At 65.0% G+C, this 106,534-nt stretch carries 95 protein-coding genes, 1 tRNA gene and 1 pseudogene; 52 read left to right on the top strand and 45 right to left on the bottom strand.

Going from position 1 to position 106,534, the window contains the following annotated elements:
• Positions 1-101 precede the first annotated feature (101 nt).
• A complete protein-coding gene (locus QCM77_RS21640; RefSeq protein WP_279684763.1) occupies positions 102-1,229 on the bottom strand; it encodes a threonine synthase in 1,128 nt (375 codons plus the stop codon).
• Positions 1,230-1,629: 400 nt separating this feature from the next.
• On the opposite strand from QCM77_RS21640, the gene QCM77_RS21635 reads away from it, so the two are divergent.
• The 3 genes from QCM77_RS21635 to upp all read left to right on the top strand — a co-directional run bounded on the left by QCM77_RS21635 (position 1,630) and on the right by upp (position 4,909).
• A complete protein-coding gene (locus QCM77_RS21635) occupies positions 1,630-2,886 on the top strand; it encodes a GTP cyclohydrolase II (RefSeq protein ID WP_279661251.1) in 1,257 nt (418 codons plus the stop codon).
• Positions 2,887-2,893: 7 nt separating this feature from the next.
• A complete protein-coding gene (locus QCM77_RS21630; RefSeq protein ID WP_279661252.1) occupies positions 2,894-4,132 on the top strand; it encodes a URC4/urg3 family protein in 1,239 nt (412 codons plus the stop codon).
• A 147-nt stretch (positions 4,133-4,279) separates the two neighbouring features.
• Positions 4,280-4,909, top strand: a complete 630-nt coding sequence (gene upp, locus QCM77_RS21625) for a uracil phosphoribosyltransferase (RefSeq protein ID WP_279661253.1) — start codon at positions 4,280-4,282, stop codon at positions 4,907-4,909.
• 9 nt (positions 4,910-4,918) lie between these two features.
• On the opposite strand, the gene QCM77_RS21620 is transcribed toward upp, so the two are convergent.
• Positions 4,919-6,028, bottom strand: a complete 1,110-nt coding sequence (locus QCM77_RS21620; protein WP_279661254.1) for a M48 family metallopeptidase — start codon at positions 6,026-6,028, stop codon at positions 4,919-4,921.
• A 3-nt stretch (positions 6,029-6,031) separates the two neighbouring features.
• On the bottom strand, positions 6,032-7,177 hold the full coding sequence (locus tag QCM77_RS21615; RefSeq protein ID WP_462676060.1) for a YjgN family protein: 1,146 nt from the start codon (positions 7,175-7,177) through the stop codon (positions 6,032-6,034).
• Between the two features lie 312 nt (positions 7,178-7,489).
• Between QCM77_RS21615 and QCM77_RS21610 the strand changes: the two genes are divergently transcribed.
• Positions 7,490-8,755, top strand: a complete 1,266-nt coding sequence (locus tag QCM77_RS21610) for a cytochrome P450 (protein WP_279661256.1) — start codon at positions 7,490-7,492, stop codon at positions 8,753-8,755.
• Positions 8,756-8,846: 91 nt separating this feature from the next.
• Positions 8,847-10,121 carry a cytochrome P450 gene (locus tag QCM77_RS21605; protein WP_279661257.1) on the top strand — a complete coding sequence of 425 codons (1,275 nt, stop codon included), beginning with the start codon at positions 8,847-8,849 and terminating at the stop codon, positions 10,119-10,121.
• Between the two features lie 230 nt (positions 10,122-10,351).
• Here QCM77_RS21605 and QCM77_RS21600 read toward each other — a convergent pair whose 3' ends face one another.
• Positions 10,352-11,272, bottom strand: coding sequence for a LysR substrate-binding domain-containing protein (locus QCM77_RS21600; RefSeq protein ID WP_279661258.1), 921 nt, complete (start codon positions 11,270-11,272; stop codon positions 10,352-10,354).
• Positions 11,273-11,396: 124 nt separating this feature from the next.
• Here QCM77_RS21600 and QCM77_RS21595 point away from each other — a divergent pair, with 124 nt between their 5' ends.
• From QCM77_RS21595 to mdlC, 4 genes are all read left to right on the top strand, one after another.
• Positions 11,397-12,566, top strand: a complete 1,170-nt coding sequence (locus QCM77_RS21595; RefSeq protein ID WP_279661259.1) for an acyl-CoA dehydrogenase family protein — start codon at positions 11,397-11,399, stop codon at positions 12,564-12,566.
• A gap of 9 nt (positions 12,567-12,575) precedes the next feature.
• Complete coding sequence (locus QCM77_RS21590) at positions 12,576-13,679, top strand: CaiB/BaiF CoA transferase family protein (protein ID WP_279661260.1); 1,104 nt, start codon at positions 12,576-12,578, stop codon at positions 13,677-13,679.
• A 15-nt stretch (positions 13,680-13,694) separates the two neighbouring features.
• Positions 13,695-14,546 carry an HTD2 family dehydratase gene (locus QCM77_RS21585; RefSeq protein ID WP_279684761.1) on the top strand — a complete coding sequence of 284 codons (852 nt, stop codon included), beginning with the start codon at positions 13,695-13,697 and terminating at the stop codon, positions 14,544-14,546.
• Between the two features lie 172 nt (positions 14,547-14,718).
• A complete protein-coding gene (gene mdlC / locus QCM77_RS21580; protein WP_279661262.1) occupies positions 14,719-16,341 on the top strand; it encodes a benzoylformate decarboxylase in 1,623 nt (540 codons plus the stop codon).
• 182 nt (positions 16,342-16,523) lie between these two features.
• Here mdlC and QCM77_RS21575 read toward each other — a convergent pair whose 3' ends face one another.
• Entirely contained in the window at positions 16,524-17,300 is a 777-nt protein-coding gene (locus QCM77_RS21575) for an SDR family NAD(P)-dependent oxidoreductase (protein ID WP_279684759.1), read from the bottom strand.
• 75 nt (positions 17,301-17,375) lie between these two features.
• Between QCM77_RS21575 and QCM77_RS21570 the strand changes: the two genes are divergently transcribed.
• Complete coding sequence (locus tag QCM77_RS21570; RefSeq protein WP_279661263.1) at positions 17,376-17,837, top strand: MarR family winged helix-turn-helix transcriptional regulator; 462 nt, start codon at positions 17,376-17,378, stop codon at positions 17,835-17,837.
• Between the two features lie 140 nt (positions 17,838-17,977).
• Here QCM77_RS21570 and QCM77_RS21565 read toward each other — a convergent pair whose 3' ends face one another.
• Entirely contained in the window at positions 17,978-18,772 is a 795-nt protein-coding gene (locus QCM77_RS21565; protein ID WP_279661264.1) for an SDR family oxidoreductase, read from the bottom strand.
• 88 nt (positions 18,773-18,860) lie between these two features.
• Positions 18,861-19,556: a PAQR family membrane homeostasis protein TrhA gene (trhA, locus tag QCM77_RS21560; RefSeq protein WP_279661265.1), complete on the bottom strand. Its 696-nt coding sequence runs from the start codon at positions 19,554-19,556 to the stop codon at positions 18,861-18,863.
• A 178-nt stretch (positions 19,557-19,734) separates the two neighbouring features.
• Here trhA and QCM77_RS21555 point away from each other — a divergent pair, with 178 nt between their 5' ends.
• Together QCM77_RS21555 and QCM77_RS21550 are read left to right on the top strand one after the other, a co-directional pair.
• Entirely contained in the window at positions 19,735-21,204 is a 1,470-nt protein-coding gene (locus tag QCM77_RS21555; protein ID WP_279661266.1) for a YcjX family GTP-binding protein, read from the top strand.
• Positions 21,201-22,226, top strand: coding sequence for a YcjF family protein (locus QCM77_RS21550; protein WP_279661267.1), 1,026 nt, complete (start codon positions 21,201-21,203; stop codon positions 22,224-22,226). The genes QCM77_RS21555 and QCM77_RS21550 overlap by 4 nt, the downstream gene beginning before the upstream one ends.
• Here QCM77_RS21550 and QCM77_RS21545 read toward each other — a convergent pair.
• Positions 22,179-23,804: a glycosyltransferase family 39 protein gene (locus QCM77_RS21545; protein WP_279661438.1), complete on the bottom strand. Its 1,626-nt coding sequence runs from the start codon at positions 23,802-23,804 to the stop codon at positions 22,179-22,181. The genes QCM77_RS21550 and QCM77_RS21545 overlap by 48 nt on opposite strands.
• 225 nt (positions 23,805-24,029) lie before the next feature.
• Between QCM77_RS21545 and QCM77_RS21540 the strand changes: the two genes are divergently transcribed.
• The 4 genes from QCM77_RS21540 to QCM77_RS21525 all read left to right on the top strand — a co-directional run bounded on the left by QCM77_RS21540 (position 24,030) and on the right by QCM77_RS21525 (position 27,920).
• Positions 24,030-25,763: an adenylate/guanylate cyclase domain-containing protein gene (locus tag QCM77_RS21540; RefSeq protein WP_279661268.1), complete on the top strand. Its 1,734-nt coding sequence runs from the start codon at positions 24,030-24,032 to the stop codon at positions 25,761-25,763.
• Between the two features lie 237 nt (positions 25,764-26,000).
• Positions 26,001-27,200: a SorA family sulfite dehydrogenase catalytic subunit gene (gene sorA / locus QCM77_RS21535; protein ID WP_279661269.1), complete on the top strand. Its 1,200-nt coding sequence runs from the start codon at positions 26,001-26,003 to the stop codon at positions 27,198-27,200.
• A 13-nt stretch (positions 27,201-27,213) separates the two neighbouring features.
• Positions 27,214-27,522: a SorB family sulfite dehydrogenase c-type cytochrome subunit gene (gene sorB / locus QCM77_RS21530; protein ID WP_279684758.1), complete on the top strand. Its 309-nt coding sequence runs from the start codon at positions 27,214-27,216 to the stop codon at positions 27,520-27,522.
• Positions 27,523-27,719: 197 nt separating this feature from the next.
• A complete protein-coding gene (locus QCM77_RS21525) occupies positions 27,720-27,920 on the top strand; it encodes a cold-shock protein (protein ID WP_007596519.1) in 201 nt (66 codons plus the stop codon).
• 170 nt (positions 27,921-28,090) lie between these two features.
• Here the strand turns inward: QCM77_RS21525 and QCM77_RS21520 are convergent, their stop codons facing one another.
• Positions 28,091-28,552, bottom strand: a complete 462-nt coding sequence (locus QCM77_RS21520) for an Lrp/AsnC ligand binding domain-containing protein (protein WP_279661271.1) — start codon at positions 28,550-28,552, stop codon at positions 28,091-28,093.
• Between the two features lie 114 nt (positions 28,553-28,666).
• Here QCM77_RS21520 and putA point away from each other — a divergent pair, with 114 nt between their 5' ends.
• From putA to QCM77_RS21505, 3 genes are all read left to right on the top strand, one after another.
• Positions 28,667-31,666 carry a bifunctional proline dehydrogenase/L-glutamate gamma-semialdehyde dehydrogenase PutA gene (gene putA / locus QCM77_RS21515; RefSeq protein ID WP_279661272.1) on the top strand — a complete coding sequence of 1,000 codons (3,000 nt, stop codon included), beginning with the start codon at positions 28,667-28,669 and terminating at the stop codon, positions 31,664-31,666.
• Positions 31,667-31,777: 111 nt separating this feature from the next.
• The gene (locus QCM77_RS21510; protein ID WP_279661273.1) at positions 31,778-32,983 is read left to right on the top strand and encodes a CaiB/BaiF CoA transferase family protein; all 1,206 of its coding nucleotides are present in this window, start codon (positions 31,778-31,780) and stop codon (positions 32,981-32,983) included.
• Positions 32,984-33,199: 216 nt separating this feature from the next.
• Entirely contained in the window at positions 33,200-33,847 is a 648-nt protein-coding gene (locus QCM77_RS21505) for a glutathione S-transferase family protein (RefSeq protein ID WP_279661274.1), read from the top strand.
• An 8-nt stretch (positions 33,848-33,855) separates the two neighbouring features.
• On the opposite strand, the gene QCM77_RS21500 is transcribed toward QCM77_RS21505, so the two are convergent.
• The 3 genes from QCM77_RS21500 to QCM77_RS21490 form a co-directional block, all read right to left on the bottom strand.
• Positions 33,856-34,020, bottom strand: a complete 165-nt coding sequence (locus QCM77_RS21500) for a hypothetical protein (protein WP_177243364.1) — start codon at positions 34,018-34,020, stop codon at positions 33,856-33,858.
• 25 nt (positions 34,021-34,045) lie between these two features.
• Entirely contained in the window at positions 34,046-35,596 is a 1,551-nt protein-coding gene (locus QCM77_RS21495) for a hypothetical protein (RefSeq protein WP_279661276.1), read from the bottom strand.
• A 93-nt stretch (positions 35,597-35,689) separates the two neighbouring features.
• The gene (locus QCM77_RS21490) at positions 35,690-36,694 is read right to left on the bottom strand and encodes a hypothetical protein (protein ID WP_279684765.1); all 1,005 of its coding nucleotides are present in this window, start codon (positions 36,692-36,694) and stop codon (positions 35,690-35,692) included.
• 288 nt (positions 36,695-36,982) lie between these two features.
• On the opposite strand from QCM77_RS21490, the gene QCM77_RS21485 reads away from it, so the two are divergent.
• Positions 36,983-37,354 carry a Crp/Fnr family transcriptional regulator gene (locus QCM77_RS21485; RefSeq protein WP_279661277.1) on the top strand — a complete coding sequence of 124 codons (372 nt, stop codon included), beginning with the start codon at positions 36,983-36,985 and terminating at the stop codon, positions 37,352-37,354.
• Positions 37,351-38,163 (top strand): MBL fold metallo-hydrolase, encoded by an 813-nt coding sequence (locus QCM77_RS21480; protein WP_279661278.1) that lies wholly within the window; start codon positions 37,351-37,353, stop codon positions 38,161-38,163. Before QCM77_RS21485 ends, QCM77_RS21480 begins: the two co-directional genes overlap by 4 nt.
• A gap of 207 nt (positions 38,164-38,370) precedes the next feature.
• Here QCM77_RS21480 and QCM77_RS21475 read toward each other — a convergent pair whose 3' ends face one another.
• The 3 genes from QCM77_RS21475 to QCM77_RS21465 form a co-directional block, all read right to left on the bottom strand.
• The gene (locus QCM77_RS21475) at positions 38,371-38,868 is read right to left on the bottom strand and encodes a TPM domain-containing protein (protein ID WP_279661279.1); all 498 of its coding nucleotides are present in this window, start codon (positions 38,866-38,868) and stop codon (positions 38,371-38,373) included.
• Between the two features lie 3 nt (positions 38,869-38,871).
• Entirely contained in the window at positions 38,872-39,762 is an 891-nt protein-coding gene (locus tag QCM77_RS21470) for a TPM domain-containing protein (RefSeq protein WP_279684755.1), read from the bottom strand.
• Positions 39,763-39,960: 198 nt separating this feature from the next.
• Entirely contained in the window at positions 39,961-40,569 is a 609-nt protein-coding gene (locus tag QCM77_RS21465) for a LemA family protein (protein ID WP_279661281.1), read from the bottom strand.
• Positions 40,570-40,742: 173 nt separating this feature from the next.
• Between QCM77_RS21465 and QCM77_RS21460 the strand changes: the two genes are divergently transcribed.
• The 3 genes from QCM77_RS21460 to QCM77_RS21450 are packed head-to-tail and all read left to right on the top strand — an operon-like array spanning position 40,743 to position 43,962.
• Entirely contained in the window at positions 40,743-41,594 is an 852-nt protein-coding gene (locus tag QCM77_RS21460) for an enoyl-CoA hydratase (protein ID WP_279661282.1), read from the top strand.
• Between the two features lie 5 nt (positions 41,595-41,599).
• Positions 41,600-42,748, top strand: coding sequence for an acyl-CoA dehydrogenase family protein (locus QCM77_RS21455; protein WP_279661283.1), 1,149 nt, complete (start codon positions 41,600-41,602; stop codon positions 42,746-42,748).
• A 17-nt stretch (positions 42,749-42,765) separates the two neighbouring features.
• Entirely contained in the window at positions 42,766-43,962 is a 1,197-nt protein-coding gene (locus QCM77_RS21450) for an acyl-CoA dehydrogenase family protein (protein WP_279661284.1), read from the top strand.
• Between the two features lie 179 nt (positions 43,963-44,141).
• On the opposite strand, the gene QCM77_RS21445 is transcribed toward QCM77_RS21450, so the two are convergent.
• Entirely contained in the window at positions 44,142-46,463 is a 2,322-nt protein-coding gene (locus QCM77_RS21445) for a xanthine dehydrogenase family protein molybdopterin-binding subunit (protein WP_279661285.1), read from the bottom strand.
• Positions 46,464-46,580: 117 nt separating this feature from the next.
• Positions 46,581-47,456, bottom strand: coding sequence for a dihydrodipicolinate synthase family protein (locus QCM77_RS21440; protein WP_279661286.1), 876 nt, complete (start codon positions 47,454-47,456; stop codon positions 46,581-46,583).
• Between the two features lie 341 nt (positions 47,457-47,797).
• On the opposite strand from QCM77_RS21440, the gene QCM77_RS21435 reads away from it, so the two are divergent.
• Positions 47,798-48,073, top strand: coding sequence for a hypothetical protein (locus tag QCM77_RS21435; protein WP_279661287.1), 276 nt, complete (start codon positions 47,798-47,800; stop codon positions 48,071-48,073).
• A gap of 51 nt (positions 48,074-48,124) precedes the next feature.
• Here QCM77_RS21435 and QCM77_RS21430 read toward each other — a convergent pair whose 3' ends face one another.
• A complete protein-coding gene (locus tag QCM77_RS21430) occupies positions 48,125-49,090 on the bottom strand; it encodes a VOC family protein (protein ID WP_279684754.1) in 966 nt (321 codons plus the stop codon).
• 203 nt (positions 49,091-49,293) lie between these two features.
• Here QCM77_RS21430 and QCM77_RS21425 point away from each other — a divergent pair, with 203 nt between their 5' ends.
• Together QCM77_RS21425 and QCM77_RS21420 are read left to right on the top strand one after the other, a co-directional pair.
• Positions 49,294-50,160 (top strand): S1C family serine protease, encoded by an 867-nt coding sequence (locus QCM77_RS21425; RefSeq protein ID WP_279661289.1) that lies wholly within the window; start codon positions 49,294-49,296, stop codon positions 50,158-50,160.
• Complete coding sequence (locus QCM77_RS21420) at positions 50,157-50,528, top strand: response regulator transcription factor (RefSeq protein ID WP_279661290.1); 372 nt, start codon at positions 50,157-50,159, stop codon at positions 50,526-50,528. The genes QCM77_RS21425 and QCM77_RS21420 overlap by 4 nt, the downstream gene beginning before the upstream one ends.
• 97 nt (positions 50,529-50,625) lie before the next feature.
• On the opposite strand, the gene QCM77_RS21415 is transcribed toward QCM77_RS21420, so the two are convergent.
• The 4 genes from QCM77_RS21415 to QCM77_RS21400 all read right to left on the bottom strand — a co-directional run bounded on the left by QCM77_RS21415 (position 50,626) and on the right by QCM77_RS21400 (position 55,634).
• A complete protein-coding gene (locus QCM77_RS21415; RefSeq protein WP_279661291.1) occupies positions 50,626-51,699 on the bottom strand; it encodes a sensor histidine kinase in 1,074 nt (357 codons plus the stop codon).
• Complete coding sequence (locus QCM77_RS21410) at positions 51,686-52,378, bottom strand: response regulator transcription factor (RefSeq protein ID WP_279661292.1); 693 nt, start codon at positions 52,376-52,378, stop codon at positions 51,686-51,688. Before QCM77_RS21410 ends, QCM77_RS21415 begins: the two co-directional genes overlap by 14 nt.
• Before the next feature lie 97 nt (positions 52,379-52,475).
• Positions 52,476-52,997 (bottom strand): hypothetical protein, encoded by a 522-nt coding sequence (locus tag QCM77_RS21405; RefSeq protein ID WP_279661293.1) that lies wholly within the window; start codon positions 52,995-52,997, stop codon positions 52,476-52,478.
• 300 nt (positions 52,998-53,297) lie between these two features.
• Entirely contained in the window at positions 53,298-55,634 is a 2,337-nt protein-coding gene (locus tag QCM77_RS21400; protein WP_279661294.1) for a Tex family protein, read from the bottom strand.
• 287 nt (positions 55,635-55,921) lie between these two features.
• On the opposite strand from QCM77_RS21400, the gene atzD reads away from it, so the two are divergent.
• Together atzD and QCM77_RS21390 are read left to right on the top strand one after the other, a co-directional pair.
• Positions 55,922-57,031 (top strand): cyanuric acid amidohydrolase, encoded by a 1,110-nt coding sequence (gene atzD / locus QCM77_RS21395; RefSeq protein ID WP_279661295.1) that lies wholly within the window; start codon positions 55,922-55,924, stop codon positions 57,029-57,031.
• A gap of 211 nt (positions 57,032-57,242) precedes the next feature.
• Positions 57,243-58,712: an amidase gene (locus QCM77_RS21390; protein ID WP_279684753.1), complete on the top strand. Its 1,470-nt coding sequence runs from the start codon at positions 57,243-57,245 to the stop codon at positions 58,710-58,712.
• A 186-nt stretch (positions 58,713-58,898) separates the two neighbouring features.
• Here QCM77_RS21390 and QCM77_RS21385 read toward each other — a convergent pair whose 3' ends face one another.
• Positions 58,899-59,216, bottom strand: coding sequence for a hypothetical protein (locus tag QCM77_RS21385; protein WP_279661297.1), 318 nt, complete (start codon positions 59,214-59,216; stop codon positions 58,899-58,901).
• 144 nt (positions 59,217-59,360) lie between these two features.
• Here QCM77_RS21385 and QCM77_RS21380 point away from each other — a divergent pair, with 144 nt between their 5' ends.
• Both QCM77_RS21380 and QCM77_RS21375 read left to right on the top strand, forming a co-directional pair.
• Complete coding sequence (locus QCM77_RS21380) at positions 59,361-60,269, top strand: PaaI family thioesterase (RefSeq protein ID WP_279684752.1); 909 nt, start codon at positions 59,361-59,363, stop codon at positions 60,267-60,269.
• A gap of 66 nt (positions 60,270-60,335) precedes the next feature.
• Positions 60,336-60,701, top strand: coding sequence for a hypothetical protein (locus QCM77_RS21375; RefSeq protein ID WP_279661299.1), 366 nt, complete (start codon positions 60,336-60,338; stop codon positions 60,699-60,701).
• Here the strand turns inward: QCM77_RS21375 and poxB are convergent.
• The 3 genes from poxB to QCM77_RS21360 form a co-directional block, all read right to left on the bottom strand.
• Positions 60,698-62,434, bottom strand: a complete 1,737-nt coding sequence (poxB, locus tag QCM77_RS21370; protein WP_279661300.1) for a ubiquinone-dependent pyruvate dehydrogenase — start codon at positions 62,432-62,434, stop codon at positions 60,698-60,700. The two genes, QCM77_RS21375 and poxB, sit on opposite strands and share 4 nt — an antisense overlap.
• 80 nt (positions 62,435-62,514) lie before the next feature.
• The gene (locus QCM77_RS21365; protein ID WP_279661301.1) at positions 62,515-63,147 is read right to left on the bottom strand and encodes a 2-dehydro-3-deoxy-6-phosphogalactonate aldolase; all 633 of its coding nucleotides are present in this window, start codon (positions 63,145-63,147) and stop codon (positions 62,515-62,517) included.
• 13 nt (positions 63,148-63,160) lie between these two features.
• Complete coding sequence (locus QCM77_RS21360; protein ID WP_279661302.1) at positions 63,161-64,075, bottom strand: 2-dehydro-3-deoxygalactonokinase; 915 nt, start codon at positions 64,073-64,075, stop codon at positions 63,161-63,163.
• 240 nt (positions 64,076-64,315) lie between these two features.
• On the opposite strand from QCM77_RS21360, the gene QCM77_RS21355 reads away from it, so the two are divergent.
• Both QCM77_RS21355 and QCM77_RS21350 read left to right on the top strand, forming a co-directional pair.
• On the top strand, positions 64,316-65,413 hold the full coding sequence (locus QCM77_RS21355; RefSeq protein WP_279661303.1) for an LLM class flavin-dependent oxidoreductase: 1,098 nt from the start codon (positions 64,316-64,318) through the stop codon (positions 65,411-65,413).
• Positions 65,414-65,470: 57 nt separating this feature from the next.
• The gene (locus tag QCM77_RS21350) at positions 65,471-66,025 is read left to right on the top strand and encodes a flavin reductase family protein (protein WP_279661304.1); all 555 of its coding nucleotides are present in this window, start codon (positions 65,471-65,473) and stop codon (positions 66,023-66,025) included.
• A gap of 188 nt (positions 66,026-66,213) precedes the next feature.
• On the opposite strand, the gene QCM77_RS21345 is transcribed toward QCM77_RS21350, so the two are convergent.
• The 4 genes from QCM77_RS21345 to QCM77_RS21330 all read right to left on the bottom strand — a co-directional run bounded on the left by QCM77_RS21345 (position 66,214) and on the right by QCM77_RS21330 (position 74,002).
• Complete coding sequence (locus tag QCM77_RS21345) at positions 66,214-68,082, bottom strand: sigma-54-dependent Fis family transcriptional regulator (protein ID WP_279661305.1); 1,869 nt, start codon at positions 68,080-68,082, stop codon at positions 66,214-66,216.
• Positions 68,083-68,190: 108 nt separating this feature from the next.
• A complete protein-coding gene (locus QCM77_RS21340) occupies positions 68,191-71,496 on the bottom strand; it encodes an acetyl-CoA carboxylase family protein (RefSeq protein ID WP_279684750.1) in 3,306 nt (1,101 codons plus the stop codon).
• Between the two features lie 127 nt (positions 71,497-71,623).
• On the bottom strand, positions 71,624-72,307 hold the full coding sequence (locus tag QCM77_RS21335; protein ID WP_279661306.1) for an aspartate/glutamate racemase family protein: 684 nt from the start codon (positions 72,305-72,307) through the stop codon (positions 71,624-71,626).
• 12 nt (positions 72,308-72,319) lie between these two features.
• Positions 72,320-74,002 carry a methyl-accepting chemotaxis protein gene (locus tag QCM77_RS21330; protein WP_279661307.1) on the bottom strand — a complete coding sequence of 561 codons (1,683 nt, stop codon included), beginning with the start codon at positions 74,000-74,002 and terminating at the stop codon, positions 72,320-72,322.
• A 292-nt stretch (positions 74,003-74,294) separates the two neighbouring features.
• Here QCM77_RS21330 and QCM77_RS21325 point away from each other — a divergent pair, with 292 nt between their 5' ends.
• Together QCM77_RS21325 and QCM77_RS21320 are read left to right on the top strand one after the other, a co-directional pair.
• On the top strand, positions 74,295-74,666 hold the full coding sequence (locus tag QCM77_RS21325) for a hypothetical protein (RefSeq protein WP_279661308.1): 372 nt from the start codon (positions 74,295-74,297) through the stop codon (positions 74,664-74,666).
• A gap of 1 nt (position 74,667) precedes the next feature.
• Positions 74,668-75,063, top strand: a complete 396-nt coding sequence (locus QCM77_RS21320; protein ID WP_279661309.1) for a GFA family protein — start codon at positions 74,668-74,670, stop codon at positions 75,061-75,063.
• A gap of 3 nt (positions 75,064-75,066) precedes the next feature.
• On the opposite strand, the gene QCM77_RS21315 is transcribed toward QCM77_RS21320, so the two are convergent.
• From QCM77_RS21315 to QCM77_RS21305, 3 genes are read right to left on the bottom strand one after another with little or no spacing between them, the layout of a single operon-like run.
• The gene (locus QCM77_RS21315; RefSeq protein ID WP_279661310.1) at positions 75,067-75,930 is read right to left on the bottom strand and encodes an urea carboxylase-associated family protein; all 864 of its coding nucleotides are present in this window, start codon (positions 75,928-75,930) and stop codon (positions 75,067-75,069) included.
• 44 nt (positions 75,931-75,974) lie between these two features.
• On the bottom strand, positions 75,975-76,925 hold the full coding sequence (locus QCM77_RS21310) for a CobW family GTP-binding protein (RefSeq protein ID WP_279684748.1): 951 nt from the start codon (positions 76,923-76,925) through the stop codon (positions 75,975-75,977).
• 3 nt (positions 76,926-76,928) lie between these two features.
• Complete coding sequence (locus tag QCM77_RS21305) at positions 76,929-78,419, bottom strand: amidohydrolase family protein (RefSeq protein ID WP_279661440.1); 1,491 nt, start codon at positions 78,417-78,419, stop codon at positions 76,929-76,931.
• An 850-nt stretch (positions 78,420-79,269) separates the two neighbouring features.
• On the opposite strand from QCM77_RS21305, the gene QCM77_RS21300 reads away from it, so the two are divergent.
• From QCM77_RS21300 to QCM77_RS21285, 4 genes are all read left to right on the top strand, one after another.
• The gene (locus QCM77_RS21300) at positions 79,270-79,521 is read left to right on the top strand and encodes a type II toxin-antitoxin system prevent-host-death family antitoxin (protein ID WP_279661441.1); all 252 of its coding nucleotides are present in this window, start codon (positions 79,270-79,272) and stop codon (positions 79,519-79,521) included.
• 140 nt (positions 79,522-79,661) lie between these two features.
• Complete coding sequence (locus QCM77_RS21295; RefSeq protein WP_279661312.1) at positions 79,662-79,877, top strand: hypothetical protein; 216 nt, start codon at positions 79,662-79,664, stop codon at positions 79,875-79,877.
• A 98-nt stretch (positions 79,878-79,975) separates the two neighbouring features.
• Positions 79,976-80,272 (top strand): HigA family addiction module antitoxin, encoded by a 297-nt coding sequence (locus tag QCM77_RS21290; protein WP_279661313.1) that lies wholly within the window; start codon positions 79,976-79,978, stop codon positions 80,270-80,272.
• Between the two features lie 150 nt (positions 80,273-80,422).
• On the top strand, positions 80,423-81,448 hold the full coding sequence (locus QCM77_RS21285) for an alpha/beta hydrolase (RefSeq protein WP_279661314.1): 1,026 nt from the start codon (positions 80,423-80,425) through the stop codon (positions 81,446-81,448).
• A gap of 378 nt (positions 81,449-81,826) precedes the next feature.
• Here QCM77_RS21285 and QCM77_RS21280 read toward each other — a convergent pair whose 3' ends face one another.
• Positions 81,827-82,192 (bottom strand): hypothetical protein, encoded by a 366-nt coding sequence (locus QCM77_RS21280; RefSeq protein ID WP_279661315.1) that lies wholly within the window; start codon positions 82,190-82,192, stop codon positions 81,827-81,829.
• 215 nt (positions 82,193-82,407) lie between these two features.
• Here QCM77_RS21280 and QCM77_RS21275 point away from each other — a divergent pair, with 215 nt between their 5' ends.
• Both QCM77_RS21275 and QCM77_RS21270 read left to right on the top strand, forming a co-directional pair.
• Positions 82,408-85,401: a penicillin-binding protein 1A gene (locus QCM77_RS21275; protein ID WP_279684747.1), complete on the top strand. Its 2,994-nt coding sequence runs from the start codon at positions 82,408-82,410 to the stop codon at positions 85,399-85,401.
• Positions 85,402-85,413: 12 nt separating this feature from the next.
• Positions 85,414-86,421, top strand: a complete 1,008-nt coding sequence (locus tag QCM77_RS21270) for a hypothetical protein (protein ID WP_279661317.1) — start codon at positions 85,414-85,416, stop codon at positions 86,419-86,421.
• Positions 86,422-86,580: 159 nt separating this feature from the next.
• On the opposite strand, the gene QCM77_RS21265 is transcribed toward QCM77_RS21270, so the two are convergent.
• Complete coding sequence (locus QCM77_RS21265; protein WP_279661318.1) at positions 86,581-87,000, bottom strand: DUF4844 domain-containing protein; 420 nt, start codon at positions 86,998-87,000, stop codon at positions 86,581-86,583.
• A gap of 508 nt (positions 87,001-87,508) precedes the next feature.
• Here QCM77_RS21265 and QCM77_RS21260 point away from each other — a divergent pair.
• Together QCM77_RS21260 and QCM77_RS21255 are read left to right on the top strand one after the other, a co-directional pair.
• Positions 87,509-87,979, top strand: a complete 471-nt coding sequence (locus QCM77_RS21260) for an aminoacyl-tRNA deacylase (protein ID WP_279661319.1) — start codon at positions 87,509-87,511, stop codon at positions 87,977-87,979.
• Between the two features lie 187 nt (positions 87,980-88,166).
• The gene (locus QCM77_RS21255) at positions 88,167-88,586 is read left to right on the top strand and encodes a CBS domain-containing protein (RefSeq protein WP_279661320.1); all 420 of its coding nucleotides are present in this window, start codon (positions 88,167-88,169) and stop codon (positions 88,584-88,586) included.
• Positions 88,587-88,779: 193 nt separating this feature from the next.
• Here QCM77_RS21255 and QCM77_RS21250 read toward each other — a convergent pair.
• Both QCM77_RS21250 and QCM77_RS21245 read right to left on the bottom strand, forming a co-directional pair.
• Positions 88,780-88,854, bottom strand: a tRNA-Glu gene (locus tag QCM77_RS21250).
• 222 nt (positions 88,855-89,076) lie between these two features.
• Entirely contained in the window at positions 89,077-89,421 is a 345-nt protein-coding gene (locus QCM77_RS21245) for a hypothetical protein (protein WP_279661321.1), read from the bottom strand.
• Here QCM77_RS21245 and QCM77_RS21240 point away from each other — a divergent pair.
• From QCM77_RS21240 to QCM77_RS21230, 3 genes are all read left to right on the top strand, one after another.
• Positions 89,420-90,427, top strand: a complete 1,008-nt coding sequence (locus tag QCM77_RS21240; protein WP_279661322.1) for an RluA family pseudouridine synthase — start codon at positions 89,420-89,422, stop codon at positions 90,425-90,427. The two genes, QCM77_RS21245 and QCM77_RS21240, sit on opposite strands and share 2 nt — an antisense overlap.
• Positions 90,428-90,647: 220 nt before the next feature.
• A complete protein-coding gene (rpoH, locus tag QCM77_RS21235; RefSeq protein ID WP_211396557.1) occupies positions 90,648-91,547 on the top strand; it encodes an RNA polymerase sigma factor RpoH in 900 nt (299 codons plus the stop codon).
• 380 nt (positions 91,548-91,927) lie between these two features.
• Positions 91,928-92,269 carry a hypothetical protein gene (locus QCM77_RS21230; RefSeq protein ID WP_279661323.1) on the top strand — a complete coding sequence of 114 codons (342 nt, stop codon included), beginning with the start codon at positions 91,928-91,930 and terminating at the stop codon, positions 92,267-92,269.
• Positions 92,270-92,273: 4 nt separating this feature from the next.
• Here the strand turns inward: QCM77_RS21230 and QCM77_RS21225 are convergent, their stop codons facing one another.
• The 4 genes from QCM77_RS21225 to QCM77_RS21210 form a co-directional block, all read right to left on the bottom strand.
• Entirely contained in the window at positions 92,274-92,930 is a 657-nt protein-coding gene (locus QCM77_RS21225; protein WP_279661324.1) for a peptidoglycan recognition protein family protein, read from the bottom strand.
• 89 nt (positions 92,931-93,019) lie between these two features.
• Entirely contained in the window at positions 93,020-94,231 is a 1,212-nt protein-coding gene (locus QCM77_RS21220; protein ID WP_279661325.1) for a GGDEF domain-containing protein, read from the bottom strand.
• Positions 94,232-94,821: 590 nt separating this feature from the next.
• Positions 94,822-95,433 (bottom strand): LysE family translocator, encoded by a 612-nt coding sequence (locus QCM77_RS21215; RefSeq protein ID WP_007596605.1) that lies wholly within the window; start codon positions 95,431-95,433, stop codon positions 94,822-94,824.
• A gap of 56 nt (positions 95,434-95,489) precedes the next feature.
• Positions 95,490-95,864, bottom strand: a complete 375-nt coding sequence (locus QCM77_RS21210; protein WP_279661326.1) for a response regulator — start codon at positions 95,862-95,864, stop codon at positions 95,490-95,492.
• A 122-nt stretch (positions 95,865-95,986) separates the two neighbouring features.
• Between QCM77_RS21210 and QCM77_RS21205 the strand changes: the two are divergent.
• Positions 95,987-96,828, top strand: a pseudogene (locus QCM77_RS21205) (SDR family NAD(P)-dependent oxidoreductase).
• 193 nt (positions 96,829-97,021) lie between these two features.
• On the opposite strand, the gene QCM77_RS21200 reads toward QCM77_RS21205, so the two are convergent.
• Positions 97,022-97,828: a lytic murein transglycosylase gene (locus QCM77_RS21200; RefSeq protein ID WP_279661327.1), complete on the bottom strand. Its 807-nt coding sequence runs from the start codon at positions 97,826-97,828 to the stop codon at positions 97,022-97,024.
• Positions 97,829-97,992: 164 nt separating this feature from the next.
• Here QCM77_RS21200 and QCM77_RS21195 point away from each other — a divergent pair, with 164 nt between their 5' ends.
• The gene (locus tag QCM77_RS21195; protein ID WP_279661328.1) at positions 97,993-98,931 is read left to right on the top strand and encodes an OmpA family protein; all 939 of its coding nucleotides are present in this window, start codon (positions 97,993-97,995) and stop codon (positions 98,929-98,931) included.
• Between the two features lie 545 nt (positions 98,932-99,476).
• The gene (locus tag QCM77_RS21190; RefSeq protein ID WP_007596614.1) at positions 99,477-99,713 is read left to right on the top strand and encodes a hypothetical protein; all 237 of its coding nucleotides are present in this window, start codon (positions 99,477-99,479) and stop codon (positions 99,711-99,713) included.
• Positions 99,714-99,731: 18 nt separating this feature from the next.
• Here QCM77_RS21190 and QCM77_RS21185 read toward each other — a convergent pair whose 3' ends face one another.
• The 3 genes from QCM77_RS21185 to dnaG all read right to left on the bottom strand — a co-directional run bounded on the left by QCM77_RS21185 (position 99,732) and on the right by dnaG (position 104,882).
• The gene (locus tag QCM77_RS21185; protein WP_462676318.1) at positions 99,732-100,112 is read right to left on the bottom strand and encodes a thiol-disulfide oxidoreductase DCC family protein; all 381 of its coding nucleotides are present in this window, start codon (positions 100,110-100,112) and stop codon (positions 99,732-99,734) included.
• A 216-nt stretch (positions 100,113-100,328) separates the two neighbouring features.
• Positions 100,329-102,479 carry an RNA polymerase sigma factor RpoD gene (gene rpoD / locus QCM77_RS21180; RefSeq protein ID WP_279661329.1) on the bottom strand — a complete coding sequence of 717 codons (2,151 nt, stop codon included), beginning with the start codon at positions 102,477-102,479 and terminating at the stop codon, positions 100,329-100,331.
• A 375-nt stretch (positions 102,480-102,854) separates the two neighbouring features.
• Positions 102,855-104,882, bottom strand: a complete 2,028-nt coding sequence (gene dnaG / locus QCM77_RS21175; RefSeq protein WP_279661330.1) for a DNA primase — start codon at positions 104,880-104,882, stop codon at positions 102,855-102,857.
• A 330-nt stretch (positions 104,883-105,212) separates the two neighbouring features.
• On the opposite strand from dnaG, the gene QCM77_RS21170 reads away from it, so the two are divergent.
• The 3 genes from QCM77_RS21170 (at position 105,213) to QCM77_RS21160 (ending at position 106,428) form a co-directional block, all read left to right on the top strand.
• Entirely contained in the window at positions 105,213-105,398 is a 186-nt protein-coding gene (locus QCM77_RS21170; RefSeq protein ID WP_279661331.1) for a BrnT family toxin, read from the top strand.
• 160 nt (positions 105,399-105,558) lie between these two features.
• Positions 105,559-105,795 (top strand): BrnA antitoxin family protein, encoded by a 237-nt coding sequence (locus QCM77_RS21165; RefSeq protein WP_279661332.1) that lies wholly within the window; start codon positions 105,559-105,561, stop codon positions 105,793-105,795.
• Between the two features lie 69 nt (positions 105,796-105,864).
• Positions 105,865-106,428 carry a chlorite dismutase family protein gene (locus QCM77_RS21160; protein WP_279661333.1) on the top strand — a complete coding sequence of 188 codons (564 nt, stop codon included), beginning with the start codon at positions 105,865-105,867 and terminating at the stop codon, positions 106,426-106,428.
• The last annotated feature ends 106 nt before the right edge of the window (positions 106,429-106,534 follow it).

Genomic DNA, 106,534 nt, shown 5'->3' with positions numbered 1-106,534 from the left:
CCAGCCCTCCCCCGCAAGCGGGAGAGGGAGCCCACTGCCGATGCCGCCGCATCGTGCACACCATATGCGATAGCCCCGCCCTGGAGGGGGAGGGTAAGAGCCTACTGCACGAGATCGGCAACCGTGGTCGCGGCCTTGAGGCCGGTGCCGGTGAGGACCGCGACCGTGGTCTCGTTCGCCTTGATGGCACCAGTGGCGGATAGTTTTTCCAGCGCCGCGGCCGCGCTGGCGCTGGTCGGCTCGGCGAACAGGCCCTGCCGCGCCAGGCGCCGCAGCGCGGCGACGATCTCATCCTCGGTGAGCGCGACCGTGCCGCCGCCGCTCTCGCGCAAGGCGCCGATGATCTCGCGCAGCCGTAGCGGATTCTTGATCGCGGTGCCTTCGGCGATGGTCTTGTTCACCTCGCGAGCTACAGGCGTGTCGACGCCCGCCTGAAAGCTCGCATCGATCGGCGAGCAGTTTTGGGGCTGCGCCGCGAACAGCCGCGGCAGCTTTGCGATCTGGCCTGCCTTGCGCAACTCGCGGAAGCCGAAGGCGCAACCGAGCAGAGAGCTGCCGGCCCCGACGGGAACGATGACGTTGTCGGGGGCGCGAAAGCCGAGGTCTTCCCAGATCTCATAGGCGAGCGACTTGGTGCCTTCGAGGAAGAACGGCTGCCAGTTGTGGCTGGCGTAAAAGGTCTGTTGCGACTGGCGGATGGCCTCGGCCTCCGATTCCTCGCGCGGGCCCTCGACCAGTTGCACGGCGGCGCCGTAGGCGCGGACTTGCGCGATCTTGGCCGGTGACGTCGATGCCGGCGCCAAAATCTTCACGCGCATGCCGCCGGCGGCACCTACCCCCGCCATCGACGAGCCGCCATTTCCGGAGCTGTCTTCCAGGATGGCGTCGACGCCAATCTGGCGCAGGAAGGACAGCATCACCGCCGAGCCGCGGTCCTTGAAGCTGCCGGTCGGGTTGAACCATTCGAGCTTGAAGAACGGACGCAGCTCGTCCCAATCCTGCTGCACCAGCGGCGTGCAGCCTTCGCCGAGCGTGATCGGCTTTGCGATCTCGACCGGCAACGCCGCCCGGTAGCGCCAGAGCGATCGCGTGCGCGGCTCGATGTCCTCGCGCGATATGCCCGCCCCCGGCGTCACCAGCAGCGGCGTGCGCTCGTCCGAGCACCAGCGCGGCAGGTCCAGCGGATAGAGCTTTCCATTGCGGGGGTCGATATAGCTGGCGGCAGGCATGGCGGTCTCCAAGGAAGGCGATAAGGCAAAGGCGATACGGCAAGGGCGATCTGTGCGATTGGTCTGATGACACGTTTTGTCCGGAAACTCGACGCCCGCCGCACAATCCGCGCACGGCCCCTTGAAAACGTGAAAACCATAATTACTTCATTGCCTTACAGCGATGGCGGCGAGGTCGGCCAGTGCGGTGGCGTGGCACCCACGCAAGTCCTGCCGGCCCGCTGATGACGGGAATTTGGCCACCAACCGCCCTGGCCTGCGCAGCACGATTAACTTGTCTGTCGCGACTGCCCGCTACAATATGTTGGATTGAGCTCGCGCCGCCGGTGTTCCGCATCGGCAGCGCGGCCGAGCCAGGCCCGTCCGAGCGGCGGGCCGTTGGCTTTTTTGGAGTTTGGTCATGAGCCGCGCGAACCGTACCGACCACATCCGCCTGACCTCCCATCCGGAGCCGGGCCGGAAGGCCGCATTCCCGATCCACTGGGGCGCCGCCGACGCACGCGCGCGCGGGCCGATCATCGGCACGGTGTCGCGCGCTGGGGATCGCAACGTGATCGGCAGCCATGGCGGCTCCTATGCGATGTACCGGGCGCTCGCGGTGTCCGCCGGCGCGCTCGATCCGATCCGGCGTCCCGATCTCACCAACACCTTTCCGGCCGCGACCATCGGGCCATTCGAGCAATGGCGCGATCCCGCCAAGATCGTCGCGCTCGATCCCTGGGGGCATCTCGTCGCGGAGAATTTCGGCAAGGAGATCGCCGAGGGTTCCGACATCAGGCCGAGCATCGCGGTGACGCGCGCGCGGCTGGACCTGCCGGAGATCCGCGAGGCGCTCGCCGCCAAGCGCCTGCGCGCCGACGGCGACGTCGTGCACGCCAATGGCAGCGTGTCGGTGGTGAAGATCGCGATCGATCCGGTCTGGCATCTGCCCGGCCTTGCGACGCGCTTCGCGACCAACGAGACCGAGCTGCGGCGCACGCTGTTCGAGCAGACCGCCGGCATGTTCCCCGAGCTCGTCACCCGGCCGGACATGAAGGTGTTTCTGCCGCCGATCGGCGGCACCACGGTCTACATGTTCGGCGATGTCACCAAGCTGCCGGACCATCGCACCAAGATCACCTGCCGCGTGCATGACGAGTGCAACGGCTCCGACGTGTTCGGCTCCGACATCTGCACCTGCCGTCCCTACCTCATTCACGGCATCGAGGAATCCGCGCGCGGCGCGCAGGAGGGCGGGCTCGGGCTCGTGATCTACAACCGCAAGGAAGGCCGCGCACTCGGCGAGGTCACGAAATTCCTGGTCTACAACGCGCGCAAGCGCCAGGAGGACGGCGACGCGGCCGCCGCCTATTTCGAGCGCACCGAATGCGTCGCCGGCGTCCAGGACGCGCGCTTCCAGCAATTGATGCCCGACACCATCCACTGGCTGGGCCTGAAGCGCATCGACCGCTTCCTGTCGATGAGCGACATGAAGCACGACGCGCTGACCTCGCAGGGTATCGACATCGTCGAGCGCGTGCCGATCCCGCCCGAGCTCATTCCCGCCGACGCTTATGTCGAGATCGCCGCGAAGAAGGCCGCCGGCTATTACTCGGACGACATCGCGCCCGAGAAGGACGTCAACGGCGTGGTCGGGCGTTCGCTGGAAAAGTATTGATCGATTGATGTCGGATTCTTTGGAACGAGAGGCCCGCTCGCTGCTCAGCGCAGGAGCGGTTCGCGCGCGTGCTGGCGAGATGTTCGAGATCGGCCTCGCCGGCGGCTTGAGCCACTTCACGATCGATCTCGCTCGCATGGACGGCGTTGCGGACGCCGTGCTCGCGGTGACGCGCAAGGCCTATCCGACGCTGGAGATTCCCTTCCATGCGCGGTGGCGACACTTTGTGCTTGGCGGCGTCGACCGCTGGGCGCGGCTTGCGGACGCGGCCTCATGGCCCGATCGCGCGGCGCGGGCGCGCGCGGAGTTCGACCTTGCCATCGTCAGCGTGCTGCTCGATGCCGGCGCGGGCGCTGTCTGGCGATACCGCGACGCCGTGACGGGACAAGGCATCGGCCGGTCCGAGGGGCTTGCGATCGCAAGCCTCGACATGTTCGCAAGCGGCCTTTTTTCCGGCGATTCCTGCGCACCGTTCAGGGTCGATGCCGACGTGCTCGCAAAGCTGCCGCTCGCTGCGCTCACATCGGCGTTTCAGGTGAACGATGCCAATCCGCTGCTCGGGCTCGAGGGGCGGACCGATCTGCTGCGACGCCTGGGCAAGCTGGTGGCGGAGCGAGCGGACGTGTTCGGCTCGCACGACACGCCGCGGCCGGGCGGGCTGTTCGATCACATCGCGGCGCAGGCGAATGGCGGCGCGCTTCCCGCGCCCGCGATCCTGTCGGCGGTGCTGAACCAGCTCGGACCGATCTGGCCGTCGCGGCTCGAGCTTGCCGGGATTCCGCTCGGCGATTGCTGGCGTCATCCCGCGATCAAGGCGGACGATGCGACCGCGGGTCTGGTGCCCCTGCACAAGCTGTCGCAATGGCTGAGCTACTCGCTGATCGAGCCGCTCCAGCGCGCCGGATTTAATGTCACCGATATCGACGGCCTGACCGGGCTTGCCGAATATCGCAATGGCGGCCTGTTCGTCGATCACGAGGTGCTGCGCCTGCGCGATGCCGCTGATGCCGAGCGCGCGCATGCGGTGGATTCGCTGCTCGTCGTGGAGTGGCGCGCACTGACCGTGGCGCTGCTGGACCGGCTTGCCGCACTGGTTCGCGCAAAGCTCGGCCGCACCCCCGATACATTGCCGCTCGCCAGCATTCTGGAAGGCGGCACCTGGGCCGCGGGCCGCGCCATCGCGTTCGCGCGCCGTCCCGACGGCGCACCGCCGCTCAAGGTGATCAGCGACGGCACGGTGTTCTAATCTCTCGTTTGAGTCCGCGGAAACGACCCCTCATCCGGCGCCGTAGCCGATGCAAGGCATCGGCGTTCTTAAGAAACGGCGGCCTAAAGGCCGCCTATGCCACCTTCTCCCACAAGGGGAGAAGGGAAAAAGCAGGAGCATCCCATCATGGAAGGCGTCACGATCGTCGATCATCCGCTGGTGCAGCACAAGCTGACGCTGGTGCGGGACAAATCGATCTCGACCAAATCGTTTCGGGAGCTGATCAAGGAGATCGGCATGCTCCTGTGCTACGAGGTGACGCGCGACCTGCCGCTCACTGACGTCGTGGTCGACACACCGCTGGCACGGATGCACTCGGCCAAGATCGCGGGCAAGAAGCTGGTGTTCGTGCCGATGCTGCGCGCAGGCACCACCTTCGTCGACGGCATGATGGACCTGGTGCCGACCGCGCGCGTCGCGCATATCGGCATCTACCGCGAGCCGCACAGCTTTGCCGCGATCGAGTACTTCTTCAAATCGCCGTCCGACCTCGGCGAGCGGCTTGCGATCGTGGTGACGCCTGTGGTTGCGACCGCCAACACGGCCGTCGCCGCAATCGACCGGCTGAAGGAGCGCGGCGCCAAGGATATCCGCCTCGCCTGCCTGATCGCCGCGCCGGAGGGACTCGAACGGTTGCGCGGACTGCATCCGGACGTCCCGATCTGGACGGCCGCGGTCGACGAAGGTCTCGACGAGAACGGTTTTATCCTGCCGGGCCTTGGCGACGCCGGCGACCGCGCTTACGGGACGAGATAAGCGCGAAGCTCAGAGCTTCCCGCTGCCGCAAATTTCCTTCAGCGCCCGCCACTCCGTATCCGTGAGCAGCGGCGGGCCGCTGGCAGGGCGATCCTCTTTCGTCATGCGCGCGAGGCGGTCCTCGGTCAGCGGATGGCTCGCCAGGATCGACGTGAGGCCGCCGCCTTCCTTGCCGGTGATGCGGAACATCAGTTCAGCCGCGGGCTTCGGCGAGCGGCCGAGCGCGTGCATGATCTCGATGGCAAACGTATCCGCAGCGGTTTCGGCCTCGCGCGAGTAGGAGGCCTCGACCACGCTGCGCGAGGCGAAGATCACGGCGCTCGAGCCGGTGACGTCGCCGAACAACAGGCCGATCAGGAACGAGGTGCCGCCGTTGTAGATCAGCCCACGCATGTTGTCGTGATGCTTGAGATGGCCGAGCTCGTGGGCGAGGATGCCCGCGATCTCGTCCGGGTTTTCGGCCTTGTCGAGCAGGCCCTTCAGCACGAACACCTTGCCGCCCGGCAGCGCGAACGCATTCGGCACCGGGGTCGGCAGCACGCCCGCCGTCATGGAATCGTCGTCGAGGCCGGCGGCATCGCGCAGCCGATTGACGAGTTTGATGAAGGCCGCTTTCCCTGCCGCATCCTCGCACATATTGCGGCCGAAGATGGTCTTCACCTGGACCTCCGACGCATCGCCAATGCGCCGCTCGATCGGTTTCGGAACCAGCGGCGCAAGGCGATCGGCAGCGAGCGGCACGCCGAACAGCACGACGCAGACGATGGAGACGGCCGCAGCCATCGACCAGCCGACAATTTTTGCGACGCCGCGGCGCGAAGTCTGGTGCTCGTCGAGCCGTACGCAGCGGGCGGTCACGTCCGAGGCGAGCAGAGCGTCGCGAATTTCCAGCCGCGCCAGCGGCGGCGCGGAAGCGCAAGCGAGCCGCAAAATGCCGACCGGGCTGTCGGCGCGGCGGATGTCGGCATAGGGCCAGACTACGGGCGTCCCACCCTCTTCGAGGATCTCGAGCGCGTCACCGAGCGTCAGCGCCACCTGCCGCCGGCGGCTCGACACGCCGTCGAAGAAGATCGTCGGCTTTGCGGATTGCGCCGGGGCCTCAGCGAACACGTCACTCACAGCTCAAAATCCCGCGACATCGAGTCCATCGGCAAAGCCTTCGCCCAGTGCGCTGGCGAGCTCGCCGCTGCCGCGCACGTCCGCCGCGGCCCCGATGTCGTGCACCTCGACGGTTTCGAGCACCTTGGCCCAGAGATCGCGCTGGAGATAGACCCGCATCACGATGTTGAGGGCAAGGGCGACTGCGAAGTAGCCGATCACCATCATCAGCAGCATCGGAATGCTCTTGGAGGCATTGCCTGGCCCTAACGCCTGCTCGACCGAAAGGCCGCTCAGCGTGACGACGAGCATGGTCGCTCCGCCGATATAGGCGCCGAAGATCGCCGAGAGCAGCGTCCACCAGCCGATCACCTTCCAGTACAGGCCGTAGAACGCGTTGGTCGGCAAATTCGAGGACAGGCTGACGCCGCCAATGCGGATGCCGTCGAGCCACCAGCGCCACTCACGCGCCTTGAACTGGGCATAGAAGAACGGCGCGAGCGGGAAGATCACCAGCGCGATCGGGCTGAGCAGCCACAGCCACCAGCCGCGCTTGAAGAATGTCCAGCCGTCGCCTGCGAATTCGCCGCGCAAATCGCCGTAATGGGTGTGCCGCATCTTGTAGCGTTCGAGCGAAGCCTCGCGCCACGGCAATGCGAGACCAAGCGTCAGGAACACCAGCAAGCCCCACAGCATGGCGCGGAACGAATAGGCCCAGCCCGATCCGTCCATCCAGAACCGCACGCCGCGCCAGACCGTGCGCGTCAGGCGATAGCGCCGCGCGCGAAAGATCGCGAACTGGCCGAAGGCATAGAAGCTGATGAACAGCGGTGTCGAGGCAAAGCCCTGCCAGCGCTCGAACTCGATGCCGACGAGGAAATAGGCGAGGTAGATCGGCACCAGGATCGCAAGCGCGAACAGGAAGCCGACCAGGAGCTCCTTGGCCCGCCCGGTATATTCGGCGGCATCGCCGTCGACCGCGGTGTTCGCCCACAGATGACGGCGGATGTCGGTGACGAGCCAGAACCGGTAGAAGCCGAAGGTGACGAGCTCCAGCAGGGCACCCCTGGTGACCAATTTGCGAAACTCGGTGCGGTTGCCGGTGAAATCGACCCGCGTGGGCGGCAGCGGCGGGGGTAAGGGTTCGGAGCCCATGGGGACCCATTGCATGTCGTTCACGGCGGCAACCTCGGGGTGCGGACCTGGTTCGATCAAACTATAGATCAGAGATTAGTCGATCCCCAAGATGGGCGGGTTCGATTTAGCTCGATTCCGGTCGATTTCTTGCACGATTCCCCGCCAAACGGGGTGCGCAAGATCACGTTCACACGGCGGCGTGACGGCCGTCCGACGCTCTCCTGAAGGTTGGCTGTGGCAAAACTCTCCCTTGCTCCGACGCAGACAACCGGCTGTAATTGCAAATCAAATACCGCAGCGCAGAATTCAACGAGAACGCGCGGTTCACGCCAGGGAGAACGAGTCATGCATGGGACCATCGAGAGCGCGGCGAAGCTCGACGCGTTACGCGCACGCGCCACATCACTGCCGCTGGAGCAGTTCGATCCGGGCGATCCCGAGCTGTTCAGGACCGATACGTTCTGGCCCTATTTCGATCGCCTGCGCCGGGAGGATCCCGTGCACTATTGCAAGGACTCGATGTTCGGGCCGTATTGGTCGGTGACGCGCTACAACGACATCATGGAGATCGAGACCAATCATTCGGTATTCTCCTCGGCCTCCTCGCTCGGCGGTATCACCATCCGCGACATCGATCCGGATCTGCGCCGCGAGAGCTTCATCTCGATGGACCCGCCGCGCCACGCGGCGCAGCGCAAGACCGTGGCGCCGATGTTCACGCCGACGCATCTGGACAATCTCGCCCTCAACATCCGCAAGCGCTCGGCCGAGTGCCTCGACAATCTGCCCGTGGGCCAGGTGTTCGACTGGGTCGACCGCGTCTCGATCGAGCTCACCACACAGATGCTCGCGGTGCTGTTCGATTTTCCCTGGGAGGACCGCCGCAAGCTGACGCGTTGGTCGGATATCGCGACCACCATTCCCGGACCCGACGGCCTCGTCGCCACCGAAGACGAGCGGCAGGCCGAGCTGACGGAATGCGCGGGCTATTTCGCGCGGCTGTGGAAGCAGCGCATCGAGCAGCCGCCGAAGAGCGACCTGCTGTCGATGATGGCGCATGGTGCCGCCACGCGCGACATGGACGCGAAAAACTTCCTCGGCAATCTCATCCTTTTGATCGTCGGCGGCAACGACACCACCCGCAACACCATGTCCGGCTCGCTCGACGCGCTGAGCCAGCATCCGGAGCAATATCGCAAGCTGCGCGAAAACCCGGCGCTGCTCGACAGCTTCGTGCCGGAAGTAATCCGCTGGCAGACGCCGCTGGCACATATGCGGCGCACCGCGCTTGCGGACTTCGAGTTCCGCGGCAAGCAGATCAAGAAAGGTGACAAGGTCGTGATGTGGTACGTCTCGGGCAACCGCGACGCCGACGCGATCGAAAAGCCCTACGAATTCATCATCGACCGCGCCCGGCCGCGCACGCATCTCTCCTTCGGCTTCGGCATCCATCGCTGCGTCGGCTTGCGGCTTGCCGAACTCCAGCTCAAGATTATCTGGGAAGAGATCCTCAAGCGATTCGACCACATCGACGTGGTCGGCGAACCCAAGCGCGTCTATTCGAGTTTCGTGAAGGGTCTTGAAACGCTGCCGGTGAAGATTGCGGCGTAGGAAAATCTCCCTCTCCCCGCATCCGCCTTCGCCAAAACTTCGGCAGACAGGGCGGGGAGAGGCGAAGGAAGAGCCAACTGGAGCCACGACCATGAATATCCAAGCGCCGGTTAAAGTGGACAAGGCCGAACGCATGAGCAGGGCCCGCGAGGAGGCCTATGCGACACCGCTGGCGCAGTTCCACCCGGGCGCGCCCAGGCTGTTCCAGGACGACACCCTGTGGCCGTGGTTCGAACGGCTGCGCAAGGAAGAGCCGGTGCATTACTGCACCAACGCGCCGATCGAGCCGTATTGGTCGGTGGTGAAGTACAACGACATCATGCATGTCGACACCAACCACGGCCTGTTCTCCTCCAATTCAACGCTCGGCGGCATCGGGATCCGCGACGTGCCGGAAGGTTATGACTGGCCGAGCTTCATTGCCATGGATCAGCCGCGTCATTCGTCGCAGCGCAAGACGGTGTCGCCGATGTTCACGCCGACACATCTGGACGAACTGGCAAGACTGATCCGCCAGCGCTCGCAGACCGTGCTCGACAATCTGCCGCGCAACGAGACCTTCAATTTCGTCGAGCGCGTCTCGATCGAGCTGACGACGCAGATGCTGGCCACCCTGTTCGACTTCCCCTGGGAAGAACGGCGCAAGCTGACGCGCTGGTCCGATGTCGCGACCGCGCTGCCCAAGAGCGGCATCGTTGCGTCGGCCGAAGAGCGCCGCCGCGAGATGGACGAGTGTTACGCCTACATGTCCAGGCTGTGGAACGAGCGCGTCAATTCCGCGCCGCGCAACGACCTGTTGTCTTTGATGGCGCACAACGACGCCACGCGCTTCATGGACCCCGACAATCTCATGGGCAACATCATTCTGCTCATCGTCGGCGGCAACGACACCACGCGCAACACCATGTCGGGCTCGGTGCTGGCGCTGAGCGAGAACCCGGATCAGTACGAGATGCTGCGAAAGAATCCCGCGCTGATCGATTCCATGGTGCCCGAGGTGATCCGCTGGCAGACCCCGCTCGCGCATATGCGGCGCACCGCGCTTGCCGACACCGAGATCGGCGGCAAGCAGATCAAGAAGGGCGACCGCGTCGTGATGTGGTACGTCTCGGGCAACCGCGACGAGGAGATGTTCGAGAGGCCGAACGAGTTCGTCATCGACCGCCCGCGGCCGCGCACCCACCTCTCCTTCGGCTTCGGCATCCACCGCTGCGTCGGCATGCGCCTCGCCGAACTCCAGCTCAAGATCGTCTGGGAGGAGATGCTGAAGCGCTTCGACCGCATCGAGGTGGTCGGCGAGCCCAAGCGGATCTATTCCAGCTTCATCAAGGGGTATGAGTCGCTGCCGGTGAGGATTCCGGGGTAGGCTCCCCACTGTCATGCCCCGCGAAGGCGGGGCATCCAGTACGCCGCGGCACCTCCGTATCCCATCGCCGTCTCTGGAATACTGGATCACCCGCCTTCGCGGGTGATGACAGCGGAGCGCGAAGCTACGAGCTCCGCCAGCTATAAAATTTCGGCATGACAGCTCGCGCCAGATGCGATGGGCCTGCCGCAGACTTGTGTCCTAATCCTGCTGCAAATTCAGACCGGCGCTCAAGCCAACCTGATGTCCCACAACCCGTCCTTGCGGCAGGCGGCAACCTCCTCGCGCAGCAGGGCGGTGACGGCGAGCGAAGCCGTCGAGACCGGACGGTCGATCGGAGAGGCGAATATGAGCTCGCGCGTCATCGGCTTCGAGACGACAGCGGTTTCCAGCCGCCCGTCCGCGACTTCGCCGTGGACCGACGAGGGCGGCAGCAGCGCGAAGCCGAGGCCTTCCTCGACGAGACTCGTGAGCACGCGGAACGAATCCGCCTCGAGCTGGACGTTGAGCTTGATCTTGCGTTGCGCCGCCGCGTGCTCGATCAACGCGCGGAGGCCGTGGGAATGACTGGGCAGCACCAGCCGCTGCCGCAGCAGCCAGCCGACATCGACGTTCTTCTTGCGCGCCAAGCCACAGCCGCGCGGACCGACCGCGACGATGTTGTCGCGACCGAGGCTCTCGACGTTGAGATGCAGGTCGGCGGAGCGGCCGTAGAGAATGGCGAGATCCATCTCGCCGCGATGCAGCCATTCGACAAGATGACCGCTGTAGCTCTCGACGATGCGCAGCGAAATGCCGGGAAACTTTTCGACGCAGCGCCGCGCGAAGCGCGCCGACAGCACGCAGCTCACGGTCGGAACCAGGCCGAGCACGACCTGGCCGGATGGCGGCCCCTTGGACGACTGGATGTCGTCGCGGATCTGGTCGATCTGCCGCACGATGCCGGAGGTGCGCGCCAGCAAGAGACGGCCGGCATCCGTGAGCACCATGCCGCGGCCGTTGCGGGTGAACAGTTCGATGCGCAGCTCGTGTTCCAGCAGCTTGATCTGCCGGCTCAGCGCCGGCTGCGCCACGCGCAACGTGTCGGACGCCTTGGAGAGGCTGCCGAGCTCCGCCACGCAACTGAAGGTCCTGAGCTGACGGAAATCCATGCTTGCCAATCCTGGAAGGCTACTCCATACGCTATAGCAAATGAGCATAGGGGGCTGGCATTGTTTTCACAACGCCGGGGGATCGGCCGGCGTTATCTTGACTGCCGCACATTCGGGAAACGCCATGAGTGAAGAACACCACACCGAAGATCACGCCGACATCCGCGAAGCCGTCGCAAAGCTCTGCGCGCAGTTTCCCGGCGAATACTGGCGCAAGCTCGACCGTGAGATGGCCTACCCCAAGGCGTTCGTCGACGCGCTGACCGAGGCCGGTTATCTCTCGGTGCTGATCCCCGAGGAATATGGCGGCGCAGGGCTCAAGCTTTCAGCGGCCGCCGCGATCCTCGAAGAGATCCAGCGCGCGGGCTGCAACGGCGGTGGCTGCCACGCCCAGATGTACACGATGGGCACCGTGCTGCGGCACGGCAATGACGAGCAGAAGGCCAAGTATCTGCCGAAGATCGCGAGCGGCGAATTGCGGCTGCAGGCCTTCGGCGTCACCGAGCCGACCAGCGGCACCGACACCACCTCGCTGAAGACCTTCGCGCGCAAGGACGGCAATGCCGGCTACATCGTTAACGGCCAGAAAATCTGGACCAGCCGCGCCGAACATTCCGACCTGATGCTCTTGCTCGCGCGCACCACGCCGAAGGACCAGGTCAAGAAGCGCACCGACGGTCTCTCCGTGTTCATCGTCGATATGCGTGAGGCCAAGAACAACGGCCTCGAGATCCGCCCGATCCGCACCATGATGAACCACGCCACCACCGAAGTGTTCTTTACCGACATGAAGGTGCCGGCAGAAAATCTGATCGGCGAAGAGGGCAAGGGTTTTCGCTACATCCTCTCCGGCATGAATGCCGAGCGCATCCTGATCGCGGCCGAATGCGTCGGCGACGCCAAATGGTTCATCGCGAAAGCCACCAACTACGCCAAGGAGCGCACGGTGTTCGGCCGGCCGATCGGCCAGAACCAGGGCATCCAGTTCCCGATCGCCAAGGCCTACGCCTCGATGCGCGCGGCCGAACTGATGGTGAAGGAAGCCACGCGCAAATACGAGGCCGGGCTCGACTGTGGCGCGGAGGCCAACATGGCCAAGATGCTTGCGGCCGATGCGTCCTGGGAAGCGGCCAATGCCTGCATCCAGACCCATGGCGGCTTCGGCTTCGCCGAGGAATACGACGTCGAGCGAAAATTCCGCGAGACGCGGCTCTACCAGGTGGCACCGATCTCGACCAACCTCGTGCTGTCCTTTGTCGCCGAGCACGTGCTCGGCATGCCCCGCTCGTACTGAGGCCGCATCATGGGAGCACTTGACGGGATCAGGGTGATTGCGGTCGAGCAGGCGGTGGCGGCGCCATTCTGCTCCTCGCGTCTGGCGGACGCGGGCGCCGAGGTTATCAAGATCGAGCGACCCGAAGGCGATTTCGCCCGCGGCTATGACGCGGCAGCCAAGGGCCAGAGCAGCTACTTTGTGTGGCTGAACCGCGGCAAGCAATCGGCCGTGGTCGATCTCGCCACCAAGGAAGGCTGCGCCGAGCTGGAAAAACTGATCGCGAGCGCCGACGTGCTGATCCAGAACCTCAAGCCGGGCTCGATGGACAAGCTCGGCTTTTCGCGCGAGCGGCTATTGAGGGACTATCCCAAGCTGATCTCCTGCACGATCACCGGCTATGGCGACGAGGGCCCCTATGCGCATCGCAAGGCCTATGATCTGCTGATCCAGGCCGAGAGCGGCCTTGCCTCGATCACCGGCAATCCCGACGGCGCCTCGCGCGTCGGCATGTCCATCGTCGACGTCGCGACCGGCGCCACGGCGCATGCGGCGATTTTGGAAGCGTTGATCGGGCGCGGGCGTACCGGCAAGGGTGCCGACATCCGCATCTCCATGTTCGACGTGATGGCGGACTGGTGCACCGTGCCGCTGCTCAACTCCGAGGCCGGCAATCCGCCGAAGCGCATGGGGCTGCGTCATCCCTCGATCGCGCCCTATGGCGTGTTCACCTCCAGGGACGGCAAGGACATCCTGATCTCGATCCAGAGCGAGCGCGAGTGGAAGACGCTTTGCGCAAAAGTGCTGGACCAGCCGGATTTGTCCGCCGATCCCCGCGTCGCCAACATGGTCGAGCGCGTGCGCAACCGCGACTTCACCGACAAAACGGTCGCGGATGCCTTCGGCAAGATGACGCGCGACGAGCTGCTCAAGCGGCTGTCCGATGCCGACATCGCCTTTGCCGAGGTCAACACCATGGCCGACCTCACCAACCATCCGCATCTGCGCCGCATCGAGGTGGACACGCCGCAGGGACCTGTCAGCTATCCCGCGCCGGCGCCGATCATCGTCGGCGAGACGCGCAGCTATGGCGCGGTGCCGGCGATCGGCGAACGTCCCCAATCCAGGAAATAGCAAGAGCGAGGCGCCATGACCGGGAAGCTCGACATCGATCATTTGCGGCAATGGATCGGCCGCAGCGACGAGGCAACCGACACCGTCACCGCGCAGCTCGTGAAGGGTCTGCGCGCGACGCTGTTCCAGGAGGTCGGTGCGCCCAAGACCGGCGATGTGGCGCCGCTCACGGTGCACTGGTGCCTGGCGCAGCCGGTGTTTCCGAAGTCGATGCTCGGCCCCGACGGCCACCCCACCCGCGGCGGCTTCCTGCCGCCGGTTCCGCTGCCGCGCCGGATGTGGGCCGGCGGCGAGATCGAGTTCCTGCAGCCCTTGCGCGTCGGCGACGAATCGACGCGGACCTCGCGCATCGCCGACGTGCAGGTGAAGACCGGCTCGACCGGCACGCTGTGCTTCGTCTCGGTCGAGCACAGCATTTCCTCGCCGCGCGGCATCGCCATCCGCGAGCGGCAGGACATCGTCTATCGCGAGATGACCACCAGGACGCCTGCGACCGCAAAGGTGCCGCCTCCGCCGCCGAAGGCGCAGCATCGCGAGACGCATGTGTCGGATCCCGTGCTGCTGTTCCGCTACTCCGCGCTGACCTTCAACGGCCACCGCATCCATTACGACCGCAACTACGTCACTGAGGTCGAGGGCTATCCGGGCCTGATCTTCCACGGACCGTTGCAGGCAGCGCTCATCATCGAGATGGCGGCCAAGCTCCGCGGCGGCAAGGCACCGAAGAAGTTCACCTATCGCGGCCTCCAGCCGCTGTTCGAGGGCTCGGAGTTCTCCATCAACGCCAACGAGACCGAGGCCGGCATGGAGCTGTGGACCGCGAACGCGGAGGGGCAGCCGACGATGAAGGGCACGGCGGTGTGGTGATAGTCTCTGCTCGTCATTGCGAGCGCATCGGCGATGTAAAAGCTAGACCCTCACCTGAGGAGCGCGCCCTTCGCGCGCGTCTCGAAGGGCGAGGCCGAGAGCCAGGCCTGCATCCTTCGAGACGCGCGAAGACGCGCTCCTCAGGATGAGGAATTGGGAGGGAACGGAAACGATGTCAAAAAACGGCAAGACCGGCAGCAAATCCGTCACCGTGAAGCAGGCGACTCTCGACCTGCTGCGATCCTTTGGCATTAAAAAAGTCTTCGGCAATCCCGGCTCGACCGAGCTGCCGTTCCTGAGCGACTGGCCCGAGGACATCGACTACGTGCTGGCGCTTCAGGAAGCCTCCGCGGTCGGCATGGCCGATGGTTACGCGCAGGCGACGCGCAATGCCGGCTTCGTCAATCTGCATTCGGCGGCCGGCGTCGGCAATGCGCTCGGCAACATCTACACCGCGCACCGCAACCAGACGCCGCTCGTCATCACCGCGGGCCAGCAGGCGCGCTCGATCCTTCCCTTGCAGGCGTTCCTGTATGCGGAACGTGCGTCCGAATTCCCGCGGCCCTATGTGAAGTACAGCGTCGAGCCGGCGCGGCCCGAGGACGTGCCGGCCGCGATTGCGCGCGCCTATTACACCGCGATGCAGCCGCCCTGCGGGCCGACCTTCGTGTCGGTCCCGATTGACGACTGGGCACATGCGACTGCTCCGGTCGAAGCGCGCAAGGTCAGCCGCGAGATCGGTCCCGAGGCTGACGCAATAAAGGCGCTGGTCACGGCGCTCAGTTCAGCAAAACGCCCTGCCCTCGTCGTCGGCCCCGGCGTCGACCGCGCCGGCGCGGTCGATCTGATGGTGCGCGTGGCCGAGAAGGCGAAGGCCAGCGTCTGGGTCAGCCCGTTTTCGGCGCGCTGCTCGTTCCCGGAACGCCATCCCCAGTTCGCAGGCTTCCTGCATGCCTCGCCGGCGCAATTGTCGGACGCGCTGCGCGAGCACGACCTCGTCGTCGTCATCGGCGCGCCGGTGTTCACCTTCCACGTCGAAGGCCATGCCGCGATCTTCGACGGCGGCGCGTCGATCTTCCAGATCACGGATGACCCGGATGCCGCTGCGGTAACGCCTGTCGGCACCAGCATCATCGCAACGATGAAGCCGGCCCTCGCAATGCTGCTCGACCTCTTGCCGGAGAGCAAGCGCGCGGCGCCAGAAGGCCGCACGCTGCCACCGGCACCGCAAGCCGCCGATCCGCTGCCGGTCGAGTTCCTGCTGCATTCGCTGTCGCAGGCGATGCCCGATGGCGCGTCACTGGTCGAGGAAGCGCCCTCGCACCGGCCGGCGATGCAAAAGTTCATGCCGATGCGCGGCCAGGACAGCTTTTACACCATGGCGAGCGGCGGCCTCGGCTACTCCCTGCCCGCCGCGGTCGGCATGGCGCTCGGCAAGCCGAAGAGCCGCACGGTGTGCCTGATCGGCGACGGCTCGGCGATGTACTCGATCCAGGCGCTGTGGACCGCCGCACAGCGCAAGCTGCCGCTCACCATCGTCGTCATCAACAATTCCGGCTACGGCGCGATGCGTTCGTTCAGCCAGGTGATGCAGGTGAGGAACGTGCCGGGGCTCGAGCTGCCGGGGATCGATTTCGTCAGGCTCGCCGAGGGCATGGGCTGCGATGCGGTGCGCGTCAGCAAGGCGGCAGAGCTTGGCGAGGCGCTGAAGCGCGCGATGGCGTTCGCCGGGACGAGTCTGGTGGAGGTGGCCGTGGATTCGGCGGTGCCGGTCTTGTACGGGCAGAAGCATTAGGTCGCGCCGCCGATCCCAGATGTCGTCCCGGCGAAGGCCGGGACCCATACCGCGTGATCTATCGATTGTGCGCAGTGCTGATCCCGAACAACCAATCCTCGCTAAACTTCTCCCTGGGGTTATGGGTCCCGGCCTTCGCCGGGACGACCAGGAGTTTTTGGACAACCGTCTGTAAGCAAAAACTACGACGCCAGGAATCCTCCATCAGCCGCCAGCACATGCCCGACGACATAGGATGACGCGTCGGACGACAGCCACACCACCGCCTCCGCCACCTCCTCCGGACTCCCCATCCGCCGCAGCGGCAGACCTGCACTGACGGTTGCGATATCGCCGACGCCGGCGCGCATCATCATGTCGGTGACGACGCGGCCGGGTGCAATGGCGTTGATGCGGATGCCGCGCGGCGCATTCTCCATCGCGGCCGAGCGCGTCAGCGAGATCGCGGCGGCCTTGGAGGCCGAATAAAGCGAGAAGCCGGGATTGGGATTGCGCACGCCGCTGACGGAGGTGTTGACGACGATGCTGCCGCGTCCTTTCGCAAGCATCGCCGGCAATTGATGGCGCAGGCACAAGAACAGCGCGCGGACATTGGTGTCGAACACGCTGTCGTAGACATCCGTGCCCTGCTCCTCCAGCGGCGCGCGGCGCTCCTGGAAGCCGGCATTGTTGAAGGCGACGTCGAGCCGGCCGCAACGTTCAATCGCGGTGCCAACGAGGCGCGCAACGTCGTCCTCTTGCGTGATGTCGGCCTTGAGCGCGATGGCGTCCGCACCGAGTTCGCGGCAGGCGACAGCGGTGGCCTCGATCTCGGCTTCGCGCCGGCCGGCGACGACAATCGCTTCCGCACCTTCGCACGCCATCCGGAGGGCCGTTGCGCGGCCGATGCCGCTGCCGCCGCCGGTCACCAGGCAGACCTTGCCCTTCATTCGCATCCCGGCCGGCAAAGTTCCGCTCATGGCCCACTCCAAAACGCTTGCGCGCCGCGTTGCGTGCAGATAGTTGTATGATACAACTATATGAAGGAGTCAAGCATGGCCGCGCTGCAGCTGATTGACGACATTCGCGCCGCCTCGCGCCTGATGGTACGCGAGCTCGGCTTCATGGACGCGACGGTGGCGGCATCGGACTATCCGCCGTCGGCGGTGCACACGATCCTGGAGATCGGCATCCGCGGCCCGATGACATCAGGCGAGCTCGGCGATTTCCTGCGGCTGGAAAAGTCCAGCGTCAGCCGGATGGTGCGCAAGCTGGTCGATTGCGGCGAGCTGCGGGAGACACAGGATGAGACCGATGCCCGGAGCAAGCTGTTGTCGCTGACGGCAAAGGGCCGCTACACGCTGGAGGCGCTGCACGCCTTTGGTCGCCAGCAGGTGAGCGGCGCGCTGGCGGCGTTGACGGGTGCCGAGCAGCGCACGGTACGCGAAGGGATGATGCTCTATGCGCGGGCGTTGCGGCAGAGCCGCGCGGAGGACGAGGCGCAATCGGCGGCGTAGCTGCACCCTCGGTGTCATCGCCCGGCTTGACCGGGCGATCCAGTACTCCGAGAGGGTAATGGCTGCGCCGACGGGCCGCAGCGTACTGGATGCCCCGCTTTCGCGGGGCATGACAGCGTCAACTGTGGAAGCACCGTCAACTACGTCCCGAACTCGTCCCGCATCTTCGCCTGGATCTTGGCCATGCCGCCGATCCAGCGGTCGTAATTCTCGGTCTTCTTGCGCATGTAGCCGAGCACCTGCGGGTGCGGCAGGATCAAGAACGTCTCCTGCGCGAGGCCGGCGAGCACGTCTTTGGCAACCTGCTCGGGCGAGAGGTCACCGTCGCCGGATTGCGGACCCTTGGGGATCGCGCGCAGCATGTTGGTGTCGACGCCCTGGGGGCAGAGGATCGAGACACGGATGTTGTGGGCCTTGTGCGAGATCGCGAGGTTTTCGGCAAAGCCGACCGCGGCATGCTTGGTGGTCGAATAAGCGGGACTGCCGACCTGCGACAGCAGGCCCGCGGCCGAGATGGTGTTGAGGAAATAGCCGCCGCCGCGCGCCTTCATGCGCGGAATCAGATGCCGCGCCGCATAGACATGCGCCATGACGTGGATCGCCCAGCTTCGCTGCCACGGCTCGTCGGAGGCGCCGCCGGCGTTGACCGACATCGGATCGAAACCGCCGCCGATGCCGGCATTGGAGCAGAACAATTCGATCGGGCCGAACTGCCGCTCGGTCTCCTCGATGACATGGGAGACGTCCTTTTCCTGCGCGACGTCGCATCTGAAGGCCGCGCCATCCACCGTGGCCGCGACCGCCCTCGCGTTGGCGGCATCCATGTCGGCGACCACGACCTTGGCCGCGCCCGCCTTGTGAAACGCCTCGCACAGCGCCTTGCCGATGCCATTGGCGCCGCCTGTGACGACCACGACCTTGCCGGTCACCTGCATGCGACGTCTCCTCTTGTCTTATGACGCTTCACGTATCTTATTCCGCTTCGCTTATACCGCTTCGCTTATTCCGCTTCGCGGAGCTTGCTCAGCTCAACACGAGGTCGAGCACCGCGGTATAGTGGCACGCCGCGCCGGCCAAGACAAAGCCGTGCCAGATCGCATTCTGGAAGCGCAGCCGCCGCCAGGCATGGAAGATCACGCCAAAACTGTAGAACAGGCCACCGGCAAGGATGAAGCCCAGCACCAGCGCAGGCAGTGCCTTGACCACGGCATCGTAGAGCATCATGCCGCTCCAGCCCATGGCGAGATAGATGCCGACCGCGACGCGGTCGAACCGGCCGGGGTAGAGAAGTTTCAGCACGATGCCGAGCAGCGCCACGCACCAGACGCCGGCGAGCAGCACCAGCGCGAAGACGCTGTCCTTCACCTCCAGGATGAACGGCGTGTAGGTCGAGGCGATCAGCAGATAGATCGCGGAATGGTCGAAGCGCCGCAGCAGCCATTTGGCTGGCGAGACCGGCCAGAGATTATATGTCGCCGAAAACACCAGCATCGAGAGCAGGCCGGCGACATAGATCGAGACGCCGACGATGTCGGTCGCGTCGGCATAGACCACAGCGAGCACGACCAGGACGGTCGCGGCGACGATGCCAGCGAGGACGCCGACCGCATGGATGATTCCATCGGCGATCAACTCGGCGCGGTCGTAATTCCAACCGATCGCATCGGCGGCGGCGTGGACGGAGGTGGATGCAAGCTGTTTCAGTTGGAAGACGGTCATGGCAATCCGCAAAGTGAGGCAATACCCTCTGGTATGGGTGTTTCGGGACCGGCGCGTCGTTCAAACGGCTGATTTGCCGACAAAGGAGGTGGAAGTATGAAGCTTGATTTTCCGCACGCAATTGCCACTTTTGTGATCGGTCACACATTTTCTCCCGCCGAGCTCCCTTAACGTTCAAATGGCATTCAGTTTCCAGGATATGGTCGAAGAAGCGCGGCTGTCGGCGAGGGCGCTGATCGACTATGGCGAGCACTTCTTCAACCCGACGGTGCGGCTCGGGGTCACCGGCCTGTCGCGGGCCGGCAAGACGGTGTTCATCACCGCGCTGATCCACGGTCTGACGCGCGGTGGGCGGTTTCCGGTGTTCGAGGCCTATTCATCCGGCCGGATCGCGCGGGCGCATCTGGCGCCGCAGCCGGACGATGCCGTGCCGCGCTTTGCCTATGAGAGCCATCTGCGCGCGTTGATCGAGGAGCGGCACTGGCCGAACTCGACCGTCGACATCAGCGAGCTCAGGCTCGTCATCGACTACCAGCGCCACAACGGCGCGGACCGCACGCTGACGCTCGATATCGTCGACTATCCCGGCGAGTGGCTGCTCGACCTGCCGCTGCTCCAGAAGAGTTTTGAGCAATGGTCGGCCGAAAGCCTTGCGCTGTCGCGCGAAGCGCCGCGCGCACATCTGGCGGCGGACTGGCACGCGCATCTCGCAACGCTCAAGCCCGAGGCGCGCGAGGACGAGCAGGCGACGCTCACGGCCGCAAAGCTCTTCAGGGGCTATTTGCAAGGCTGCCGCGACGAGCGGTTTGCGATGAGCCTGCTGCCGCCCGGCCGCTTCCTGATGCCGGGAAATCTCGCCGACACGCCGGCGCTGACCTTTGCGCCGCTCGACGTTCCCGCAGGCGGCCAGGCGCCGGAGGGATCGCTATGGGCGATGATGCTGCGCCGCTATGAGGCCTACAAGGACGTCGTGGTGCGGCCGTTCTTCAGGGATCATTTTGCGCGGCTCGATCGCCAGATCGTGCTGGCCGATGCGCTCGCCGCGTTCAACTCCGGCCCCGAAGCGCTGCACGATCTCGAAGCCGCACTCGCGGGCATTCTCGACTGCTTTCGCATCGGCCGCAGCACGTTCCTCTCCGGCCTGTTCCGGCCGCGCATCGACCGCATTCTGTTCGCGGCGACCAAGGCGGATCATCTGCATCATTCCAGCCACGACAGGCTCGAGGCCGTGCTGCGCCGCGCGGTCACCCGCGCCGTTGCGCGCGCGGAAAATACCGGCGCGGAGATCGACGTCGTCGCGCTCGCCGCCGTCCGCGCCACGCGCGAGGCGCAGGTCGCGCATGGCCGTGACAAATTGCCGTCGATCCTGGGGACACCGGCCGCGGGCGAAAGCACCGGCGGCGAATTCTTCGACGGCAACACCGAGGTGGCAACCTTTCCGGGCGACCTTCCGCTCGATCCCGAGCCGCTGTTCAACGGCACCGATGCGTTCCGCGGGCTCTCGACCGAGGCCGCCGAGAAGAGCGATTTTCGCTTCCTGCGCTTCCGTCCGCCAAAGCTCGAACGCGGGGGGCCCGAGGAGCCAGCGTTGCCTCACATCCGCCTCGACCGTGCCTTGCAGTTCCTGATCGGAGACAAGCTGTCATGAACGACCGATCCCAGCCGCGGCGGCCGGCGACGTTTCGGCTCGACGATCCCGGCGTCGTTGTCACCGAGGCCGACGAGACGGCACGGCTCGGCCGCACCACCATCCAGATCACGCCGGAACCCGATCCACTGGCGTTGCCGGCGCCGATCGCGCCGGCGCTTCCGGCGCGGCGCGGCTTTCCCTGGGGCGCGCTGTTCTGGTCGGGCGTCGCCGGGTTGACGCTGCTTGGCGTCGGGCTCGGCGTGGTCCACCTGATCGAGGATCTGTTTGCGCGCAGCGAAAGCCTCGGCTTTGTCGGACTGGCTCTTGCCTTCATCACCGCGCTTGCGCTCGCGGTGGTGATCGGACGCGAGGCGTTCGGGCTGGCGCGCCTGGCAACGATCGAGAAGCTGCATCAGCGCGCCGCCGCTGTCCTTGCCAGCGACGACCGCAAGGAGAGCCGCCTCATCGTGCAGGATCTGCTCAAGATCGCGCACCAGAACCCGCAGCTCGCGCGCGCCCGTGCCGCGCTGGAAAGCCATGCCGGCGAGATCATCGACGGCGCCGACATGATCCGGCTCGCCGAGCGCGAATTGATGTCGCCGCTGGACATTGAGGCGCGGCGGCTGGTGTCGTCAGCCGCGCAGAAGGTCTCGATCGTCACAGCGGTTTCGCCCCGCGCGCTGATCGACGTGTTGTTCGTGTTCGTGGCGTCGCTGCGCCTGATCCGCCAGCTTGCCCGGCTCTATGGCGGCCGCCCGGGCGCACTGGGCATGATCCGCCTGCTCCGCCACGTCATCGCCCATCTCGCCATCACCGGCGGCATGGCCGCGAGCGACAGCCTTGTGCAGCAGATGCTTGGCCACGGGATCGCGGCGAAGCTGTCGCAGCGGCTGGGCGAAGGCGTGCTGAATGGATTGCTGACGGCGCGGCTGGGTCTGGCTGCGATCGACGTCACACGACCGCTGCCGTTCGCGGCACTGCCGCCGCCGAAGCTATCGGATCTCGCGACGGATCTGCTGCGGAAGAAGGACGAGGAGTAGCGCTCTTTCGCCTCTCCCCGCTTGCGGGAAGAGCGAGAAGAAAGCCAGCACGCGCCACTGGAACAGCGGCGAGTCCTTCGGCGGCGACAGCTCCGGAGTCCAGCCTGAGAGCTTCTCCACCACATAATTGTCCATCACAAGACCGCGCCAGCGTCGCTCGACCTGGCCGAGCGGCTCGCGCTTGGCCGGGATCGAATCCCACAGCGACGAACGATTGTCCGGCTCGCGCCCGACATAGATGCCGGCGTGGCCTTTGATCCGGTCCATGCCGGGATCGCGAAAGTCCTGGAAGCGGCCGCGCTCGTTGATCTCGATCACGGGCACGCGGCCCCTGAACAGCCAGCGCATCATGGCGTAGGTGCGGTAGTCCGCGGTGGCGATCCAGGTCGCGCCGGTCTCATCCAATGCGGCCTGCGCGCGCGCCGCGACCTGCTCGTAGCCGGACTCGGCACCGACCGGATCGATCTTTCCGAGCAAATTCCAGGGCGCGGCGACGTAATAGAGGAACACGATGACGACAAAGGCGATGCCCGAGACCACCGCCGTGTTGGCCCAGAACAGCGACGACCTGATCATGCGCGCCGGCCATTTTTCATGCGACAGCATCGTGAGGTTGACAGCGGCGGCGGCAAAGCCAACCGGCCACATGAACATCGGCCAGGTGTCGCCGACCCGGAGGGTCAGCGATTTCGTCAGAAAATAGAGAAACGGCACCAAGACCGCGGTCGACAGCAAAATCGCGACCGGCTCGCGCGTGCGATAGCCGCGCCATGCCGTCAGCACCAGCCCCGTCAGCACCACCGGCAGCATGACGAAACCGACCAGCCCGAATTGCAGGCCGATGTAATCGCCGATGGTGCGGAACGAGATGCCGTAATTGGTGGTGGCGCGCACGCCCTGGAAGCGGAACGAGGCCCAGTCGTGCTGCACGTTCCAGATCAGGACCGGCGAGAACACGGCAATTGCGGTCAGGACAGCGAGATACGGATAGGGGCTGCGCAGCCAGCGCCAGCGCCAATCCGGCACCAGCAGAAAGGCGGCAACCGCCGGCGCGAACATGATCACGGTGAATTTCGACAGCATCGCCAGCCCGGCGAACAGGCCGGCCGCAAGCCACCAGCGGCCGTCGCCGCCCTGCGCAAGCCGCACCAGGCACCACATCATCGCCACCGCAAACGGGATCATGGCGACATCTGGCGCGACCTTGGCCATCAGCAGGCCGTAATAGAGCGCGGCCTCCGGCATCAGCACTGCGAGCACGACGGCGCGCGCATCATGGGTGAGGCGGCGGACGATATCGGCGAGCAGAAGCTGCGTCACCAGCATCGCGACGATGCCGCCGAAGCGCACACCGAGCGTGGTGTCGCCGAAGATCGCGGTGCCGAACCGGATCAGCCAGGCGATGCCGGGGGGATGATCGAGGAAGCTGAGCGCTGTCTCCTGCGACCAAGTCCAGTAATAGGCCTCGTCCGTGCGCAGCTCGATTGCGGAGGCGTAGACGATGCGCAGCAGCGTCATCGCGGCGATGATCGCCGCGGCCACGACGAGGGACCGGCGCGCGGCGCCGTGGGGGGGCACGGTGATATCGGGAGCTGTCGTCACGGCCGCGCTTTTCGCCAACCTGGGAGGGGGAGTCAATGTGGGGTACCGTCGTCCCGGATCGGCGCGTGCTTGGGGCGCTCTTGTCCGGGACGATACTGGGATTGCGGCGGCTTGCCGCGTATGTGATCCCGCAAGCTGCCCACCCCCCGGAATTAAACGCTACGCTGGCTGTTCTCCTTGGTGAACTGATACAAGCGAATCATGGCCACCGCCCCTGCACAGATGTCCGAACTCCTCCGCGCGACCAGCATACGCCAGGTGCGGCTGATCTGCGGCGTCATCCTGTTCGCCTATGTGGTCAGCCATTTCCTCAACCATGCGCTCGGCAACATCTCGGTCGATGCCATGGAGATGGGGGTCTACTACCACACGCTATTCTGGCAGTTCCTGCCGGTTGCGATCATGTTTTACACGGCGGCGCTCACGCATATGGGGCTCGGCATCTACGCGCTGTATCAGCGCCGGCAGTTCCGCTGGCGGACGGTCGAGCCGCTGCAGCTCGTGCTGGGCTTGAGCATCCCCGCGCTGGTCATGGCGCATGTGATCGGCGTGCGGCTCGGCCAGACGCTTTATGGACACCAAAAACTCTACCCGCAGGAACTCTATCTGTTCTTCGTCGCGTCGCCGGGTCGGATCTGGACGATGACGATCCTGCTTCTCATCGCCTGGGTGCACGGCTGCATCGGCATCTACTTCTGGCTTCGCCTCAAACCGTTCTTCACGCGCGCCGCGCCCTATCTGCTCGCGGCCGCCGTGCTGATCCCGACGCTGGCGCTGCTGGGTGTCTACCAGGGCGGCCGCAGCGTCGAGGTCGAGGCCGATGACGGGGAATGGCGGACGCATAATCTCACGCGCCGCCAGCTTGGCACGGCTGCCGAGGCCGCGACGCTCGACCGCATCACCGGCGGCCTCACCGCCGGCTATCTCGGACTGCTCGCCCTGGCGCTGCTGGCGCGCGGCGGGCGCGCCTTGCGCGAGCGGCGCGGCGGCATGATCGCGCTGTCCTACGGCAACGGCAAGACGGTGCGCGTCCCCAAGGGCCTCTCCGTGCTGGAAGCAAGCCTGCGCCACAATGTGCCGCATGCCAGCGTCTGCGGCGGCCGCGCCCGCTGCTCGACCTGCCGCATCCGCATCATCGGCGATCATGGCGCCCTGCCCGAGCCGTCGCAGCGCGAGGCGTTCGTGCTCACCCGTGTCGGCACCAGCGATCCCTCGATCAGGCTCGCCTGCCAGCTGCGGCCGACGTCGGATCTCTCCTTCTTCCAGCTCTTCACCGCCCATACCCTGTCGGCGAACGCGCAGGTCTCGACGCCCGCCAGAATCGGCCAGGAGCGCTATCTCGTCAGCCTGTTCGTGGACATGCGCGGCTCGACGCAGCTGGCCGAGAAGCGGCTGCCGTTCGACACCGTGTTCATCGTCAACCGCTTCCTCGGCGCGGTCTCGCAGGCCGTGATCGAGAATGGCGGCCAGCCGAACCAGTTCGTCGGCGACGGCATGCTGGCGCTGTTCGGGCTGAGCGCCGATCCGCAGACCGCCTGCCGGCAGGCGCTGAAGGCCGCCGCCGGGATCGCCATGCATATCGACGAGCTCAACGAGCTCCTGGGCCACGATCTGCGCCAGCCGATCCGCTTCGGCATCGGCATCCACGGCGGCGAGGTCATCATCGGCGACATCGGTTATCGCGATCACATCGTCTTCACGGCGCTGGGCGATGCCGTCAACGTCGCGGCCCGGCTCCAGGACATGACCAAGACACTGGCCTGCGAAGCGATCGTCTCGGAGGAAGTTCGCCGCACCGCGGGCCTCGCCGACGATGCGCTGCCGCAGCAGGAGGTCGCGATCCGCGGCCGCGACGAACCGATGGCCGTGCGCGTCGTCGCGGACGCCAGGAAGCTGTCCGTGCTAGTCGATCGCGGCGAGCGCGTAGCGGCGTAAGGCAGCCACGAAGGCGGTGCGCTCCCTCTCCCGCTTGCGGGAGAGGTTGCAGCGAGCCCGCGGCGGGATTGATCCATCAAACCGAAGATCATCGCGGCATAACACCGGCTTGCTGCAACGCAACGGCATGGGCCTGCTGCGAAAGCACGAATTGACTTCACCTCAATCGTTGCGACAGATGAGCGCGGGATCGCGATGATGACCGTTATCCAACGAAAAGCTCCGGGAGGAGACCACATGTTCGATCGACGCGACCTGCTCAAAGGAGCGGGCCTTGCCGCTATTACGGCCGCACTGAACTCAACCAAAGCGCTGGCACTCGACACCGTCACCCTGCCCTTCGCCAATGGCGAACGGCCATTGGTGAAATATCCGCAGAAGCGGCCGATGATCGGCCTGACCAGCCGGCCGCCGCAGCTCGAGACGCCATTCGCGGTGTTCAACGACGGCCCTATCACGCCGAATAATGCGTTCTTCGTGCGCTATCACCTTTCCGACCTGCCCTACAATCTCGACCCCGACAAGTTCACGCTCGAGATCAAGGGCAAGGTCGACAAGCCGCTAAAACTGTCGCTGAAGGACATCTTGAAGATGAAGGCGAGCGAGATCGTCGCCGTCAACCAGTGCTCCGGCAACAGCCGCGGCTTCTTCGAGCCGCGCGTCGCCGGCGGACAGCTCGCCAACGGCGCGATGGGCAATGCGCGCTGGCGCGGCGTGCCGCTGAAGGCGGTGCTGGCGATGGCGGGCGTGCAGAGCGGCGCGAAGCAAGTTACCTTCAACGGCATGGACGGCCCGGTCAGCGACAAGACGCCCGATTTCGTCAAGGCGCTCGATATCGATCACGCCACCGACGGCGAGGTGATGCTGGCCTATGGCATGAACGGCGAGGACCTGCCGTTCCTCAACGGCTTCCCGCTGCGCCTGATCGTGCCCGGCTATTACGGCACCTACTGGGTCAAGCATCTCAACGAGATCACCGTCGTCGACAACGTCTATGACGGCTTCTGGATGAAGTCGGCCTATCGCATTCCGGACACCCCGAACAATGCGGTCGAGCCGGGCACGGCGCCGAAGGCGACGATCCCGATCAACCGCCTCACCATCCGTTCCTTCATCACCAGCCTCAATGACGGAGCCAAGCTGAAAGCAGGCGGCACGACACTGCGCGGCATCGCCTTCGACGGAGGCAAGGGCATCAAGGAGGTCGCGGTCTCGACCGACGGCGGCAAGACCTGGACCATCGCCAGGCTCGGCAAGGATTTCGGCAAATACTCATTCCGTGAATGGAAGCTGCCGGTGAAGCTCGCGGCGGGCGCCTATGAGCTCAAGGTGCGCGCCACCGGCAATGGCGGCGAAACCCAGCCGGATACGCCGCGCTGGAATCCGGCGGGTTATTTGCGCAACGTGGTCGAAACCGTCCGCGTCAGCGTGGCCTGAAGGGAGAATGATCATGCACCGCACCGTTCTCCCCGCCATTACGCTCGCCCTCGCCGCAATGGTGGGTTCGGCATTTGGAGCACCGGTCAACTACAAGACGCCCGACGAGGTCGCCGTGTTCAAGCCCGGGCCCAATCTCGAGGTGGTGCAGGGCAATTGCACCGCCTGCCACTCGTCCGACTACATCGCCACGCAGCCGCCGATCAAGGACAAGAAAGGCTTCTGGCAAGCCGAGGTGACCAAGATGATCAAGGTCTATGGCGCGCCGATCGACGATGCCGATGTCGGCAAGATCGTCGATTATCTGGCCACGACGTATTGACGGCGTGCCGCTCAATTGACCGCGAAACGGGCAAAACCGGCAAAAACGCCGCGAAGTTGAGCGGAATTCGGCGAAATGCCGATGTGGTTTGAGCTACCAAGCCGGCCACATTCCGCGTATCGTAATAGGACCGAACCGGCCGGTTGGCGGGGACTGGCGGTTCGAGATCTCGGAGGAAGACCCGCGGAGAAGTCGTGATGGCTAAAGGTACGGTCAAGTGGTTCAACCCGACGAAGGGTTATGGATTTATCCAGCCTGCGTCGGGCGGCAAGGATGTGTTCGTGCATATCTCGGCAGTGCAGAAAGCCGGTCTGTCGTCCCTGAACGAAGGACAGACGGTGGAATATGAAGAGATCGCAAACCGAGGCAAAAGCTCCGCAGAGAACCTCAAAGTATAAGCCCGCCGGCTTTTGCTAGCTCCCGGATCGATTCGGGAGCCGGGCCAAGAAAATTTTGGAAGACGGTCAGTGCATTCGACGACAGGCGTTGCGATTGCACACGGAGAACTGTTTGCCCGCGAAGACCGCCCGTTCAACGCCACAGCAATGACAATCGCGACAGCACTTCGTTAGTCCACCGGCAACGGTGCGTCGCGCTTGATCTCTTCCATCACCGCATAGGTTCGCGTCTCGCGCACGCCCGGCATCGACAGCAAGGTCTCGCCGAGGAACCGCCGATACGCGGTCATGTCTGCCAGCCGCGCCTTCACAAGATAGTCGAATCCGCCGGCAACCATGTGACACTCCAGCACTTCGGGCGCGAGTTTCACCGCGCGGGCAAAGCGCTCGAAATTGTCGGGCGTGGTCTTGTCGAGTAGCACCTCGACGAACACCAGGAGCCCGAGGCCGAGCCGGTGCGGGTTGAGCCGCGCGCCATAGCCCTCGATAAAACCCTCTCGCTGCAAACGCTTCAGCCGCTCGCCGATCGAGGTCGGAGACAGCCCGATGCGTTCGGCGAGCTCGACATTGGCGATTCGCCCGTCCTGCTGCAAAATCGAGAGGATCTTCCGGTCGATTCGATCGAGTTCCATATCTTCTAAGGTCATATGGCTGATGACCTTAATTTTCTAAGCCAAATCAGCTAATTTGTCTATCGAGCTACGGTGGCGCGGGCATTATCCTGGATTTGAGCCACAGGACACGCCATGCCGAACATTCCGCCTCCCTTCATCGCCCCCTACGCGCCCGATGATGCCGAGATCGCTGCGCGCCTCTTGCCGGCCTCCCATCTCGGTCCGCCACAGGAGGCGCGGATCGATCGCACCGCGACGCGGCTGATCGAGGCCATCCGCAAGCGCGACGACCGGCTCGGCGGGGTCGAGGACATGCTGCGGGAGTTCGCGCTCTCGACCAAAGAAGGACTTGCTTTGATGGTGCTGGCCGAGGCGCTGTTGCGCGTGCCGGACGCGCGCACCGCCGACCAGTTCATCGAGGACAAGCTCGGCGAGGGCGATTTCATCCACCACGAGACCAAGTCCACGGCCTTCCTGGTCAACGCCTCGGCCTGGGCACTGGGCCTGTCGGCGCGGGTGATCCAGCCCGGCGAGACGCCCGACGGCACCATCGGCCGGCTGGTGAAGCGGCTCGGCGCACCGGCCGTGCGCACCGCCACGCGCCAGGCGATGCGGCTGATGGGCGATCATTTCGTGCTGGGGGAAACCATCGAGCAGGCGCTGGAGCGGGGCCGGCCGCGTTCCGGTGAGAGGCCGCGCTATTCCTTCGACATGCTCGGCGAAGGCGCGCGCACGGCCGCTGACGCCAAGCGCTATTTCGACGCCTATGCGAGCGCGATAGAAACCATCGGCAGGTCCGCCGGCAGCCATCCTTTGCCCGATCGGCCCGGTATCTCCGTCAAACTCTCGGCGCTGCATCCGCGCTTCGAGGCGGTCAGCCGCGAGCGCGTGATGGCTGAATTGGTGCCGCAACTGCTGGACCTGGCGCAGCGCGCCAAGGTCCATGATCTCAACTTCACCGTGGACGCCGAGGAAGCCGACCGGCTGGAGCTGTCGCTCGACGTGATCGCGGCAACGCTCGCCGATCCCTCGCTTGCCGGTTGGGACGGATTTGGCCTCGCGATCCAGGCCTATCAGAAGCGCGCCAGCGCCGTGATCGACTATGTCGACGCGCTCGCCCACGCGCATGACCGCAAGCTGATGGTGCGGCTGGTCAAGGGCGCCTATTGGGACACCGAGATCAAGCGCGCGCAGGAGCGCGGGCTCGACGGCTACCCCGTGTTCACGCGCAAGGCGATGACGGATCTGAACTTCGTCGCCTGCGCGTCAAAACTGCTCGGCTTGCGGCCGCGCATCTTCCCGCAATTCGCCACCCACAACGCGCTGAGCGTCGCGACCGTGCTGGAGCTTGCCGGTGAGAACGGCGGCTTCGAATTCCAGCGCCTGCACGGCATGGGCGAGGCGCTCTACGAGCAGCTCGCCAAGGATCACCCCGATATTACCTACCGCACCTACGCCCCGGTCGGCAGCCATCGCGACCTGCTTGCCTATCTGGTGCGGCGACTGTTGGAGAACGGTGCCAATTCCTCCTTCGTGGCGCAGGCCGCCGATTATCGCGTGCCTGTTACGGCGCTGTTGCAACGTCCAGCGGATGCCATCGTCCGGCCGCAGCAGGCGGCCCATGCCAAAATTCCGCTGCCGGGCGACCTCTACGCCCCCGAGCGGCGCAATTCACGTGGCGTCGAATTCGGCGCGCGTGCCGCGCTCGACCGGTTGCTGACGGAGGTCAAGGCCGAGACGGCCGAGCTCAAGTCGATCACTGAGGCAACGCCGGATCAGGCCCATGCGGCCGTGGCCGCAGCGCGCGCGGGCTTCACCGCCTGGAGCCGGACTCCGGCAGCCACACGCGCGGCGGCGTTGGAGCAGGCCGCGCATCTCCTGGAGAACCGCGCGCCCCATTTTATCGCGCTGCTGCAACGCGAGGGCGGCAAGACGCTCGACGATGCACAGTCGGAGCTGCGCGAGGCCGCCGACTTCTGCCGCTACTATGCCGCGCAGGGCCGCAAGCTTTTCGGCAACGATGTGGCGATGCGAGGCCCGACCGGCGAGAGCAACACGCTCGCCATGCGCGGCCGCGGCGTCTTCGTGGCGATCTCGCCGTGGAATTTTCCGCTGGCGATCTTCCTCGGCCAGGTCACGGCAGCGCTGATGGCCGGCAACAGCGTGGTGGCAAAACCCGCCGAGCAGACGCCGCGCATCGCACGCGAGGCCGTAGCTCTGCTGCACGAGGCCGGCATCCCGGCAAGCGCGCTGCATCTCGTCACCGGCGACGGCCGCATCGGCGCAGTGCTGACGGCGCATCCCGACATCGCCGGCGTCGTCTTCACCGGCTCGACGGAGGTCGCGCGCAGCATCAACCGGGCACTGGCTGCCAAGGACGGACCGATCGTGCCGCTGATCGCGGAGACCGGCGGCATCAACACCATGATCGCGGATGCGACTGCGTTGCCCGAGCAGGTCGCGGACGATGTCGTCACCTCGGCGTTTCGTTCCGCCGGCCAGCGCTGCTCGGCGCTGCGGCTGCTGTTCGTGCAGGAGGACGTCGCCGACCGCATGATCGAGATGATCGCGGGCGCGGCGCGCGAGTTGAAGATCGGCGATCCCAGCGACGTCGCGACCCATATCGGTCCGGTGATCGACGTTGAGGCCAAGCAGCGCCTCGATGCGCACATCGCACGGCTGAAGACCGAGGCGCGGCTGCACTTTGCCGGCACCGCGCCGGAAGGCTGCTTCGTCGCACCGCATATTTTCGAGCTTAGGGATGCCGGCCAGCTCACCGAGGAGGTGTTCGGCCCGGTCCTCCACGTCGTGCGTTATCGTGCCGAAAATCTCGAACGCGTCCTGCAAGCCATCGAGCGCAGCGGCTACGGGCTGACGCTCGGCGTCCATTCGCGCATCGACGATACGATCGAGGCCATCGTCGACCGGGTCCAGATCGGCAACATCTATGTCAACCGCAACATGATCGGCGCCGTGGTCGGCGTGCAGCCGTTCGGTGGCAACGGCCTGTCCGGAACCGGCCCGAAAGCCGGCGGTCCGCACTACCTCGCGCGCTTTGCGACCGAGCAGACCGTGACGATCAACACCGCAGCAGCCGGCGGCAACGCTGCCCTGCTCGCAGGGGATGAGTGAGGCGCCGCGAGGAGCGTTGCATCCCGGCAAAACATCGGTCTAATGCTCCCATGGCTTGCCCCGCCAATTCCAGCGCGCGGGAAACAACATAAGTGAGGGAGCAACGCCGCGATGGAAAAGGGCATTTTTGCAGGGCTCAAGGTTCTGGACTGCGCGAGCTTCATCGCAGCGCCCGCGGCCGCGACCGTGCTGTCGGATTTCGGCGCTGACGTCGTCAAGATCGAACCGCCCGGCACCGGCGATCCCTACCGCAATCTGCCCAACATTCCGGGCTATCCGACCAGTGAGCACAATTTCGCCTGGCTGCTTGAGGCCCGCAACAAGAAGAGCATCGCGCTTGACCTCGCAAAGCCCGAGGCGCAGGCCGTGCTCTGCAAGCTCGTGGAAGAGGCCGACGTCTTCATCACCAACATGCCGCCACCGGTGCGCGCCAAGCTCGGCATCACCTATGACCACCTCGCCCATCTCAACGACCGGCTGATCTACGCCTCCTTCACCGGCTATGGCGAGAAGGGCGAAGAGGCCAACAAGCCCGGCTTCGACAGCAACGCCTATTGGGCGCGTTCCGGCCTGATGGACCTCGTCCGCGCCGACACCGACACGACGCCGGCCCGCTCGGTCGCCGGCATGGGTGACCATCCCTGCGCCATGGCGTTCTACGGTGCCATCGTCACCGCGCTCTATCAGCGCGAGAAGACCGGCAAGGGCTCGCATGTCGCCTCCAATTTGATGGCGAACGGCGTGTGGGCCGCCAGCGTGCTGGCGCAGGCAAAACTCTGCGGCGCCAAGTTCGCCGAGCGGCGGCCACGCGAACGCGCGCTGAACGCGGTCGCCAACCACTACCAGTGCAAGGACGGCCGCTGGCTGATCCTGTCGCTGCTGAGCGAGGAGAAGCAGTTTCCGACGCTGGCCAAGTGTCTGGGCCGCGAAGACCTCATCACCGATCCGCGTTTCGCCACCAAACCCGACCGTCACGCCCGCTCGATCGAGCTGATCAAGATCTTTGACGAGACCTTCGCGACCAAGGATCTCGCCGAATGGCGAAAGATCCTCGACGGCAACGGGCTGGTGTTCGGCATCGTTGGCATTTTGGACGACATTCCCAACGACAAGCAGATGCTCGACAACGAGGTGCTGGTGCCGTTCGAGAACGACACCATGCTCACCATCTCCAGCCCGATCTGGATCGACGGCGCCAAGAAAGTGCAGCCACGCAAGCCGCCCGGCGTCGGCGAGCACAGTGACGAGATTTTGCGTGGCGCGGGATACGACGAGGCCGCGATCAAGCAGCTGCGAGGGTCGGGAGCGGTGGGCTAAGAGGCTCCGCTGGTGATACATCCACGCTGTCGTCCCGGCGAAGGCCGGGACCCATATCCCAGAGAGGAAGTTGTCGGACGAAGCTGGTAACTCCAAGTCTTCGCCAAACCACGTTCGGTGGTTATGGGTCCCGGCCTTCGTGCGCAATTGCGCACTAGGCCGGGACGACGTTGGGGACGTAGATCGCTTCAACAATCACCGTCATTGCGAGGTCCCATGCCCAGCTATCGCCTGCACTACTTCCCCGAATCCGGCAACAGCTACAAGCTGGCGCTGATGCTGACGCTTTGCGGCGAGAGGTTCGAGCCGGTCTGGACCGACTTTGGCGGCGGCGTCACGCGCACGCCAGAATGGCGCAAGAGCGTGAACGAGATGGGCGAGATTCCCGTGCTCGAAGTCGACGGTGTGAAGATGACGCAAACCGCGCCGGTCCTGCTCAGGCTCGCCGAACAATACGGCCGTTTCGGCGGCGAGACGGCGGATGAAAAGTTCGAGCTGCTGCGCTGGCTGTTCTGGGACAACCACAAGCTCACCGGCTACATGGCGACCTACCGCTTCATGCGCGCGTTCACGCAAAACAACGATCCGCAGGTGATGAAGCACTTTCGCCGGCGGCTCGAGGATTTTCTCGGCATTCTCGACGGCCATCTCCAGCACAATGAATTCGCGACCGGCACCAAGCCGACGGTCGCCGATATTTCGATGATGGCCTATCTGCACTATCCGAGCGACGAGCACGGCTTCGATTTCGCGGAAAGCCATCCCGCCATCCACGCCTGGCTTGGCCGCATGGCCGCACTGCCCGGCTGGCAGCCGGCCTACGAGCTGCTGCCCGGCAAGCGGATGACGAATTACGCGAAATGATGGCCCTGCTATCGCAGCGCCAGCCAGCCGAGCGTGAACAGGATTCCGCCGATGATGACGACGACCGCGACCGCCCAGGTGCTGACGCGGATGCTGCCGGTGACCTGCTTGGCTTCTTCATTGCGCGCGATCTCGCGATTGCGCTCCTTGTTGGCGTCGCTGGTGTCCGTCATGGGTCATCCAAATCGCTTTGTGTGCCTAACGCGTCTTGATGAAGCACATGCCGATGCGGTGCGAGGCCGAAGCAGCCTGACAGGTCAAATCTTTAGCACAGCTCCATGACGTAAAACTCCTGTCAACCGATCCCGATCCCGCATTTCCCAGGGAACAATGCGCGCCCCAGCCGTCCTGATATTCGGTCCCGGCCAGCTCATTGCTACCGCGGGTCTGCGGTCGACTGGCAAATCCGCGTGAGAAATCAGGGCGTTTGCCTGCGGCAATCGCGGTCAGAATGTCGCGGCGGCGCACCTGGTCGCCAAGAAAATGCGGCGAGGCCGGCACGATCGTGGCGTTGGACGGCTTGTCCGCAAGCCAATCGACGCCCGGGAAATGAAAGCCGCCGATGCCGCGGGTCTGGTGGCAGCCGGCACAGGTGACGTCGTTGAGGCGGCGCTGGAAACCCGCGACCGAGCGGACGTTCTGCATGTCGATGCCGCGCGCCGCCGCCTGCTTCAGCGCACCGACCACGTCATTGTCGGTGAAAACAGGCTCGCCCTTGCCCTCTTCCTTGCCCTCCCCTTGCATCATGCCGAACTCCGGCTGCAACGAGGAAGCATCGAGGCCGGCGGGCGTCGGCACGATCGCGGCCTTGGCCAGGAATTTTTCCGGGATCAGTATCGTGCCGCGATCGAAGTCGCGAAGATGATCGGGCGCAAGCAGCCAATCCCTGAAGTCGCGCCGGAGATCATTGTCGGCGAGGATGCGGTCACGATCGATCTGGTTCTCCATCGTCGATTCCTCGAACGTCTTCGAAGCGGCGTCGTACTTGAACACCTTGAGCAGATAGTCGGAGCGGAAATCGTGCAGCGCCGATCTCGGCGCAACCGAGATCTGGATGTTGGTCTCGATGCGATCAAGCATCGCATCGAAAGGATAAAAGCTGCTGCCGATCAGCCCCTGCCAGTCGCCATTGCCGAGCCAGCGTCGCGCGACCTCGGCGCAGGTGATCGGCTTGCCGCTCCCGTCCGTCTGGCGCGCATCGCGCGCCTTCATCACCAGATTGAGCGTCATCGGCAGCCGCGCCGCTGTCCTGCCGCCGTCCGGCTTGGTCTCGAAACGCGCGAGACGGTAGACCAGTCGGATCTCGCCGCAGGACTCTTCCGAGACATAGGCGCGGTCCATGCGATTGACGATGCCGGCCAGCACGAAACGAGTGTCGCCGGATTTCAGATTGGCCCGATCGAACAATTGCACGTCAAAGCCTTCGCCGACGCCGATGGTCTCGGTCGGATAGGCCGCTTTTTGCCGGGCGACGTAGCGGTCGAGCTCCGCGTCGATCGCGGGGGGAATTTCCTTGAGCTGCGGCAACCACGAGAACATCAGATCGGTCGTCAGCGGAAAGCTCGCGTTCCGCTCCGGCCACAACAGGCGCGAGATCGTGAGTGCATCGTGCTGGTCGAGCTCGCGCAGGAGATCGGGATCGGTGATCGCCGTGCCGCGCGTGAGTGGCGCGGTCTCTGCCGCCGAAATCGAAACAGCGCCGCCAAACAATGCGGCAGCGGCAACGAGAATTCGCAACGCGCGGCTCATGCCCTAGGTAACACCGCGCAGGGACTGCTATTCAAGCAAAAAGGCGCTTCACATGGTGGTGAAGCGCCTCTTTGCAAGTCGGATATGAGCCGCTCAGCGCGCGACGATCAGGCCCTTGCTGGTGACGACGACCCAGCGGCCGTCTTGGCGGCGGATCGCGTCGACACGGCCAACCCCCGGGATGGGGTCGCCGGCGTAGACCTCGTAGAGGCCACCGCGGCCCTCGACCAATGCGCCGCCGTTGGAGACGTCGCGCAGCACCCAGCCTTCGACCGTCGGCAGCCGGCCGACCTCCGTCTTGGGTGCGGCGGGCGCCGGCGCAGCTGCTGCGGTCGCAACCTGGGTCGGCGCGATCGAGCCGGTGGTTTCTTTCGCGGGCACGGCGGCTGCGGTCTGGGCGGGGGCTGCCGGCGGGGTGGCACGGAGCTTGTCGACGGTCTCGGACAGCTTTGCGATTTTGGCCATCGGCTCGGCCTGCGCCTTCTCGAGCTTGTCGAGACGGTCGTTGGCCCGGTTGAACTGACCGAGGCCGGTCTTGGAGGTGTGCTCGAAATTGGCCTTGAGCGCGACGACATCGGCGTCGATCCGGGCGACCGAGGATTCCAGCGCGCTGGTGTCGGCGACCTGTGCCGGCGCGGGGGCGGCGAAGTGCATCATGCCGGCGGTCGCGAGCGCGCCGCTGATGGCGCCGACGCTGGCCGCAATCGCCACCACCGCGGCCATCGCCGACAAGCGGCGCTTGCCGCCGGTCTCGCGCGGCTCGTCCGCCTTCACATGCGGCGCAAACTCCTCACGGTCCCAGGACCGCTCCGCGGGTGCCATGACGATGAGCTTGCCGGGCTTTGGCTCGGACTTGGTCTCGGACTTGGTCTCGGCTTTGGTCTCGGCTTTGGCTTCGAACTTCGGCACCTCGATCCTCGATGCCTCGATTTTTGGCGGCTCAACCTTGACTGGATCAGGCTTGACTGGATCAGGCTTGGGCGGCGCCTCGTGGTCGGGGGCAATCGAGGGGGCCTCGATTCCAGCAGCCTCGACGGCCTGCGGCACGGTCGCTGCGGCTTCAGCGACGCCAGTATCCTGGACGGCCTGCTCGGGCATTGGTTCGCTCACGGCTCAAATACTCCAGTCTCGGTTGACCTTTTGGTAACTTTCATTGCTTGCGAATTCCTTACCTGCGGACCCGCTTACCAAAATTTTAGGAACTCATCCGGGGCCGAATTTGGCCGGGAAAGTGGAACCGGTGTGGCGGCGTGCAACAAATTGTCAGCGGGGCGGCCTTGCGGCAGGCCATGCTCTCGCCGAGCGGGCTGTTTGCCCGTCCCTGTTACCCGGCTAACATGACTGTCCTGTCAGCCAGAACGGCTCCAGAAGGCCCTTGGGGGTGTCATGACGATCGAGAAGTGCATCAACGAGTTTGGCGTCGATGACATCATCTTCGAGGAGGGCTCGACCGGCCGCGAGTTGTTCGTTGTCCTCGACGGGGAGGTCGAGATCGCCAAGATCAGCGGCGCCGGCAAGACCAGCATCGTCAAACTCGGCAAGGGCGAATTCTTCGGCGAGATGGCCGTGATCGACGGCTCCGCACGTTCGGCGACCGCGATCGCAGCAGCGCCGAACACGAAGGTGATGAGGGTCAACCATGCCCGCTTCGTCTATCTCGTCAGCCAGCAGCCGGCGTTTGCGCTGATGGTGATGGACGCTCTGTCGAAGCGCCTGCGCGCCGCCAACGCGGTCAGCTACCGGGCGGCCCAATCATGAGCGACGGCAAGCCGACGGACTTTCCGGTCCTGATGAAGAACGACACCTGCTCGCTGATCCAGGCGGCGGACGACGTCTACCAGATCCGTTTCTCCAATCGCGCCGCCAACGTCTATCTCGTGCGCGGCTCGGCGCGGACCATCCTGATCGATGCCGGGCTGTCCTCGAACTATGCGGCGATGGTAGAATGCCTGAACTTCGTCGGCTGCCCGCCGGAGAAGATCGACATGGTGGTGCTCAGCCACGAGCATCTCGACCACATCGGCGCAGCCTGGCACTTTAACGAGCGCCGCACCTTCGTCGCCGCCCATCGCCTCGCCGCCAACAAGATCATGCTGCGCGACGACTTCTCGATGCTGCGAAAGATGTTCAACGAGCCGAACGTGCCTGTTAACATCGACATCTGGCTCGAGGAGGGCAATCTGATCGACCTCGGCAATTTCCGCCTCAACGTGATGTACACCCCGGGCCACACCTCGGCCTGCATCACGCTGTTCGACCAGGATAAGGGCCTGCTGTTCGCCGCCGACACGCTGATGCCCGGCGGCGTGATGGGCGGCGTGTTCGGCTCGGGCAGCATCGCCGACTACATCCAGTCGCTGGAGCGGCTGAAGGGGCTAGACTCGAAGATCCTGTTGTCGGGGCACGGGCGGCTATCGGACACACCGCAGCAAGACGTCCGCATCGCGATTGCGAGGTCGCATGGATTGCTGGACGACACCGCGCAATTGTTCGACGCGCTGGATGCGCGCTCGAACTTCGAGCCGATCATGCAGTCGGTGCGGGATTTGAATAAGCTGGATGATTAGGGGCCACAGGCGTCCGTCCGCGAGGCGAAGCACCGATGCCCCCACAACGTCGTCCTGGCGAAAGCCAGGACCCATACCGCGAGGTCCATCGGTTGTACGCACCAGGCGTACCGAACCATAAATCTTCGCCAAACGTCTCCCTGGGGTAATGGGTCCTGGCTTTCGCCAGGACGACATCGGAACTCCATCACCGCCTGCTTGCAGGAGTTACATCACCACCGGCGCATCCGGCAGCTCGTTGGGATGCGATCCGCTTAGCGGGAAATGCCTTGCCAATTCCAGCGACACGGCCTCGATTCCGTCGATCACGCCGCGCTCGAACTGGCCGGAGCGAAACTCCGCCTCCATTGCACGGCAGATACTCTCCCAACGCTCGGCACCAACCTTCGCATCGATGCCGCGATCGGCGACGATCTCGACGTCGCGGTCGGCGAGCAGGAGATAGATCAGGACGCCGTTGTTGTGCGCGGTATCCCATATCCGCAGATGCGAGAACACGTCGAGCGCGCGCTCGCGCGCGGGTTGGTTGCGAAACAGCGGCCCGCCGTCGAGCGCGCCTTCGACCACGAAACGGACCTGGCCGGAATGGCTGGCTTCGCCGCGCTTGATCGCCTGCTCGATGCGGTCGAGCACGCCTTTGGGAAACACCCGCTTGGCACGCCAATGGTGCTGGAGCAGATGCCGGGCGATGCGCTTGATGCTCATGACTTACCAGCTCCCCGAGGCGCCGCCCCCGCCAAAACTACCGCCACCGCCACTGAAGCCGCCGCTCGACGACGACCCGCTGCTCCAGCCGCCGGATGAGGAGCCGCTCGACCACGAGCCGCCGCGCGACGATCCCGTGCCCGATCCCGCCCCGAACAGATCGGCGATAAAGGTCAGGACAGCGCCAAGCACGCCGACGCCCAGTCCGATGACCGCGGAGCCGATCACGAACCAGGCGAGGACACCGACGATCGCTCCAGTTATCCCCGAACCGAACAGCCGCCCGAATATGGAGCGCAGGATGCCGCCGATGACCAGCGGACCGAACAGCACGAAGTAAAAAAGCGGCTCGATATCGTTCCAGTTGCCGAAATTCACGCTGCGCGAGGGCGTCGGCAGCGGCTCGCCGTCGATGACGCGGATCATGCGATCGACGCCCGCCGTGATGCCGCCGGCGAAGTCGCCCGTTCGGAACTTTGGCGTGATGCCCTCGTCAATGATGCGCCGCGAGGTGACGTCGGTGAGCGCGCCTTCGAGCCCGTAGCCGACCTCGATGCGCAAATGCCGGTCGTTCTTGGCGACCACCAGGATCGCGCCGTCGTCGATCTTCTTGCGCCCGAGCTTCCAGGCCTCCGCAACGCGGATCGAGAACTGCTCGATCGTCTCCGGGTCCGTCGTCGGCACGATCAGGACGGCGACCTGGCTGCCCTTGCGCGTCTCGAAGTCCTGCAGCTTTTGCGACAGCGCGGCGACGTCGCCGCTGGAGAGCGTGCCGGTCTGATCGACCACGCGGCCGGTGAGTTGGGGTATGGCGACATCGGCTGAGGCGGGAAGCGCAAAGGCGAAGAGCAGCGCGACTGTGATCGCAACACGCCACCACACACTCGCTGTCATCGCCCGGCTTGCCGTCTTCGCTGACGCTTTGCCGGCCCAATATCGAGGAGCCCGGCGAAGCCCTTGGCGAAGTCGGGACCGGGCGATCCAGTATTCCAGAGACGCCGGCGAGATACGGTGAAGCCGCGGCGTACTGGATTCCCCGCTTTCGCGGGGAATGACGGCGGTGGGTGGGGCATGCATCGGGGGCGAACGCACTTACTTCGACGGCGCGGGCGCCGGATTGAAATCGACCTTCGGTGCGGTCGAGATTTCCTTCTCGTTCCCGACCGAGAAGTTCGGCTTCTCCTTGTAGCTGAACATCATCGCGGTGAGGTTGCTCGGGAACGAGCGGATGGTGACGTTATAGTCCTGCACCGCCTTGATATAGCGGTTGCGCGCCACCGTGATGCGGTTCTCGGTGCCCTCGAGCTGCGACATCAAATCCTTGAACAGCGCATCCGACTTGAGCTGCGGGTAGTTTTCGGTGACCACGAGCAGCCGCGACAGCGCGCCGGAGAGCTCACCCTGGGCAGCCTGGAATTTCTGGAATGCGGCAGGATCGTTCAGCACCTCGGGCGTCGCCTGGATACTGCCGACCTTGGCGCGGGCATTGGTGACGCCGAGCAGCACATCCTTCTCCTGCTGCGCAAAACCCTTCACCGAGTTGACGAGGTTGGGCACGAGATCGGCGCGGCGCTGATACTGGTTCACGACCTCGGACCAGTTGGCCTTGATCTGCTCGTCCTCGCTCTGGATCGCGTTGTAGCCGCAATCGGTGAGGCTCAGCGAGGCCAGCGCCGCCAGCACGGTCAGGATCTTGCGCATCAAATTTCTCCCGGTGGAATCTGGCGCAAACTACCAGATTGCGCGCGCGAGATGCCAGACATCTTGGGGGCGCGAAAAGCAGCCGCCTGACGCAAGCCTCTTGCCTATCACTGGCCGACATAGTCAACTTGGCCAAACAACAAGATCAAACCGGAAACGCCAAGGGGAACGCGATGACCTCGTTCGAGACCATCCTCGTGGAGAGGCCGGAGCCGGCGATTACCCGGATCGTGATGAACCGGCCCGACGCGCGCAACGCGCAGAACCTGCAAATGACCTACGATCTCAACGCCGCCTTCGATGAGGCGGTGCAGGACGATACGGTCAAGGTGATCATTCTCGCCGGCAATGGTCCGCACTTCTCCTCAGGCCATGACCTGCGATCCGGCAGCAAGAATGCCGCGGGTGTCGATTTTCCGCCGATCGGAAATTGGGGCGGCTTCGCTGAACCAAACGCCCATGGCCGCTTTGCGCGCGAGCAGGAGATCTATCTCCAGATCACGCGGCGCTGGCGCAACCTCGCCAAGCCGACCATTGCCGAAGTGCACGGCAAGTGCATCGCCGGCGGCCTGATGCTGGCCTGGGCCTGCGATCTCATCGTCGCCAGTGACGATGCGCAGTTCTGCGATCCCGTGGTCACCATGGGCGTCTGCGGCGTCGAATGGTTCGTGCACCCCTGGGAGCTCGGCCCGCGCAAGGCCAAGGAGTTTCTGTTCACCGCCGACACATGGAGCGCGCAGGAGGCGCACCAGCTCGGCATGGTCAACCAGATCGTGCCGCGCGCGGAGCTGTCGGCCGCCGTGCTGGCGCTGGCGCGCCGCATCGCATCAAAACCGTCCTTTGCGCTGAAGCTGACCAAGGAGGCGGTGAATCGTTCGATTGACGTGATGGGCCAGCCGGCCGCAATCGACCAGGCCTTTGCGCTGCATCAGCTCTGTCACGCGCATAATCTTCAGGAATTCGGCATGATCGTCGATCCATCCGGCCTGCACCCCTCCGTGCGCAAGCCGCCGGCCGCGGAGTAGACACAATGGATCTCAATCTCACCGACGAGCAACGGCTGCTGCGCGAGAGCGCGGAGCGCTTCGTGGCCGAGAGCTACGATGCCGATCATCGCCGCAGGATGGCGAACGATCCGCTCGGCTACAGTCCGGCGGTCTGGAAGCAGTTCGCCGAACTCGGCTGGCTGGCGCTGCCGACCGCGGAAGAGTTTGGCGGGCTCGGCGGCAGCGCGGTCGAGATCGGCATTTTGATGGAAACCTTTGGCCGCGGACTGGTGTCGGAGCCGTATATCGCAACGGTCGTGCTTGGCGCAGCCCTGGTCGAGCGATGCGGCAGCACGGCGCAGAAGCAGGCGGCGCTGCCGAAGATCGCGGACGGCACGTTGAAGCTCGCGCTGGCGCATTCCGAGCGCGCAGCGCGGTTCGATCTCGCCAAGGTCGCGACCATCGCCAACAAGACAGCGCAAGGCTGGCGACTCTCCGGCAGCAAGATCGCGGTGCTCGACGGTCATGCCGCCGATGAGATCATCGTCTCCGCGCATATCCACGATCATCGGGGGCCATCGGGGCGGATCGGCCTGTTCCTCGTATCGGCGCAGACGCCGAGCCTCGCGATCAGCGACTATGCGCGTCTCGGCGGCGGGCGCGCCTGCAACATCGAGCTGTCGGACGTATTTCTGCCGGAAGCCGCCTTGCTCGGTGACGGAGACGACGCGCTGCCCGCGATCGAATGGGCGATTGACCGCGCCATGGCCGCGCTCGGCGCGGAGGCCGTCGGCATCATGCAGGTGCTGCTGGACACCACGCTGGAATACACAAAAATTCGAAAGCAATTCGGCCGGCCGCTCTCGGCCAACCAGGTGATCCGCCACCGCCTCGCCGACATGGCGGTGCAGGTCGACGAAGCGCGCTCGATGGCGCTGCGCGCCGCGCTGAAGGTCGACGCGGAGCCTGTCGAGCGCGCGCGGGCCGCGTCGGGCGCGAAGGCGAAGATCGGCAAATGCGCACGCTTCGTCGGCGAGCAGTCGATCCAGCTTCACGGCGGCATGGGCGTCACCGAGGAGCTCGAGGTCGGCGCTTATTTCAAGCGGCTGGTCGCGTTCGATACGCTGTTCGGCGGCAGCGCGCACCATTATGGCCGCCACGCCCGGCTTGGCCACACCACCGTGCCTGCCTGACACACAAGGAGCGCATCATGGACCTGTCGTTCAACACTGAGGAGCGCGCCTTCCAGGACGAGGTGCGCGGCTTCATCGCCAACAATCTCACCGAGGAGATGAAGCGCGCGACGGCGTTGACGCCGTCGGTGTTCTCCGACCCCGATATCGGCATGGCCTGGCAGCGCACGCTGCATGCCCAAGGCTGGGGCGCGCCGGGCTGGCCGGTCGAGCATGGCGGCCCAAATTGGACGCCGGCGCAGCGCTGGATCTTCGAGACCGAAAGTGCGCGGGCCGGCGTGCCCAACGTCAACGTGATGGGCGTGAAGATGGTCGGGCCCGTCATCATCGGCTTCGGCTCGCCTGAGCAGAAGAACTTCTACCTGCCGCGGATTCTCTCCGGCGAGGACTATTGGTGCCAGGGCTATTCCGAGCCGGGCTCCGGCTCCGATCTCTCCTCGCTGAAGACGCGCGCGGTGCGCGACGGCGACGACTACATCATCAACGGCACCAAGATCTGGACCACGCATGCCCACCACGCCAACCGCATGTTCGCGCTGGTGCGCACCAGCGACGGCCCGCGGCAGCAGGACGGCATCAGCTTCATCCTGATCGACATGAAGACGCCGGGCATCACCACGCGTCCCATCCTCACCATCGGCGGCGACCACGAGGTCAATCAGGTATTCTTCGACGACGTGCGGGTGCCCGTGGCGAACCGCGTCGGCGAGGAAGGCAAGGGCTGGACCTACGGCAAGTACCTGCTCGAGTTCGAGCGCGGCTCAGGCATCGCGTCGGCGAAGTTGCGCGAAGGGCTCAAGGCGATCGCGGAGCTCGCGGAGTCGGACCTGACAGGACGCGCAATCGACAGTCCCGACATCGCCACGCGGATTTCCGAGGTCGATGTCGATATCGACGCGCTGGAGATGACGGAGCTGCGCGTGCTCGCAGCGCTGCAGACCGGACAGAATCCTGGCGCGGTGTCGTCGATCCTCAAGCTGCGCAACAGCGAGATCCGGCAGGCCGTGACGCGGCTGGGGGTCGACGTCATCGGCCACGACGCCCTCGCGATCGAGCCGATGCGCCCGCTCTACAAGCTCAATCATGAGCCGGCGATCCCGGAGGAGATGCTGACGATGGTCCCGGAATATCTCAACGGCCGCGCCTACACGATCTTCGGCGGCACCTCGGAGATCCAGCGCGACATCATCGCGAAGATGATGCTGGGGATTTAGCCCGCGTTGGCGCGGCATTCTCCGGCGTCGTCCCGGCGAAGGCCGGGACCCATACGCCGTGACGAAGTTGTAGCGCGAAGCTGGTCACCACCAGCCGTCGCCAAATTAGACTCGGTGGTTATGGATCCCGGCCTTCGCCGGGACGACAGCTGAGATTGCCGTAGCAGCGCGGGCTGCGCCTACCCCACCCTCGCATCCCTGATCGCCTGCCAGATCTTCTGCGGCGTCAGGGGCGTGTTGAGCTGGGTGATGCCGAGCTCGGCGAGCGCGTCCATCACGCCGTTGGTGACGCAAGGCGGGCCGCCGATGGCGCCGGATTCGCCGCAGCCCTTGGCGCCGAGCGGATTGGTACGGCAGGGTGCGGAATCATCCAGCGTCACCACGATCGGCGGAACGTCGTCGGCACGCGGGATGCAGTAATCCTGGTAGCTTGCGGTGAGCAGCTGGCCGTCGGCGTCATAGGACACGCCCTCATACAGCGCCTGACCGATACCCTGCGCGACACCGCCATGGATCTGCCCCGTCACCAGCATCGGGTTCACCGCGACGCCGACGTCGTCGACGGTGGTGTAGCGCACGACCTTGGATACGCCGGTCTCGGGGTCGATCTCGACCTCGCAGATATGCGTGCCGTTCGGCCAGCTGGGACCGTCGACCTCACCTTCGGAATCGACGCTGAGTTTCGCGCCACCTTCTTTCTCGGCAATATCGAACAGGCTGATGCGGCGGTCAGTGCCGACCACGGTGAGCATGCCGCCCTGATATTCGATGTCCTCGACCGAGGTCTCCAGCACGTTCGCCGCCTTCTCGCGTGCCTTCTGGATCAGATCGTTGGAGGAGACCGCGACCGCCGTGCCGCCGACGAACAGCGAGCGCGAACCGACGCTGCCAAAGCCCATCGCCAGATCGGTATCGCCCTGAACGATGTCGATCTTGTCCATGGCAATGCCGAGGCTATCGGAGATCATCTGGGTGTAGGTGGTCTGCAGCCCCTGCCCCATCGCCATGGTGCCGGAATGCAGGATGACGCGGCCTTGCGAAGTCGCATGCAGGCTGACCTTTTCGGTGTGGGCGCGGCCGCCGGTCCATTCGATATAGGAGGTGAGCCCGCGGCCGTAGAGCAGCCCCTTTTTCTTCGCGACCTTCTTGCGCGCGGCAAAGCCGTCCCAATCCGCAAGCTTCACGGCACGGTCAAGCATGTGCGCGAAGGCGCCGGAATCATAGACTTGCCCTGCCGCATTCGTGTAGGGCAGCTGCGCCGGCTTGATGTAGTTGGCTTTCCGGATCGCGCGCGGATCCATACCGATTTTTCGGGCAGCAGCGTCGAACAGGCGCTCGACGATGAACACGGCCTCTGGGCGGCCTGCACCGCGATAGGCACCCACCGGCGCGGTGTGGGTCATCACCGACTTCACCTCGAAATGCACAAGCGGCAGGTCGTAGACGCCGGTCTGGACGAACGGCCCCAGCACCAGCGGAATGATGTTGGCCGCGCCCGAGGAATACGCGCCGGTACAGCCGATCGAGCTGACGCGATAGGCGAGCACCTTGCCCTTCTCGTCGAGCGCAAAGGACGCGGTCGAGGTGAGATCGCGGCCGTGGGTGCCGCCGACGAATTCGTCGGTGCGATCGCCGCGCCAGCGGATCTTCTTGTTCAGCTTGGTTGCGGCATAGGCGACGATGCCGTCCTCGGGATAGAGATTGGTCTTCTGGCCAAAGCCGCCGCCGATATCGCCGACCAGCACGCGGACGCTGTCCTTCGGACGCTTCAGCACGGCCTCGGCCAGCACGTCGCGGGTCGAGGCGGGTGTCTGCGACTGCACATGCAACAGCAGCCGTCCGGACTTCTTGTCGATCTCGGCAATGGTCGAGCGCGGCTCCATCGCCGACGGTACAAGGCGCTGGCTGACGAGATCGAGCTCGACGGTATGCGCGGCGTTGGCAAAAGCCTCGTCCACCTTGGCAGCTTCGCCATAGCTCATCGCGCCGACGATGTTGTCGGGCGCCTCCGGCCACACCACGGGCGCGCCGGGCTTGACCGCCTCGACGGGATCGACCACGGCCGGCCGCACGTCATATTCGACGACGATCGCTTCGGCCGCGCTCTGCGCGTCAGTGCGCGAGGCGGCCACCACGGCGGCCACGGCCTCGCCGGCGTAGCGCACGATTTCGTGGGCAAGCAGGCGGCGCGGCGGCACCGTCATCGGCTTGCCGTCGGGGCGCTTGAAGATGCTCAGCGTCGGGATGACGCCAATGTCGTCCTTGACGAGGTCGGCGCCGGTGTAGACCGCGGTCACGCCCGGCATCGCAGTGGCGGCGCCGGTGTCGATCGAGACGATCTTCGCGTGGGCATGCGGCGAGCGCAGCAGGTACAACCACAGCGCGCCCTCTTCCGGCTTGTCGTCGATGAACTGCCCCTTCCCGGTGAGCAGTCGCTGGTCTTCCAAACGCTTGACGGGCTGCCCCGCTCCGAAACGCAAATTGCCGGGAAGAATGTTCATTCCGTGGGGTCCTCGAGGTCTCTTGAAATGCGGGCTGCCTTTTAGCGGATCGAGACAGGCGAGACCAGCCGCGGTTTTGGGCGGCCGGACCATGGATTCGTCATGTCGGGATGGCGGCTAGCCAAGCTCCCGCAATGCCGCTTCCACGACCTTGCGCGCATCGGCGGTGAGAGCGGCCTGCGGCGGGATGGGATCGCCGACGTCATAGCCCTGGATCGCGAGCCCGGCCTTGATGCAGGCCGCCAGGTTGAAGCGGGCAAAAGCCTCGTTGATGCGCCACAGCCTGCGCTGGAGCGCCATCGCCTCGTCCCAGCGGCCGGCCTTGCAGAGGTCGTAGAGCGCGACGCTCTGGCGCGGGATGATGCAGGCAGGGCCCGCCATCCAGCCGAGCCCGCCGATCAGCATCACGGCGGCCGGGATGTGGGCGGAGGCCGAGAACACCCGCAAGGCATCGCCGCAGCGGTTCATGATCGAGAGCAGCCGGCCGGTGTTGGTCGAGGCATCCTTGATGTAGCCGATGCGCGGATGCTCGGCGAGGCGCGCGATGATGTCGAGGGTGAGATCGGAGCGCTGGAATTGCGGATTGGTGTAGATGACGACGGGGATGTCCACGGCATCCGCGATGGCGCTGAAGTAGGATTCGACCTGGGCATCGGCAAGCGGGAAATACGCTTCCAGGATCGCCAGAATGCCGTCGGCGCCGAGCTTTTGATACGCTTTCGCCTGCGCCACCGCGTCAGCCGTCGAGGTGGAGGCCACGCCCGCGACGACCGGCACACGTCCCCTCGCGGCCCCGATCGTGGTCTGCACGACCGCGGTGCGTTGGGCGGCGTTGAGATAGGCGAACTCGCCGGTCGAGCCGAGCGGCGTCAGACCGTGGACGCCGGCGCCGACCAGATCGTCGCAGAGCCTTGCGAGCACGTTGGTCCGCACCGCGCCGTCGGCATCTACAGGCGAGACGAGATAGGGAAAGACGCCGTGAAAGTCGGACATGGCAGGGAGTGTTCCGAAACGTCAGGCGCCACGCGCACCGCAATCGGTGCTAACACGCGAAAAAATCGCCAGCAAGTTGGGCATTGACGACCTCTCAAGGACGTCGCGCAGCCGGCCATCGTCTCGCGCCGCTCGGACATTCCCGTCCGCATCGGCGCGAGCGCCGGCAGTCTCGTTAGCGCTGGTCATGCGCTGACGTCCCCGCCCACAATCAATAATGCTTGACGCGGGGATATACACTCTTCCGGTGTGAACGGCTTCACACGGGACTTTGCCACGCGGGTCTAGCGTCGCGACGCTGCGAGAGCGAACGCAGCGATCTCTTAGCGAGGAGTCAAGCCATGGAAATTTGCATCAATTACGGTGGCAAGCGGCATTGCTTCTTCCTGCCCGTTTTGCAGATGCCGGTGAGCTGGGGCAGGCCCGGCCCCGGACCGGTCAACTATCCAGCTCTGTTCCAGGACTCCATGATCCTGGCGGCGGTGGCCAATGCGGCGAAACAGATCACCGACGAGCATGTTCGGCAATCGGTGGAGGAAGGCATCACCGCCGGATTCCGCGCCGCGCAGAAGCACGCCGGTCCCGACGTTTCGATCAACCCCACGGCGCGCGGCTAATCGCGCTGATTACGACATGCGCGAGCTGTGAGCCGTTCGTGCGCGAGCGGCTCACACCTTGAGTAGCCGCACCCGCGTGCCCCAGGGATCGATCGCCTCGACGCCATTCGCAGGCGCCGTGACTTTCGCGCCGCCCTTGCGCAGGCGCTCGTCCTGCGCGGCAAGCAGGTCCGGCTTCTCCGTCACCAGCGAAAACCAGGCGAGCCCTGTTGCCTGATCGTCGCGTTGGCCTGCGCCCTGGCTCTGCCAGACGTTCATGCCGAGGTGATGGTGATAGCGGCCGGACGACAGGAACGCGGCGCCGCCGCGGCGACGGGTCGGGTCGAGCCCGACGGTGCCGTGGTAGAAATTCTCCGCCTGCGCGAGATCGCCGACCCGCAGATGCATGTGGCCGATGCGCAAGCCGTCCGGTGCCCTAGCATAGTCGGCAACGCGCGTATTGGTCAGCGACAGCAGGTCGGGAATGTTGAGCTCGTCGGAGGCCATCTTCACGCTGCCCTCGCTCCACTGCCATTGCGAGGGATCGCGGTCGGCATAGACCTCGATGCCGTTACCCTCGGGGTCGTCGAGATAGACCGACTCGCTGACGAGGTGATCGGCAAAGCCCGACATCGGCACACGATGCGAGGCCGCGTGCACCAGCCAGCGCGCGAGATCCTTGCGCGTCGGCATCAGGAAGGCGGTGTGGTAGAGGCCGGCGGCGTTGCGCGGCTCGATTTCGGCATCGGGACGGGCTTCCAGCACCAGCAGCGTGATGCCGGCCGTGCCGAGCTTGGCGGTGCTCGCCGAGCGCTCCATCACCGTGAGCCCGATGACGTCGCGGTAGTAGTCAGCAACCTTGTCGAGATTTTTCACCCGGAGCGTCACCATGCCGACCCGCATCGGCGTGCGGCTGGCATAGGTCGGCCCGCCGCCCTGCGGCGTGCCCTCGGCGCGCGCCGCGCCCGCAGCCGCCATTGCGAGCGAGGTGGCGCCGGCGAGTTGAAGCAGGGTGCGGCGGGTGAGGTCGATGGTCATCAATCAGGGCTCGCTGGAAACGCGTGAGGCCGTGCGGCGCAATGTCGGGCCGATTGCTACACGTTCCCGTGAGCGGTTCCCAATCACATGTTCGTCGGCCGTGGTCTTACGGACCAGCTTTCCTGCACACTTTCCTGGCCATCCGGCCAGTTTCACAATCGGCCGCGACGTCCCAGATTGGGGGGAGCTTACAGGAGCCCGCCATGACCGACCCCACTCCCCTGTCCTCACTATCGTCGGCGCTCGCGGACGTCGTGGCGCGCACCGCGCCGTCCGTCGTCGCCGTACATTCACATCGCTCCCGCGCCACCGGCTTCGTCTGGAAGCCCGGCCTGATCATCACCGCCGACGAGGCGCTGGCCGACGAGGGCGAAGTCGAGATCGGCCTTGCCGACGGCGGCACCGCGGCCGCCACGATCGCCGGCCGCGACCATACGACGGATATCGCCCTGCTGCGCGCCGATACCGCGATGACCCCGGTCAAGCTGGCCACAACGGTCCCGCCCCTCGGCGCGCTGTCGGTCGTCGTCGCCACCAACCGCGATACGCCGAGCGCCGCGCTGGGGCTGGTGTCGTTGTCCGGCAACAGCTGGCGCAGCCTGCGCGGCGGCGACATCGACGCGCGGATCGAGCTCGACGTCCGCCTGCGCTCCAGCCAGCAGGGCGGCCTCGCGCTCGATGCATCGGGCGAAGCCTTCGGCATGGCCGTGCTCGGCCCGCGGCGTGTGCTGGTGATCCCGACGGCGACGATCGAGCGGGTCGCGGCACAGTTAGAGGCGCGCGGGCGCATCGCGCGCGGATATCTCGGCCTCGGGCTCCAGCCGGTCCGGCTCGACGACGGCGTCGGCGCGATGGTGATGAATGTCGACAAGGCCGGCCCTTCGGCCGCGGCCGGCATTCGCCAGGGCGACGTCATCGTCGCGGTCAATGACCAGAAGCTGTCCGGCGTACGTGCCCTGTCGCGGATGCTGGGTCCGGCGAGCGTCGGCGCGGTGGTCGATGTCGCCGCGCGCCGCGGCGGCGAGCCGGTCAGCTTCAAGGTCACGGTCGGCGAGAGGCCGGAGGCGTGAGCGAAGATATCGCGCCCGAGATCGTGCTCGCCCTGGAGATCGACGATCCCGCCCTCGCCGATCGCCTGGCGACGCTGCTCGCCAACATCGCCGGGCTTCGCCTTGCCGGGCCCGGCGAGAAGGCCGCAGCGGCGATTGTCACCCGCGATCCGCGCATCATGCCCGAGGACATCGCGCTGACGCAGCGCGAGCTCGACGTGCTGGCGCTGATGGCGGAAGGTGGCTCCAACAAGATGATCGCGCGTCAGCTCAACATCTCCGTGCACACCGTGAAGTTCCATGTCGGCTCGCTGCTCGACAAGCTCGATGCCACCGGCCGCACCGATGCGGTGGCTCATGCGGCACGCCGCGGCGTGATCGAGCTCTAAAGCATGATCCGGAAAAGTGCGAAGCGGTTTTCCGAAAAGATCATGCTCAAACAACAACCTAAAGCGCGATGATGATTCATCCTCATCTCATCGCGCTCTAGGGCGGGTGCGGCGGGAAGCTGAGCTGGACCGTCAGGCCCGACGCGTTGTCGTGCAGGGCAATCTCGGCGCCATGGAGGCGAGCGACCGCGGCGACCAGGCTTAAGCCAAGACCGTTACCCGGGGTATAGCGGCTCTGCTCGAGCCGGTAGAAGCGCTTGAACACGTGATCGCGCTGATCCGCCGGAATGCCCGGACCGTCGTCGGCGATCGCGATCACTGCCCCCTCGTTGGTGCTGCGGCAGGTGACAGTCACCTGCCCGCCCGCGCGGCCATGCTTGATCGCGTTGTCGACGAGATTGGCGATGGCGTCGAACAGGAGGTCGCGATCGCCCGTGATCGCCACCTCACGATCGCCGCCCAGGCTGAGCCGCGTCGCGACCTGTTCGGCGGCGGCATCGTAGAGCTCGACGACCTCGCCGGCGACCTCGGCGAGATTGAGCGTGCGAAACGCGCTGCGGCGGGCGCGGGTCTCGATCTCCGAGATGCGGGTGATGGACGCGAACATGCCGAGCACCGCATCGAGATCGGCGATGGTATCGCCGATCAGCGCCGCGTCTGCCTCGCTGTTGCGCGAGGCATGATAGGCCTTCTCCAGCCGGCCCCGCATGCGCGTCAGCGGCGTGCGCAAATCATGGGCGACGTTGTCGCTGACCAGCTTGACCTCGCCCATCAAAGTCTCGATGCGGTCGAGCATCTGGTTGAGGTTTTCGGCGACGCGGTCCCACTCGTCGTGGCTGCCGCGCAGGGGAATGCGCTGGTCGAGGCCGGACATCATGATGGCGCGGCTGGTGGCGTTGATCTGTTCGATCCTCCCGACCGTGCGCCGCGTCACCAGCACCGCGGCAAGCCCGGCGAGCACCAGCAACAGCACGGCAACCGCGGCCATTGCGAGCTCGATCGTCGCGGTGAAGCCGCTGTGATCGCCGGCATCGCCGACACGGCTTTGCACATAGGCGATCGTGCCGAAATAGACATAGGCCATGATCGCGGCGACGATCAGCCCGAACGCCGCGATCGCGATCAGCGCCAGGCGGAAGGTCGAGGAGCGGAGCGTTTTAGCCAGGAGCACGGAGACAATATCCGATGCCGCGGATGGTGTGGATCAACGGATAGGCCTGGGCGTCGTCGACCTTGCGGCGGACGCGACCGACATAGACGTCGATGATGTTGGTGGAGGGATCGAAATGCAGATCCCAGACATGCTGGAGCAGCATCGCACGCGAAACGACGCGGCCCTCGTTGCGGACGAGATATTCGAGCAGCTGGAATTCCCGCGGCAACAGCGGAATCTTCCGGCCGCGGCGGCTGGCGTTGCGCGCAATCAGGTCGATGGCGAGATCGCCGACCCGCAGGATCGTCTCCTTGGCGACGGTGTCGCTGCGGCGGCCGAGTGCCTCCAGCCGCGCCAGAAGCTCGACGAAAGAGAACGGCTTGACGAGATAGTCGTCGCCGCCGGCGCGCAAGCCGCGCACGCGGTCATCGACCTCGCCGAGCGCGGAGATGATCAGGAACGGCGCGGCGATGCCGTCGTCGCGCAGTTGACGCATCACGGTGATGCCGTCGATATCAGGCAGCATGCGATCGATGGTGATCACGGCATAGTCGCGCGCGGCGCCGTGGCTCAGGGCCTCGCGCCCGTTAGCTGCGAGATCGACGTCGTAGCCAGAGGTCGTCAGCTCTTCGACGAGCTGGCCTGCGGTTTCCGGATCGTCCTCGACGACCAGGATGCGGCGGTGACCTCCGGTCATGACAAACTCCGCGCGACGATCGCCACCAGACTATCCCGTTCCGGGGCTGAACGGAACCGCCCGATGACGATCGCGACAATGGTGCGGTACGGCGATGCTAGTACCAAGAGTCTCCGCACACATTGACCCATTGCCACCCATAGGGCGTCAAGCTCCTGCGCCAGCAGCCATCGCCATAATAATTGGCGTAGTAGAAGGGGGCGCCAACGAAGGCGAACCGGTGGAAGCGATGATGGCGGAAGAAAAACGCGTGACGGCCGATGAAGGGCCTGCCGTGCCAGCCGGTGCCGGCGAAGCGCGGCCCGAAGGCGGCGCGGGTCGCTAGTGGTGCACCGGCAAAGCGTGGCCCAAAGGCAGCGCGGGCGGCCATCGGCGAGCCGGCGAAGCGAGCGCCACCGAAATGGCCACCGCCCATGCCGCCGAAGTGCATGCCACCGCCACCCATACCGCCGGCGCGCATCCCTCCACCGCCAAAATGCCCGCCGCCACCGCCGCCAAAACCGCCACCGCCGTGTCCGCCGCCACCACCGCCGCCCCCGCGGGCGAGAACGGGCGAGGCGACCGCCAGAGTCGCAGCAACTGCCGCTGCGACGATGCCTGTGAGAAGCCTGTTGTTCATCTAAGTATCCTCCTTGTCGCGGCGATGGTCTCGCCACTCCAGGGGATCAGATGAGGAAATCCCGCCCTCACCTTCAACTTACAAATGCGCCAGATTCTGACGCGGGAGTTAGGAAGGCGGACCCGCGCTCTCTCCTCGTCATGGCGAGGAGCCCTTGCGACGATGCAATCCAGACTGTCTCAGCGGAGAGATTTCTGGATCGCAATGACGGCGAGGATAGAGCTCTCCATACGTCGAGCAGCTCAACGTGCGGGAGCGATTCGACATCTCCCCGCTCAAGAGCGGGGAGAGGTTAAGTCCTCACGCCCGCTTGCCGCCGTTCTTCTCGGCTGCGCGGCGCAGCGCTTCGGCGAGGGCGCCGCCGCCGGAGGATTCCTGCTTGCGCGGTGCCGACGAGGTCATGCGGGAGGGGTTGCGTGAGCTGTTGTCCCGCTGCATGCCGGGCGCGTCCTTCTTGGCGCCGACCTCGTCGTCGAGGCGCAATGTCAGCGAGATGCGCTTGCGCGCGACCTCGAAGTCCAGCACCTTCACCTTGACGATGTCGCCGGGCTTCACCACCTCGCGCGGATCCTTGATGTAGGTCTTGGACATCGCCGAGATGTGCACGAGGCCGTCCTGGTGCACGCCGATATCGACGAAGGCGCCGAACGCGGCGACGTTGGTCACGGTACCCTCGAGGATCATGCCCTTCTTGAGATGCTTGATCTCCTCGACGCCGTCCATGAACACCGCGGCCTTGAACGCCGGACGCGGGTCGCGACCGGGCTTCTCGAGCTCGCGCAGGATGTCGGTGACGGTCGGCAGACCGAACGTCTCGTCGACGAAATCCTTCGGCTTCAGCGTACGCACGATGTCGCCGCTGCCGATCAGCGCCTTGATGTCGCTCTTGGTGGCGCTGAGAATCCGGCGCACCACCGGATAGGCTTCCGGATGCACGCCGGAGGCATCGAGCGGATCCTCGCCGCCGAGGATGCGCAGGAAGCCCGCACACTGCTCGAACGCCTTGGGGCCGAGCCGCGGCACGTCCTTGAGCGCCTTGCGCGACTTGAACGGACCGTTGGCGTCGCGGTGCGCCACGATGCTCGAGGCAAGGCCGGAGCCGACGCCCGACACGCGGGCGAGCAGCGGAGCGGAGGCGGTGTTGACGTCGACGCCGACCGCGTTCACGCAGTCTTCGACCACGGCGTCGAGCGATTTGGCGAGCTTGGCCTGGCCGAGGTCGTGCTGATACTGACCGACGCCGATCGCCTTGGGTTCGATCTTGACCAGCTCGGCGAGCGGATCCTGAAGCCGCCGCGCGATCGAGACCGCGCCGCGCAGGGTGACGTCGAGATCAGGCAATTCCTCCGAGGCGAAAGCCGAGGCCGAATAGACCGACGCGCCGGCTTCCGACACCACGATCTTGGTCATCTTCAGCTCGGCCAGGCCCTTGACGAGGTCGGCCGCGAGCTTGTCGGTCTCGCGCGAGGCGGTGCCGTTGCCGATCGCGATCAGCTCGACGCGATGTTTCAGCGCGAGCTTGCCGAGGATCGCAAGCGCCTCGTTCCACTGCCGCTGCGGCTCGTGCGGATAGATCACGGCGGTATCGACGACCTTGCCGGTCGCGTCGGTGACGGCGACCTTGACGCCGGTGCGGAAGCCGGGATCGAGCCCCATGGTGACGCGGGTGCCGGCAGGCGCGGCCAGCAGGAGGTCGCGCAAATTGGAGGCGAACACGCGCACGGCCTCGGTCTCGGCCGCATTCCACAGCCGCATGCGCAGGTCGATGTTGAGATGGACCTGGATCTTGGTGCGCCAGGCCCAGCGCACGGTGTCGATCATCCAGCGGTCGCCGGCGCGCTTGAGGTCGGCGATGCCGAATCGCTTCATAATCTTCAGCTCATAGGCACTCGGCACGCCCGGCGGCGATGCTTCGGCCTCGGCCTGGATCTGGAGATCGAGGATATCTTCCTTCTCGCCGCGGAACATCGCGAGGATGCGGTGCGAGGGCAGCTTCGTCAGCGGCTCGGAGAACTCGAAATAGTCGGCGAACTTTTCGCCCTCGGTTTTCTTGCCGTCGCGCACCTTGGAGGCCATGCGCGCATTGGTCCACACCTCCTCGCGCAGGCTCCCGATCAGGTCGGCGTCCTCGTCGAAGCGCTCAACCAGGATGGCGCGGGCGCCGTCGAGCGCCGCAGCGGCATCGGCAACGCCCTTTTCGGCGTTGACGAAGGCTTCGGCTACGACCTTCGGATCGTGGGTGGGCTCGGCCATGAGCTGATTGGCGAGCGGCTCCAGGCCGGCTTCCTTGGCGATCTCCGCCTTGGTGCGGCGCTTCGGCTTGAACGGCAGATAGATGTCTTCGAGGCGCGCCTTGCTGTCGGCGGCCAGAATGGAGGCTTCCAGCGCGGCATCGAGCTTGCCCTGCTCGCGGACCGATTCGAGGATGGCCTTGCGGCGGTCCTCGAGCTCGCGCAGGTAACCCAGGCGCTCCTCCAGGGTGCGCAATTGCGCGTCGTCGAGCGCACCGGTCGCTTCCTTGCGGTAGCGGGCGATGAAGGGAACCGTGGCGCCGCCGTCGAGCAGCGCCACCGTCGCCTCGACCTGCTCCGCCCGAACCCCAAGCTCCTGCGCAATTTTCTGGTTGATATTTGCCACGCGAGAACCCCTCTATCCAAGCACGCATCGCGGAGGCGAACCACCGGCTGCGGGACGCCGCTTATGGACCAATCGGGGTTGATTCATCAAGGTGCGGCGGACGACCGTCGACAAGGGATTTTTTGTTGAAGCGATGCGATCTCGCCACAATCGTGGGGGCGGCGCAGACGACGCACATACTCCGTCGTCGTCCTGGCGAAAGCCAGGACGACGACGGGGATTGACAGCCGCCCCGGTTCGACGACTGTTTTGTCTGCCGGACCACCGAACTCCCCACGAGGACTATAATGCGGACGACATCGGTCGGCGTCATCAGGATCGCCACCAAGGGCCCCGGCGACGTCTCCGGCCTCCTGGGCATGATCGGCTCCGGCGCGATCGATCCGAAGGCGATTCTGGCCATCCTCGGCAAGACCGAAGGCAATGGCGGCGTCAACGATTTCACCCGGGAATATGCCGTGGCCGCGCTGTGCACGGCGCTGGCGCCCCGGCTAGGCCTGTCGCCGCAGGAGGTCGAGCAGCGCATCGCTTTCGTGATGTCGGGCGGCACCGAGGGCGTGCTCAGCCCGCACATCACGGTGTTCACGCGCCAGGAGGTCGGGGGACGACCGGCAGGCATCTCCGGTAAGCGCCTGAGCATCGGCATGGCGCACACCCGGGATTTCCTGCCTGAAGAGCTCGGCCGTTCCGCACAGATCACGGAGACAGCCAAGGCCGTGAAGGCGGCGATGGAGGATGCCGGCATTGCTGACCCCGCCGACATTCATTTCGTGCAGATCAAGTGCCCGCTGCTCACCAGTGATCGCGTCGAAGCGGCGAACGCGCGCGGCAACAAGACGGTGACAACCAGCGCCTATACCTCGATGGCCTATTCGCGCGGCGCCTCCGCGCTCGGGGTTGCGGTCGCGCTCGGCGAGATCGCCTCCGACATTCGCGACGACGACGTGCTGCGACGCTACGATTTGTTCTCGCAGGTTGCCTCGACCTCGTCCGGGATCGAGCTGATGCACAACGTCGTCATCGTGCTCGGCAACGCGATGTCGTCGACCAGCGAATTCGAGATCGGGCATGCCGTGATGGGCGATGCGATCGATTCCGCCGCGGTCATGTCCGCGCTGAACAGCGTTGGGCTCGGCATCGCGCCGCAGGCCACCGCGGGCCGCGAGCTCCTCAACATCTTCGCCAAGGCGGAGGCCTCGCCTGATGGCAGCGTGCGCGGCTTTCGCCACACCATGCTCGAAGATACCGACATCAGCTCGACACGCCACGCCCGCGCTGCCGTTGGCGGGTTGATTGCCGGCCTCGCCGGCACCGGGGCGGTCTACGTCTCCGGCGGCGCCGAGCATCAGGGGCCGGCGGGCGGCGGGCCGGTTGCGGTCATCGCACGGCTGTCCTAAAGCGCGATGAGATTGGGATAAATCGTCATCGCGCTTTAGGTTGTTGTTTGAGCATGATCTTTTCGGAAAACCGCGGCACACTTTTCCGGATCATGCTCTATGACGCGGCGACCTCTCCGCCCGGCGCAACCCTGCCCTTCGCGCCGGCTCAGTTGATTCATGCGGGCCCTTGCGAAGAAGGTGATGCCGCATCTTAAGGGATTTTGACTTCATGACTTTGCCGATGAGCTGGAATGAATGGGCGCAGCACGACGGCGTCGGACTGGCGGCGCGCGTCCGTAAAGGCGAGCTGACGGCGAAGGAATTGGCGCGCCAGGCCGCTGCGGGCGTGGCCAAGGTCAATCCGGCACTGTCGGGCGTGGTCGAGCTGTTCGACGACGCGATCGCCGATCCGGCCAGGGACGGCGCCAATCTCGCCGGCCCGTTCGCCGGCCTGCCCTTCCTGATGAAAGACCTCGGCCCGACCATGAAGGGCCGGCTCCAGGAGATGGGCTCGCTCCTGATGCGCGGCAATCGCGCCAGCGCCGACACGTTCCTGACCGGCAAACTCCGTCAAGCCGGACTGAACCTGATCGGACGCACCACGACGCCGGAATTCGGCGTATGCAGCTCGGCCGACAATCCGGCCGTCTACGTCACGCGCAATCCCTGGGACACCGACTACACCACCTGCGGCTCGTCCGCGGGAAGCGCCGCGATGGTCGCGGCCGGCGTGGTGCCGATCGCGCATGCGACCGACGGCGGCGGTTCGATCCGCATTCCCGCCGGCGTCAACGGCAATATCGGGCTGAAGGTCTCGCGCGGCGTGTTCTCGCTCGCCCCGCACATGTCCGATCTCACCGGCCTCGTTTCGATCCAGGGCTGCCAGTCGCGCTCGGTGCGCGACACCGCCGCCTTCGTCGATCATGCAAGGGGAGCGGCGCCCGGCGAATTCATGCCGTTCTGGACCACGGCGCAGCCCTATTCCGAGATGATCAAGCGTGATCCGTCAAAGCTTCGCATCGCGCTGTCGCACACCTGGGGGGACTACACCGCGACGCCGCAGATCGCGGCCGAGTTGGAGAAGGCCGGCCGCTTCCTCGAAGGCCTCGGCCATCACGTCGAGTATGCCCTGCCCGAGCTCGACTTCCGCGCCGCGTTCGAGGCGCAGACCACCTGCTACATCTCGAATTTTGCCGTGGTGATCTCCAACATGCTGGCCGCGCGCGGGCTGGAACGGCCGCCGGAAGATCTCATCGAGCCCATGAACATCCGGATCTGGGAAGCCGGCCGGCACACGAGCTTCGCCGAGCGGGCGAGGATGCAAGGCGTGTTCAACACGACCTCACGCGGCTTCGGCGCCTTCTTCGAACAGTGGGACGTGATCCTGACGCCGATCACCGCGTTGCCGACGCCGAAGGTCGGCACCAGGGAATACCTCACCATCTCCGACAATCCGGACGTGCTCGACTGGTTCGGCAATCTCTGGCGCTTCTTCGCCTTCACGCCGCTCGCCAATCTCTGCGGCATGCCCGCGATCTCGATGCCGATGGCCACGCAGGACCACGGCCTGCCGCTCGGCATCCAGGCGATTGCGAAGCAGGCCAATGACGGGCTGCTGCTGCAATTCGCCGCCCAGATCGAGCGCGCGCTCGACGGCAAGTGGAACGACGGCAAGAAGCCGAAGGTGCATGTGGGCTGAGGCGGAGCTGTTCGCGTTGACAAGCGTTCACGTCCCCGCGGCCATCCTTCGAGACGCCCGCTTTGCGGGCTCCTCAGGATGAGGCTGGTTTCGCGGCGAGATGTCAGACCCTCATGGTGAGGAGACCGCGAAGCGGTCGTCTCGAACCATAAGGCCAAGCGCGCGAGCCAACCTCCAAAGCGGATCTTAGTTCTTCACCGCCGGAATCTCTTCCGTCGGCTGCTGCTGGCCCTGCTGATACATCGCCAGCGCCTTCTCGAGCGCTTCGCGCAAGGCTAGCGCCGCGGCCACGCTGCAGCGCAGATGCGCGGTCTGGACCACGTCGACCCTGACGGCGGCGCCGACCGGCATCAGCAAGTTCGCGGCGAGCTCGATCTGGATCGCACCGTTGTGGTGGCCGAAGCAGGATGCGCCGTCGAAATAGATGATCGGCGCGCGCTCCGAGCTCGAGCTCGAAATGATCACGGGCCCCTGGCTGGTGGCGGGCGTTTCGGTGTCGGCCATGGGCACTCCTTGCGGCTAGTCGGACGAACGAGGCGCCCACCATCGTTGCTTCGGCCCGTTCTGTCGAGGCCAAACCCGGCACACCTGCCGTGGGACGCGCACCCGGGGTTTTGCGCCGCGCCCGACACTGGTCTAGAACGTCGTATGTCCAGCTCACCGACCACACTTCCGTTCGAGGAACTCGCCGAGGCGATCAAGGACCGCCGCTCCGATTACGGCCATATCAGCGGGCTCCAGCTCGACCGCTTCGCACCTCGCGAGGCCTGGTCCAGCCTGCCCTACCGGCCCGTCTTCGTCGGCGACACCGAGACCGGCGTGCTGCATGGCGGGGTCGTCACCGCGATGCTGGACGAGAGCTGCGGCATGGCCGTGCAACTCGCGCTCGACGGCACAAGCGCGATCGCGACGCTCGATCTGCGTATCGACTATCAGAAGCCGGCAACGCCGGGCCTCGACATCAAGGCGCATTCGGTCTGCTACCGCACCACGCGCTCGATCGCCTTCGTACGCTCCACCGCCTATCAGGAGTCCGAGGACGATCCGGTGGCGACCGCAACCGCCTGCTTCATGATCGGCGCCAACCGCACCAACATGCTCGCGGACCGCAGGATGGATTCGCCCAGCATCCCGTCGCTGGGGGCCCCGGAAGATCCGGATGGCCCGTTCGCCAACAGTCCGTTCGCGCGCTGGCTCGGCATTCGCGTCAACGACGACGGCACACTGACGATGCCGTTCTCGCCAAAGATCATCGGCAATCCGATCCTGCCTGCGATTCATGGCGGCATGACCGGCGCCTTCCTCGAGACCACCGCGATCTTCGGAGTGGCACGCGAGCTCGGCGCGGCCGCATTGCCCAAGCCGATCGGACTCACAGTCAACTATCTGCGCTCCGGCCGCGCGCTCGACACCGTTGCCAATGTCTCGATCGTGAAACAGGGCCGGCGCATCGTCGCCTTCGAGGCGCGCGCCTGGCAGGACGATGCGGACAAGCCGATCGCCACCGCCTTCGGCCATTTCATGCTGCGGCCGACGCCGGGAAACGACGAGGAATAGGCGTATTTTACTTGACGGCCCGGGCACGGGCCACAACGATAGCACGTTCCCGCGAGAGGTATTGGGTTGCGGCATCCGATCGACATCGTCGCCATGTTCGCCGCGCTCTGGCTGCTGGCGTCGATGGTGCTCGACGCGCTGACGCCGAAGGAGCTGACGGCGGTGATGATCGGCATCGCCATCGGACCGGCCATCGTCATCACCGCCGTGTTCTACTATCTGCGCTGCCCGCGCACCGATTTCGCGGTGATGTTCGCCGCGTTGTGGCTGATCTCCGACATCGCCATTGCGTTCATCTCGCCGACGCAGCTGCCGCACCTCCTGATCGCGCTCGGCTTCGTGCCGGCGCTGCTGATCGGAATCGTGCTGCACTGGCAGCGCTTCCAGCGCCGCCATGAGCGGCTGCCCGTGCCGTCAGCCAAGCGGGGTTAGCGCGGCAGCAGGTTCGTCTTGGCGAGATCGAGCACCTCGTCGCCGCGGCCGTTCATCACGGCCCGCAGCACCCACAGGCTGAAGCCCTTGATCTGCTCCGGCGTGATGGTCGGCGGCATCGACAGCTCCTGCTTGGCGGTGACGACGTCGAGCAGGGCCGGCCCGTTGTGGGCCAGCATCTCCTTCATCGCGCCCGGGAGCTCGCCGGGATCCTCGACGCGCTTGGCGAAGATGCCCATCGCGCGCACCATCGCCGCGAAATCAGGGTTCTCCAGGTCGACATTGGTGTCGACGAAACCGGCCGCCTTCATCTCCAGCGCGACGAAGCCGAGCACGCCGTTGTTGAAGACGACGATTTTCACCGGCAGCTTCATCTGCGTCAGTGTGATCAGATCGCCCATCAGCATGGTGAAACCGCCATCGCCGGAGAGCGAGATCACCTGGCGGCCGGGCTGCGCGGCCTGCGCGCCGATCGCCTGCGGCATCGCGTTGGCCATCGAGCCGTGCACGAACGAGCCGATCAGCCGGCGGCGGCCGTTCATCTCGAGATAGCGCGCGGCCCACACCGTCGGCGTGCCGACATCGGCGGTGAACACGGCAACGTCAGAGGCGTGGTCGCTGATGACTTTCGCCAGATATTGCGGATGGATCGGCTTGCTGCCGGGCGTGCCCTTGGCAAGCGAGTCCAGACCTTCGCGCGCCTTCTTGTAGTGCGCGATCGCATCGTCGAGATGCTTGCGCTGCGTCTTGGCCTTGAGCAGCGGCAGCAGCGCCTCGATGGTGAGCTTGACGTCGCCGACGAGGCCGAGATCGATCCTGCACCGCCGTCCCAGATTTTCCGGACGGATGTCGATCTGCGCGACCTGGCAATCGGTCGGGAAGAATTGCTTGTAGGGAAAATCGGTACCGAGCATCACCAGCGCGTCGCAGGCGTGCATGGCGGCATAGCCCGAGGAGAAGCCGATGAAGCCGGTCATGCCGACGTCGTAGCGATTTTCGTATTCGACGTGCTCCTTGCCGCCGAGCGCATGCACGATCGGGCTCTTCAGGGCTTCCGCGAGCTGCATCAGCGGCGCATGCGCGCCGGCGCAGCCGCGGCCGCAGAACAAGGTGATGCGCTCGGCGCCGTTCAGCAGGTCCGCGAGCGCCTTCAGTTCATCGGCCTGCGGCACGACCTTTGGCGCCGACAGCGTAAGGCCACGCGCCGTCGACAGCGCGCGCTTGGGTGGACTGCGGAAAGCGACGTCGCCGGGCATGGCGACGACGGCAACGCCGCGCAATCCGACCGCCGCGCGGATGGCGTTTTCCAGCACGTAAGGAAGCTGACTCGGATCGGAGACCAGCTCGCAATAATGGCTGCACTCCCGGAACAGGTTTTGCGGATGCGTCTCCTGGAAATAGCCGCCGCCGATCTCGGCGGTCGGGATTTGCGCAGCGATCGCCAGCACGGGAACGCGGCTGCGATGTGCGTCGAACAGGCCGTTGATCAGATGCAGATTGCCGGGACCACAGGAGCCCGCGCACACCGCAAGGCTGCCCGTCATCTCCGCTTCCCCGGCAGCGGCGAAGGCTGCGACCTCCTCGTGCCGGACATGGATCCATTCGATGGTGCCGCGCCGCCGCAGTGCTTCGGTCAGCGCGTTCAGGCTGTCGCCGACGATGCCGTAGATGCGCTTGACGCCGGCCTGTTCGAGCGTTGCCACGAACAGGTCGGCTACATTGTTGATCGCCATGTCGGTCTCCTGATCTCGCTTCTGCAGCAGGATAGGATAACGCGCGACCGTGACGGCATCACGGCTTGTTTATTGCGGGCTCAGTCTTTCGCAATCGCCCGATCGTAGGCCGCGATCGTCAACTTCGCGCGAGCGGCAACGTCCGTTGCCGTCATGCCGGGCTTGTAGAGGCTGGAGCCGAGCCCGAACGCCGTCACGCCGCCCTTGATATACTCCGCGAAATTCTGGTCGGAGACGCCGCCGACGGCGGCGATCACCACGCCGGCCGGCAGCACGGCGCGGATCGCGGCAATGCCGGACGCGCCGAGCACGCTGGCCGGAAAGAATTTGAGGCCCGATGCTCCCGATCGCGCCGCGAGCAGCGCTTCGGTCGGCGAGAACACGCCGGGCATCGTGACCATGCCGTACTGATGCGCGCGCGCCAGCACCTGGGTGTCGACATTCGGCGAGACCATCAGCTTGCCGCCGACATCGTTGAGCCGATCGGCGTCTGCCGCCGTCAGCACCGTGCCGGCACCGATCAGCACGCCGGCGGGCGCTTGCTTCACCGCCGTGGCGATCGAACGAAACGGGTCCGGCGAGTTCAGCGGGATCTCGATTGCGGTCATGCCGGCTTCGATCAGCACGCCGACGATGGCCTGGGTCTCCTCGGGCTTCACGCCGCGCAGGATCGCGACCAGTGGTCGCTTCATTGCCGGAAAGGGAACGCTCATCTCAACAGTCCTCTCATTTCGTCCAGATCGCGGCAGCCGCCATCGACAGGCCGCGGCGGACGGCTTGATCGGCATCGACCGGGTTCACGGTGACCGACAGCGCATCGAAAGCCAGCCTGTACAGCATCGCGAGCCGCCCCGAGGCAATCAGCGTGATTCCGGTTTTCGGCATCGCGCCGGAGAGCCCTGCCGCCAGCTCGACGCCGATCAACGTGCCCGACAGCGTTTCGCGCGCCGCGGCCGGTGTACCCCCGAACAGGAGCTGACGCGACCGCGCGCCGAACAGAAAATTGGCGGCGAAGGCCGGTGCTTCGTACGCCGCCTTCACCGCAGCCTGGAAGCTCGCGACATCCTCGGCGTCTTCGGCGCCTGCGACCGCAAGCGACAAAATCGTCTCGCGCGACACCACGCTGAAGAGCTCGCCGGTCATGAAGGTGGAGAAATGCGCGACCGTGCCGTCCTTCACCCGCACCCATTTCGAATGTGTGCCGGGCATGCAGACCAGTGCTTCGCCCGCGGCATCCAGACCGAGCGCGCCGAGCAGTTGCGTCTCCTCGCCGCGCATCACGTCCGGTGCCTTGGCGTCGCGCTGCGCGATGCCGGGCAGGATGCGGATATCGCGCGTCTCTCCCCGCACAAGCGCGGCCTGCTTCAGAACGGCGGAGAGCGGCGCCGGCGTGTCGACGTAACCGGCCTCGACCCAGCCGGTACGCGCACCGGCCATGCCGCAGACGAGAACCGGCAGATGATCGGGAGCATCGACCGCGGCAAGATGCGATTGCAGCACGGCAGCGAAGCCGGCCTTGGCCGCCGCCAGCATGCCCTCGTCGCTGCGGCGCTCGGCCAGCACCTTGCCGGCGCGGTCGATCAGCCAGAGCCGGAAGCTGCTGGTGCCCCAGTCGACCGCGACACAGGCAGGTTCAGTCATCTCAATTCGTATCCTCGTCTCACCGCCAAGACGCCGTCTCGCGACAATGAGACGAGGCCCCGCAAATCCGCCCCGGGATATCGGCTATTGCCGCTGCAAACCAGCCTTTTCTCGCAGGTCTGAGGTGCCGCTCGCGCTGGTCCACCGCTTGCGAAGCGGTGGCACACCGCTTGCTAAAGCGTTCCCGCTCACGTCCGTGAACCGCGCAACAAGACGCGTCAACATCAGATGAGGAAACCCATGGAGATCGGCTATTTCACGATGCCTTCGCACCCGCCGGAGTGCGGCCTGAAGGAAGGGAACGACTGGGACCTGCAGGTCATGCGCTGGCTCGACGAGCTGGGTTATCAGGAGGCCTGGGTCGGCGAGCACCACACCGCGCCCTGGGAACCCAATCCCACGCCGGATCTGCTGATCGCACAGGCGCTGATGCAGACCAAGAATATTCGCATCGGACCGGGCGGCTTCCTGCTGCCCTATCACCACCCGGCCGAGCTCGCCAACCGCGTCGCCATGCTCGATCATCTCTCCGAGGGCCGGCTCAATTTCGGCGTCGCGGCCAGCGGCCTGCCGAGCGACTGGGCCATGTTCAACGTCGACGGCATGAGTGGACAGAACCGCGACATGACGCGCGAGGCGCTGGAGATCATTCTGAAGATGTGGAGCGATCCCGCGCCCTGGACCTACAAGGGCAAGTTCTGGACGGTGACCAAGCCGGACACGATGTTCGACTTCCTCAAGCCGCACATCAAGCCGTTGCAGACGCCGCATCCGCCGATCGGCGTCGCCGGGCTGTCGAAGAACTCGGACACGCTGAAGCTCGCCGGCGAGCGCGGCTTCATCCCGATGAGCCTCAACCTGAACCCGGCCTATGTCGGCAGTCATTGGGATTCGGTCGTAGCAGGTGCCGCCAAGACCGGGCGCAAACCGAACCGCGCGGATTGGCGGCTGGTGCGCGAGGTGTTCGTCGCCGACACCGACGAGGAGGCCTGGAAGCTCTCGACCGACGACATGATGGGCCGGATGATGGGCGAGTACTTCCTGCCGCTGCTCGGCCATTTCGGCTTCAAGGACTATCTGAAGCATGCGCCCGACGTGCCCGATAGCGACGTCACCGTCGAATATTGCGCCAAGCGGAACTGGATCGTCGGCTCCCCCGCGACCGTCGCCGAGAAAATCGAGAAGATCTACGAGGAGGTCGGCGGCTTCGGCGTGCTGCTGGTGTTCGGCTTCGACTACAAGCACAAGGCTGAAGCCTGGCATCACTCGCTGTCGCTGCTGAGGAACGAGGTGATGCCGCGCCTGAAGCATCTCGGCTCCGCGAAGAAGGCGGCTTGACCCGACGCGGGTGCGGCGCGATCGTGCCGCACCCGCATCCATTTCGGAGATTTCCGCGTGACGGTGGACGCAAAGGATTTCAAGCAGGCGATGCGCCAGTGCGCCGGCGCCGTCGCGCTGGTGACGGTCGGCGCCGAGCACGGCAGGCGCACGGGACTGACGGTGACGTCGGCCTGCTCACTGTCGGACACTCCGCCGTCGCTAATCGTCTGCGTCAACCGCAACGCCAGTGCGCATGCGCGCATCCGCGAGGAAGGCGCCTTCGCGGTCAACTTCCTGCACGAGGATCATGCGCTGCTCGCCCTCACCTTCAGCGGCCAGAAGGGCGTCAACGGCGACGACCGTTTTGCGTTCGGCCAGTGGACGCGCAGGGTGACCGGCGCGCCGGTGCTGACGGATGCGGTCGCCGCGTTCGACTGCGTGCTGGCGCAGGAATTCGAGACGACGACGCATTCGATCTTCATCGGCGAGGTGCGCTGCGCATCGCATTCGGACGGCGCCGCGCCGCTCGTGTATCTGCGTAGCAGTTTCCACGCACCGCGCGAAATCCGCGGCACCGTCACAGTCGGCGACCTCGATTCGCGACATCTGAGCTGGAGTGATTTTTCGTAGTGTCTTCCCTTCTCCCCTTGTGGGAGAAGGTGGCGCGAAGCGCCGGATGAGGGGTCTCCATCCGCGAATTCAGAAGAGATCCACGCGCGGAGAAAGACCCCTCACCCGCCTCGCCGCTACGCGGCGAGCCACCCTCTCCCACAAGGGGAGAGGGGAAGAAAGCGCGCCGCTTTGCAAATTGATTGTCGCTACCGTGTCGTCTCGATCTTCAACTGCTTGATCTTGCGATACAGCGTGGCGCGGCTGAGTTTTAGCGCGCGCGCCGCTTCAGTCACACGACCATCATGCTTGCGTAGCGCCTCTACGATCGTGGCGCGTTCGGCCGCCGCCAGATCCGGCTCCGCCGCCCTTCCACCAAACGGCGGCAAATCGAGGTCGGCGTCGGTGATGACGCCGTCCTCCGCCGTGCAGCCGGCGAGCCGCAGCACATGCCGGAGCTGGCGCATGTTGCCGGGATAGGGATAGGCCGCGAGCTGCGCCCAGGCGTCGTCCGAAACGCGGCAGTTCGGCGCTTCCTCGCTCGCGATCTGGCGGATCACGTCGTCGCGGTCGGCACGCTCGCGCAGGGCCGGCAGCCGCACCTCCATGCCGCGTAGGCGAAAATAGAGATCGGCGCGGAAGGCGCCCTGCTCCGCCAGGCGGCCGAGATCGCGATGGGTGGCGCTGATCAGGCGAATGTCGACCGGCACGGGCTTCAGCGCCCCGAGCGGCCAGACTTCGCGGTTCTCCAGCACGCGCAGCAGGCGCGTCTGCAGCGCGATCGGCATGTCGCCGATCTCGTCGAGGAACAGCGTGCCGCCATCGGCCTGCACGATCAGGCCCTTCGAGCCGTCGCGGCGCGCGCCGGTGAAGGCGCCGGCCTCGTAGCCGAACAGCTCGGCATCGATCAGGCTTTCCGGCATCGCCGCGCAGTTCAGCGCGACATAGTTGTGGCGCGCGCGATTGCCGGCTGCGTGAATGGCACGGGCGAACACATCCTTGCCGACGCCGGTCTCGCCATGCAGCAGCACCGGCAGATTGTGATCGCCGATGCTCTTAAGTCGCTTCACGCTCTTGATCAGGCCGGGGTCGCGGCCGGCAAGCCGCTGCAGCGCATCGAAGCGATCGGCAGGCGTATCGCGGCGCGGCGCGAGCGGACGGGTCGACGACCTCGCCCGCAGCGGCGGCGCGACATGGCCATGCCCCAACGGACTGCCGTCGGCCCGGCGCAGCTCGACGACGCCGTCTGCGTCGCGCGCGGCGGGATGATCGAACTTGACGTAACGCGACAGATCGATGCCGGAGGCGATCAAGCCGTCGGTGAGACCCAGCAATGCGCGCGCCGAACGGCAGGCGCCGACAATGCGGCGATCGTCGTCATAGGCGAGCAGGCCGCTGCCGCCGTCACCCGGCACGGTCGCGATCCAGGCGTTGCGGAAATGACCGCGGAAGATCGCGCCCTCCATGCGCCGCGTCGCCTCCATCGTCACCGCGAGCGCAAGCTGATGCGCGGTGCGTTCGAGATCCTCGCGGCAGGAGGTGATGTTCACGGCGCCTGCGAGCCGTCCGGCCTGGTCGAACAGCGGCGTCACGGCGCAGGAAAACATGTGCCACTGCGCGCGAAAATGCTCGTCGCGATGCACCAGGATCGGCTTCTGCTCGGCCAGCGCGGTGCCGAGCCCGTTGGTACCTTCGAAGGCCTCGGAAAAATTCGAGCCGGTGTAGATCTTCCAGTCCATGAATAGTCTTGCGTCGGCTTCGCCGGGGAGGCGGCTGAACAGCATGGTTGCGTTTACGTCTGCCAGGTTGACGCAATAGCCGGCATCGCGCAGCACACGGGCGAGATCGTCGAGCTCCGGTGTTGCGAGCCGGATCGTCTCCTCCATGGGTTCGGCGACGTGACGGATCTCGGCTTCGGTGAGCGTCTGCGGCGGCCCCTGACGGGCGGGATCGAGCTTGTGGCTGATCAGGCAGCGCCGCCAGGAATTGGCAATGCGCGAAGAGGCATCGACGTCGGCCACGTGGTTGGCGACGGACAAGACGCGGGCGACATGGTTCGAGGCCGAAAGGCTGGCCATCGCGGACGTCTCCACCCTGTATTATTGTGGAAAGTCTGGCACCGCAGGCGGGGATGTCAATCGGGAACCGGGAAGGGTCGCGCCGCAATCAGAATTGCTGCATCGCCCTCACCACGTATCGATGCACGGCCGCTTCTTCGCAGTCCGCGCGGGCGGCTTCGGCACCGACCGCACGCCCGCCATGATCCAGCGCCGCGTCTCGGCGGGATCGATGACGTTGTCGATCTCGAACACCGATGCGATCGAGACCGCCTTGCCATTGGCATAGAGCTCGGCGACCTTGTTGCGGTAATAGGTCTCGCGCTCGACGGGATCGGCGATCGCCTCCATCTCCTTGCGGAAGCCGAGGCGGACGTAACCCTCCAGGCCCATGCCGCCGAACTCGCCGGTCGGCCAAGCCGCGGTGAAGAACGAGGCGTGGAAGCCGCCGCCGATCATCGACTGCGCGCCGAGACCATAGCCCTTGCGCAGCACGATCCCGAACAGCGGCACGGTGAGGCTCGCGCCTGTCACGAACATGCGCGAGACGTGGCGCACGATCGCGGTCTTCTCGGCTTCGGGGCCGACCATGAAGCCGGGCGTGTCGCACAGCGAGACGATCGGCAGATCGAAGGCGTCGCAGAGCTGGAGGAAGCGCGCGGCCTTGTCGCCGGCATCGGCATCGATCGCACCGCCGAGATGGCGCGGGTTGTTGGCGATCAGGCCGAACGGCCTGCCCTCGATGCGGATCAGCGCGGTGATCATGCCGACGCCGTAGTCGCGGCGCAGCTCCAGCACCGAGTCCTTGTCAGCGACGAGATCGATCACGCTGCGGATGTCGTAGACGCGCAGGCGGTTCTCGGGGATGGCGCGGCGCAAGAGGCGCTGGTCGGCGGCCTGCCAGGCCGTCACGGCGCCCTGGAAATAGGACAGGTATTTTTGCGCAACGCGCGTCGCCTCCTCCTCGTCCTCGACGAGGATGTCGATGACGCCATTGGGCGACTGGAACGAGACTGGACCGACCTCGGCCGGGTGATAGACGCCGAGCCCGCCGCCCTCGATCATCGCGGGGCCGCCCATGCCGATCGAGGCGTTCTTGGTGGCGATGATGACGTCACAGCAGCCGAGCATCGCTGCGTTGCCGGCGAAGCAATAGCCGGAGACGATTCCGATGACCGGCACCAGACCGGAGAGTCTTGCGAACTGCACGAACGACGGACCATCGAGCCCGGTCATGCCGAGCCGGTCGGTATCGCCGGGCCGGCCGCCGCCGCCTTCGGCGTAAAACACCAGCGGCACGCGCCAGTCTTCCGCGAGCGTCAGCATGCGGTCGATCTTCTTGTGGTTCATGTGGCCCTGCGTGCCCGCGAGCACGGTGTAGTCATAGGCCACGACGATGCAGCGCCCGCCCTCAGGGCCGAACTTCTCGGCGTTGACAGTCGCGACGCCCATGACGAGGCCGTCGGCCGGCGTGTTCTTGACGAGATCGTCGAGCTTGCGCCGGCGCCGCTGCGCCGCGATCGCAAGGCTGCCGTACTCCATGAACGAGCCGTCGTCGACGAGCTGTGCGACATTCTCCCGCGCGGTGCGCTGATTGGTGTTGCGGCGGCGCTCGACCGAGGCAGGGCGATTTTCGTCGAGCGTGTTGGCCTGGCGCGCGACCAGTTCGGCGAGATCGGGACGGATGTGGTCGAGATCGATATCGGTTTCCGTTGCCGAGGCATCAGCCGCAACCTCGAGCGGCTCCAGATACATGATCGGCTCGCCATGCATCAGCGTGACGCCGTCGCCGGCCACGAGTTTCATGACCCGGCCGCCTTGCTCGGCCATCACGAGATGCTCCATTTTCATGGATTCGATCACGGCGAGCTGCTGGCCGGGGCGCACGACCTCGCCTTCCCTCACCTGGATGGTGACGATGGTCCCTTGCAAGGGCGCTGCGACCATCACCGCACCTTCCGGCACGATCTGCGCGGGGTGCCCCTCCGCGCCGTGGCCGCCGCTTCGCTCGGCCGCAGCAAAATACAGCGGCTTTGCAGCGCCATCGGCGGCCTCCACGAGCTTCGCGATGTTGCGGTCGATGAAGTCGGTCGCGATGCGGTTGGCCCTGAAATCGGGATGCGCCAGCACGGCCTGGAGGAAGGCGATGTTGGTGATGACGCCGTCGATCCTGAATTCGCGCAGGGCGCGCGAGGCTTTGGCGACGACGTCGTGCCAGGCTTCACCGGGCGTATGCACGATGACCTTTGCCAGGAGCGAGTCGAAGGCGGCGCTGGTCTTGTAGCCGGCATAACCGAAACTATCGACGCGGACGCCGGGGCCCGACGGCGGCTCGAACACGGCAAGCACGCCGCCGGTCGGGTGCGTCGCCCCTAGCTCGTCCAGCGTCTCCATGTTGACGCGGAGCTGCATGGAATAGCCACGCGGCTTCGGGATCGAGCTTTGCGCCAGGCCGAGCGAGGCAAGCGAGACACCGGCAGCGACCGCGAGCTGGGCGCGGACGAGATCGAGGCCGAGCACCTCCTCGGTGACGGTGTGCTCGACCTGAAGCCGCGGGTTGGCCTCGATGAAGGCAAAACTGTCTTCGGCGGCGCCGTCGACCAGGAACTCGAACGTGCCGAGATTGTCGTAAGACGCGGCCGCAGCGAGTTGCTTCGCCGCCTCGATGATCCGGCCACGCAAGCCGTCGCTGAGCGACGGGCTCGGCGCCACCTCGATCAGCTTCTGGTGCCGGCGCTGAATGGTGCATTCGCGCTCCCAGAGATGAGAGATCGCGCCGCGGCGGTCGCCGATGATCTGCACCTCGATATGGCGCGCCTGCCGGATCAACCGCTCGGCATAGACGCCGTCGAAGCCGAACGCGGCCTTGGCCTCGGACTGGCAGCGCGCGTAGGCCTCCGCGAGATCGGCCGCGCTCTCGACCACGCGCATGCCGCGGCCGCCGCCGCCGGCCATCGCCTTGATCACGATCGCCGCGTTGCTGCCGAGCGAGGCGAAGAACGCCGCGATGTCCTCCAGCGAGGACGGTCCGCTGGTGCCAGCGATGATCGGCACGCCGCAGCGCTTTGCCAGTTGCCGTGCCGCAACCTTGTCGCCGAACAGTTCGAGCGCCGCGGCCTTCGGCCCGACGAAGGCAATGCCTGCATCGGCGCAGGCCTTGGCGAACGCGGCGTTCTCGCTGAGGAAGCCGTAGCCGGGATGCACGGCGTCGCAGCCGGACGCCATTGCCGCCTTCACCACGGCCTCGATGTCGAGATAGGCCCGCGCGCCGCGGCCGGGGATTTCCATCGCCTCATCGGCAACACGCGCGTGCAGCGACAGCGCGTCGTCCGCAGGGTGGATCGCGACCGTCGCGATGCCAGCATCGGCCGCGGCACGCGCGATGCGGATGGCGATCTCGCCGCGATTGGCGATCAGGAGCTTTTTGAACGACATGCAGCGTCTCCATGCCCGCGTGCCCAAGCGCGGGTCGGCGGGTCCGAAGGTTCTGCTTCGTCACTTTGACCGGGGCCGTCAAGGGCGAGGACGCCGGTCGCGATGACCGTTCCCGCGGGCCGGAATATCAGTCGGTCGCGCGCGCTGTGATGAGGCGAATAATCCGTGCCACGGCAGACGGGATCGGCGCGATGACCGGCACGGCGAACATCGCCTGAAGCTCGCGCGCGGCTTCGCCCAGCGGCCCGCCGCCGATGATGACGGCCTCGGCGCCATCCCGCGCGATGCAGGCCTCGACCGCGCCGGCGAGCGCTGTGCGCAGCCGCACTGGATCTCGCATCAGCTCCTGCGGATCGCCCTGCGCGAAGCGGGTGCCGGTGTAGCGCGATCGCAATCCCAGCGCGTCCGGCAAGGCATCGATCTTCGCCTCTAACAGCGGGGTCGTGGTCGCCACGCCGAAGCGGCGGCCATTCTCGGCGGCTGCCAGCATCGAGGACTCACCGATGCCGACCGCGGGCAGCTTTATCGCGCCCTTGATTCCGGCCAATCCAGGATCGCCGAACGCCGCGACGATGATGCCGTCGCATGCATGCCGATGTGCTTGCGCAATCTCCAAAACTTCGGCGGAGGCTGCATCCAGCGCATCCGGCGTCACGATCATTTGTGGCGCGCGCGTGGCGGTCGCGCCGTCGATATCGACGCCGCCCACGGCGGCAGATTTCGCGATGGCGACCATCATCGCTGTGGTCGCCACAGAACTGTTCGGATTGATCAGGAGGATGCGCGCACGACGATCGGAATTTTGATCCATCCCCCTGCTATACTAGGCCGCCCGCACCCCCGCAACGAAAGCGCTGACCTCGTCCTCGAGCGATTGCAGCTTCTGCGACAGCCGACCGCTCGATTGCAGCACGAGGCCGGCGGCCTGGCCGGTCTCCACTGTGGCGTCGGTGACGCCCGAGATGTTCTGCGAAACCTGGTCGGTGCCGGAGGCGGCCTCCCGTACGCTGTGCGCGATCGCCGCGGTCGCGGCGCCCTGCTCCTCGACGGCTGCGGCGATCGACGAGGAAATCTCGTTGACCTCCATGATGGTGCTGCGGATGCTCTCGATGTTGCCGACGACCTGGTTGGTCTCGGCCTGGATCGCCGAGATCTGCGCGCCGATCTCGTCGGTCGCCTTCGCGGTCTGGCTCGCCAGCGACTTCACTTCGCTTGCCACCACCGCAAAGCCCTTGCCGGCCTCGCCGGCGCGCGCCGCCTCGATGGTGGCGTTGAGCGCGAGCAGATTGGTCTGCGAGGCGATCTGGTTGATGAGGTCGATGACCTCGCCGATCTTGTGCGCGGCCGCCGCCAGCCCCTGCACGGTGTCGTTGGTGCGCTGACCGTCGGCGGCGGCCTTGTCGGCCACGCTTGCGGCCTGCGCGACGCGCTGGCTGATCTCGGTGATCGAGGACGACAGCTGGCCGGCGGCGGAGGCCACTGTCTGCACGTTGCTCGAGGCCTGCTGGCAGGCGGTGGCGACGAAGCTCGCGCGGTCGGTCGCCTTGTTCGCGGTCTCCGACATGCCTTGCGCGGCCTGCTGCATCGCGCGCGCCTCGTTGAAGACGTCGCGGACGACGGCCTGAACGTTCGCCTCGAACTTGCCGGCGAGATCGGTCATCGTCTTGCGCTTCTCCTCGTCGGCCTTCTGCTTTGTCTCCTGCTGTTCGGCGTGCATCCGGCCGACCGCCGACGCGTTGTCCTTGAACACGGCGAGCGCCCTGGCGAGCCCGCCGACCTCGTTGCTGCGGTCGGTATAGGGCACCTCGAACGCGCTGTCGCCGGCGGCGAGGCGCTCGGTCAGCGCGGTGATCTTCGCCAGCGGCCGGGTCACGCTGCGGCCGATCACGAACGAGGCGCCGAGCACGAGCACGAACACGACGAGGCACACCAGGGCGAAGGTCATCGCATCCTGGCGGAAGACGGCGTCGACGTCGTCGAGATAGATACCGGTGCCGATGATCCAGCCCCAGGGCGCAAAGCCCTTCACATAGGAGATTTTCCCGACCGGCTGGTCGAAGCCGGGCTTCGGCCAGAGGTAGCTGTAGAAGCCCGCGCCCTGCTTGTTGACGACGTCAACGAAGCCCGAGAACAGCCGGTTGCCGGTGGGGTCCTTCATCTCGGAGAGATCCTTGCCGTCAAGCTCGGGCTTGATCGGATGCATGATCATCTTCGCGGCCATGTCGTTGAGCCAGAAATACTCGACCTTGTCGTAGCGAAGGCTCTTGATCTCCGCGATCGCGCCGGCCTGCGCCTGCTCGCGGGGCAGCTTTCCGTCGCTCTCGAGCTTCTGGTAGTGCGCCAGGATGCCGTAGCCGACATCGACCATGTGCTGCGTCTTGGCCTGGCGGTCCGCGATCATCTGCGCGCGCAGGGTCGAGAGGGCGATCGGCGCCAGCGCGATCATGCCGAGGAGGCTGATGCCGATAATCAGGACCAGCTTGAAACTGATGCGGGAGAAAAACATCGGTGCTCGCAAGAATTGGAAGGGCTGATATGCCAGTTTATCCTGCGCCCCTTAGCAAAGCTTTAAGCATTCGGGTTCTCCAAATCCCCTCAAGCCTGCGTGGAATCCGCCCGAGGACGTGTTCATCAACCTGCTCGATGCTCCCGCGGAGAACTGGTCCGTCGGCCACGGCATCGCGCAATTCGCGTGAGTTCGCCGGAGCCACCGACACCCTCTTGAGAATTGCCGGCCGGAAGGGTCTGATAGGCTGCGGAGGAGACCTCCGCCGAGCCGAATCCGGGACCTGAACGGCATGACCATGTCGGTCGAGCAATTGTGGAGCCTGCCGGAGACCGCGTTGGTCGGCGCCTATGCGGCGGCGCGGCGTCGCTATGCGGAGAAGAAGTTCGAGCGCGACACCCAGCGGGCGCGGCTCGAATGGATGCGCGCCAAGTTGTTCGTGAACACGCAAGGCAATGTGACCGAGCGCAGGATGGCGGTCGACGTCTCCGAGGAACTGGCGCGCAAGGGCCAGGAGGTGCGCGAGATGACGCGCGATCTCGACATGCTGAAGATCGAGATCGACGTGATCGACACCATGATCCGGCTCCGCGGCGGGCACGGCGCTCCGCCGGTCCACGCCGAGGAGACGGCCGAGCAGCCGGCCGAGCCGGAGGGGGAGTGAGATGACAGCATTCCGGGGAAGCTGCCTGTGCGGCGAGGTCGCGTTCGAGGCCGAGGGCCCGTTCGATCGCTTCCTCAACTGCCATTGCTCGCGCTGTCGCAAGGCGACCGGGACCGCGCATGCCCGCGGGGTGATCGCGAAGGCAGGCGCGCTGCGCTGGCTGCGCGGTGAAGCATCCGTCGCGCGCTTCGACTTGCCCAATGCACGAAGCTTTGCGACCGCGTTCTGCAAGATTTGCGGCAGCCCGATGCCACATCTCACACGCAGCGGACGCGAAGCGATCATCCATGCCGGCGCTTTCGACGAGCCGCTGGGCGCGACACCCGACCGGCATGTGCATTGGACGTCGCGCGCGGACTGGTATGTGCACGGCGATGCGCTGCCGGTGGAGGATTGAAACTCAGCTTTCCGCATGTCTGCCGTGGCGGCGATGATACTCACTCGGCGACGGCCAGGTCCAGTCCTTCAGCGTCGTTCGATCCGGCTCGAAGATTTCGATCTTGAGCGCATGGCACGCCGCAGCATCGCTGGAATGGGTCGCGCTACAGTCTCCACCTGGACAGGCCGACAGCGCGCCGAGCAGATCGATCTCCGCAAGAAACTCGATGAAGTCGCCGGGGCGGACGGGACTTGCCTTCATGAAATATTGGTGCGTGTCCTTCGTGAATCCGGTGCACATGAAGACGTTGAGCACGTCATGGACGTGATGCTCGACCGCACGTGGCTCCATCTTCAGCTCGGCGGCAAGCGCGCGGGACAGGTTGGAATGGCAGCAGAAATCATAGCTGCCGCCGCTCAGCATCAGATTCGTGTAGGGATCGCAGCGCGTGCCGATGACGTCGTGAATTCCGGCGCCGTCCTCGTCAAAACCGTACCAGCCGAGTGTGTCGTGACTGATCGTTGCCATCGGCCGAAGATAGGGCATGTTGCTCCAGAGCCGGTCGCCAACGCCGACATGCGTGCCATGGAGTGCCCGCGTCTTGCCGCTGAAGAAGCGTTCGGAGAGATCGTCCGCGTTCCAGAGATTGAGATCGCCGACCTGAGGACCCTCGATGCTGACGATGCGGAAGAACTGGCCGCGCGCCACGCGAAATGTTCTGGCGTCGCGCGGCGGCACGATGAGCTCGTGCGTTTTGACCATCGTGCGGCGAGCTTGCTCGAGCGCGGCCAGGTCGGGCCCGGGCATCGTCCCGGCCGGATAGACGATGGCCGGTTTGGCGGCACGGCGCGAAGCGGCGTCTGCGGGTGCGATTTTGGGCGACATGCCGGGCTCATCCTTGCGACTGCAATCCATTTTACCGCCTCACCTCACCCACTCGCAACGCACGCCTCCATGATCCCGTCGAGCTCCGCCTTCGAGAGCACACCAAGTTCGGCGATGAAGACGATGCGCGCGCGAGGCACGCCCGGAGCGGGCGCATCGCCAGAGGCGAGCGCGGCATCGCCGGGGGCGAGCGTGGCGCGGCCGGCGGCGAATTGAAACACCATCTGGCGCCCGGGCTGCTCGACGGTCTCAAACAGGCCTTTTGCCCGCGCGAGTTTTGGCGCAAGCCGACCGATCGCGTGCTGCAAGCGGGGCAGCGAGATCGGCTGCTCCGAGGTCCAGCTCAGCGTTTCGAAGCGTTGCTCTGCCGGCCGTCGCGGTCCGGGCTCGCGTAGCGCGGGTGGGCGATCGACGGTCGCGGGGAACAGCAGCGCGGACGGAATCTCGCCGTGCGGCGCATCGACCACCACGGCCGGAACGCGCTGCGCGCGGATGGCCTCGCGCATCCGCGCGCCCGCGCCCTCGCCCGCCAGATCCAGCTTGCTCAGCGCCACGATGTCGGCAACGCGCAGCTGCGAACGGTGCAGCGCGTCCTCAAAGGCGGCCGGCGGTGTCGCCGCATCCATCACGCAGAGCACCATTTCCAGCGGCGCCTCGCGCAGGATCACGGGATCCATCAAATTGCGGACGATGTCGGCGGGATCGGCAACGCCGCTGGTCTCGATGACGATGTATTCCGGCTTCGGATCACGCCGCAGCAGCGTCGAGAGCGTGCGCAGCAGGTCGCCTTCGAGCGAGCAGCAGATGCAGCCATTGGCGAGGCTGACCACGCCGTCGCTCGCGCCCGCGATCAGCTCGGCATCGATGTTGATCGCGCCGAAATCGTTGACGATTGCGGCGATCCGCCGCCCCTCCGCGTGCGCCAGCAGATGGTTCACGACAGTGGTCTTGCCGGCCCCCAGAAAGCCCGTCACCAGGAGAATGGGGACCGGCATGTCTCAGCCCCCGACGACGGGGCGGCGCACCGGACGGCCGGGCCGCGCCGCCACGTCCAGCACGCCGTCGCTGATCAACGGTTGGCCGCTGACGATCAGATGCCGCACGCCTTCAGAGGGACGGTTCATCGCCGTGAAGGTCGCGCGGTCGCTGAGCTTCTCGTAGTCGAACACGACGATGTCGGCGTCGGCGTCCTTCGCCAGCCTGCCCTTGGCGCGCATCGCGGGCGTGCTCTGCGACAGGATTTCCGCGGGGATCAGCGCGCATTTGCGCACGCCTTCGAGCAGCGACACGGTCTTGCGCTCGCGCACCCATTCGCGGATGAATTTTGTGAAGCAGCCCGCCGAGCGCGGATGCGAGGTGGCGTCATCCGGCAGCGGCCAGGCATCGCCGGTGTAGGTCTTGCCGTCCGACGTCGTCCACGGCATCGCGTCGGACGCGATCGCGCCGCCGGGATAGAGCACCGACATGTCGAGCAGGTCGCGGTGATGCGCATTGTTCTCGGTGTCGAGGATGTGCCACAGCACCAGCGACGACGGTTCTTCGGCCTGCGCCTTGAGCAGCTCCTCGCGGTCGCTGAAGCGATGGCCGTCGGTGACCCGCTGCACGGAATCGTAGCCGGTGCCGTTGCGCTCGACGAATTCGGGGTCGCTGAAGAAGGCAGCCGCCAGCACGGTCGAGCCGGTGCCGTAAGGATAGGCCTCGACCGTGATCGGCAGGCCCTGCGCCTGTGCTTTCGCGATCAGCACGCGGCAGCGCTCGACGTCGGTCTTGCTCGACGAGTTGAAATGGCAGATGTGCATGTGCGCGCCGGTGGCGCCGGCATAGCCGATCAGGCGGATATAGGCTTCCGCCGCGCTCTCAGGGTCGACGCGCGACATGTAGGCGACATGGGTGAAGGTCGGCACGTCCTGCGCGGCCGCGAGCTGGCAGACCGCTGTCAGCTCCTGCACGCCGGCGCCCGGCGCATAGGCGTTCAAGATGCCGATGCCGATGCCGCCCTCGTTCAGGCCGCGCGAAAGGCGCTCGAGAATGCCGGCGACCTCCGCATCGCTCGCGACGTTGTCCATCCAGCGGCGATCGCGCATGGCATTGCCGAACGCTTCCAGCGAGCTCTCCGCATTGGAGCCCGTCATCGCGCCGATGCGCGCAAAGGCCCAGTTGGTGGCCGCGCCGTAGTTCAGCACGCGCCCCTTCCGCGCCTGGCGCTCATACCAGGACCCGACCGGCAGCACGCCGGCTTCGAGATCGAGCGTCGTCGTGACGCCGTCGAACGCCTGCATCCGATCCGCGGGGAGCGACTGGCCATGCGCATGAAGGTCGATGAAGCCGGGCGCGACCACGAGCCCGGTGGCGTCAATCACCCGCTCGGCGCCGCCGAGCGAAGCGCCGACCGCGGCGACCTTGCCGTCCACCACCGCCACATCGCCAACCGCGTCCATTCCGCTGGCGGGATCCACCACCCGGCCGCCAGAGATCACCAAGCCGCTCATCATCGAAACTCCTCCGCGCTGAATTCGCATCAAGGCAGATTCCGGGAGGTACGACCACCTCCACCGAAGCCGACGCATCATGCTCGCACGGAAGGTCATGTCGCTGGCAAATTGTGGACAGCCGCGCGCAGTCTCGCGGCAAGTTTTGCCCGAGCTATGCTTCTCGCTTCACCCCTTCGCAAAGAAAGGGCGCAGGGAAGACCGGGCGCCGGCTGGCACCCATAAAAACCCCCATGCGAACTGATTGCACACGCAATGCACAGGGGAGACACAGGGCAGCCGAGACCAGGCCTTCCCTGCGCGATGGTTTGACGGCCTATGCCGCGCTCTCCCCGGAGACGAGTTCCTTCTTGCCTCCGTCACCTCTGCGAAATGCACGGCAACGCGCCGGTTGACGCGATGACGCCTTCATAGAGGCTTGACCGTAGCAACGACGGCCAGGACCACACGGTTTCGCCGTACGCGGGCTTCCGGCTTCGCCAAAAGGGCTTCGCCGGACATGGTCCCGCTCCGCCTAAAAGCTCAGCAAGTTTGAGCGCCGTCCGTCGATGCGGTTCGTGCCATGCTCACGAGGTTCATCTCGCCCTGCACGCACAATCCCGCCTTTAACGCCGCCCGCGTCCACCGCAACTCCCAGCCCGCGTTCGTGACGACGTACGACCGCCCCTTTTGTGGGCTGGGATAGGCGACACATACGACAAATCCGAATTTCGGTAAAGTGGAATATTTTTGCGGGAGGAGGTTGACGGCGATTTGGGCTGTTTTGCCCGACGGCAATGGGCCGCGCCGGTTCCACCCTCTTGCAACATTTACGTATTTGCTGTATTTTACAGCATTAACGGAGACTGCCATGGCCAATTTTTCGACCAGCGACCTTTCCCGCAAGTCGGGAGATATCATCGCCGAGGCCTTGCGCAGGCCCGTGACGATCACACAGCGAAACAAGCCTCGCCTGGTGCTGCTGAGCATCGAGGATTACCGCAAGCTCATCTCGAGCGCCGATACGCGCAAAGCCAGCCGGCTGGAGGCAATGCCTGACGACCTGTTCACTGAGGTCAAGAGCGCAATCGACAACTACGAGCAGGAGCGCGACGAGACGTGAGCCTCGACGCGCTTCGCACCGGCGATGTGATCCGATTCCCTTAGCTCTGGGTCCGTGAAGCAGAGCGCGGCGAAACCGAAGGTCGCAAGCCGCGACCGGTCGCAGTGGGTGTGAGGATCGCACGGCCGGGAGGCGAAGATGTGCTGGTGCTGTTTCCGATCACCAGCCAACCACCTTCTCCGGACCGCTTCGCTGCGGAAATTCCCGAAATGGAAAAACGCCGGGCCGGGCTCGACGTCGGCTTGCGGCTCTGGATCATTCTCGACGAATACAATCAGGACACGATCGGACGTTCATTCTATCTTGAGCCGGAGCCGCCGCTTGGTCGCTTCAGCAAGGCGTTCTTCCTGCCTTGATGAAGAAGTTCATTGCGCGGCGAGCCAGCGTGCGCGGCGTAAACCGGCAGCGCTGAGATGGACGAGCCAGGTCGAGGCCAACGGAAAGGAGCTCGCAAATGGCCAGGAAACTTCCGCCGATTCATCCCGGCGAAATCCTGCGTGAAGAATTTCTCGTTCCGCTGAAACTGTCGCCCTACGCGGTCGCGGCCGCCCTGAACGTGCCGCGCACCCGGATCGAGCGCATTGCGCGCGAAGAAAAGCCGATCACGGCCGACACTGCGCTGCGGCTCGGCAAGTTCTTCAAGACCGGCGCCGCATTCTGGATGAACATGCAGGCGCGCTTCGACCTCGAAACGGCCGAAGACGTGCTCGCACCACAGATCAAGAAGATCGCGGCTTACAAGGCGGCATAGTTCCGTGCACTGTCACCGTAACTGCGGAGACGACGGACGCCACGACCATGCAATGGACCGCGAAGCTGCTCCGCCGTCTTCTCGCCCCCATTGTCATTCAGGGAGTTGGGCGGGGTGGCGCTACGGTGGGCCAAGTTCCAAAGGTTCCGTGTGATCGTCCGACGACTTCTGCAACGCGACTCTCGTCATTCTGTTTCGCGCCGCGCTCTCCTCGGCGGATTTGTCTCGGCAGGAAGTGCCCTCGCGCTCGCCGGATGCGCCGGCTTGGGTGCGACCGGGGCGCGTTTCGACGCGTCATCGCTCTCCGTTGACCCCACATTGCTCGTCGCGACCACGCGCAAGCCCGTGAACGGCGGTCGCACGAAACCCTGGTTCGGACCGGAGCGCGCGACCAACATGACGGTCGCGCGGGCGAAGCTGGTGGCGCCGGACGAGAGCCGACTTTCTCTCGCCTCGGTTGGATTTGGCGATTGGCGCCTTGATCGGCTCGAACCGGTGTCGGCAGACGTTGGCGATCTCGTTGCGCAGGCCGGCGGAGGAGACGTGCTGATCTATGTGCACGGCTTCAAACAGACATTCGAGACGGCGATGCTGGATGCCGCCCATCTCTCGGATGGAATCAAGTTCCGCGGCCGGACCATGGTGTTCTCCTGGCCCTCCAAGGCAGGACTGTTCGACTATGCCTATGACCGCGACAGCGCGATGTGGTCCCGCGACGATTTCGAACGCGTGCTCTCTGCGCTCGTGTCCGCTCCAGGCGGCGGCCGCGTGCACATCGTTGCGCACAGCATGGGAACCATGCTGACGCTCGAAAGCCTGCGTCAGCTCTATGCGCGATACGGCGACACAGTTACGAGCAAGGTCGGTGCGGTCGTGTTTGCTGCGCCAGATATCGACATGGACGTGTTCTCGTCGGCGATCCACCGCATCGGTCCGCTTGCCGGCAAGATCGTCGTGATCGCCGCGACGAACGATCGCGCACTTGCGCTCTCGGGACAAATCGCAGGTGGAATGACCAGGGTCGGGGCCGCCGAAAAGGCCGCCATCACGCAGCTGGGTGTGCGCGTGGTCGATGCTTCGCAGGAGGGCTGGGGCATCATCAACCACGATCTGTTTCTGTCGAATGCAGAAGTACAGCGGGTGATCCGCCGCTCGATCGACGGCACGATCGCCTAAGAGAGCGCCTGCGCCGAGCCTCGCGAAAAGCTTGCTCCTGCGCACGCTCGTTGCGGCTTCAGGCGGAAAAACGGCCGGGTTTGGACTGCCCAGCCTGGTACGTGAATGGCGCTCCCTAGGGATAGGGCAGAAGTCAGTAATTCCATGGGCTAAAAGAAAAGTTTGGGCGGTGACTGCCTTATTGCTTTCCAAAGCGTTTCAGAACGGCTGCCCAAACCTGCCCCTATAGGCGACGAAAGCCGAGGCTCGCCGCCAATACTGCAAACACACCGGCGACGGCACATACAACTGCCGATTTGGCGCGATCTATCCTCCCCGCGCCTCTCATGGATTCCAGGTGCGGTCGCTACGACTGCAAATCACTTCGAGCGCAAGACTTCACTCATCCAATTTCTTGGCCAGTTCAGGATCGAGCTTGGCCCGGTCGACAGACTGATAGAACGTGATGGGCCTGCATTTTCCCTCGAAATCCGCAAGGACGATGGCGGTCCACGGATTCGTGGTGTCGCCCGAACCCTCGCGGAGCTCCGGCATGACCTTGCGAGCAGCGATCACATACCACGTGCGACCGGCCGCTGCGGCCTTCGCAGCCGCAGCGAATTCATCCAATATTGCGCGCAGATTTTTGCGCATTTCTTCCTCAGTGTCCCCGCGGAGGTATTTTCGAGACGACTTTCCCGCCTCTCCGTACTCATGATGAATGTTCAACTGAAGTCTCGCATCGTCCACTTCGATCTTGGTCACCCGTATCGCCGCTCCGCCTTCGCGAAGATAGTCTCGCACCCGGACGTCGCAGGCCAAAAATCTGTCCGCGGGGGGCTGGGTGACGCTAGCTGCAGGGGGCACCGCGGCAAGAGCCCGGGTATTTCGCTTTCGAGGAGCCGCATCCGCAGGCATCGTGGCGACGGCGGCGCTGAGGAGCGCCGCGGCAAGCACGACTGGAAAAGGGGCGTTCATGGGTGCGCTGCCAATACCGTATTTCCAGAACGCACTGGCCGCAGCGTTGGTTCCAAAGCCCGGCCAGGTCGGAGGAACTTTTTCCTCGAAACGGCCTTGTTGAATACTGTTCTACAAGAGGGAACCCTTACGGGGCGGTTTTTGACCGGCGGCAGGCCATGGACTCGATTCTCATCAAGATCTTCGCTACGGCGCTTGCCTTCAGCCAGGTCACCACCCGACCGGATGGGGTCAAGACCGAGTTTGATGAGGTGCGTGACCGCTCCGAGGTGGCGGAGCTTTTGGGTGCCGGCTGCGCCCACATGCGCAAGGCTTTCGACATTGAGGACATCAACCTGGACGATCTGATTGCCACTGCCATGGATGACAAGGAGGCATTGAGCAGCGAGATCAAGGCACTCAAAGGACTGAAGCTGGCCGACCTCCACGTGGCCTACAGGCAGTTCTGCAAGGTCGACAAAATGGAAGAATCTCCGGTCGATCTTGGTCAGGTCATCACTTTCTACAACAGCGCGGTCAAGGATCTGCCCGACGCCGTGCAGCTTAAGCACCTCAAGCTTCCCGGCACCAGCGTAGTCCTCGACAGCAAGAGCGAGCGCCTTGCTGAGGTCTACGTGCCGAACAATCGCCGCATCTGGGTCAAGCTTGCCGATATCCCGGAAGCGGTGCGCAACGCATTTGTCGCCGCCGAGGACAAGCGCTTCTTCCAACACACCGGCATTGACGAGCGCGGACTGGTCCGCGCCTTCATCGGCAACTTCACGCACCCGGGACGACCGCAGGGCGGCTCGACCATTACACAGCAGGTCGCCAAGAACCTGCTGGTGGGCAACGACATTACCTACGAGAGAAAACTGCGCGAAATGATCGTTGCCTCGCGGATGGAGCGCGCCCTGACCAAGGCGGAAATCCTCGAGCTCTATCTCAACTCGATTTATCTCGGTCGTGGGGCCTGGGGCATCGAGATGGCGGCGCGCAGCTATTTCGGCAAACCAGCCAAGGCGCTCTCCGCAGTCGAGGGCGCGCTGCTCGCCGGGCTCGCCAAGGGACCGAACTACTTCAATCCCGACCACCACCCCGAGCGCGCGCGCGAGCGCCTTGCCTACGTGCTGGGCCGCATGCAGGGCGACGCCATGATCGACGCCGCCGCGGCGGAACCGGTATTGCCGCAGCTCGTCGAGTACCGGCCGACGCGCCGGGACTTCGGCTTTCACTTCGTCGATCACATCGCCCGCGAGGCAAAGGTGGTCGCGGGCCTCGATACTCTCACCAGTTCCTCCTACGCGGTGCACTCGACCGTCAACTCGGCCTTGCAGCGCGCAGTCGAGGCAACATTGCAGGAAGGCCTCGCGCGGTACGAGCTGAACAGCGGTCGTTACAAATTTGAGGGACCCGAGGCGAACATTTCCGATGCTGTCCGTCAGATTGCGGCAGACCTGAGGGCCACGGAACCGGCCTGGCTCATGGCGTTGAAGACGACGCGGCTACCTCTCTATGACGTCCACTGGGAAGCGGCGGTCGTCCTGGAGAACACACGTGGCAAGCGCGGCGATGCGATCAACGTCGGTCTGACCGACGGACGCATCCTGCCGCTGAACACCTGGAGCGCCGCGATCCGGCGCGGTCTCAAGCCCTACAACGTGGTCTACGTTCAGGTGAGCGAAGCCAAGGGCAAGCAAGCGGCGCGTGCCGATCTGCGCATTCGACCGACCGTGCAGGGCGCGGCGCTCGTACTCGAGAACGAAACCGGCCGCATTCTTGCGATGGCGGGCGGCTTTTCGTATTCGGCAAGCCAGCTCAACCGCGTCGTCCAGAGCCTGCGGCAACCCGGCTCCACCTTGAAGCCGCTGACCTACCTCGCCGCCCTTCGCAAGGGATTGCAGCCCAACACGCTGGTGATGGACGAACCCATTACGCTGGCACCGATCGGCGCGACGAGCTCCGCGCGTCAGCGCGGTTTCTGGTCGCCGAGGAACTACGACGGCGGCGCTTCGGGCGCCATTACGCTGCGGCGCGCGCTGGAAAACTCGCGGAATCTCGCCACCGCGCAATTGCTCGCGACCGGCCTCGACGACAGCGCCGAGCACGGCCTCGACCGGGTCTGCGAGCTCGCGATGGAAGCGCAGCTCTACAAAGAATGCATGCGCTACTACCCGTTCGTGCTCGGCGCCCAAACTGTGCGCCTAATCGACCTTGCGGCGTTTTATGCAGCGATCGCCAACGAAGGAGCACGGCCCCAGCCTCATGCGATCGAGACGATCGAACAGGACGGCCGCGCAATCTACCGGCACGATCCACGTGCAGTGGACTGGATCGGCCTCGCCGACCGCGCATCGTTTTACCAGTTGAAATCAATGCTGCAGGGCGTGCTCGCGCGCGGAACAGCGCAAGCGGCGAAGCATCTCTCGCCCTATGCCGGCGGCAAGACCGGCACCACTGATAATTGGGCCGATGCCTGGTTCGTCGGTTTCACAAATGACGTCACCGTCGCCATCTGGGTCGGCTACGACAACGGCGATGGCGAACGCCGCACCCTTGGGCGCGGCCAGACCGGAGCGAAAGTGGCGCTGCCGATGTTCGAGCCGATCGTGCAGGCAGCCTGGGAGCTGCACGCTCCCAAGACGGCGTTGAACGGCCCTTCGCGCGAAGCCATGCATCAGCTCGTTGCTCTGTCGATCGATCCCTATACCGGCGATCCTGCACCGGCCGGCTCCGGGCGCGCATTCACCGAGTATTTCAAGCGAGATCCGTCGGGCAGAACCAATGATACGCAATTTCGGATCGTCTCGCGTGCAGAAAGCTACGCCGGGCCGTTCCAGCAGTGGTCCTACGATAACCACCCTTACGGCGATAACCGGCCGCCCTTTCCATTCCCGGCCTGGCGTCTTGGTCCGCGCGAATATCCCTCCTGGCGCGGATATCCCGATGACGAGGATCGCCTTCCGCAACCGCCGCGCCGAGTCGATCCCGATTATTTCTGGCGGCGGCTGAATTGAGGATTGACGCCCATGAGACTCCACCGTGCCGCTGTCCTCCTCGTCGCCTCTGTGGCCGCTTGCACGGGCGCGGCCGCGCAGGAATTCCAGCTGGAGGACGTGCCCGCAGTCGCCAGCGTTCCGACCACACAGATCAAACCGCGCACCGTCATCTTCGCCGACCAACGCAACGACAAGCTTGCCGATTCCTCGACCGGGCTTATTCCTTACGAAGATTGGGCCCGCTCACGTCCGGTTCAGCGGCGCTTCCTCTCGCTCTTCCCGAGCTTCGCTGAGCCCACGCTCAACCAACAAACGAAGCTGAAGCTCTCGGTCTACCAGGCGGAGGCGCGGTTTCGACTTTCAAGATCGGCAGCGGCATTGGATCTGTCGCGGTATGCGAATATTGCGCTCCTCGAGCAGATCGATTCCGCAGTCAAGCACCGGCCGATCACGGCTGCCGATGCGATTCCCAACAAGGACGCGGGCGCCGCGCACAACTGTCCGCCGGATCGCCGCTGGTGCGAGGACGCGAAGGCGATCTGCGCGCAGTCCCGTTACATGTTCGAAGGGAAAATTCCGCAGGGCATCCAGCTTGCCAACAAGCTGCGCGAGGAGAGCAAGAAACCGATTCCGGATTTCATCGAGTTCCAGAGTGAGATCATGCTGGTCACGCAGCCGCACCTTGCCGAGCTGCCGATGCTGACAGGGCTCGACTCCACAGTCACCGGCGCGCTCGAGCAGAACATTTTTTGGGTCAACCAAGTTATCCAGTTCGGCAAGCTGCTTGCGGTTCTGCAACAGCATCCGACCGAGCGGGAAGCCGCCATCGCCACGGTCTACATCCTCGTTGCGGTCAGGAACGACGTGCTGAACAAGCAAAGGGAATATAGCAATACACCCATGCTGCGGAATCTCGTGCCCGCGCAACTGCTGATGGGCAAGAGCTCCTTCAACCGCGGCGATTCACTGAGCGCGGGCCTGCCGAAATACGCCAGAAGCCGCATCAAGGCGATCGCCGACATGATGGAGCGGGACTGAGCAAGATCAGTCGATCGAGGGGCTGGCACTCCCGATCGGGACTGCCATCGCAAAATATCGTAAAATATCGTGGATTTGGCGCTCCCTAGGGGACTTTGCCAAATCAATAGAACCAATGGCTTACCGAAAAGTGGGACACCAGATCGTTCTCCAGGATCATTATGCTTTTTGTCGGGAATGTCCCACTGGATCGCCGATCGGACGTGGCTTGTCTGGTGCTATCCAGCCCGGTGGAAGCGGTTCGCCAAAGCCGTCGGGTTTAGGGTAGGCAGAGCCAAAAGCGAAGAGCCCAGTCGGACCTTCAAAGCCAAGGATGTACCAGATCTCCAGCAAATAGCCTTGAGTCCGATCGCGATCCTCCGTGGCAAGTGTCGCCACTTCCCGCAGCGCCTTTTCAATAAGGGCGATAGGCACTTCGGCACGGAGAGACTCGTTGGCTTGAGCCAGGATCGCGTCGATAACCTGGTTCACCGCGGCCGTTGCTCGCGCTTCATCTTCGCGTGTTTCCGCGCCGGTGTAGCCCAAGGGGGGATAATCATTTGGTTGAAACTTGGTCTCTGCTCTGAGACGCCGCAGCAATAGGCGCTTTTCCGGCGTGAGTTGAACAACCTCAGCAGACGGCTTGGGCCAAAGCCGGGAGTACTGCTAGAAGCGCACGCCCAGAAACGCGAAAGCCGCCAAGCCCAGGACAGAGATCGCGATAACTAGAAGACGCATTCGCGCAAACTACGCGACCGCAGTTCGACAGCCTAGGAGCTTGATTTGCGGAGAAGGATTTCGCGTTGGTGGGACCAATTGCCGGAGAAACCAAGCGATATCAATGGCCAGCGCAATTTTTGGCGCGCCATTCAGAATAAAACCACGAACTCTTATGTAATTGAAATCGCTACATAACCTCGACGCAAACCCCGCATGGGATGCTCGCATGTGCTCAAAGGACAGCAGCCAGAGCCCGTCGACGAATTGCGGCTTGCCGATGAAAGACCTATGTTGGATCCATAGTCAGGCAGCCGCCCATCGCGTGGTGAGAGTCTGCTGGGATGACCCTCACGGTGGATGGTTTGCATTCCGCATCGGAGGTGATGTCATGACCATTGCTCCCACGCTCCAGAAATACCTAGCCGCTGAAAACATCCAATACGAGGTGATACCGCACGAACTCAGCATGACGTCCGCTCGGACGGCCGAGGCATGCCATATCTCGGGCGACCGCCTCGCCAAGGGCATCGTATTGCGGCGCGACGGCGGATACATGCTGGCCATCTTGCCCGCATCGCATCATCTCCGCCTGTCGGACTTGAGGACAAGTCTCGGCGACAATCTCCAAATGGCCGATGAAACCGAGATCAACCGGCTGTTCAGCGACTGTGCACACGGTGCGGTTCCTGCCGTCGGCAAATGCTACGGATTGGATATCATCGTGGACGACAGCATCGAGGCACAGCCGGACATCTATATCGAAGCCGGCGATCACGAGACGCTGCTTCATATGGGTCATGCGCAGTTTGCGCGCCTGACGGCCAATGCGCCGCACGGGCAGTTCAGCGCGCACGATTGAGAATTTCGCACACCGCCCGTTACCTTTGGGCGGGGACTGCGGCCGCGAGGTCGTCGTCAAATTGTTCAGGAGAGTGACGGCGACAATGTCTGCGCCTGTCTGGTTGGATCGCTGCGATCTCGCACCCGATCGGTCGCACAATTCGGAAAATGGGGGGGCGCCTGAAACCCACGAACGGAGGCTCGCCATGAAAGTCAAGGACGTGATGCACAAGGGTGTCGACTGGGTTAGCCCCAACACCCCTATTACCGAGCTCGCCAAGTTGATGCGGACGCATGACATCGGCTGCATTCCGATTGGCGAGGACGACAAGCTGGTCGGGATGGTGACCGACCGCGATATCGTCTGCAAAGGGCTCGCGAGCCACAGCTTCGACGCCGGCCGCACGACGGCGCGCGACGTGATGACCGAGGGCATCCATTGCTGCCGGGAGGACGATGACCTCGCAAAGGCGATGCATCATATGGAGAAGCTACAGGTCCGCAGGCTGCCGGTGATCAACAAGAGCAAGCGGATGGTCGGCATCATCAGTCTGGGTGACGTCGGCCATTCCGCATCAGGTGATTTGCTGACCGAGACCGTCAGGAGCGTTTCGGCGCACCACTGAAATACGGCCGGGGGCTCCGCTCGCGATCGCCGCTCGGCCAGGCGCTGAGCGGGGCCGCAGCATGCCTTCAAGGAGTTATGCCTTCAACATGCAACCATCGCACCAGCGAAGGCCGCGGCCCGAAGCGCTTTCCATTGCGCCGGCTTGAACGCAAGGCGATGCGGGTGGACGTCGATTTGGAATATCGCGGATTTGGCGCTCCCTAGGGGAATCGAACCCCTGTTTCAGCCTTGAGAGGGCCGCGTCCTAACCGCTAGACGAAGGGAGCGTGAGGGAGAGGACATAGCCTCGAATTTTGCCGGCGGCAAGCGGGGATCGAGGGGTTTCAAACGTCCACTGGCCGTCGTCCTGGCGAAAGCCAGGACCCATTACCCCGAATGGGGATGGGTAAGGCAAGTCGGAACGACCATCTCGTTCACGCAACCGGATTCGGTGGTTATGGGTCCTGGCCTTCGCCAGGACGACGGCCGAGGCGAGTTCCGGAGCCGCATTACGGCTCATTGGCGAATTTCAGCTTTCCGGCCGGTCTCAACGTATGGGCATCGAAGGTGCGGATCTCGGTGACCCCGCCGATGTCGAGCGTGACCACGAGCCGGTCGCCGGCGACCCCGGTCGAGACGATCCTGGCGCCCTTCGGCAGGGTGGCGATGACGTCGCCCGCGGGCTCGGGCGCCCTTCCCTCCGACTTGAAAAGGCGGTAGCCCACCGCGATCAGGACGGCGCAGATTGCCAGCGCCGTGGTCAACCCCGCGATCAGCATCATCCGCCGCACCCGCGCGAACAGCGCGGCTTGCTCGGGGCTCGGTTCGGGAACAACGGTATCAGACGTCGTCATGGAAAATTTAAGCTCTGCGCAAAGGTTGGAGGTTGTCGTCGCCGGCGACGAAGGCTCGACCCGGCTCGACCGCGTGCTGGCGGTGCACCTTGCCGAGCTGTCGCGATCAAGGCTGAAAGCCCTGATTCTGGCGGGCGCGGTGAGCCTCAGGGACGCCGCGCTCCGGGACCCCGCTTATCACGTCGCATCCGGCGATACGATCACAATCGACGTGCCGGAAGCGGCTCCGCCGGAGCCGAAAGGCGAGGATATCGCCCTCGATATCGTGTTCGAGGACGACGACATCGTCGTCCTCAACAAGCCGAAGGGTCTGGTGGTGCATCCCGCGGCCGGCCACGAGACCGGCACGCTGGTGAATGCGCTGATCGCCCATTGCGGCTCCTCGCTGTCCGGCATCGGCGGGGTGCGGCGGCCCGGCATCGTGCACCGGCTGGACAAGGACACGACGGGGCTGATGGTGGTCGCCAAGAACGACCTCGCGCATGCCTCGCTGACCGCGCAATTCGCCGATCACGGCCGCACCGGGCCGATGCGCCGCGGCTACATGGCGTTCGCGTGGGGGCTGCCCGGCCGCCATCGCGGCACCGTGGACGCGCCGATCGACCGCCACCCGCATGCGCGCGAGAAGATGGCGGTGCGCCAGAGCGGCCGGGAGGCCGTGACGCATTGGGAGCTTCTGGAGAGCTTTGCCGGACGCGACGGCAAGCCGATCGCGACGCTGCTCGCCTGCGAGCTCGAGACCGGGCGCACCCACCAGATCCGCGTCCACCTCGCCCATATCGGCCACCCCCTGCTGGGCGATGGCGTCTACGGCCCGCATTTCAAGACCAAGGCGAACCAGCTGGGTCCTGAGTCGCAAGGAGCCCTGGCCGCCCTCGGACGGCAGGCCCTGCACGCTTATCTGCTGGTATTGGAGCACCCGAGGACTGGAGAATTACTCCACTGGGAGACGCCTCTGCCGGAGGATTTGCTTCTCCTTCAGGGTGCCCTGAAAGCGGCGCTATGACGCAGGCCTCTTCAGAAAAGCTTTACATTACAAAAAGTTATAGCTGCCACACGGGGACGTGACGTCAACAATCCTTCCCTTTTTGCCCCCCGCTGGGTTATATTGCGCCTGCGTTGGAAATGACCAACGCGGAACATCGCAGCACCGACCGGCTTTAACCAAGCGGTCGTCTGCCTGGCCCGCCGCTATCGGGGGCCTGAACCTGTTTGGAGGGCGCACTATGGCCCGTACCGCTGCACTGCCGGTCCTTAATGGCGAATCCGGCCTTTCCCGTTACCTCGGCGAAATCCGCAAATTCCCGATGCTGGAACCCCAGCAGGAATACATGCTCGCCAAGCGCTGGCGCGAGCATGACGATCGCGACGCCGCACATCAACTCGTCACCAGCCATCTCCGGCTCGTGGCCAAGATCGCCATGGGCTATCGCGGCTACGGCTTGCCGATCTCCGAGGTTGTCTCGGAAGGCAACGTCGGCCTGATGCAGGCGGTGAAGCGGTTCGAGCCCGAAAAGGGCTTCCGCCTCGCTACCTACGCCATGTGGTGGATCAAGGCATCGATTCAAGAGTACATCCTGCGTTCCTGGTCGCTCGTGAAGATGGGCACTACCGCGAACCAGAAGAAGCTGTTCTTCAACCTGCGCAAGGCGAAGAGCAAGATTTCCGCGCTGGACGAAGGCGATCTCCGCCCCGACCAGGTGGCAATCATTGCCAAGCGTCTCGGCGTCACGGCTCAGGACGTGGTCGACATGAACCGCCGCCTCGGTGGCGACGCGTCGCTCAACGCACCGATCCGCGACGACGGCGAAGCCGGCGAATGGCAGGACTGGCTGGTCGACAATTCGCCCAACCAGGAAGCCATGCTGGCCGAGCACGAGGAGTATGATCACCGCCGCGACGCCCTCAACGGCGCCATGGGCGTGCTCAACCCGCGCGAACGTCGCATCTTCGAGGCTCGCCGCCTCGCCGATGAGCCGATGACGCTGGAAGACCTTGCCGCCGAGTTCGGCGTGTCGCGCGAGCGCGTCCGCCAGATCGAGGTCCGCGCCTTCGAGAAGGTGCAGTCCGCGGTCAAGGGCACGATCGCAAAGGCGGAACAGGCCGCGCTGGAAGCCGCGCTCTAAGCGCGGTTACTCCGGCGCCAGAAATTGGCGGATCGACAAGAGACAGAAAGCCGGCGGCAACGCCGGCTTTTTTGTTGGACGCAACTCTCGCCGTCATATGCCCCGCCACCGGGTCTCGCCTTCGGCGAGCCCGATGACAGGCTCTGGCGCGGCATCCAGTACGCCGCGGCGCCAATTGCAAGAGCGAGGTCGCCAATGCAGGTCTCTGGAATACTGGATCGCCCGGTTAAACCGGGCGATGACGGCCGTACTGCCGGGTGAGACGGCCATCACATCCCCCTCCCCCCGCCCGACGTAGAACCGGGCTTGCGTTGAACCCGCGCTGCCGGTCGACCGACCCAAAGACATCGGACCGACAGCCAATTGGACGGACACAGACCGTGTCGATCATCCTGCAATCCACCGTGGGCGGCTTCTCCGCCCAGTTCATGCGCAAGCTGCCGCTGGTCGAGCAGGCGATGCGCGACCACGGCCTCGAGCCGTCGGAGTTCGTGATCTCGAAGGACTATGCCTCGACCGCGACGATCCCGCTCATGGGACCGTTCTTCTTCAATTACAGCGTCTTCTTCGGCGAGGAAAAATTCACCGTCACCGAGCCGAACGACATGGTGTTCCTGGATTACTTCTTCAAGCGCGTGCTGGCGGCGGATGGGCCGCCGGAAGTGCCGCGGCGAGCGGGACTGATGCGGCGGTTCTTTGGGTGGATGTCCGAGCCGGTGTGACTCGTCATTCCTCCCAAGTCCTTGCCCCCCAAGTCCGCGCCCCCCAAGTCCGTGCCAGCGTCGCGAGCCAGCAGCCTTCGCAATAGCGGGCATCTTTGTAGTCGATCCAGTTGTGCGCATAGACGTGGTCGAGCGGGATGCCGTAGCGCACCCGCAGGACCTGGACGAGGATCTTCCACGCCGCGACCTGCGCCGCGGTCGGGCCCGTCGTGACGTCGGGATAGTTGCCGGCGAACTCGACGCCGATCGAATTGTCGCGCACCACCTGGCGATAGGTCGATCTGTTGTCGATGTACTTGTTGTCGTTGCGGTTGGCGCCGTCGCCATGGGTCGGCACCAGGTTTTCCGCGACTGCCCAATAGACGGTGCCGTCGGTCTCGACCCAGACCGTGACGCCGCGCCGCGTGGGATTCTTCGATTGCGCCTCGGCGCCGCCGCGCGCCGAGCCTGCCGGTCCCTCGGTCTGGTGCACGATGATGTTGCGCCAGGGTTTTGCGTTGCCGACATCGCCCCATGGCGCCAGCCACACCATCTTCAGGCCGGGAATGTCGGGCGTGCCGGAGGCGCGCGCGAGCTTTGCCAGCTCGGCGTCGGCTGCGGCGGCGGGTGCGATCAGAATGAGAGCGGCGAGAATGGCCGCGAGCAGGCGGGAGATCATCATGCGGGTCCAATGTGGACATGAGCCTAGCCCATGATCCGGAAGAATGTGCAGCGGTTTTCCGAAGGAGATCAGGCGCAAACAAAGAGCCTTTACGCGAATTTGCGTGTGACCTCGCCCGGACGGACCGGCTCCGGCGAAAGCGGCGGCGCCGGATCGTAGACGGCAAAGTCGTTCTTGCCGTTCTTCTTGGCCGCATAGAGCGCGTGGTCGGCATGCGCGATCAGGCGGTCCGGGAATCGGCCGATGCCGCGATCCCACTGCGCCACCCCGATCGAGATCGCGATCGGGATGTCGACGCCGGTGCAGTTGACGGCATCCTGGCGGCAGACCTCGAGCACGCGGCGGGCGATCGCAGCCGCCTCGCGCAAGGTCGACGACGGCAGCACGACGCAAAATTCGTCGCCGCCGGTGCGGGCGAGCATGTCGCCGGGCCTTAAGCGCGTCTGCGCCATCAGGGTGAAGTGCTGGAGGCAGGCATCGCCCGCGGCATGGCCGTTGGTGTCGTTGATGGTCTTGAAGCCGTCGAGGTCGATCACCAGCAGCGAGAACGGCTCGCCGCTGCGCTCCGAGCGGGCGCATTCTTCGCCCAGCCGCTGCAACAGATGCCGCCGGTTGGCGACGCCGGTGAGATCGTCGAGCAGCGCGAGAGCGGCAACCTCGTTGCGCAGACGGTCCATCGCCATCAGCAGGAAGCCGAAATTGAGCGTCATCGACAGGAACAGGAGCCCCAGCACCATGACCGCATGGGCCTGGCCGCCGGCGCTCGCCGAGAAATCGCCGCCGAGCAGATTGCCCACCGTGCGGACCACGAGGATCGCGATAATGGCGAGGATGACGATGCCGGACAATCGGGCGCCCGGACTGACGCGGCCTTCCGGCGGCGACAGCAACAGACGCAGCGACAGCACCAGCGGCAGGGCCTGACCGAATGTGTAGCTGAGCATGCGCAGCTGCATGTGCTCGAAGCCGACCATGAAGAACACGACCCCGGCGAGGCTTAAGCCTCCCGTTGCGGTCATGAGGCGCCATGAGACCGGCCGGTGGTAGAAGCGTTGAATGCCCATGGCGGCAAGGCAGCTCGCCGCGATGACGCCGGCCGCGCCAAGCAGGAGCGGCAGCGGAGACGCGATGAACAGGCGGATCAGGGCCGTCATCGCGCCGGTCGCGCCGATGAAGGACGATGCCATCCAGAACCGCGCGGCTGCAAATTTCGGATAGGAGCGGGTCACGTAGGCCCAGATCAGGCCGAGCGCCAGGAAGTTGACGACGAATACCGTCCAGAGTGTCGGCACGTTCAGCATGGCGCGCGCAGCGTCGCGCCCTCCGTCCCAGGCAGCTGTCCGTCCATGACCCCATCCCCGTTTTCTTGCAGGGGACAATGCGGCCGTCGCGCTTAACGGAGTCTCACCGCGAACTTCGAAAAGCGTGCCTTTGGTTTTGGATTCATGAACAGCTGGCGCGGTTGTCGGATCGTTAGGCATGTCGCCGGTGTCCGGTGCGGTCGCATCGCCGTCCGGCGGCGATACGGATTCGCGAACCAAAATCACCCGAAAATGCATCTGAGCTGTGGATAACGCGATGACACGGATGTGACAGCACGGGGCAGAAGGGCGCGAATCTGCTGAGCTTGTCGTCGAGGATGTTGCGAGGCTGGCCCTCCGCCGAGCATCCCTCGTGTCGCGTTTCACCATTAACCCTTAAGAGGATCCTATGGCTAAGAAAGCGAAGAAGGCGACGAAGAAGAAGGCGAAGAAGGCCAAGAAGGCGAAGAAGAAGTAACGTAGCTTCTTTTTCTTTGCCCGGGTGGAGCCTCGCTCCGCCCGGGCTTCGGGTAGGATTGAGAGATTGAAGGTGGCGGGCGCAAGGCCCGCTTTTTTATTGGGCGGAGAAGCTATCGCTCCGCGAACGCCAGCTTGGCGCCGAGCGCGGCAAACCCCGCCGCAAAGCTCCGCCGCAGCCAGGCCATGACGCGCGGGCGGGAGATGACGCGCTCGCGCACCGAGGCTGCGCAGAGGCCGTAGACCACGAACACCGCAAACGTCATCGCCATGAAGGCGCCGCTCAATTCCAGCATCCGCGCCAGGACATGGGCCTCGTCCGCGGCGATGAACTGCGGCAGGAAGGCGAGGAAGAAGATCGACAGCTTTGGATTGAGGATGTTGATCAGGAAGCCGGTCACGATCACGCGGCCGACCGAACGCTCGCGGATCTCGCCGTCCACCGCCAGCGCGCCGGTCTCGCGCAGCGCCTGCCAGGACATGTAGAGCAGATAGGCGACGCCGCACCATTTCAGCGCGGCGAAGGCGAGCGCGCTGGTGTGGAGCACGGCGGCGAGCCCCAGCATCGCGGCCGTCATGTGCGGCACGATCCCGAGGGTGCAGCCGAAGGCAGCCGCGATGCTCGCGCGCGAGCCGCGTGTCAGCGCGGCGGCCAGCGTGTAGAGCACGCCGGTGCCGGGCGAGGCGACGACGATGAGCGAGGTGAGCAGAAAGGACAAGGTCATGGACAGACCTTATCACCGCGCCCCGGACCACGAAAGCCGGCCTGCCGGATCGACCGTCAGGACAGCTGCGCGATCTCGGCCTCGCGGAGCACGTCGAGCGGCGCCCATGGCTTGGCCCAGAATTTTGCGCCGCTCGGCAAGGGCTGCATCAAGGGGCGGCCGGAGGTGACGACGACGTCGAGCTTCGGGTTGCGGTGCTTGGCGACGTGCGCGAGCTCGACCCCGTTCATGCGGCCGGCGAGTTGCACGTCGGTCAGCATCAGGCAGAGCCCGCCGACGTTCCTGTCGAGCACCCGCTCGGCAGCCTCGGCACTTTCGCACTGGATGACCTGGTAGCCGCTCTCCTCCAGCAGAAGACTGAGCATCTCCCGCTGCATGGCATCGTCTTCAACGATCAGCGCGGTTGCGCGACGTGGTTCAGCCTGTCTCATGGGCGGGCTCCCAATGCTTGCTTGCGTAACCTATGTTAAGGAGCCAACTCGCCTGCGGTTCAGTTCCAATATGAAAAAATGTAAATCATTGTTCCGCTCGAGCGGCCTGACGGGGGGATGTCATGACTGCAATCCGCGGCGCCGCCGCCATCACCGGAGCGGCAAGCGGCATCGGCCGCGCGCTGGCGATCGAGCTTGCGCGGCGCGGCTGTGACCTCGCGCTCGCCGATCGCGACGAGGCCGGGCTGAAGGCGCTCGCGACGGAGATCGGCCAAGGACCAGACAAGGCGCGCAAGGTCAGCCTGCACCGCGTCGACGTCAGCGAGCCCGGCGACATTGCGCAGTTCGCGCGTGAGGCGACCGCCGCGCATCCCGCGCTCGGCATCGTCGTCCACAATGCCGGCGTGGCGCTGATGGGGACGTTCGAGGAGATCGACCAGGCGCAGATGGACTGGCTGTTCGACATCAACTTCTGGGGCGTGGTGCACGGCACGCGCGCCTTCCTGCCGCATCTGAAGACGATGAGCGAGGCGCACATCGTCAACCTCTCCTCGATCTTCGGCATCATCGCCCCGCCGGGACAGTCGGCTTATGCCGCGGCGAAATTCGCGGTGCGCGGCTTTTCCGAGAGCGTGCGGCACGAACTTGCGGCGGCGGGAAGCACATGAGGCTGTCGGTCGTGCATCCCGGCGGCGTCGCCACCGCCATCGCGCGCAATTCGCGCACCGGGGTCGGCGTCACCGACAACGCCCGCCGGTCGCAATCGATCGAGCGGTTCGAGAACGCGGCAAAGACCACGCCGAGAGATGCCGCGCTACGCATCATCAAGGGCATCGAGAGAAACGAGCCGCGTATCCTGATCGGCAACGACGCCCGCTTCATGGACCTCCTGCAGCGCTTCCGCCCGGGAACGTACTGGGCGCCGCTGCAGCGCAAGCTGGAGAAGATGGCGAAGGGGAGCTAGGTATCTCACGCAGCAGCGTTGGATTTCCCGCCGGCACGACACTCTCCGCTGTCATTCCCCGCGGAGGCGGGGAATCCAGTACGCCGCCGCCTCTCCGTATTCTCGTGCTGCCTCTGGAATACTGGATCGCCCGCCTTCGCGGGCGATGACACCGAGCATGTGGGCGCGAGTGCTCCGTCGCTTTAGCGAATCCTCACTGCCCCGCCAGCCGATCGGCGAAATACCCGATCGTCTTCCTGTAGATCACCGCCCTGTTCCACTCGCGCATCGCCTCGAAATTGGCGGTGCCCTCGCCGTAGGGCTGGCCCATCTTGAAGCCGCTGGTGTGGAGCAGGTTCGCGGTCGAGGCGAGCACGTCGGGGACGCTGTGGCGGAGGTCGACATGACCGTCGCCGTCGAAATCGACGCCGTATTTGATGTAGGACGACGGCAGGAACTGGGTCTGGCCGATCTCGCCGGCATAGGCCCCGATCAGGTCGCGCAGCGGCAGGTCGCCGCGCTGCACGATCTTCAGCGCCGCGAGCAGCTCACCCTGGAATAGCTCCGTCCGGCGGCAGTCATGCGCGAGCGTCGCCAGCGTGCGGATCACCGGCAGCTTGCCGATGTCGCCCTTGCCGAAATCGCTCTCCAGCCCCCAGATCGCGACCAGGATATAGCGGGGCACGCCGAACTGCTGCTCGATGCGCGAGAGCAGCGCGGCATGGCGCTGCAGCAGCGCGCGCCCGCCATTGATGCGGCCGGGGCCAACGCGGGTCGAGACATACTGCTCAAAACTCTTGTTGAAGGTGTAGCGCTGGCGCCGGTCGAAGGCGAGCACGGCGCCGTCCTGGGTAATGCCGTTGAAGGCCGCGCTGGTCACGCCCGCCGAGACGCCGGCTCCTTGCGCTTCCGAGGTCATGCCGGCGACAAAGCTGTTGAAGTCGCCGCCGCAGCGCGCGGCCTGCGCCGTTCCGCTGGCCAGACAGGCAATGAAGGCGATGGCCAGGGCGTGTCTCGACATGCGGAAAAATCCTCTGAAGAATGAGTGGGAAAGCACCGCGCGATCATGCCCGGGAACCGGATTCGCGTCAAAGCGGCAAATCCTCGCCAGAACCGATCGCCAGAACCGATCGCATCTTGGCTGCGACAAATGAAATGCGCTCGCCCCCTCCCCAACCGATCGAGATGATCATGCCCATGTCGTGCCGGATGCTCGCTGTCCTCGCCTTGCTCTCCTTCACCGCCACTGCCGCCTCCGCGCAGACGCGCGATGTCGCCGGCGGCCGCGACTATCCCGGCATCGGCCGGTTCGCCGGCAGCGTCATCACCGGCTATGTGATGCAGGATTTTGACGCGGCGCGGATGCAGGCGGCGGCCTTCAGGGACGGCCAGCCGGCCGACGCGCGGCGGCTCGAGGGACGCGTCTTCCGCATCGCCTATCGCACCGACCCCGGCCCCTCGATCCTGGAAGTGTCGCGCAATTTCGAGACGCAGCTGGCGAAAGCCGGCTTCGAGACCCTGCTCGCCTGCGACACCGATGCCTGCGGCGCCATTCCGTTCACGGAAAGCATCGACACGCTGCCGGTCCCGCAGATGTGGGTCGATGGTTTCAACTACCGTTACTACGCCGGCCGCAAGACTGAGGGCGGGCGCGAGACCTTTGCCAGCGTCATCGTCAGCCAGAACAACCAGGACATCACCGCGCAAGTCACCGTCGCCGAACTCGGCGCCATCGCGAACAAGATGGTCGACGCCGCCGCAATGGCGAAGGGCCTTGGCGAGACCGGCCACATCGCGCTCTACGGCATCTATTTCGACACCGACAAGGCCGTGCTCAAACCCGAAAGCCGCCCGACGCTGGAGCAGATCGCAAAGCTCTTGACCAGCCAGCCGCAGCTCAACGTCTTCATCGTCGGCCACACCGACAGCCAGGGCGCCTACGAATACAATCTCGACCTGTCGAAGCGCCGCGCCGAAGCAGTCGCAGCCGAGCTGGTGAAGGGCTTTCGCATCGCGCAGCCGCGATTGCGCACCGCCGGCGTCGGCTTGCTGGCGCCGGTCGGCTCCAATGGGACGGACGCTGGCCGCGCGCTGAACCGGCGCGTGGAGCTGGTGGCGCCGTAAACCTCGCTTCGCCGCGCCAGCGCGTGCACGCACTGAGATGTGCGCCACGTTGAGGGAACTCGCTTCCGCACTTCGGATCATTCTGCACGCATGCGGGAAGACATGCACATGCAGACCAACGCGCTTTCCTACAAGGCGCACAACGCTCGCTGCGTTGCGGCGGCGCGAAAGATGAACAAAGTAATTCGCTCGTCCAAGCATATCGTTTGGAACTTTCCTCGCATCGACGCATATCTGATCCGCCGACTCCGACATCGACGCCGCAGTGATTTGCCTTGCAACCGCATGGCGCGGCCTATAGCATTCTATTTTAGGTTGTCGCCCCGCCAGCCCCGGGCGACGCTGAAGACCAAGATAAACGGCGGGCTTTCGCGGCCCGCCGTTTATCGAGCGAAGGGCCGCACCGGACCCGACGCAGCGCTCGACGCTTCCATCCTGCAAGCGGACCATCGTCGATCGATCCGGCCGCGGCAGGGCACGACGGGCCCCCCCGGCAGGTGCGCAAAGTCATTTGACTATAGCCCCCTGATCGACGACAAGCCGCCATGGCCAAAAAACCTGGAACCAATCCCAAGGGCGAATTCGCCTTTTTTAACGTCTTCTATGAAGACGGCTCCCAACGCTCCAACCGGCGCGTGCCCGCCGAATTGCTCGGCGGCCTCGACGGCGACGAGCCCGCGCGCGCCTTTATCATGGAGCAGGACCGCGAGATCGCCGAAAAATCCGGCCGCCCGGCGCTGGAGATCAAGAACCTCGAGCGGGTCGGGGCGAAGAAGAAATAGGTTGACCCAGTCAGGCGCTCACCAGCGCCCGCTCCGCCTGTTCCAGGCAAACAGCAGATCGGCAAACCGGTCATAGAAGAACCGGGTGAACGGCAGCGCCACGCGATTGCCGAACAGCCCCGCAAGCCACCCCTCCCCCGGCGTCAGCCTCCACAGCGCAATCGCGACATCCGCGCCGACGATGAGCAGGCCGGCCTCATCGGTCGCATGCAGGCGGCGCCTGATGTCGTCGAGCGTGGCGCCAAAGTGCGCCAGCGCGTCGGGCTGCTCGTTGATATCCCTGAATTCGATCGTGCCCGCGCGCACCAACGCCAACAGCTTGTTGCGCTGCCAGTCGATGCCGGCATCGCAGACGGGGCAACGGGTGTTGTACCAGACGGTGAGGTGAGCCGGCATCATCGAAGCATAGATGTCGATCTGTGCCACGTCGAGGCTGGAGCCATCCACCCGGAATTCCAGGATCGATGCGCCTTTCTCGTCGGAAGTATATTCCGATAGAAAAGCTGATGAGCCTCTTTGGCTGAACGCTGCCGACAAGTCGGCACGAACGAAAACGGCGGGCTTTCGCCCGCCGTTCTTGCCTCAACAGACCGCCACCAAGTGGTGGCGCTTGAACTAGTTGTCCAAAAAGCTCCGCAGCTTCCGCGACCGCGACGGATGCTTCAGTTTCCGCAGTGCCTTGGCCTCGATCTGACGAATACGTTCGCGCGTCACCGAGAACTGCTGGCCGACTTCTTCCAGCGTGTGGTCGGTGTTCATGCCGATGCCGAAGCGCATGCGCAGCACGCGCTCTTCACGCGGGGTGAGCGAGGCCAGCACGCGCGTGGTGGTCTCGCGCAGGTTCGACTGGATCGCGGCGTCGATCGGGAGGATCGCGTTCTTGTCCTCGATGAAATCGCCGAGGTGCGAATCCTCTTCGTCACCGACGGGGGTTTCGAGCGACAGCGGCTCCTTGGCGATCTTGAGGACCTTACGGACCTTCTCCAAGGGCATGCCGAGCTTCTCGGCGAGCTCTTCCGGGGTCGGCTCGCGGCCGATCTCGTTGAGCATCTGGCGCGAGGTGCGCACGATCTTGTTGATCGTCTCGATCATGTGCACGGGGATGCGGATGGTGCGTGCCTGGTCGGCGATCGAGCGGGTGATCGCCTGCCGGATCCACCACGTGGCGTAGGTCGAGAACTTGTAGCCGCGGCGGTACTCGAACTTGTCGACCGCCTTCATCAGGCCGATGTTGCCTTCCTGGATCAGGTCGAGGAACTGCAGGCCGCGGTTGGTGTATTTCTTGGCGATCGAGATCACGAGACGGAGGTTGGCTTCCACCATCTCCTTCTTGGCCTGGCGTGCTTCGCGCTCGCCCTTCTGCACCGAGTGCACGATCTTGCGGAACTCGATGATCTCGAGGCCGGTCAGCGCAGCTAACTGATGCACCTCGTGGCGGAGGTCCTTGATGCGGTCCTTCTCGTGATGGACGAAGTTCTTCCAGCCCTTGGCCGAAAGCTTCGAGACACGGTTGAGCCAGCGCGGATCGAGCTCCGAGCCGGTGTAGTTGCGCAAGAAGTCCTCGCGCGCGACGCCGTGGCTGTCGGCAAGGCGCATCAGGCGGCCCTCATGCGAGACGAGGCGCTTGTTGATGTCGTAGAGCTGCTCGACCAGGCTGTCGATACGCGCCTGGTTCAGGCGCAGCGACTTCACCTCGACGATGATCTCGTCCTTGAGCTTGCGGTATTTGCGCTCCTGGTGCGGCGAGAGCGAGGGCCCGTGCGAGGTGCTCTCGAGCTGGTTCTGGATGTCCTGTTCCTGAAGCTTGCGCAGCTTCTTGTAGCTGTCGGCGATCTTGTCGAAGATCTCGACGACCTTCGGCTTGAGCTCGGCCTCGATCGCCGCGAGCGACATCTGGTTCTCGAACTCGTCGTCCTCGTCCATGTCGGCTTCGGCGGCGGACTCCGCAGGATCCTTCGCGGCTTCGCCCGCATTGCCGGGCGCAGGCGCGGCGCGGAACGGGGTCGGCGACGGTGGTGCGGCGGGCGGCGCCACATGCGCGGGTGCGACGCCGGTGGCCTGGCCGCCTTCGGCCGGCGCTTCACCGCTCTCACCATTGGGACCGGCGATCATCGCATTGTTCATGCCGGCCTTGGCGTCGGGGCCGGCATAGGTGGCTTCGAGATCGATGATGTCGCGAAGGAAAATCTTGCCCTCGTTGAGCTCGTCGCGCCAGATGATGATGGCCTGGAAGGTCAGCGGGCTTTCGCAGAGGCCCGCGATCATCGCCTCGCGGCCAGCCTCGATGCGCTTCGCAATCGCGATTTCACCTTCGCGCGACAGCAGCTCGACGGTGCCCATCTCGCGCAGATACATGCGCACGGGATCGTCGGTGCGTTCGCCCGGCTCGCTCTTCTTGACCTCGGTGACGGCCTTCTGGGTGACTTCGACGAGCTCGTTGTCGGTCTCGTCCTCGCCGGCCTCGTCCTTGTCCTCCTCGCCTTCGCTATCGTCGGCTTCGGTGACGTTGATGCCCATGTCCGAGAGCATCGACATGATGTCCTCGATCTGCTCGGGCGAGGTCTGGTCGGACGGCAAAACTTCGTTGAGCTGATCGAAGGTCACGAAGCCGCGCTTCTTGGCCTGCTTGATCATCTTCTTCACGGCCGCGTCGGACAGATCGAGCAACGGCGAGGGCGCGTCCTGGGAGTCCTTCTCCGGCGCGTCCGCTGCCTTGTCGTCTTTTTCCTTGTCCTTCGCCTGCAGCGTCTTTGCCTTGGTGGCCATCCATTGCTCCTAAACGCGTTTCACACAGACGTTCGCCGCGCCCGCGTGAAATCACTTGAACCTGTTGCTCGACGCTCTCGCTTCGTCAGATCGCGACACGGAAAGGGCGGCGCGAACATCTTGTCGCCACCCCGACCTTTCTCTCGCCGGATTTGCCTAACGCTTCGTGAGCCTCTTTGTCGCGGCGGATGCAGGTGTAGTGCCAACAGCGATTGCGCGGATTCATTCCTGACGCGTCTGTTCTGCCTGCGGCCGCCTGGTGGCCAAAGTGCTACAATACCGTTAAGCCTCGATTAACCCTGTTTTTGCCGCCAAACCTCGGATTTGGCGAGTCTTTTAGCGGTTGCGGCCCCGGCCGTCCGCATGATTCTTTCATCACACGCTCTTCTGGAACCGGCCCGACAGCTCGCCAAAACCCTCGATCAGGGCCTCGGTGCCGTCGACTTCGCCTATCCGAGCCTTGACGTCGCGCAGCCACGCCATATTGGCCTCGCTGGGATCCTCCCCCAAGGCCAGCTCGGCGTCTTTCAGCTCTCTAAGTAGTGAATGGTACTGGCGATGCAAGGCAACCAGCTGATGCCAGGTGGAGAGAACGTCGTCCCGTGCCGCGCCCTCACGGGCGCCCCACACCGCCGCAGTCGTGATCCCGCCCTCAACCCTTTGAAGAGCCTGCAAAAATCCGCCCTTCTCGAGGTCGCCGCGCATCTTCTCGGCCTGCTCGCCGGGGTCCGGCGAGTGGTGATGGTCGTTGGCGAAGGCGGCGATGATGCCGGCCCGGAGCTTATGGACCTCGGGATGGGCGAGCTCCAGGGCGGCGACCTCCTCGAGGTGATCGTGCAGCAGCCAGGGATGGTTGATCAGGATTTGCAGGATCAGGGCCTCCCGGCGCGAGATGGCGCTGCGCTGGCCGCGCATGATCGGGCTTGCCGCGAGCTGGGCGCTCGCCGCCTGGTAGGGCCCGGAGGGCAGCTGGATGGGACCGGGCGGGCCGCGGCGGCCGCCACCAAATCCCTGGCCGCCAAATCCCTGGCCGCCGAATCGATTCGCGCCTCCGGCAGCCCGGGGCTGAAACTGGCGGCCGGCGGAGCCGGGGCGGAAATTGCCACGGCCACCAAAGCCGCCGCGTCCGCCTTCGGGGGCAAAGGCGCGCTGGAGCCGCTCGGCAAGATCCTGCCGATAATAGCGCCGCACCACCTCGTCGCGGATGCCGCCCGCGAGCTCCTTGATGCGCGCCTCCAGCGCGGCGCGGCGCTCGGGCGTGGCGAAATTGCCGCCCTCGAGCTCGCGCGACCAGATCATCTCGGCAAGCGGACGCGCCGCCGCGATCACCTCCTCGATCGCGCCACGACCGCCGGAGCGCACGAGATCGTCGGGGTCCTGCCCTTCCGGCAGCAGCGCGAAGCGCAGGCTCTTGCCGGGCGCGAGGAAGGGCAAGGCAAGGTCCGCGGCACGATAAGCCGCCTTCTGGCCGGCGCGGTCGCCGTCGAAGCAGAGGATCGGCTCGTCCGCCATCTTCCAGAGCAGCGCGAGCTGGTTTTCGGTGAGCGCGGTGCCGAGCGGCGCGACGCTGCCGGCAAAGCCCGCGGTGACCATGGCGATGACGTCGACATAGCCTTCGACCACGACCAGGGCGCCGCCGTCATGGGTGGCCTTCCGCGCGGTCTGGTGGTTGTAGAGATTGTCGCCCTTGTGGAAGAGCGGCGTCTCCGGCGAGTTCAGGTATTTGGCCGGAACGTCCTTCTCCAGCGCGCGCCCGCCGAAGGCGATGACGCGGCCGCGCAGATCCGTGATCGGAAACATCACGCGGTCGCGGAAGCGGTCATAGGGCACCGGGATGTCGTTGCCGGCCACCAGCATGCCGGTCTCGACCATGTCGTCGACGGAGACGCCGAGCTTGCCGAGATGCTCCTTCAGCGCAAAGCGATCGGGTGAGGCATAGCCCAGCCGAAACTGCAATTGCGTCGCCGGCGAGATCGCGCGGTCGGCGAGATAGCCGCGCGCCTTGGCGCCGACACGCGAGGCCAGCGTCTCCGCGAAAAACTTCGCCGCGAGATCCATGACGTCATGCAGCGAGCGGCGCCGCTGCTCCTGACGCGCCGCATCCGGCGTCACCGCCGGCAGCGGCAGGCCCGCCATATTGGCGAGCCGCTCCACGGCCTCCGCGAACGGCAGGCCGTCGGTCTCCATCATGAAGCTGATGATGTCGCCGTGCTTGCCGGAGGAGAAGTCGTGGTAAAAGCCCTTCTGGTCGTTGACGTAGAAGGATGGCGTCTTCTCCTGCTGGAACGGCGACAGCCCCTTCCACTCCCGCCCCGCCTTCTTCAGCTTGACGCGCTTGCCCACGACTTCGGAGACCGAAAGCCGGGCACGCAGCTCGTCGAGGAATTGGGGCGTGAAGCGCATGGGCTCTGAGTCTAGCGCGAATCAGCATGAGTCGGGCGAAGGGTTACGGATATAGGTGCGGGGTGGGCAAAAGTCAGGTTTAGACGGGTTATCCGGGTTATTCGACCTATGCACAGGGCAGGAAATCTCCTGCGAAACAGACCCCCCGGACTTCCTAGACTGCCCGTCGATGGAGCAAACAGTTTCGACCTTTCCCAGCGGGACTGAGATCGTTGACATACAACGATTACGTTTGTATATACACGCGTACGATGAAGTCGCGGCTACGGCCTCAGACGTCATAGCAAACCTCATGCGCGGCAAAATGCAGTGTCATTTGGATGATTTGCCATGACGGAGGACTTGCAGTTGCTATTCGCAGGCATTCACGACTTCGGATGGGATCCGAAAAAGCGTGCGACCAACCTGCGAATTCACGGAATCGACTTCGAGGATGCGCGCGGAATTCTCGACGGCTACACCTTCATCCGCCGGTCGGATCGCAATGACGAAGTCAGGTACCAAATCTTCGGTTAGATCGACGGGCGGGAAGTCGCGGTCGCCTGCGCGATCCGCGGGACTATCTGCCGGTTCATCTCGGTCCGGCGCGCGCGGGAAGACGAACGACAGAAATATTACAATCGTTTCAAGGGACTTCCCGAGGAAGGGAAAGACTGACTGGGCTCGCGTTGACGCATTGACCGATGAAGATATCGCCGAGGCCGTCGCCAACGATCCGGATGCGGTGCCGATCGATATTGACTGGTCAGACGCCGTGCTGGTGATGCCGCCGAAGAAAAAAGCAATCTCCATCCGAGTCGACGAGGATGTGCTGGATTTCTTCAAGCGCGATGGCGAGGGTTATCAGCGGCGCATGAATGCTGTGCTGCGCTCCTACATGGAACAGAAGTCGAAGCCGAAGAAGCGGGCCTGATCCGGGCAAATCCCGTAGAGCTAATGACAGAGGCCTTGAACCCGACCCGGTTCCACGCTTCCATAGGCCATGTTCAGGACCTTCCGAGGCGGCCAGACCGGGGGTTGGCGCATCATCTCGATTTCGCCCGTGACGGGCGAGCCCCTGCCCTTCATGCCGGCGCTGTCGGTCACCGACAGCGAGGCCATCTCGTTGCCGCTGGTGCCCTCGCGCAATGCCTGGCGGCTGGTCGGCGTCGCGAGCACGCTGCGCTACACCGAGCGCACCGAGAAGCAGCAGCTCACTTCCGTGCAGGCCGGCCTCGGCCGGCTGGAAGCAACCAGCGCGGCGCTGATCCCGATCCGCAAGTCGCAAGCCTGGTGGGAGCTGACCCAGGAAGAGCGCCGCAGGATCTTTGAAGACAAATCGCACCACATCGCGAGCAGCCTGCGCTTCCTGCCTGCGATTGCGCGGCAGCTCTATCATTGCCGCGACCTCGGCGGGCCCTTCGATTTCCTGACCTGGTTCGAGTTCGCGCCGGCGCACGCCTCGCTGTTCGAGGAGCTGGTCGAGATGCTCAGGCGAACCGAGGAATGGACCTATGTCGAGCACGAGGTCGACGTGCGCGTCGTCAAGGAAGTGCTGTCGGCCTAGTGATCGCGCTGCCGGCGACGACGAAGCTGCGCTCCCTCGCCCCGTTCTTACGGGGCCGCGACGAGCTTCGCTCGCGCTGGGAGGGTTGGGGTGAGGGGCCTCTCTC

Origin of the sequence: Bradyrhizobium nivariense, from assembly GCF_029846695.2 — a bacterium.
GTDB lineage: Bacteria > Pseudomonadota > Alphaproteobacteria > Rhizobiales > Xanthobacteraceae > Bradyrhizobium.
This window is presented reverse-complemented; position numbering and strand designations above follow the sequence as displayed.

Coding starts and splice junctions, on each gene's coding strand:
- QCM77_RS21610 (WP_279661256.1), top strand. CDS start 7,490: ATGCATGGGACCATCGAGAGCGCGGCGAAGCTCGACGCGTTACGCGCA.
- QCM77_RS21390 (WP_279684753.1), top strand. CDS start 57,243: ATGACTTTGCCGATGAGCTGGAATGAATGGGCGCAGCACGACGGCGTC.
- QCM77_RS21525 (WP_007596519.1), top strand. CDS start 27,720: ATGGCTAAAGGTACGGTCAAGTGGTTCAACCCGACGAAGGGTTATGGA.
- QCM77_RS21305 (WP_279661440.1), bottom strand. CDS start 78,419: ATGAGCGGCTTGGTGATCTCTGGCGGCCGGGTGGTGGATCCCGCCAGC.
- QCM77_RS21540 (WP_279661268.1), top strand. CDS start 24,030: ATGGCCACCGCCCCTGCACAGATGTCCGAACTCCTCCGCGCGACCAGC.
- QCM77_RS21245 (WP_279661321.1), bottom strand. CDS start 89,421: ATGACGACGTCTGATACCGTTGTTCCCGAACCGAGCCCCGAGCAAGCC.
- QCM77_RS21635 (WP_279661251.1), top strand. CDS start 1,630: ATGAGCCGCGCGAACCGTACCGACCACATCCGCCTGACCTCCCATCCG.
- rpoD (WP_279661329.1), bottom strand. CDS start 102,479: ATGGCCACCAAGGCAAAGACGCTGCAGGCGAAGGACAAGGAAAAAGAC.
- QCM77_RS21270 (WP_279661317.1), top strand. CDS start 85,414: ATGAGACTCCACCGTGCCGCTGTCCTCCTCGTCGCCTCTGTGGCCGCT.
- QCM77_RS21465 (WP_279661281.1), bottom strand. CDS start 40,569: ATGCGCAAGATCCTGACCGTGCTGGCGGCGCTGGCCTCGCTGAGCCTC.
- QCM77_RS21565 (WP_279661264.1), bottom strand. CDS start 18,772: ATGCAGGTGACCGGCAAGGTCGTGGTCGTCACAGGCGGCGCCAATGGC.
- QCM77_RS21490 (WP_279684765.1), bottom strand. CDS start 36,694: ATGCCCGAGCAGGCCGTCCAGGATACTGGCGTCGCTGAAGCCGCAGCG.
- QCM77_RS21340 (WP_279684750.1), bottom strand. CDS start 71,496: ATGTCGTTCAAAAAGCTCCTGATCGCCAATCGCGGCGAGATCGCCATC.
- sorB (WP_279684758.1), top strand. CDS start 27,214: ATGCACCGCACCGTTCTCCCCGCCATTACGCTCGCCCTCGCCGCAATG.
- QCM77_RS21585 (WP_279684761.1), top strand. CDS start 13,695: ATGACCGGGAAGCTCGACATCGATCATTTGCGGCAATGGATCGGCCGC.
- QCM77_RS21500 (WP_177243364.1), bottom strand. CDS start 34,020: ATGACGGACACCAGCGACGCCAACAAGGAGCGCAATCGCGAGATCGCG.
- QCM77_RS21320 (WP_279661309.1), top strand. CDS start 74,668: ATGACAGCATTCCGGGGAAGCTGCCTGTGCGGCGAGGTCGCGTTCGAG.
- QCM77_RS21440 (WP_279661286.1), bottom strand. CDS start 47,456: ATGTCCGACTTTCACGGCGTCTTTCCCTATCTCGTCTCGCCTGTAGAT.
- putA (WP_279661272.1), top strand. CDS start 28,667: ATGCCGAACATTCCGCCTCCCTTCATCGCCCCCTACGCGCCCGATGAT.
- QCM77_RS21325 (WP_279661308.1), top strand. CDS start 74,295: ATGACCATGTCGGTCGAGCAATTGTGGAGCCTGCCGGAGACCGCGTTG.
- QCM77_RS21470 (WP_279684755.1), bottom strand. CDS start 39,762: ATGACAGCGAGTGTGTGGTGGCGTGTTGCGATCACAGTCGCGCTGCTC.
- QCM77_RS21220 (WP_279661325.1), bottom strand. CDS start 94,231: ATGCTGAACGTGCCGACACTCTGGACGGTATTCGTCGTCAACTTCCTG.
- QCM77_RS21410 (WP_279661292.1), bottom strand. CDS start 52,378: ATGACCGGAGGTCACCGCCGCATCCTGGTCGTCGAGGACGATCCGGAA.
- QCM77_RS21480 (WP_279661278.1), top strand. CDS start 37,351: ATGAGCGACGGCAAGCCGACGGACTTTCCGGTCCTGATGAAGAACGAC.
- QCM77_RS21505 (WP_279661274.1), top strand. CDS start 33,200: ATGCCCAGCTATCGCCTGCACTACTTCCCCGAATCCGGCAACAGCTAC.
- QCM77_RS21160 (WP_279661333.1), top strand. CDS start 105,865: ATGTTCAGGACCTTCCGAGGCGGCCAGACCGGGGGTTGGCGCATCATC.
- sorA (WP_279661269.1), top strand. CDS start 26,001: ATGTTCGATCGACGCGACCTGCTCAAAGGAGCGGGCCTTGCCGCTATT.
- QCM77_RS21600 (WP_279661258.1), bottom strand. CDS start 11,272: ATGGATTTCCGTCAGCTCAGGACCTTCAGTTGCGTGGCGGAGCTCGGC.
- QCM77_RS21435 (WP_279661287.1), top strand. CDS start 47,798: ATGGAAATTTGCATCAATTACGGTGGCAAGCGGCATTGCTTCTTCCTG.
- QCM77_RS21520 (WP_279661271.1), bottom strand. CDS start 28,552: ATGGAACTCGATCGAATCGACCGGAAGATCCTCTCGATTTTGCAGCAG.
- trhA (WP_279661265.1), bottom strand. CDS start 19,556: ATGACCGTCTTCCAACTGAAACAGCTTGCATCCACCTCCGTCCACGCC.
- QCM77_RS21405 (WP_279661293.1), bottom strand. CDS start 52,997: ATGAACAACAGGCTTCTCACAGGCATCGTCGCAGCGGCAGTTGCTGCG.
- QCM77_RS21555 (WP_279661266.1), top strand. CDS start 19,735: ATGGCATTCAGTTTCCAGGATATGGTCGAAGAAGCGCGGCTGTCGGCG.
- QCM77_RS21430 (WP_279684754.1), bottom strand. CDS start 49,090: ATGACCATCGACCTCACCCGCCGCACCCTGCTTCAACTCGCCGGCGCC.
- QCM77_RS21595 (WP_279661259.1), top strand. CDS start 11,397: ATGAGTGAAGAACACCACACCGAAGATCACGCCGACATCCGCGAAGCC.
- QCM77_RS21510 (WP_279661273.1), top strand. CDS start 31,778: ATGGAAAAGGGCATTTTTGCAGGGCTCAAGGTTCTGGACTGCGCGAGC.
- QCM77_RS21330 (WP_279661307.1), bottom strand. CDS start 74,002: ATGTTTTTCTCCCGCATCAGTTTCAAGCTGGTCCTGATTATCGGCATC.
- QCM77_RS21195 (WP_279661328.1), top strand. CDS start 97,993: ATGATCATGCCCATGTCGTGCCGGATGCTCGCTGTCCTCGCCTTGCTC.
- QCM77_RS21360 (WP_279661302.1), bottom strand. CDS start 64,075: ATGACTGAACCTGCCTGTGTCGCGGTCGACTGGGGCACCAGCAGCTTC.
- QCM77_RS21630 (WP_279661252.1), top strand. CDS start 2,894: ATGTCGGATTCTTTGGAACGAGAGGCCCGCTCGCTGCTCAGCGCAGGA.
- QCM77_RS21355 (WP_279661303.1), top strand. CDS start 64,316: ATGGAGATCGGCTATTTCACGATGCCTTCGCACCCGCCGGAGTGCGGC.
- mdlC (WP_279661262.1), top strand. CDS start 14,719: ATGTCAAAAAACGGCAAGACCGGCAGCAAATCCGTCACCGTGAAGCAG.
- QCM77_RS21300 (WP_279661441.1), top strand. CDS start 79,270: ATGGCCAATTTTTCGACCAGCGACCTTTCCCGCAAGTCGGGAGATATC.
- QCM77_RS21475 (WP_279661279.1), bottom strand. CDS start 38,868: ATGAGCATCAAGCGCATCGCCCGGCATCTGCTCCAGCACCATTGGCGT.
- QCM77_RS21460 (WP_279661282.1), top strand. CDS start 40,743: ATGACCTCGTTCGAGACCATCCTCGTGGAGAGGCCGGAGCCGGCGATT.
- QCM77_RS21255 (WP_279661320.1), top strand. CDS start 88,167: ATGAAAGTCAAGGACGTGATGCACAAGGGTGTCGACTGGGTTAGCCCC.
- dnaG (WP_279661330.1), bottom strand. CDS start 104,882: ATGCGCTTCACGCCCCAATTCCTCGACGAGCTGCGTGCCCGGCTTTCG.
- QCM77_RS21495 (WP_279661276.1), bottom strand. CDS start 35,596: ATGAGCCGCGCGTTGCGAATTCTCGTTGCCGCTGCCGCATTGTTTGGC.
- QCM77_RS21425 (WP_279661289.1), top strand. CDS start 49,294: ATGACCGACCCCACTCCCCTGTCCTCACTATCGTCGGCGCTCGCGGAC.
- QCM77_RS21335 (WP_279661306.1), bottom strand. CDS start 72,307: ATGGATCAAAATTCCGATCGTCGTGCGCGCATCCTCCTGATCAATCCG.
- QCM77_RS21640 (WP_279684763.1), bottom strand. CDS start 1,229: ATGCCTGCCGCCAGCTATATCGACCCCCGCAATGGAAAGCTCTATCCG.
- QCM77_RS21310 (WP_279684748.1), bottom strand. CDS start 76,925: ATGCCGGTCCCCATTCTCCTGGTGACGGGCTTTCTGGGGGCCGGCAAG.
- QCM77_RS21200 (WP_279661327.1), bottom strand. CDS start 97,828: ATGTCGAGACACGCCCTGGCCATCGCCTTCATTGCCTGTCTGGCCAGC.
- QCM77_RS21170 (WP_279661331.1), top strand. CDS start 105,213: ATGACGGAGGACTTGCAGTTGCTATTCGCAGGCATTCACGACTTCGGA.
- QCM77_RS21215 (WP_007596605.1), bottom strand. CDS start 95,433: ATGACCTTGTCCTTTCTGCTCACCTCGCTCATCGTCGTCGCCTCGCCC.
- atzD (WP_279661295.1), top strand. CDS start 55,922: ATGCGGACGACATCGGTCGGCGTCATCAGGATCGCCACCAAGGGCCCC.
- QCM77_RS21485 (WP_279661277.1), top strand. CDS start 36,983: ATGACGATCGAGAAGTGCATCAACGAGTTTGGCGTCGATGACATCATC.
- QCM77_RS21385 (WP_279661297.1), bottom strand. CDS start 59,216: ATGGCCGACACCGAAACGCCCGCCACCAGCCAGGGGCCCGTGATCATT.
- QCM77_RS21185 (WP_462676318.1), bottom strand. CDS start 100,112: ATGATGCCGGCTCACCTCACCGTCTGGTACAACACCCGTTGCCCCGTC.
- QCM77_RS21445 (WP_279661285.1), bottom strand. CDS start 46,463: ATGAACATTCTTCCCGGCAATTTGCGTTTCGGAGCGGGGCAGCCCGTC.
- QCM77_RS21605 (WP_279661257.1), top strand. CDS start 8,847: ATGAATATCCAAGCGCCGGTTAAAGTGGACAAGGCCGAACGCATGAGC.
- QCM77_RS21570 (WP_279661263.1), top strand. CDS start 17,376: ATGGCCGCGCTGCAGCTGATTGACGACATTCGCGCCGCCTCGCGCCTG.
- QCM77_RS21210 (WP_279661326.1), bottom strand. CDS start 95,864: ATGAGACAGGCTGAACCACGTCGCGCAACCGCGCTGATCGTTGAAGAC.
- QCM77_RS21290 (WP_279661313.1), top strand. CDS start 79,976: ATGGCCAGGAAACTTCCGCCGATTCATCCCGGCGAAATCCTGCGTGAA.
- QCM77_RS21365 (WP_279661301.1), bottom strand. CDS start 63,147: ATGAGCGTTCCCTTTCCGGCAATGAAGCGACCACTGGTCGCGATCCTG.
- QCM77_RS21345 (WP_279661305.1), bottom strand. CDS start 68,082: ATGGCCAGCCTTTCGGCCTCGAACCATGTCGCCCGCGTCTTGTCCGTC.
- QCM77_RS21240 (WP_279661322.1), top strand. CDS start 89,420: ATGGAAAATTTAAGCTCTGCGCAAAGGTTGGAGGTTGTCGTCGCCGGC.
- QCM77_RS21380 (WP_279684752.1), top strand. CDS start 59,361: ATGTCCAGCTCACCGACCACACTTCCGTTCGAGGAACTCGCCGAGGCG.
- QCM77_RS21550 (WP_279661267.1), top strand. CDS start 21,201: ATGAACGACCGATCCCAGCCGCGGCGGCCGGCGACGTTTCGGCTCGAC.
- poxB (WP_279661300.1), bottom strand. CDS start 62,434: ATGGCGATCAACAATGTAGCCGACCTGTTCGTGGCAACGCTCGAACAG.
- QCM77_RS21225 (WP_279661324.1), bottom strand. CDS start 92,930: ATGATGATCTCCCGCCTGCTCGCGGCCATTCTCGCCGCTCTCATTCTG.
- QCM77_RS21575 (WP_279684759.1), bottom strand. CDS start 17,300: ATGAGCGGAACTTTGCCGGCCGGGATGCGAATGAAGGGCAAGGTCTGC.
- QCM77_RS21190 (WP_007596614.1), top strand. CDS start 99,477: ATGGCCAAAAAACCTGGAACCAATCCCAAGGGCGAATTCGCCTTTTTT.
- QCM77_RS21455 (WP_279661283.1), top strand. CDS start 41,600: ATGGATCTCAATCTCACCGACGAGCAACGGCTGCTGCGCGAGAGCGCG.
- QCM77_RS21315 (WP_279661310.1), bottom strand. CDS start 75,930: ATGTCGCCCAAAATCGCACCCGCAGACGCCGCTTCGCGCCGTGCCGCC.
- upp (WP_279661253.1), top strand. CDS start 4,280: ATGGAAGGCGTCACGATCGTCGATCATCCGCTGGTGCAGCACAAGCTG.
- QCM77_RS21260 (WP_279661319.1), top strand. CDS start 87,509: ATGACCATTGCTCCCACGCTCCAGAAATACCTAGCCGCTGAAAACATC.
- QCM77_RS21615 (WP_462676060.1), bottom strand. CDS start 7,177: ATGCAATGGGTCCCCATGGGCTCCGAACCCTTACCCCCGCCGCTGCCG.
- rpoH (WP_211396557.1), top strand. CDS start 90,648: ATGGCCCGTACCGCTGCACTGCCGGTCCTTAATGGCGAATCCGGCCTT.
- QCM77_RS21450 (WP_279661284.1), top strand. CDS start 42,766: ATGGACCTGTCGTTCAACACTGAGGAGCGCGCCTTCCAGGACGAGGTG.
- QCM77_RS21590 (WP_279661260.1), top strand. CDS start 12,576: ATGGGAGCACTTGACGGGATCAGGGTGATTGCGGTCGAGCAGGCGGTG.